At 68.7% G+C, this 82,047-nt stretch carries 75 protein-coding genes, 1 tRNA gene and 2 pseudogenes (1 of these 78 cut by a window edge); 28 read left to right on the top strand and 50 right to left on the bottom strand.

Annotation, left to right across the window (positions count from 1 at the left end):
* Nucleotides 1–1,253 precede the first annotated feature (1,253 nt).
* The 10 genes from ACOMG5_RS02440 to ACOMG5_RS02395 form a co-directional block, all read right to left on the bottom strand.
* Nucleotides 1,254–3,032, bottom strand: a complete 1,779-nt coding sequence (locus ACOMG5_RS02440; RefSeq protein WP_420342185.1) for a thiamine pyrophosphate-binding protein — start codon at nt 3,030–3,032, stop codon at nt 1,254–1,256.
* 86 nt (nt 3,033–3,118) lie between these two features.
* Nucleotides 3,119–4,648 carry an FGGY-family carbohydrate kinase gene (locus ACOMG5_RS02435; protein ID WP_420342184.1) on the bottom strand — a complete coding sequence of 510 codons (1,530 nt, stop codon included), beginning with the start codon at nt 4,646–4,648 and terminating at the stop codon, nt 3,119–3,121.
* On the bottom strand, nt 4,638–5,651 hold the full coding sequence (locus ACOMG5_RS02430; RefSeq protein WP_420342183.1) for an ABC transporter permease: 1,014 nt from the start codon (nt 5,649–5,651) through the stop codon (nt 4,638–4,640). Before ACOMG5_RS02430 ends, ACOMG5_RS02435 begins: the two co-directional genes overlap by 11 nt.
* Nucleotides 5,648–6,658 (bottom strand): ABC transporter permease, encoded by a 1,011-nt coding sequence (locus tag ACOMG5_RS02425; RefSeq protein WP_420342182.1) that lies wholly within the window; start codon nt 6,656–6,658, stop codon nt 5,648–5,650. The genes ACOMG5_RS02430 and ACOMG5_RS02425 overlap by 4 nt, the downstream gene beginning before the upstream one ends.
* Nucleotides 6,655–8,166, bottom strand: a complete 1,512-nt coding sequence (locus ACOMG5_RS02420; protein ID WP_420342181.1) for a sugar ABC transporter ATP-binding protein — start codon at nt 8,164–8,166, stop codon at nt 6,655–6,657. The genes ACOMG5_RS02425 and ACOMG5_RS02420 overlap by 4 nt, the downstream gene beginning before the upstream one ends.
* 54 nt (nt 8,167–8,220) lie before the next feature.
* Nucleotides 8,221–9,231, bottom strand: a complete 1,011-nt coding sequence (locus tag ACOMG5_RS02415) for a sugar ABC transporter substrate-binding protein (protein WP_420342180.1) — start codon at nt 9,229–9,231, stop codon at nt 8,221–8,223.
* Between the two features lie 60 nt (nt 9,232–9,291).
* On the bottom strand, nt 9,292–10,725 hold the full coding sequence (xylB, locus tag ACOMG5_RS02410; RefSeq protein WP_420342190.1) for a xylulokinase: 1,434 nt from the start codon (nt 10,723–10,725) through the stop codon (nt 9,292–9,294).
* A 95-nt stretch (nt 10,726–10,820) separates the two neighbouring features.
* Nucleotides 10,821–12,341, bottom strand: a complete 1,521-nt coding sequence (gene glpD, locus ACOMG5_RS02405) for a glycerol-3-phosphate dehydrogenase (RefSeq protein WP_420342179.1) — start codon at nt 12,339–12,341, stop codon at nt 10,821–10,823.
* Nucleotides 12,334–13,146: an HAD-IIB family hydrolase gene (locus ACOMG5_RS02400; RefSeq protein ID WP_420342178.1), complete on the bottom strand. Its 813-nt coding sequence runs from the start codon at nt 13,144–13,146 to the stop codon at nt 12,334–12,336. The genes glpD and ACOMG5_RS02400 overlap by 8 nt, the downstream gene beginning before the upstream one ends.
* Entirely contained in the window at nt 13,146–14,486 is a 1,341-nt protein-coding gene (locus tag ACOMG5_RS02395) for a sn-glycerol-1-phosphate dehydrogenase (protein WP_420342177.1), read from the bottom strand. The genes ACOMG5_RS02400 and ACOMG5_RS02395 overlap by 1 nt, the downstream gene beginning before the upstream one ends.
* Before the next feature lie 170 nt (nt 14,487–14,656).
* Here ACOMG5_RS02395 and ACOMG5_RS02390 point away from each other — a divergent pair, with 170 nt between their 5' ends.
* Entirely contained in the window at nt 14,657–15,652 is a 996-nt protein-coding gene (locus tag ACOMG5_RS02390; protein WP_420342176.1) for a sugar-binding transcriptional regulator, read from the top strand.
* Here ACOMG5_RS02390 and arsB read toward each other — a convergent pair.
* Entirely contained in the window at nt 15,649–16,734 is a 1,086-nt protein-coding gene (gene arsB / locus ACOMG5_RS02385) for an ACR3 family arsenite efflux transporter (protein ID WP_420342175.1), read from the bottom strand. The two genes, ACOMG5_RS02390 and arsB, sit on opposite strands and share 4 nt — an antisense overlap.
* Complete coding sequence (arsC, locus tag ACOMG5_RS02380; RefSeq protein ID WP_420342174.1) at nt 16,731–17,168, bottom strand: arsenate reductase (glutaredoxin); 438 nt, start codon at nt 17,166–17,168, stop codon at nt 16,731–16,733. Before arsC ends, arsB begins: the two co-directional genes overlap by 4 nt.
* 539 nt (nt 17,169–17,707) lie before the next feature.
* On the opposite strand from arsC, the gene ACOMG5_RS02375 reads away from it, so the two are divergent.
* Entirely contained in the window at nt 17,708–18,088 is a 381-nt protein-coding gene (locus ACOMG5_RS02375) for an ArsR/SmtB family transcription factor (RefSeq protein WP_420342173.1), read from the top strand.
* 210 nt (nt 18,089–18,298) lie between these two features.
* On the opposite strand, the gene ACOMG5_RS02370 is transcribed toward ACOMG5_RS02375, so the two are convergent.
* The 10 genes from ACOMG5_RS02370 to ACOMG5_RS02325 form a co-directional block, all read right to left on the bottom strand.
* Nucleotides 18,299–18,703, bottom strand: coding sequence for a hypothetical protein (locus ACOMG5_RS02370; RefSeq protein WP_420342172.1), 405 nt, complete (start codon nt 18,701–18,703; stop codon nt 18,299–18,301).
* Nucleotides 18,700–18,921: a recombinase family protein gene (locus ACOMG5_RS02365; protein ID WP_420342171.1), complete on the bottom strand. Its 222-nt coding sequence runs from the start codon at nt 18,919–18,921 to the stop codon at nt 18,700–18,702. The genes ACOMG5_RS02370 and ACOMG5_RS02365 overlap by 4 nt, the downstream gene beginning before the upstream one ends.
* Nucleotides 18,922–19,397: 476 nt before the next feature.
* A tRNA-Ala gene (locus ACOMG5_RS02360) sits at nt 19,398–19,473 on the bottom strand.
* A 128-nt stretch (nt 19,474–19,601) separates the two neighbouring features.
* The gene (locus ACOMG5_RS02355) at nt 19,602–20,099 is read right to left on the bottom strand and encodes a cell wall hydrolase (protein ID WP_420342170.1); all 498 of its coding nucleotides are present in this window, start codon (nt 20,097–20,099) and stop codon (nt 19,602–19,604) included.
* 70 nt (nt 20,100–20,169) lie between these two features.
* Nucleotides 20,170–20,985, bottom strand: a complete 816-nt coding sequence (locus tag ACOMG5_RS02350) for a glycosyltransferase family 4 protein (RefSeq protein WP_420342169.1) — start codon at nt 20,983–20,985, stop codon at nt 20,170–20,172.
* A complete protein-coding gene (locus ACOMG5_RS02345; RefSeq protein ID WP_420342168.1) occupies nt 20,889–21,224 on the bottom strand; it encodes a hypothetical protein in 336 nt (111 codons plus the stop codon). The genes ACOMG5_RS02350 and ACOMG5_RS02345 overlap by 97 nt, the downstream gene beginning before the upstream one ends.
* Nucleotides 21,225–21,249: 25 nt before the next feature.
* Complete coding sequence (locus ACOMG5_RS02340) at nt 21,250–22,212, bottom strand: glycosyltransferase family 2 protein (RefSeq protein WP_420342167.1); 963 nt, start codon at nt 22,210–22,212, stop codon at nt 21,250–21,252.
* 11 nt (nt 22,213–22,223) lie between these two features.
* Nucleotides 22,224–23,147, bottom strand: a complete 924-nt coding sequence (locus tag ACOMG5_RS02335) for a glycosyltransferase family 2 protein (RefSeq protein WP_420342166.1) — start codon at nt 23,145–23,147, stop codon at nt 22,224–22,226.
* A complete protein-coding gene (locus ACOMG5_RS02330; protein WP_420342165.1) occupies nt 23,144–23,782 on the bottom strand; it encodes an oligosaccharide flippase family protein in 639 nt (212 codons plus the stop codon). Before ACOMG5_RS02330 ends, ACOMG5_RS02335 begins: the two co-directional genes overlap by 4 nt.
* An 18-nt stretch (nt 23,783–23,800) precedes the next feature.
* Nucleotides 23,801–24,388 (bottom strand): hypothetical protein, encoded by a 588-nt coding sequence (locus tag ACOMG5_RS02325; protein ID WP_420342164.1) that lies wholly within the window; start codon nt 24,386–24,388, stop codon nt 23,801–23,803.
* 132 nt (nt 24,389–24,520) lie between these two features.
* On the opposite strand from ACOMG5_RS02325, the gene ACOMG5_RS02320 reads away from it, so the two are divergent.
* Nucleotides 24,521–25,771: a polysaccharide biosynthesis/export family protein gene (locus tag ACOMG5_RS02320; protein ID WP_420342189.1), complete on the top strand. Its 1,251-nt coding sequence runs from the start codon at nt 24,521–24,523 to the stop codon at nt 25,769–25,771.
* A 366-nt stretch (nt 25,772–26,137) separates the two neighbouring features.
* Here the strand turns inward: ACOMG5_RS02320 and ACOMG5_RS02315 are convergent.
* The 5 genes and pseudogenes from ACOMG5_RS02315 to ACOMG5_RS02295 form a co-directional block, all read right to left on the bottom strand.
* Nucleotides 26,138–27,601 (bottom strand): annotated as a pseudogene (locus ACOMG5_RS02315) (ATP-binding protein); the annotation flags it as partial.
* Between the two features lie 339 nt (nt 27,602–27,940).
* Entirely contained in the window at nt 27,941–28,195 is a 255-nt protein-coding gene (locus ACOMG5_RS02310) for a hypothetical protein (RefSeq protein ID WP_420342163.1), read from the bottom strand.
* Between the two features lie 83 nt (nt 28,196–28,278).
* The gene (locus ACOMG5_RS02305) at nt 28,279–28,731 is read right to left on the bottom strand and encodes a molybdopterin-dependent oxidoreductase (protein WP_420342162.1); all 453 of its coding nucleotides are present in this window, start codon (nt 28,729–28,731) and stop codon (nt 28,279–28,281) included.
* A 217-nt stretch (nt 28,732–28,948) separates the two neighbouring features.
* Nucleotides 28,949–30,142, bottom strand: coding sequence for a WecB/TagA/CpsF family glycosyltransferase (locus ACOMG5_RS02300; protein ID WP_420342161.1), 1,194 nt, complete (start codon nt 30,140–30,142; stop codon nt 28,949–28,951).
* 20 nt (nt 30,143–30,162) lie between these two features.
* Nucleotides 30,163–30,333, bottom strand: a complete 171-nt coding sequence (locus ACOMG5_RS02295; RefSeq protein ID WP_420342160.1) for a hypothetical protein — start codon at nt 30,331–30,333, stop codon at nt 30,163–30,165.
* A gap of 343 nt (nt 30,334–30,676) precedes the next feature.
* On the opposite strand from ACOMG5_RS02295, the gene ACOMG5_RS02290 reads away from it, so the two are divergent.
* The 3 genes and pseudogenes from ACOMG5_RS02290 to ACOMG5_RS02280 all read left to right on the top strand — a co-directional run bounded on the left by ACOMG5_RS02290 (nt 30,677) and on the right by ACOMG5_RS02280 (nt 33,990).
* On the top strand, nt 30,677–31,291 hold the full coding sequence (locus ACOMG5_RS02290; protein ID WP_420342188.1) for a response regulator transcription factor: 615 nt from the start codon (nt 30,677–30,679) through the stop codon (nt 31,289–31,291).
* A 107-nt stretch (nt 31,292–31,398) separates the two neighbouring features.
* Nucleotides 31,399–32,625: a hypothetical protein gene (locus ACOMG5_RS02285; RefSeq protein WP_420342159.1), complete on the top strand. Its 1,227-nt coding sequence runs from the start codon at nt 31,399–31,401 to the stop codon at nt 32,623–32,625.
* A 40-nt stretch (nt 32,626–32,665) separates the two neighbouring features.
* Nucleotides 32,666–33,990, top strand: a pseudogene (locus ACOMG5_RS02280) (O-antigen ligase domain-containing protein).
* On the opposite strand, the gene ACOMG5_RS02275 reads toward ACOMG5_RS02280, so the two are convergent.
* The 5 genes from ACOMG5_RS02275 to pcaD all read right to left on the bottom strand — a co-directional run bounded on the left by ACOMG5_RS02275 (nt 33,938) and on the right by pcaD (nt 37,544).
* Entirely contained in the window at nt 33,938–34,987 is a 1,050-nt protein-coding gene (locus ACOMG5_RS02275) for a 3-carboxy-cis,cis-muconate cycloisomerase (RefSeq protein ID WP_420342158.1), read from the bottom strand. The pseudogene ACOMG5_RS02280 and the gene ACOMG5_RS02275 sit on opposite strands and share 53 nt — an antisense overlap.
* A 62-nt stretch (nt 34,988–35,049) precedes the next feature.
* Nucleotides 35,050–35,649 (bottom strand): protocatechuate 3,4-dioxygenase subunit alpha, encoded by a 600-nt coding sequence (gene pcaG, locus ACOMG5_RS02270; protein ID WP_420342157.1) that lies wholly within the window; start codon nt 35,647–35,649, stop codon nt 35,050–35,052.
* Nucleotide 35,650: 1 nt separating this feature from the next.
* Nucleotides 35,651–36,379: a protocatechuate 3,4-dioxygenase subunit beta gene (gene pcaH, locus ACOMG5_RS02265; protein ID WP_420342156.1), complete on the bottom strand. Its 729-nt coding sequence runs from the start codon at nt 36,377–36,379 to the stop codon at nt 35,651–35,653.
* Nucleotides 36,376–36,762 carry a 4-carboxymuconolactone decarboxylase gene (gene pcaC / locus ACOMG5_RS02260; RefSeq protein ID WP_420342155.1) on the bottom strand — a complete coding sequence of 129 codons (387 nt, stop codon included), beginning with the start codon at nt 36,760–36,762 and terminating at the stop codon, nt 36,376–36,378. The genes pcaH and pcaC overlap by 4 nt, the downstream gene beginning before the upstream one ends.
* Nucleotides 36,762–37,544 carry a 3-oxoadipate enol-lactonase gene (pcaD, locus tag ACOMG5_RS02255; protein ID WP_420342154.1) on the bottom strand — a complete coding sequence of 261 codons (783 nt, stop codon included), beginning with the start codon at nt 37,542–37,544 and terminating at the stop codon, nt 36,762–36,764. The genes pcaC and pcaD overlap by 1 nt, the downstream gene beginning before the upstream one ends.
* Nucleotides 37,545–37,630: 86 nt before the next feature.
* Between pcaD and ACOMG5_RS02250 the strand changes: the two genes are divergently transcribed.
* Complete coding sequence (locus ACOMG5_RS02250) at nt 37,631–38,545, top strand: LysR substrate-binding domain-containing protein (RefSeq protein WP_420342153.1); 915 nt, start codon at nt 37,631–37,633, stop codon at nt 38,543–38,545.
* Here ACOMG5_RS02250 and pobA read toward each other — a convergent pair.
* Complete coding sequence (pobA, locus tag ACOMG5_RS02245) at nt 38,542–39,711, bottom strand: 4-hydroxybenzoate 3-monooxygenase (RefSeq protein WP_420342152.1); 1,170 nt, start codon at nt 39,709–39,711, stop codon at nt 38,542–38,544. The two genes, ACOMG5_RS02250 and pobA, sit on opposite strands and share 4 nt — an antisense overlap.
* 94 nt (nt 39,712–39,805) lie before the next feature.
* Between pobA and ACOMG5_RS02240 the strand changes: the two genes are divergently transcribed.
* Together ACOMG5_RS02240 and ACOMG5_RS02235 are read left to right on the top strand one after the other, a co-directional pair.
* Nucleotides 39,806–40,657, top strand: a complete 852-nt coding sequence (locus tag ACOMG5_RS02240; RefSeq protein ID WP_420342151.1) for a helix-turn-helix domain-containing protein — start codon at nt 39,806–39,808, stop codon at nt 40,655–40,657.
* 73 nt (nt 40,658–40,730) lie between these two features.
* Nucleotides 40,731–41,495, top strand: coding sequence for an SDR family NAD(P)-dependent oxidoreductase (locus tag ACOMG5_RS02235; protein ID WP_420342150.1), 765 nt, complete (start codon nt 40,731–40,733; stop codon nt 41,493–41,495).
* Between the two features lie 49 nt (nt 41,496–41,544).
* On the opposite strand, the gene ACOMG5_RS02230 is transcribed toward ACOMG5_RS02235, so the two are convergent.
* A complete protein-coding gene (locus ACOMG5_RS02230; RefSeq protein WP_420342149.1) occupies nt 41,545–42,807 on the bottom strand; it encodes an MFS transporter in 1,263 nt (420 codons plus the stop codon).
* A gap of 273 nt (nt 42,808–43,080) precedes the next feature.
* Here ACOMG5_RS02230 and ACOMG5_RS02225 point away from each other — a divergent pair, with 273 nt between their 5' ends.
* On the top strand, nt 43,081–43,590 hold the full coding sequence (locus ACOMG5_RS02225) for a MarR family winged helix-turn-helix transcriptional regulator (protein WP_420342148.1): 510 nt from the start codon (nt 43,081–43,083) through the stop codon (nt 43,588–43,590).
* On the opposite strand, the gene ACOMG5_RS02220 is transcribed toward ACOMG5_RS02225, so the two are convergent.
* Together ACOMG5_RS02220 and ACOMG5_RS02215 are read right to left on the bottom strand one after the other, a co-directional pair.
* Nucleotides 43,542–43,877 carry an NIPSNAP family protein gene (locus tag ACOMG5_RS02220; RefSeq protein WP_420342147.1) on the bottom strand — a complete coding sequence of 112 codons (336 nt, stop codon included), beginning with the start codon at nt 43,875–43,877 and terminating at the stop codon, nt 43,542–43,544. The two genes, ACOMG5_RS02225 and ACOMG5_RS02220, sit on opposite strands and share 49 nt — an antisense overlap.
* Nucleotides 43,878–43,885: 8 nt before the next feature.
* A complete protein-coding gene (locus ACOMG5_RS02215) occupies nt 43,886–45,499 on the bottom strand; it encodes an FAD-binding protein (protein WP_420342146.1) in 1,614 nt (537 codons plus the stop codon).
* 110 nt (nt 45,500–45,609) lie between these two features.
* Here ACOMG5_RS02215 and ACOMG5_RS02210 point away from each other — a divergent pair, with 110 nt between their 5' ends.
* The 7 genes from ACOMG5_RS02210 to ACOMG5_RS02180 all read left to right on the top strand — a co-directional run bounded on the left by ACOMG5_RS02210 (nt 45,610) and on the right by ACOMG5_RS02180 (nt 52,863).
* Nucleotides 45,610–46,140 (top strand): hypothetical protein, encoded by a 531-nt coding sequence (locus tag ACOMG5_RS02210; protein WP_420342145.1) that lies wholly within the window; start codon nt 45,610–45,612, stop codon nt 46,138–46,140.
* Between the two features lie 12 nt (nt 46,141–46,152).
* The gene (locus ACOMG5_RS02205) at nt 46,153–46,560 is read left to right on the top strand and encodes a phosphotransferase family protein (RefSeq protein WP_420342144.1); all 408 of its coding nucleotides are present in this window, start codon (nt 46,153–46,155) and stop codon (nt 46,558–46,560) included.
* On the top strand, nt 46,557–47,498 hold the full coding sequence (locus ACOMG5_RS02200; protein ID WP_420342143.1) for a phosphotransferase: 942 nt from the start codon (nt 46,557–46,559) through the stop codon (nt 47,496–47,498). The genes ACOMG5_RS02205 and ACOMG5_RS02200 overlap by 4 nt, the downstream gene beginning before the upstream one ends.
* Nucleotides 47,499–47,681: 183 nt before the next feature.
* Entirely contained in the window at nt 47,682–49,244 is a 1,563-nt protein-coding gene (locus ACOMG5_RS02195) for an ABC transporter substrate-binding protein (protein WP_420342142.1), read from the top strand.
* Nucleotides 49,245–49,320: 76 nt separating this feature from the next.
* Entirely contained in the window at nt 49,321–50,301 is a 981-nt protein-coding gene (locus ACOMG5_RS02190) for an ABC transporter permease (protein WP_420342141.1), read from the top strand.
* Nucleotides 50,302–50,305: 4 nt separating this feature from the next.
* Nucleotides 50,306–51,220, top strand: a complete 915-nt coding sequence (locus tag ACOMG5_RS02185; protein ID WP_420342140.1) for an ABC transporter permease — start codon at nt 50,306–50,308, stop codon at nt 51,218–51,220.
* A complete protein-coding gene (locus tag ACOMG5_RS02180) occupies nt 51,220–52,863 on the top strand; it encodes an ABC transporter ATP-binding protein (RefSeq protein WP_420342139.1) in 1,644 nt (547 codons plus the stop codon). The genes ACOMG5_RS02185 and ACOMG5_RS02180 overlap by 1 nt, the downstream gene beginning before the upstream one ends.
* Nucleotides 52,864–52,866: 3 nt before the next feature.
* On the opposite strand, the gene ACOMG5_RS02175 is transcribed toward ACOMG5_RS02180, so the two are convergent.
* From ACOMG5_RS02175 to chvE, 11 genes are read right to left on the bottom strand one after another with little or no spacing between them, the layout of a single operon-like run.
* The gene (locus ACOMG5_RS02175) at nt 52,867–53,895 is read right to left on the bottom strand and encodes an aldose epimerase family protein (RefSeq protein WP_420342138.1); all 1,029 of its coding nucleotides are present in this window, start codon (nt 53,893–53,895) and stop codon (nt 52,867–52,869) included.
* Nucleotides 53,892–54,815, bottom strand: a complete 924-nt coding sequence (locus ACOMG5_RS02170; RefSeq protein WP_420342137.1) for a Gfo/Idh/MocA family protein — start codon at nt 54,813–54,815, stop codon at nt 53,892–53,894. Before ACOMG5_RS02170 ends, ACOMG5_RS02175 begins: the two co-directional genes overlap by 4 nt.
* Nucleotides 54,812–55,693 (bottom strand): SMP-30/gluconolactonase/LRE family protein, encoded by an 882-nt coding sequence (locus ACOMG5_RS02165; RefSeq protein ID WP_420342136.1) that lies wholly within the window; start codon nt 55,691–55,693, stop codon nt 54,812–54,814. Before ACOMG5_RS02165 ends, ACOMG5_RS02170 begins: the two co-directional genes overlap by 4 nt.
* Nucleotides 55,690–56,301 carry a 2-dehydro-3-deoxy-6-phosphogalactonate aldolase gene (locus ACOMG5_RS02160; RefSeq protein ID WP_420342135.1) on the bottom strand — a complete coding sequence of 204 codons (612 nt, stop codon included), beginning with the start codon at nt 56,299–56,301 and terminating at the stop codon, nt 55,690–55,692. Before ACOMG5_RS02160 ends, ACOMG5_RS02165 begins: the two co-directional genes overlap by 4 nt.
* Complete coding sequence (locus ACOMG5_RS02155) at nt 56,298–57,176, bottom strand: 2-dehydro-3-deoxygalactonokinase (protein WP_420342134.1); 879 nt, start codon at nt 57,174–57,176, stop codon at nt 56,298–56,300. The genes ACOMG5_RS02160 and ACOMG5_RS02155 overlap by 4 nt, the downstream gene beginning before the upstream one ends.
* A complete protein-coding gene (locus ACOMG5_RS02150; protein WP_420342133.1) occupies nt 57,173–58,684 on the bottom strand; it encodes an aldehyde dehydrogenase (NADP(+)) in 1,512 nt (503 codons plus the stop codon). The genes ACOMG5_RS02155 and ACOMG5_RS02150 overlap by 4 nt, the downstream gene beginning before the upstream one ends.
* A gap of 34 nt (nt 58,685–58,718) precedes the next feature.
* The gene (gene araD / locus ACOMG5_RS02145; protein ID WP_420342132.1) at nt 58,719–60,464 is read right to left on the bottom strand and encodes an L-arabinonate dehydratase; all 1,746 of its coding nucleotides are present in this window, start codon (nt 60,462–60,464) and stop codon (nt 58,719–58,721) included.
* Nucleotides 60,465–60,473: 9 nt separating this feature from the next.
* Nucleotides 60,474–61,433, bottom strand: a complete 960-nt coding sequence (gene araD1 / locus ACOMG5_RS02140) for an AraD1 family protein (protein ID WP_420342131.1) — start codon at nt 61,431–61,433, stop codon at nt 60,474–60,476.
* A gap of 4 nt (nt 61,434–61,437) precedes the next feature.
* Entirely contained in the window at nt 61,438–62,667 is a 1,230-nt protein-coding gene (gene mmsB, locus ACOMG5_RS02135) for a multiple monosaccharide ABC transporter permease (RefSeq protein ID WP_420342187.1), read from the bottom strand.
* An 11-nt stretch (nt 62,668–62,678) separates the two neighbouring features.
* A complete protein-coding gene (gene mmsA / locus ACOMG5_RS02130; protein ID WP_420342130.1) occupies nt 62,679–64,193 on the bottom strand; it encodes a multiple monosaccharide ABC transporter ATP-binding protein in 1,515 nt (504 codons plus the stop codon).
* Nucleotides 64,194–64,241: 48 nt separating this feature from the next.
* Nucleotides 64,242–65,306, bottom strand: coding sequence for a multiple monosaccharide ABC transporter substrate-binding protein (gene chvE / locus ACOMG5_RS02125; protein ID WP_420342129.1), 1,065 nt, complete (start codon nt 65,304–65,306; stop codon nt 64,242–64,244).
* Between the two features lie 130 nt (nt 65,307–65,436).
* On the opposite strand from chvE, the gene ACOMG5_RS02120 reads away from it, so the two are divergent.
* Together ACOMG5_RS02120 and ACOMG5_RS02115 are read left to right on the top strand one after the other, a co-directional pair.
* On the top strand, nt 65,437–66,366 hold the full coding sequence (locus ACOMG5_RS02120) for a LysR family transcriptional regulator (protein ID WP_420342128.1): 930 nt from the start codon (nt 65,437–65,439) through the stop codon (nt 66,364–66,366).
* 12 nt (nt 66,367–66,378) lie between these two features.
* The gene (locus tag ACOMG5_RS02115; RefSeq protein WP_420342127.1) at nt 66,379–66,957 is read left to right on the top strand and encodes a histidine phosphatase family protein; all 579 of its coding nucleotides are present in this window, start codon (nt 66,379–66,381) and stop codon (nt 66,955–66,957) included.
* Here the strand turns inward: ACOMG5_RS02115 and ACOMG5_RS02110 are convergent.
* Nucleotides 66,954–67,919 (bottom strand): hypothetical protein, encoded by a 966-nt coding sequence (locus ACOMG5_RS02110; protein WP_420342126.1) that lies wholly within the window; start codon nt 67,917–67,919, stop codon nt 66,954–66,956. The two genes, ACOMG5_RS02115 and ACOMG5_RS02110, sit on opposite strands and share 4 nt — an antisense overlap.
* A gap of 117 nt (nt 67,920–68,036) precedes the next feature.
* Between ACOMG5_RS02110 and ACOMG5_RS02105 the strand changes: the two genes are divergently transcribed.
* From ACOMG5_RS02105 to ACOMG5_RS02065, 9 genes are all read left to right on the top strand, one after another.
* Nucleotides 68,037–69,980 (top strand): ABC transporter ATP-binding protein, encoded by a 1,944-nt coding sequence (locus tag ACOMG5_RS02105; protein WP_420342125.1) that lies wholly within the window; start codon nt 68,037–68,039, stop codon nt 69,978–69,980.
* Nucleotides 69,977–71,881, top strand: a complete 1,905-nt coding sequence (locus ACOMG5_RS02100) for an ABC transporter substrate-binding protein (RefSeq protein ID WP_420342124.1) — start codon at nt 69,977–69,979, stop codon at nt 71,879–71,881. Before ACOMG5_RS02105 ends, ACOMG5_RS02100 begins: the two co-directional genes overlap by 4 nt.
* 1 nt (nt 71,882) lies before the next feature.
* Nucleotides 71,883–72,878: an ABC transporter permease gene (locus tag ACOMG5_RS02095; RefSeq protein ID WP_420342123.1), complete on the top strand. Its 996-nt coding sequence runs from the start codon at nt 71,883–71,885 to the stop codon at nt 72,876–72,878.
* Nucleotides 72,875–74,044 carry an ABC transporter permease gene (locus ACOMG5_RS02090; protein ID WP_420342122.1) on the top strand — a complete coding sequence of 390 codons (1,170 nt, stop codon included), beginning with the start codon at nt 72,875–72,877 and terminating at the stop codon, nt 74,042–74,044. Before ACOMG5_RS02095 ends, ACOMG5_RS02090 begins: the two co-directional genes overlap by 4 nt.
* 64 nt (nt 74,045–74,108) lie before the next feature.
* Nucleotides 74,109–75,338 carry a glycosyltransferase family protein gene (locus ACOMG5_RS02085; RefSeq protein WP_420342121.1) on the top strand — a complete coding sequence of 410 codons (1,230 nt, stop codon included), beginning with the start codon at nt 74,109–74,111 and terminating at the stop codon, nt 75,336–75,338.
* Nucleotides 75,335–76,576: a glycosyltransferase family 4 protein gene (locus tag ACOMG5_RS02080; protein ID WP_420342120.1), complete on the top strand. Its 1,242-nt coding sequence runs from the start codon at nt 75,335–75,337 to the stop codon at nt 76,574–76,576. The genes ACOMG5_RS02085 and ACOMG5_RS02080 overlap by 4 nt, the downstream gene beginning before the upstream one ends.
* A complete protein-coding gene (locus tag ACOMG5_RS02075) occupies nt 76,573–77,712 on the top strand; it encodes a glycosyltransferase family protein (RefSeq protein ID WP_420342119.1) in 1,140 nt (379 codons plus the stop codon). Before ACOMG5_RS02080 ends, ACOMG5_RS02075 begins: the two co-directional genes overlap by 4 nt.
* Before the next feature lie 71 nt (nt 77,713–77,783).
* Nucleotides 77,784–80,522 carry an ABC transporter transmembrane domain-containing protein gene (locus ACOMG5_RS02070; protein ID WP_420342118.1) on the top strand — a complete coding sequence of 913 codons (2,739 nt, stop codon included), beginning with the start codon at nt 77,784–77,786 and terminating at the stop codon, nt 80,520–80,522.
* Nucleotides 80,523–80,577: 55 nt separating this feature from the next.
* Nucleotides 80,578–81,030 (top strand): cyclic nucleotide-binding domain-containing protein, encoded by a 453-nt coding sequence (locus ACOMG5_RS02065; RefSeq protein WP_420342117.1) that lies wholly within the window; start codon nt 80,578–80,580, stop codon nt 81,028–81,030.
* Here ACOMG5_RS02065 and ACOMG5_RS02060 read toward each other — a convergent pair.
* Together ACOMG5_RS02060 and ACOMG5_RS02055 are read right to left on the bottom strand one after the other, a co-directional pair.
* A complete protein-coding gene (locus tag ACOMG5_RS02060; protein ID WP_420342116.1) occupies nt 81,018–81,785 on the bottom strand; it encodes a polysaccharide deacetylase family protein in 768 nt (255 codons plus the stop codon). The two genes, ACOMG5_RS02065 and ACOMG5_RS02060, sit on opposite strands and share 13 nt — an antisense overlap.
* Nucleotides 81,782–82,047 carry the 3' end of a glycosyltransferase family 4 protein gene (locus tag ACOMG5_RS02055; RefSeq protein WP_420342115.1) on the bottom strand. It continues 817 nt past the right edge of the window, so the window shows 266 of its 1,083 coding nt (coding positions 818–1,083); its start codon lies beyond the right edge, outside the window — the gene reads right to left on this strand; it ends in the stop codon at nt 81,782–81,784. Before ACOMG5_RS02055 ends, ACOMG5_RS02060 begins: the two co-directional genes overlap by 4 nt.

The raw sequence follows: 82,047 nt of genomic DNA, 5'->3' as shown, positions 1-82,047 counted from the left end.
TTGGGGAGGAACGGCTTCAGCCGCTCCATCTGCGCGTCGGTCAGCCAGTAAAGATTGCTCATCGATCAGGTCTCCTTGCGGAGCCTGAATCACGCCAAAGGACCCAAATCAATGGGTCTGGAGCCTACGGAGATCAGGCTTTCACGTTAGCGCGGAGGTGGATCCGGCTCGTGAAAGGGCGGGGGGCGGCAAACGCCATTGGACCGTTGTCCGATCGGGTATTCTTGAATAGCCAAGGCCCGATCGCAGAGCCCGCTCTACATCCGCGGCCCGATTGTGGGCGCCGAGCACGATGCAGGCGCTCATTGGAGGCGCCTCCAGCATGCTCCGGCTTTCGTCAGGGCCTCCATGATCTGCTCCCACCGCCCCACCCAGCTCCCGAGCCGGACCTGAAAACAGACGGAAGGCCATTTGCCGAACGCATCGGGCAGGCCGCGCCATGCCGATGCGGTGGGAGAGATTCGCGAGATCCTATCCAGAGCACAGCGATGGATCGGAGCTTCGCGCCTTTCCGGCGCGGAGCGGCGGGGTGGAGCACGTGTGGCTTCCCATACCGTGCACGACAGGAGCTCGTGCTCCGAGCCGGTTTCCATCGCAGATACCAACGTGAAGAACGTTCAGCAGGCCTCGCGGAATCACTACGTCGACAGAGTTAAGGCGGAGGAGGAAAAGACTGGACCGGCGGCAAGCCCCCCAAACATCGCCGCCAAATCGGCACCAGCCTGACAGCCCGCTCGATGATGGCCTCTTCGGCGCGGATCTGGCACCCACGCAGGCCGGCTAAAGGCTCTGTCAGAGTACGGGCCCGTCAGACCAGCGAGAACCCCCGACGAGGAGGGCCGATATATCCGGAACGGGCGCTGCCCGAAGGCCGGGGGGGCACATGCAGCTCAGGGCGATCGGCGTGGCCTCTGCGGGCCTTCGGTTGCGTCCAGGACAGCGCCGCAGCAATGGCGTCCGGATGATCGCCTCACCAATCGGCTTCGGGTGGCGCTGCCCTCTCGTGATCATAGCGGTTTGGGTGGCCGCAGATCTGGCGGAGGTGTCTGAGCGGCCTCGGTGATCGCCATCGCCGTGACGGCACGTCACGCGCGGGCTGCAGAGATTGCGGGGACGCAGCCCCGAAACGGCGGCTGCATCCGCACTGCTTTCGGGCGCGGGCGACGCACTTCCGGCATTGCCATCCGGGAGGATATCGGCACGCCTGCGGCAGATCCTGCCGCAGGCGTGGTGGCGCGGCCGGGGCTGCCGCGCTAGTCGGCGAGGTCCGGGGATACCTTCCAGCCGCGCAGCTTGTACACCGTGCCGGGCCGCGGGAACGGAGTATCTGACTTCTCGCGCAGACGGCGCTTGAAGGAGTGGATCGGGGTCGCACGATCGTCGATCCGCACCTCGACCACCGATGGGCCGTCATGGGCAAAAGCGCGGTCGAGCGCGGGCCCGATCTCCTCCGGGGTCTCCACATAGATCCCGAGCAGCCCGAGCGCCGCCGCCGCCCCGGCATAGCCCGGCTTCACGCTCTGCGTCTCCAGCAGCGAGGACTGCACATTGTTGAAATAGAGCTCCTGCCAGAGCTGGATCCAGCCCAGCCTGCCGTTGTTGATCACCACGTTCACCACGCGCTGGCCGTATTGCGCCTGGGTTGCAAGCTCGCCGATCGTGTAGCTGAAGGCGTCATCCCCGGCGAGGGTCACGATCCGGGATTCAGGGCGGACCGCCGCCGCGCCCACCGCCGCCGGGACCGAATACCCGAGCCCGCCCTGGCCGCGCGCGAAGAGGAACTGCCGCCCCGCCCGGCGCGCCGGGATATAGCCCGCGATCCACCCGGCAGAGAAGGAGGCATCCGAGATTACGATGTCATCGGCGCCGAGGCGCTGCGCGATCTCGTCCACCACGCGGGGCGGCTGGATCGGCATGCGGGTGGAGGCGATTTCCGCGCGCTTCTCGGCATCGCATTCGGCGATCACCGCGCTGATACGGCTGCGCCATTCCGGATGCGGCGCGATCTCAGCCAGCGCCGCATCCAGCGCCACGATCGTTTCGCGCACATCGCCCAGCAGCGGCACCGTCGGGCGGAAGGTGCGGCCATGCTCCAGCGGGTCGCAGTCGATGGTGATCGTCGCCTGTTCGGGCAGCGGCAGCGACCAGTTCATGCCGGTGTTCTGGCTGACCTTCGAGCCGCACCAGATCACCAGATCGGCCTCCTTGATCAGCTCGATCGCCGCCTTGGAGCCGAGCGGATTGAGCACGCCCGCGGCATAGGGCCGGGTTTCCGGCACCGACCCCTTGCCCGAGAGCGACGTGACCACCAGCCCGTCCAGCCGGTCGGCAAAGGCCGTTACCTCCGCCGTGGCGGAGGCGCCATGCACGCCGCCGCCACAAACGAGCGCGGGGCGCTTGGCGCGGCGGATCAGGGCTGCGGCCTGGGCAATATCGCCATGGGGGGCGCAGCTGCGCAGATAGGGGATCTGCCGCGCGCGGTCGTCCACGCGGATCTGCAGCAGCTCCTCGTCCCATTCGGCATCGAAAATATCATGCGGGATGATCAGCGCGACGGGCCCCGGGCGCGGCGCCGTCGCCACCCGGAAGGCGGTGCGGATCAGCTCCGGCAGAGCGGTGACCGAAGGCACCAGATAGGCCTCCTTGGTGCAGGTCTTGAAGAAGGAGAGCTGGTCGAAGCCCTGGCTCGCGATGCCTTTTTCCTTGAGGGGCAGCCAGTCGAGCGGCAGCTCGCCGATGATCCCGATCATCGGGATCGAGGCATTCAGCGCCTCGAGAAACCCCGCGGGCAGCAGGTTCGCCCCCGGCCCGACGGTGACGTCACACACGCCGGGCTTGCCGGTCAGCCGGGCATAGGCATCGGCGGCATAGGCGGCATTTCTTTCGTCGCGCATCAGGATATGGCGGATGCGGTCGGTCCGGCGCGATATCGCGTCATGCAGGGCGGTGGTCTGCCCTCCTGGCATGCCGTAGACATATTCGACCCCGTATTGCGCCAGCATTTCCGCAATGAGATCACCGATATGAGCCATGATCGTTCCTTTCGTCAGGCATCGTGGAGCCATGCCGCGGCGCGGGCCGCAGCAGGCGGGGAGGAAGCATCCGGAGAGCGGATGGGTCAGGCAGGCAGCGGGTTGGCCCGGCTGCGCGCAGCCATGCGGTGCATCAGCGGCCGCAGGGCATCGTGGGTTTCGAGGTAGAGCTCCATCTGGGCGCGGAAGCGGGCATGGCGCTCCGGATCGGGCAGCACTTCGTCGCGGATCCGCACCATGCGCTCGGCAGCGGCGGTGAGCGTGCCGTGCAGCCCCGCGCCAACTGAGGCCGCGATGGCGGCCCCGAGCGCGGTGACTTCGCCGACCTCCGGGATCAGCAGCCGCGTGCCTGTCGCATCGGCATGCATCTGCACCCAGAACGGCGAGCGCAGCACCCCGCCCGCGAGCGTCATGCTCTCCACGCCGATTCCCTTCTGCGTCAGCCGCCCAAGGATATTCGCCGTGCCGAGCGCCACTGCCTCCATCAGCGCGCGGGTCACCTCGGCGCGCGAATGCTTCAGCGTAAGGCCCCAGATCGCGCCCTGCAGGTCGTAATCGGTGTAGGGGTTGCGGTTGCCCTGCCAGAAATCCAGCACCACCAGCCCGTTTGCCCCGGGCGGCGCGGCTTCGGCCTCGCGCAGCAGCGCGCCGTAGCCATCGCCTGCGGCATGCAGCAGGTCATGCCACCAGCGCAGGATCGCGCCGGAGGAGACCTGCCCGCCCTCCATCACGAAGGTGCCGGGCGTGACGCAATCGGGATGCGGCCCGAACAGGCCTGCAATCTCCACGTCCTCCGCCACCACCGGCAGGACCAGATGCGAGGTGCCGGTGATCAGGGCGGTTTGCCCCGGGCGCAGCGTGTTCAGCCCGAGCATCGCGACATAGGCATCGGTGCCCCCGGCCACCACCAGCACATCGCGGGGCAGGCCGAGCGCGAGGGCAGCCTCCGCCGTGAGCGGCCCGATCGGCGCGCCGAGGGCGGGCATCTCCGGCGGGAACAGGCCGGTGATCGCGCCGAGCCCGATCGCCTGCAGGAAATCCTGCGGCCAGCCGCCCCGACGCGGATCGTAGAACCAGCGGTTGATCGTCAGGTTCTGCCCCAGGGTCAGCCGCCCCGAGAGCCGCAGCGCCAGGTAATCCGCCATTTCCACGAACCAGCGCGTGCGGCCGAACAGGTCGGGCGCGTTTTCGCGCAGCCACAGGATCTTGGGCAGGGCGGTCTCGGCGCTGACCCCGGCGCGCGAACGGCGCAGCGCGGGATGGCCGGTGGCCTCGATCCGGCGCGCCTGCGGCGAGGCGCGGTTGTCCATCCACAAGATCGCCTCGGCCACCGGCGCCAGCTCGGCATCGAGCGCGACGAGCGTGCTCGAGGTGCCATCGGCACAGATCGCGGCGACCCGGGCCGGATCCACCCCGGCGCGGGCGATGGCCTCGCGCACCGCGCCGCAGGCCGCGCGCCACCAGTCTGCCGGGTTTTGCGTGGCCCAGCCGGGGCGCGGGTAATGGGTGGGGTAGTCCTGCGTGGCCATGGCCAGCACCTGTCCCGCCGCATCCGCCACCAGGGCGCGCGCGCCGCCGGTGCCGCAATCGAGCCCGATCGTGATGTCACGCGCCATCGTGATGCTCCTTTGCGCCGTGATGCCGCGCTGCGAGCGTCGCCACGATCAGCCCCAGAACGAGCAGCGCGCCCTGGATGATCTGCCGCTGGTAATCGGGCAGGCCGAGCAGGGCCGCGCCGCTGAACAGCACGCCCAGGAACAGCGTCGCCGTCAGCGTCCCGAGGATGTTCGGCTTGCCCACCCGCACCATCATCCCGCCGAGCAGCACCACGGTGAGCCCGTTGATTAGATAGGGCCCGCCGATCATCGGCTGCCCGGAGGCCAGATGCTCGGCCAGCAGGACCCCTGCCATCGCCGCGCAGACCCCGGAGACCGCGAACAGCAGCACCGTGAGCCCCACCACCGGCACGCCGACCGTGCGCACGGCGGCCTCGTTCTGCGCCAGCGCATAGATGTAGCGCCCCATCGTCAGCCGCTCCTGCACATACCAGGCCAGCGCCGCGAGGATCAGCACCACGAAGACCACCGGCGGCACCGTCCCGCCGAGCACCGGGCGCAGCAGCGGCGCGAACGGCCCGGGCTCCGCGATGCGGATCACCGTGCCCTTGCCGAGGGCCGCGGCGATGGAGGCGCAGATCCCCGCGGTCGAGATCGTCACGATCAGCGCCGGCAGCCGCATCGCGGCCACCAGCCAGCCGTTCACCAGCCCGACCAGCAGCCCCGCCGCAATGGACGCGCAGATGGACGCGCCCCAGCCCCAGCCATGGGCCAGCGCGAAGGCGCAGATCATGTTCGCCAGCGCCGCGACCTGCATGAAGCTCACGTCGATCTTGCCGGCCGCGATGACCCAGGTCAGCCCCAGCACCATCACCGCCATCACCGAGAAGGACTTCAGCACCGCGGCGATATTGCCCGGATCGAGCAGCTGCGGCCGAACCGCCGCAATCGCCACGGTCAGTGCCACCGCCGCGAGCGGCAGCCACAGGTCCATCGTCAGCCGGGCGATCCTGCGCCGGCTCTGGCGCGTACGGGGGGTCTTGTCGATATAGGTCATGGTCATGCCCTGTCCTCCGAAGTCCGGGCTGCGGACGGTCGGGCCGGGCGGGGCAGGAGCACCCGCAGGCCCGCGAACCAGTCGCGCAGGCTGTCCGAGAAGGCGACCACGCCGCCGAGCAGGATCAGGCTCACGACGCCGTCGCTATAGTAGTAAGGCACGCCCATCAGGGCGAAGCCGTCGAGCAGCATGGTGATGAGCAAGATGCCCGCGAAGCTCGCGAAGACCGAAGCCCCGCCCATCACCGCCGCGCCAAGAAACACGCCTGCATAGGCCGGCATCATCAGGTTCGCGCCCTTGTTCGTCTCGGCATTGCCCGATTCCGCGAGGATGAGCAGCACCGCCAGCACCGCGCACACGGCCCAGAGCATATAGGCCAGGGCCGTGTAGCGCCGTGTGGCGATGCCCGAATAATGCGCCGCGATCGGGTTTTCCCCGGTGGCGTAGAAGGCGATCCCGGTGCGGGTGCGGCTCATTGCGAACCAGGCCACGGCATAGATCGCGAGCAGGATCCAGAGCGAGACCCCGAGCCCCAGCAGGCGGGCATCGTTGAGATCGGTGATGCCGCTCTGGAAGAAGTTCTGGAAGATCGAGCGCCCGCCCGTATAGAGGAAGGCCATGCCGCCGCAGATCGAGCCGACCGCGATGGTGGTGACGATATCGGGCAGGTTGGAATAGCTGATCGCCACGCCGGAGACCGCACCGATCACGGCGCCGAGGGCGAGGCCGCCGCAGACCGCCGCCCAGAGCGGCAGACCGGCGGCGATCATCGCGCCCATCGACATCGCGGCCAGCGCGGCGACCCCGGCGATGGACAGATCGAACCGGCGCACGATCACCACGAAGGTCAGGCCGAGGGCCGCGAGCCCGTTCGCCGCCATGTGCCGCGCGATGCCGTTCAGGCTGGCGTGGCTCAGGAAGCGCGGCTCCAGCAGGGTGAAGGCGGCGCCGACCAGCAGCACGAGGCCGCAGAACCCGAACGCGCGGGAGGAAGCCCGGAGAAACCCGTTCATGCCGCAGCCTCCCCCATGATCCCCGCCATCAGCAGCGCATCGCGGCTGAACTGGCCTGCCCCGGGCGCAACGAGGCGCCCCTTGTGCAGCGCGACCGTCCGGTCGGCCACGCCATGCACCTCGTCGCAGTCGCTGGAGATGACGATCACCGCGGCGCGCGCCGAGAGCTCGCGCATCAGCCCGTAGATCTTGGCCCGCGCGCCGATATCGACGCCGACCGTGGGCTCCACGAAAATATAGACCTGGGCCTCGCTGTAGAGCCCCTTCGCCAGGACGATCTTCTGCTGGTTGCCGCCGGAGAAGCCGCTGGCCGGTGTGGTCAGGCTCGGCGGATGCAGCGCCACCTGGCGCGTCAGCTCCTGCGCATCGTGCCGCATCCGGCGGCCGCGCAGGCTCCAGCGCCCGCCTGCCGCGCGGCGGAGGTTCGCCAGCGGCACGTTGAACAGCGCCGGGCGGCTCAGCGCGAGCCCCTCTGTCCGCCGGTCTCCGGGGACGAGGAAGATCCCGGCATCGAGCGCCTGACGCGGCGATTTCGGCGCGATCGGGCTGCCCGCGAGGCGGATCGTGCCGCGCTCGGGCGGCAGGGCGCCAAAGATCGCTTTGGACAGTTCGTCGCATCCCGAGCCCACCAGCCCGAAGATGCCGAGGATCTCGCCCCGGTGCGCGGCGAGAGATATGTCGGTGAATTCGCCGGGGCGGCTCAGCCCTGCGACCTCCAGCACCACGGCGCCCGGCTGGCCGGTGCGGGGCGGGAAAATGTCGCCCACCGCCTCGCCGAGCATCAGCTCCGCGAGCGACACCCGGCCCGCGCGGGCCTCCTCCACCGTCATCCGCGCGACGCAGGTGCCGCCGCGGAACACGGAAAAACTGTCGGCGATGGCGAAGACCTCTTCCAGCTGATGGGTGATGTAGATGATGGCGATGCCGCGCGATTTCAGCTGGTTCATCAGCGTGAACAGATCCTCGCGCTCGACGTCGGTCAGGGTGGAGGTCGGTTCGTCGAGGATCAGCACGCGGATGTCGTCGCTGGCCAGCGCCTGCAGGATCGCGACGGCCTCGCGCTCCACCGCAGACATCCGGCCCACTTCCTGGGTCAGGTCGATGGGCACCGCAAAGCGCGCGGTGAGTGCGCGCGCGCGTTCATCGAGGGCCGCCCGGTCCACCCGGCCGAACAGGCCGCGCTTCGCCGTCTCGCGGCCGAGGAAAATGTTGTCGAGCCCGGTCATGTCGGGCACCAGTTCGGGGTGCTGCTGCACCGTGGCGATCCCGGCGCGCAAGGCGTCCTCCGGCGTGCGGAAATGGACATCGCGCCCCGCGACCGCGATCGTGCCGCCGTCTTTCTGGATGATCGCCGACAGGATCTTGATGAAGGTCGATTTTCCGGCGCCGTTGATGCCAAGCAGGGCGTGCACCTCGCCCGCTGCGACGTGGAAATCCACGCCGCGCAGGGCCTGCACCTGGCCGAACCGCTTGGATACCTCGGAGGCAGTCAGAACGGGTGTGGACATGACAGTCGGTCCTTAGGGGGGAGAGGGGCCGCGGAATGCCCGCGGCCCGGGGGATCAGAGCGCGCGGGCCCAGCCGAGCTCGCCTGCGCGGCCGGGCATGTCGTAATCGTCGGGGATGCCGTTTTGCAGCATGTCCTGGGTGACGGCATAGGTGGGCGTGATCACGAGGCGCGGCGTCTTGCGCCCCGCCAGGGCCTCATGCGCATAGAACACGCTGGCATAGGCCATCTCGTAGAAGCTCTGCGCCATCGACAGCTTCAGCGGCGTGCCTGCGGCGATGTAGTTGAAGGCCTGCGAGCCGCCGTCGATCCCGGTCAGGATCAGGTCGCTGCGCCCGGCGGCGCGTGCGGCCAGGGTGCCCTCCACCGAGGCGCCGTCCCAGGCGCACCAGATCGCGTTCACATCGGGGTTGGAGGTGAGGATATTGTCCACCGCCTGCCGTGGGGTGACGTTCCCGGCCAGCGCGAAGGCCCATTCGGTGACGATCTGCACATCGGGGTAGCGCCGCAGCGTCCATTCCATGCCCAAGGTGCGCTGATCCCAGCTTTCGTTCTGCGGCAGCATCACGCGGGCGATCTTGCCCTTCCCGTTCAGGGCCTTGCAGATGTACTCGCATGATTGCTGGCCCATGCCGAAATTCGACGACATCGCGGTGGTGGTGACCATCGCGCCGGGCACCGAGCTGTCGGCGCAGAAGACCGGGATCCCGGCCGCGATCGCGCGCTGCACCGCCGGGGCGATTGCCACCGCATCGGCCGGGGTGATGAACAGCGCTTCGGGCTTCGAGGCGATCAGCGAGTCGATCTGGTCCGATTGCTGGCGGGCGTCGAAGCCCGCGTCGGTGGTGGTCAGGCGCCCGCCCAGCTCCTTCACCGCGGCGTTGAAGCCGTCCTGCAGGTGACGGCCGGAATCATAGGTCGTCCAGCCGAGAGAGGCCGCGAAAGTGCGTTCGGCCGCGGCCGCGCGCATTTCTTTGGGCCAGAGTGCGGCGCTGGCGGCCAGCGTTGCGGCGCCCGCCATGAAGGCGCGGCGGCCGAAGCCCGCGCCGGAAATCTGTTCGTCCATGTTTCTCCTCCACTGTTGTACCGCCCGTGCCGGGCGGGTTCTGGCGCCTTTCGGGCACCCTCAGCACGCGACTGCGAACGTCCTCCAGCGTTCGTAGGCGCGCAGGTAGCTGTCGGCGTGCGAGGCCGACGGGCCGATGGTTTCGCGCAGGGCGGGCCTGCGCAGAACAGTCGCGGGCGCGGCCCCCGTCGCCGCGATCATGCCGAGGCGGGCCGCGCCAAAGGCCGCGCCAAGCGCGCTCGTTTCCGGCACGTCGAGCTCGAGATCGAGCGTCGAGGCCAGGATCGAGAGCCACAGCCGCGAGCGCGATCCGCCCCCGATGGCCAGGAGCCGCCGCAGGTCCGATCCTCCGGCGCGAAAGGCATCGGCGCATTCGCGGATGGCGAAGGCCACGCCCTGCATCACCGCCTGGGTCATCGCCGCGTCGTCGTGCTGATGCGCGAGGCCGAAGAAGCCGCCGCGCTGGCCCGCATCGCTGCGCGGCGACCAGCAGCCATCGAGGAACGGGGTGAACACGAGGTCCGTCGCTGGGCGGGAGCCGCTCCCGAGCTCTGCGGCGAGCTCTGCCGGGCTGCGCTTCAGCCGCGCCGAGAGCCAGCTCAGGCAGGAGGTCGCCGAGAGCACCACCGACATCTGATGCCAGCGCCCGGGGACGGCGTGGCACAGCGTCTCGATGGCGAACTCCCCCGCTGGGCGCGGGCTGTCGTTTGCCACGAACAGCACGCCCGATGTCCCGAGCGAGACGGTCCCGTCGCCGTCCTCGATCACGCCGGTTCCGCAGGCGCCGCAGGCATTGTCGCCGCCGCCGCCCGCGATCACCGGCCGCAGCCCCATGCCCCAGCGTTGCGCGAGCTCGGCCCGCAGGCGCCCCGATACCTCGGTGCCCTCGACCAGCTGCGGCATATGGGTGCGGTTCAGCCCCGAGGCCTCCAGCATCCGGTCGGACCAGTTGCGGGCGCTGAGGTCGATCCACATGGTGCCGCTGGCATCGGCCAGGTCGGTCGCCTTCTCGCCCGAAAGCTTCAGGCGGACGTAGTCCTTGGGCAGCAGGATCTTGCGGATCGCGCGGTAGGTCTCGGGCTCGTGCCGGCGCAGCCACATGACCTTGCTCGCGGTCACACCGGGCGTCGGCTTGCGCCCGACGCGGCGGATCAGGTCGGGCACGTTCTGCAGCAGCTCGGCGCATTCGTTGCCGCTGCGGGTGTCGTTCCACAGGATCGCGGGGCGCAGCGGCCGGTCCGCGGCATCGAGCACCGTCGCCCCGTACATCTGGCCGGACAGGCCAATGCCCTGCACCGCCGACATTTCGCCCGGATGGGCCGCGGCCAGGGCGTCCAGCGTCTCGCTGACCGCCTCCCACCAGATCTCAGGATCCTGCTCGGACCAGCCCGGCTGCTGCCGGCGCACGTCGAGCGGCCGCGAGGATGCCTCGCCGACAAGCCGCTGGCTGTCGTCCATCAGGATGGACTTCACCCCTGACGTTCCAAGGTCTATGCCCAGAAACTTCGCCTCTCCTCCCTGTTGTCGCCGCCCCTCCGGGCGGCGGTTGTGTCAGAGCGCCCCGGGCCTCCTCTCCCGGCGCAGCGCGCTCAGGCGCTCTGACGTTTCGGCATCTGTCCTTCCATGTATCGCTCCAGGGCTGCGGCCTGCTGCGGGTTCAGCACCAGGCCGAGCTTGCTGCGATGATAGAGAATGTCGTGGGCGGAGCGCGCCCATTCGTGATCGCGCATGTAGTCCACCTCACGCAGGGTCAGCCCGGCGCCGAACTCCATGCCCAGATCGGCGCGGCTGCGGGCCCCTCCCAGAACCCGTTGCGCGCGCGATCCATAGTAGCGCACGAAGCGCGTGGCCTCGGCCTCGCTCAGAAAGCCATAGGCGGCGCGCAGCTTCTCCACCTGCCGCGCGAAATCCTGCGGCGCGAAATCGCCGCCGGGCAGGGGCTTCTGGCCGGTCCAGCCCGCGGGCAGCTGCGCGCCGCCGCGCGGTGCGCCGAGGCAGGCGCCGATCCGCTCCAGCGCCGATTCCGCCAGCCGCCGATAGGTCGTGATCTTGCCGCCGAAGACCGAGAGCACCGGCGCATCGGCCTGGGTGTCGAGCTCCAGCACATAATCCCGCGTGGCCTTCTGCGCCTCGGAGCTGCCGTCGTCATAGAGCGGGCGGACGCCGGAATAGCTCCAGACCACATCGGCGGGCGTCACCGGCTGCCGGAAATAGCGGCTGGCAAGGGCGCAGAGATAGGCGATCTCCTCGGGCGATGCCGCCACCTTGGCCGGATCGCCCGGGTAATCGCGGTCGGTGGTGCCGATCAGGGTGAACTTGCCCTCATAGGGGATGGTGAAAACGATGCGCCCGTCGGCGTTCTGGAAGATGAAGCAGCGGTCGTGGTCATAGAGCTTCGGCACGACGATATGCGAGCCCTGCACCTGGCGCACCCGCCCCTTCGGCGGGCGCCGGGCGATGCCGCGGGCCACGTCATTGGCCCAGGGGCCGGCTGCATTGATCAGCATCCGTGCGGTGATGGTCTCCTCGGTGCCGTCCTCGGTGCGGGTGGTGAGGCGCCAGCCGCCGCCGGGGGCCGGCTCGGCGCGGGTGGCGCGGGTGCCGACCCGGATCGTTGCGCCGCGTTCCTGCGCGTCGATCGCGTTCAGGATCACGAGGCGGTTGTCCTCGACCCAGCAGTCCGAATATTCGAACCCGCGCGTGAGGCCCGCGCGCAGCCCTTGCCCGACAGGCCCGGTCTTCAGGTTGACATGGGTGGTGCCGGGCAGCAGCTTGCGCCCGCCGAGATGGTCGTAGATGAACAGGCCGAGCCGCAGCAGCCAGGCCGGGCGCATCCCCTTCGCATGCGGCAGCACGAAGCGCAGCGGGCGCACGATATGGGGGGCGATGCCCCAGAGCACCTCGCGCTCGATCAGCGCCTCGCGCACCAGCCGGAATTCGTGATGCTCCAGATAGCGCAGCCCGCCATGGAGCAGCTTGGTGGAGGAGGAGGATGTGGCCCCGCCCAGATCGCCCTGTTCGCACAGATAGACCGAATAGCCCCGCCCCACCGCATCGCGGGCGATGCCGCAGCCATTGATGCCGCCGCCGATGATCGCGAGGTCATACATGGGCGGCCTCGCGGCGCGCGCTCAGGATCCGCTCGGCGATTTCCACGAAGCCGGCGCCGCCTTCGGAGGGCGCCACGAAGGCCGGGGGGGTGAAGCTGCCGGGCGCGAATTCGCGCACATTCGCCACCCCGCAGCCGTTCGGGAAGAAGCCGAACATCGGCCCGTCATTGGGGCTGTCGCCGGCGAAGATGATGCTGTCGCGGGCGGCGTCGATGTCGAGCCCGAGCACGTCGCGGGCGAAGATCCGGGTCATCGACAGCTTGTCATAGCTGCCGAACCAGCCATTCACATGGATCGAGGACAGCTTCGCCACCGCCCCCGCCTCGGCAAAGAGATCGAGGATGCGCTGCACCTGATCGGGCGGCAGCGCAGGCACGTCCTCGCAGAAGTCGATCGCCAGGTCCGCCTCGCGGTAGAGCTGATCGGAGGCGATGCCCGCGCCCGGAACCGCGTCCAGAATGCGTTCGCGCAGGGCGTCGAGCCGGGCGCGGTTGGCGCGGCGCTCGTCGGGGGTGGCGAAGAAGCGCTGCCGCATCACCCGGGCCTCGCGGTCATAGGCGAAGTAGAAGGCACCGTTTTCGCCCACCACGCCCGCCACCGGCCAGAACCGGGCGATCATGTCGCACCAGCCGGCCGGGCGCCCGGTGATCGGCACCACCGCGAGCCCCGCCTGCGCCAGCCGTTCGAGGGCGGCATAGGCCGCGGCGGGCAGCTGGCCGTCGGTGGTCAGCGTGTCGTCGATATCGGTCAGCACGGCAACGCAGCGCGACAGGATGGCGGGGTCAAGATCGTCCAGCGGCCGCATCAGACCGTCTCCTCGATGAAATCGTCCAGAATTCCGATGTCCTCCGCCAGATCGAGCAGGGAATAGCGGTCGCGCATCTCGCGGCAGCGGCGCAGCGCCTCGGCATAGAGGTCACGGTCGAGGCCGATCTCCTGCGGGGTGGCGCCGCCGCCTGCCGCGCGCAGATGTGCGGCCATTGCATCGGCGGGCAGCATCATCGCGCGCAGGGTCTGGCGCAGCTCGGGCCAGATCCGTTCCAGCCGGGTGTTGAACAGGGCGGCCTCGTCGTCGGTCATCGCCTTGGCGCGGCTGGCTTTCAGGCAATCCTCCACCGCGGCGGCCGGATAGCGCGCCCGTATTGCGGCTTCGTCGGGGCGCCAGGGGCGCAGGCGCGGCGCCGTTTCCATCGCGAGGATCCGCTCCTGCAGCCGCGCCATGGTGATCGAGGCCACGCCGACCTGCTGGCCATGCACGGTGCCGGGGTGCCGGTCTCCCGCGAAACTGTCGATCCAGTGCGAGATCTGATGCTCGCCCATGGAGCCCGGATGGCTCATGCCCACCACGGCAATCCCCAGCCCGCCAAGCGTGAGGAGCCGCTGCAGATAGCCGATGGCATCATGATCGCGCGCGCCGAGGCCCGCGCTGCGGGCGAGCGTTTCGGCCTCGTCCAGCTCCTGCAGGGCATAGGGCGCGGTGGCGTAGCGGGTGCCGAGCATCACATGCGAGAAGTACCAGTCCACCTGCGCGGTCGGGCGGCACAGGCAATCACCGAGGCCGGCGCCGATCAGATATTGCGGCGCAAGCGCCGAAACACCGATGTCGATGAAGACGCCCCGCGCGGCATGGGCTTTCTGGGTGGTCTTCAGGCCGCTGTCGAGTGTGATCGAGGCCGTCGATGAGGTGTAGCCATTCATCGAGGGCGCGGTGCCGAAGACGCTGTAGCTGCGCCCGTCGAGGAAGGTCGCATATTTGCACAGGTCGTTGATGGTGCCCGAGCCGACTGCGATCAGCGCTTCGGCATCGGCGGTGAGGCTTTGCAGCGCACGCACCTGAGCCTCGTCGGCATGTGGATGCTCCAGCACCAGCAGGCGGGCCTTCGCGCCCACGGAGCGTGCCACCGCCGCCCCCATCGCCTCCGCCGTATCCGCATCGCAGACCACAGCATAGCTTCCGGCCGGCATGACCTGCTCCACCAGGTCGCGGGCATTGTCGGCGAAACCGTCGCCGATCTGGATGTGCCGGAACGGCACCGTGACCGATGTCCCGGTATCCGGATCCAGCCAGCGGCCGGTGGTCACATCCTCGATGAGGGCGTTCCAGCCCGCGGCCGCGGTGTCGCGCGCCGTTAGCGGCAAGGTCATCTGCTCCTCCCAAGCAAGTGCTCTCCCTTGCGATGAAAGTTGCCAGATGCTTCTGTCGTTCGTCAATAGCAATTTTCAAAACACATCGGCATTTGCCAAAATCGTTATTTTCTGTGAAATAGGATGGAGCGCCGGAGCATCTGCGCTATAGCTGCGGCGAGGGGTAAGACATGGCGAAGAAACCGGAACTCTCCGAAGCGGCCGATCCGCGTCCGGGCAACGGGCGCAGGGGCGTTCCTGCGCGATTCGGCATGGATGAGGTGCTCTGGGCGGCCTGGCTCTATTACGAGCAGGGCCAGAAACAGGACCAGATCGCCGACGAGCTCGGGATTTCGCGCGCCTCGGTCTTCAACCTGCTGCAGAAGGCGCGGGACGAGGGCGTGGTGAACATTTCCATTGATCCGACGCGCATTGCCCGGATGGAGCTGTCGCAGCGGATCTCCGAGGCGACCGGGCTTGCGGAATGCTACATTCTGCCGGTGCAGCGCGACGGCGGGCCGCTGCACCGGCAGATAGGCCATCTGGGGGCGCGGGTGCTGGAAAGCCGGCTGCACCGGGACGATACGCTGGGCGTCGCCTGGGGGCGGACGGTGCTGGCGCTGTCACAGCATCTGAGCACGATCACCTATCCCAATATCACCGTCGCGCAGATCACCGGCAGCGCGGCGGCGACCTTCGACTTCTCGCCGGTGATGTGCACATCGAACATCGCCGAACGGCTGAACGCGCGCTGCATCAACCTGCATGCGCCGGGGGTGGTCTCCTCGGCGCAGGTGAAGGGGATCCTGATGCAGGAGCCCGCGATCCGGCAGCATTTCGGGCTGCTGCGCCATTGCACCAAGACCGTGTTCGGCGTCACCCAGCTGACCGGAGAGACCCTTCTGGTCCAGGGCGGGTTCATGACCGAAGAGGAGCTCGCGACCTATAGGGAGCTGGGTGCGGTCGGCTTCGCGGCCGGCTATTTCTTCGACCGGGACGGCAGCATCATCCACAGCGAATTCGACGGGCGCCACATCACCATGGCCTATGGCGATCTGGCCGCGATCCCGGAGCGGATCTGCGTGGGCGGCGGCCCCGACAAGGTCGCGGCGATCCGGGCGATGCTGCGCACCGAACTCGCGACCATTCTCGTGACCGACGAGGTCACCGCCACCCAGCTTCTTTAGCGCGCCTTCGCCAGCCCCTCCGGGCCGCCCGGCGCCTGAGGGAACCAGCGCGCGCCGAGCCGGAGCGCCACATGCACGAGCAAGATCAGCGCAGGCACCTCCACCAGCGGGCCGATCACCGCGGCGAAGGCCACCGGCGAGGCCAGGCCGAAGCTCGCGATAGCCACAGCGATCGCCAGCTCGAAATTGTTGCCGGCGGCGGTGAAGGCGATGGCGGTGGTGGTCGGGTAATCCGCCGCGATCAAACGCCCCATCAGGAAGCTGATGCCGAACTGGATCAGGAAATACAGCGCCAGCGGCACCGCGATCCGGAACGCATCCATCGGCAGGCGCAGCACGTCGCCGCCCTTCAGGCTGAACATGGCCACGATGGTGAACAGCAGCGCGGCCAGCGTGATCGGCCCGATCCGCGGCAGGAAGGCGGATAGATACCACGCAGCCCCCCTGCGGGCGATCAGGATGCGCCGGGTGAGGTATCCGGCGGCGAAGGGAATGCCGAGATAGATCAGGACGGCCTTGCTGATCGTCCAGAAGCTCACATCGACCACGCTGCCCTCCAGCCCGAACAGCGGCGGCAGGACCGACAGGAAGACCCAGGCGTAGGTGGAGAAGAACAGGATCTGGAACACCGAATTGAAGGCCACGAGCGCGGCCACATACTGGCTGTCGCCCCGGGCGAGCTGGTTCCAGACCAGAACCATGGCGATGCAGCGCGCGAGGCCGATCAGGATCAGCCCGGTCATGTATTCGGGGCTGTCGCGCAGGAAGATCACCGCGAGGGCGAACATCAGCACCGGCCCGATGAGCCAGTTCTGGATCATCGACAGGGCGAGGACCCGCCTGTCGGCGAAGACCCGGGGCAGCTCTTCGTATTTCACCTTTGCGAGCGGCGGATACATCATCAGGATCAGCCCGATGGCGATCGGGATGTTGGTGCTACCGATGGCGAGCGCGTCGAGCGCCGCGGGCAGGCCCGGGAACAGGCTTCCGAGCGCAATGCCAAGCGCCATCGCGGCGAAGATCCACAGCGTGAGCCAGCGGTCGAGGAACGACAGCCGGGCGGGGCGGGGCGGGAGGGTCATGTCGGGGCTCCGGGTGCAGGGATGCGGCGGCCATCGGCGCCGACCACGGCCTCGCCGTCCTCTTTGGCGAAGGCGCCGCGTTGCGGGGGCAGCAGGTCCAACACCTGTTCGGATGGCCGGCACAGGCGCACCCCCAGCGGGCTGACGACGATGGGGCGGTTGATCAGGATTGGATGAGCCATCATCGCATCGAGCAGCTGGTCGTCGCTCAGGGCAGGATCGCCGAGCCCGAGCTCGGCATAGGGGGTGCCCTTCTCGCGCAGCAGCGCGCGCACCGGAATGCCCATCCGGGCAATCAGCTGCGCCAGCAGCGCCCGCGCGGGCGGGCATTTCAGATAGTCGATCACATGCGGTTCCACGCCCGCATTCCGGATCAGGCCGAGCGTGTTGCGCGAGGTTCCGCAAGCGGGATTATGATAGATTATGACGTCCATGAGCAGCTCCTGGTTCTCTCTGGCCCGGGCCGGGTCCGGCGTTCGCCCTGAGGGATATCGGCCGGGCTGTCTTCGCCGGGGCGCCAGTCCGGCCCCTGGCTTGCGCAAAGAGAGCGGGTGTCTGGGGTGGGCACAGGGGCTTCACTCCCGCCTCTCGCAGCGCACGGCAATGCGGCGCGCGTACCGCACCCGTGCTGTGCCACGCAGGATCTCTCCCCTGCCGCATCCGTTGGGCGATCCGGTCCGGGCCGGCTGCGGGTTCGGCCAATGATCGTCAGGGCCTTCCGGCCGACAGATCGCTCCGCGCCGCGTTTGGATGGAGCCGCGTCGCGATTGAGGTCGTCGAACGGCCATGCTCCGGCAGTCAGGCTGTGACTTTCGCGCATCCGGGGCGCATCTCGGGGCGTGGCGCCCAGGGCCGCGACGGGCCCTTCCGGAACAAGATCCCGCATGGCGAGCGCGCCAGGTGTGGTGCCCTTGTTGCCCTGAGCTGTCATCTGCGATACCTTAAGATTCGATATTTATAGGATTGTCGAAATATGGAAGAGCGTCAAGCGCTCGCTGTCTTTGGTGCGCTGTCTCAGGAGACCCGGCTGCGGATTCTGCGCTTGTTGGTCGTGGCTGGCCCGGAGGGGCTCGCAGCAGGCGTGATCGCGGAGCGTGCTGGGGTGACAGCGTCGAATGTGAGCTTCCACATCAAGGAGCTGGACCGAGCGGGGCTTGTCGCTGCGCGCCGCGAAAGCCGCTCCATCGTCTATAGCGTGGATTTCGGCGCTCTGAGCGGGCTGGTGCGCTTCCTGACGGACGATTGCTGCGGCGGCCGGATCGGTGCGTGCCCAGACCTGTCGCCGGGCGAATGTTCCGATTGTGGCGGTCATTCGCAGGGGCTCGGGCGGCCTCGCATCGAGGCAGGCTCCTGAACGGATCCCCCCCCCGAGTCTGGGCAGGGCCTGACCTCTCGGGCTGCCACTGCAGCTCTCCCCGGGTTTCTTGTCGGTCCGCCGCGCTCGCCTTGCCCGGCTGACCGCTCAGGGCCGGTAGAACCCGTGCCAAAGGCTGAGTAATCCGCCGGTGGCTATGGCGCCATTGATCACCCAGAAAGCGATTGTCAGGATCGTGTCGGCCATGGCTCAAACCCCTGTGTTCTCTGCTGCGATCCGCTTGGCCAGCCGTGCCAGCGCCGAGCGCGAGCAACCCCTTGCGGCGACGATCCCCGCCCAGCTCTGCCCGCCGCGCAGCATGTCCATGATCACCGCGTTGCGCTTCTCGTCTTCGGGCCGCCCGCGATAAACGCCCGCCGCCTTGGCTTTCTCGACGCCCTGTTTCTGCCGCCGCCGCCGCTCCTCGTGGTCCTTCCGGGCAATTGCCGCGAGCATATCGAGCATCATGCCGTTGATTGCGTCGAGCATCCGTGCGGTGAACTCGTCGGCGCCCGGCTGGATCAACTGATGCGAGGTCGGCAGGTCCGGCGCCACGACGCGGACGCGCTTCGCAGCGATCAGACCTTTCAGCCGATCCCAATCCGCCGCGTTCAACCGGCTGAGCCGATCGACCTGTTCAGCACGTCGCCGGGTTCGCAGTCGGACAGCAACCGGAACAGTTCGGGCCGGTCAAGCTTCACCCCGCTCTCGTTCTCGACATATCGCCCGGCAATCCGCAGCCCCCGGTCAGCAGCAAAGCGTTCAAGGTCGGCGCGGGCGCGGTCAGCGTCCTGATCCGTGGTCGAGGCGCGAAGATAGGCGCGTATAAACATGGCGGGAAATCCTCATCGGTTCGTTTTGGGTGATTCGATGAGCCGCAGGTGCTATTTGGTTTGTCAATCGGAATTTATCGAACCACTTTCAGGCCAGTTTTCTTGAAGTATACCCAAAAGATCACGCCGGACTGCTGTTGCGCTGGGCCGTCCGGACCGCGAAGCCGTTGTCCGTCGCCGCCGTCGCGCAGAGATCATCGACCCGCCGCACCTAAAGGCCCGCCAGAGGACCTTTCCGATCTGCCGAACGCGCCCGCAGCATGGGCCTTCGGGTTGGCCCCGGGGCGATCGTGCTGGCCGCGACTGTTGAGTCTGGCCTCTCGCAAAATTTCGTCAGGATTTTTCAGGCAAGGCGGCCGAGTCGTCCCGTGTCGCCGGTCCTAGTTAGAATGCCTGGTTAGAAAACCGCGCAGTCCGCGCTCACATCGACGCTTATGCTATTGTTTTTGTTCGAATAATTTGAGGATGAGACGGCTTGGTGGAGCTGAGGGGAATCGAACCCCTGACCTCATCATTGCGAACGATGCGCTCTCCCAACTGAGCTACAGCCCCTCGCCGTGAGGCGCATTCTCGCCGATCGCTCTGGCGCTGTCAAGGCCATTATCGCGAATTCCCGGGCTGGAAATGGCGAAGCTGGCTTCGCGCCCTGAAACAGGATGTGCAGGCCTGTGCGGGCCGGTTCAGGGTGCCGTCAGGCCCTCCATGGGCGCGGGGGGCAAGGCTTGAAGCACCTCGTCGCTCTTGCGGCGCTCGTAGAAGGCATTCCCCCCGGTTACCAGAACATAGTGCATGTTATCGTAGGAGTAGCGGCGCCCGGCGGCATGGAAGAACATCGCATTCCCGATCATCGGATGCCTCTCGCCCGCCAGAACGGAGCGGGCCGCCTCCCGCACCTTCGGTGCGGTCTTGATATTCATGCGCCGTGACATGATGCCCGGGGCGAACTGGCCGCGCTGCCCGACCACGCCGCAGACCGTGTTCGGGTAGCGGCCGGATTCGACGCGATTCATCACCACGCTGCCGACCGCGATCATGCCATCGCGGCTGGAGCGGTTGGATTCGAAATACATCGCGCGCTCCATGCAGTCCTGCGGCGTATGGCGGCGGAACAGCGAGCAGCCGGAACTCAGCGCCAATACCAGGCCCAGAGCCAGGCCGATCCGCAGCTTCGATGTCATGAAGGGCACCCGGGACCTCTCGAACCGCCGTGTCTTGCCCGGCAGATGTAGCAGCAGCCCGGCCCCGGCTTCAACCGCGATCGGGGCTCCCGCTCAGCAGCCTGCGGTACAGCGCGTCATAGCCCCTGCAGAAGGTCTCCTCCGCGCCGCGCACAGCGGCCCGCGCCTGCAGCCTTCGCTGTGTACCGGCAACAGGCTCTTCCCCGGCCAAGGACAGGATCGCCGCCGCCCAGTCCTCCGGGGCGCGGCTGCGGCACTGGTATGCGCCGCGCGCCACGTGATCGGCCAGGCCATCCACGCCCGAAACGAGCAGCGCCCGCCCCGCCGCGATCGCCTCCAGCCCGATCAGGCCATAGGCCTCGTAGCGCGAGGGCATCAGCACCGCATCGAACCGCGCCATCAGCGTGGCCGGGCTGCTGGAATAGCCCGCGAAGCGGATCCGCGGATCGCCGCCCGCCAGCGCCTCCAGCTCCGCGCGCTGCGGGCCATCGCCGACGAAGGTGAGCGTCAGATCCTGCCGCGCGATCCGGCGGAAGGCGGGGATCAGCAGGTCGAACCCTTTTTGCGGCACGAACCGGCCAAAGGCCGCGAAATGGCGCGGCGCGCGCGCCACGACCGGCAGCGCCAGGAAATCCGCGATGCCCGCGCAGGAGCGCAGGAGCCGCAGCCGCGGCCGAGAGACCAGACCGCGCTCCGACAGCCAGTCGCGCTGCGCGGCACTGACCGAGACGATCTGGTCGAACAGGGCGTAGGCGCTGCGCAGCAATGTGCCGAAGCGCAGCCGGTGCATCACATTTCCGGCCACGAAGCCTTCGCAATAGCTGTGCTCGACATGGGCGATGGCGAGATGCGGGTAGCGGGCGCGCAGGGCGGTGAGCAGCGGCATGCTGCGCCGCTGATGGTCAGATGTGAGACGATCGCATCGGCGACGATCTCTGGCGCGCGCAGGCTGCCGCGGGGGACGGCAACAACCTGTGGTGTGGCCTGCTGTGCGTGGCGCGGCTCCCGGGCGATGAAGCCGAGGCCGCGGGTCACGCCGCCCCAACTGTCGTCATCGACGAGGTGAACGACACGCTGCGGAACGCTCCGGCAGGGGTGGGGTTCGGTGCGGATCGGGATGGTCATGGCGGGTCCTCCGGTGAAAGGGCGGTCATGCGGCGCCGAGGCGGCCGAGTGCGGCGGCGCCGAACAGGCGCAGGGCGCAGGCGGCGGCGAGGGTGCTGGCGCTTTTGGCGGGCTCTGCCCAGAGCGGATGCGGCGAGGCCGCGATCCCGCGCAGGGCAAGGCGCAGCGCCATGCGGCCATCGCCTGCGGAGACCGCGCGGCGGGCGAGATAGCGCAGCTGATAGGCGCGGGCCGCGGGCGTATGGCGGGCGAAGAAATCCGGCGCGAGGGGGGTCAGCTTCGCCACCATCCGCTCCCAGCCGGCGAGCTGCCGGTCTGCGGCGGCGGAAAGCCCGCCCTGATGGATGCGGTACAGGGTCAGGGCGCCGGGGATCCCCGCGATCTGCCAATCGGTGGTGAGCGCGATGCGCAGCCAGCATTCGATATCTTCGGATTGGCGGAAGGTTTCATCGAAATACCAGTCCCGTGCGGGCTCCGATGCGGGGCGCCAGGCAATCGCGGCGAGGGTGGCGCGGCGGATCACCGCGGCGGAGCCGTTGCCGACCGGGTTGCGCAGGAACACATGATCGGGGCGGACGGCGCCGAGACGCGGCCGCTGCGACAGGCCGAGCGGGCGCCCGGCCGCGTCGATCAGCGCGGAGCCGGAATAGCTGAGCCCGATGGCGGGGGTTTCGTCCAGATGGCGCACATGCGCGGCCAGCTTGTCTGCGCGCCACAGGTCGTCGGCGTCACAAAAGCCGATATAGGCCCCGCGTGCGGCGCGGATGCCGCTGTTGCGGGCGCCGGACAGCCCACGGTTTTCCTGCACCAGCAGCCGCAGGCGCGGGTCGGAAAGCGCGCGCACCTGCGCGGCGGTGCCGTCTTCGGAGCCATCGTCGACGACGATGACCTCCAGATCGGTGTAGCTTTGCCCGAGCAGGCTCGCGAGCGTGCCGGGCAGGGTCCGTGCGGCGTTGAAGGCGGGGACGACGATGGAAACCTTGGGCATGGCGATGTCCTTCAGGCAAAGAGGCGCCGGCGCAGCGGGCCGGGCAGGAGGGGCGACAGGAGCACACCGAGGACGGTCATGGCGCCGCGGCGGCGGTCTTGCAGGAAGCCGGCGGGGCTCTGCGCGAGGCCCTGCAGCATCAGCCCGAGCGCGAGCACGCGGCCCTGATCGAGGCGCAGCGCCCGGCGCGCGAGGTAGCGCAGGAAGATGGCTTCGCTGCGCCGGCTGGGGCTGTGGCCGAAGCGGCGCGCGGTGGTGAGCGCCGCCTGCCTGCCGCGCTTCATGGCGGCAAGGTCGGCCGACAGGCCCGTTGCGCTGCTGCGGTAATGGGTCAGGACCGCGTCGAGCCCGCGCAGCCGCGCCCCGCCGCCCACCGCGCGGATCAGCCATTCAAGATCCTCGTTGTGCACGAGGGTCTCGTCGAGACCGCCGGAGCGCAGAAAGGCCGCGCGGCGCATGGCCATGTTCGACATGGTGCAGACCGGGTTCTCGCCGAGCAGAACCGGGATCGACAGCGGACCGGGCGCAAGACGCGAGACGGTCGAGGGCCGCGCCGGATCCTCCGCGAAGAAGGCCACCCGGCCATAGAGCCCGTCCACCTCCGGATCCGCGGTGAAGGCATGGTCCAGCTGTGCGAGTTTGTCTGCGGCCCAGATGTCGTCCGCGTCGCAGAAGGCCAGGATCTCGCCGCAGGCCTCCGCGCGCGCGGCATGGTTGCGTGCCGCCGAGGGGCCGCGCCCGGGGTTGCGCAGCAGCCGGATCCGGGGGTCGCAGCGGGCGGCCAGGGCGAGGATCCGGCTGGTGGCGTCGCGCGAGCCGTCGTCGATGAACAGGGCTTCCCAGTCGGTGAAGGTCTGGCCGGTGAGCGCATCGAGGGTGGCGCGCAGGGTGCGGGCGGCATTGTAGCAAGGCACGATGATGGTGAAGCGGGTCATGGGGTCATCCTCGACAGGCAGGCGGAAGGGCGCAGCGCGGCGGCCAGCGCGGGCCAGGCCGCGGCGCATTGGGTCAGGGTGGCGACGGCGAGATATCCGACCGCCGTCGCCCGCAGGCCGAAGGGCGCAGTCAGCGCGGTATTGGCGATCAGGGCGGCCGCGAGCGTCGCCGTCACACGGAATTCGACGGCGGGGCGGCCCTCGGCGCGCAAAAGCTGCGCGGCGGCCGTCCACAGCAGCGCCGGAATGGCTGCGAGGCACAGGATCGAGACGATCTCCTCAAGGCCCTGCCAGCGGTCTCCGAACAGGAGCGGCACATACCAGGGCGCCGCCAGCGCCTGCAGCATGACCACCGGCGTGACGCAGAACAGCGACAGCCGCAGCGCCTTGCGCAGCGCCTCCGTCCGGTCCGCCGCGCCGCACAGCCAGGGAAACAGCGCCACGCCGAAGGCATTGGCGAAGGAGCCGGCGAGGCCGAGCCCCGCGTTGAACGCCAGGAAATAGTGGCCGAGCAGCTCCGGGCCGAGCGTGAGGCCGATGACGATCTTGTCGGCCTGAAGGCGCAGCGCCTTCAGCACTTCGACGCCCAGAACCGCCGCGTCATAGCCGCTGAAATGCCGCAGCGGCAGCCCCACCGCCCCCGGCGCCGGGCGTCAGGGCCGCAGCCGCCGCATCCCGATCAGCCAGACCGGCGCCGCGATCACGCGCGGCACGATCAGCGCGAGCGGCCCGCCCATCGTGAGCGCGAGCACCGCAGTCGCCAGATTGGCGAAGACCACCTGCGCGCCGCCGATGGCCGCGGTCTGCCGCAGCCGGCCTTCGCGCATGGCGAGTGCGCAGCTCATCAGCCCGGCCGGCATGAACAGGTATTCCACCGCCAGAAGCCCGGCCATGACGAAGGTCTGCATATTGCCCCCGATCGCCCAGATTGCGGCGCCGATGCCGAGCTGCAGCGCGAACAGGCCGCAGCACCAGGCCCGCTGGATCCGGTGCCCGGTCACGCAGGCGGCTTCGAGCTCTTCGGGGGCGGCCGCGATCACCCGCTGGTTCACCCAGTTCTCGGTCAGGGCCTTGAGGATGTCGGCTGCGGCCAGGGCGGCTGCAGCCATCCCGATCGCATCGGCCTGCAGGTGCCGCGCGACCACCACCACCACGGCGAGGCGCGACAGGCGCTGCGCGAGGTCGGACAGGCCGAGGGCAATCAGGTTTCCGGCGAAGCTGCCGGTGGAAAGGGAGGGCATCGCGGTGTTCTTCGGAGCAGGTCATGAAACGGTTCTACCGCGCTCCGGTGCGGGCCGCGCCTGCGCCCCCGGAGAGGGCTGCGGCGCAGCGGTGCCACAGCCTATCCGAAAGGATGGGGCCCCACGCGAGCCATGTGGACGGATGCCCGGGGCTCGGATACCTTTGATCGACCAGAAGGAGAATTCCTCGACGCGCGCTTTACCCTGACGTGCCAAGCCCCGGTTCGCCTGATTGCCGCCTCGGCCGTCGCCCTCGTCAGCTGCTCTCCGGAACAGCGGCCGGAGAACCTGGAGCCCGTCTCGAGCGGCGGCGCCTATCAGGCGCAGTACCGCGACACCCGCAAGGATGACCCGCGAAGCTCCGCCGCACTGAATGCCGCGGCCTGCCGCGCCCCCCTCGGGGGCGCGCAGCGGCACCGGCGCAGCTATGCCTCGCTTGGCGGCGAGGCGCTGTCGCGCGGCGATCTGCTCGATGTGCGCATCGTCGGCGACGAGACCTTCTCCCATGCCTATGAAGTCTCGCAGGACGGGACCGTAAAGCTGCCGTTCATCGGCGCGATTCCGGCGGCCGGGCAGAATGTCGGGGCGATCGAGACGATCATCTCCGAACGGCTGATCGCGCAGGATTTCTATGAAACCCCGCCGCAGATTTCGGTTCTGGTGCGCGATTTCGGATCGGCGCGGGTCGGGGTATCGGGGGCGGTGTTCGAGCCGCATGCGGTCGAGCTCGGGCTCAAGGGCGATACGATGGACGAGCGCCGCCAGGATGCCTTCGGCAGCTCCACCGAGGCGCGCAACCTGTCTTCGGCGCTGCGCGCGGCGGGCGGGGTGCGCCCGGATGCGGATCTGTCGGCGGTGAAGGTTCTGCGCGGCGGCACCGCCTATACGCTCGACATGCGCGGCGCGATCGACGGCACCGGCTACGAGGACATGATGCTGATTTCGGGCGATCAGGTCAGTGTGCCCTCGCGCGGCTGCTTCCAGGAGGCGCTGATGGTGCCGGGGCCGATAAGCCCGCCCGGAGTGTCGCTGTTCCTGTCGAACCTGACCTCGCCCGCGACGGGCAATGCCGTCTCCTCCATCGGCCGCGAAAGCCGCGAAATGCCCTACGGGACCCGCTTCCTGCAGGCGGTGATCAATGCGAACTGCGTCGGCGGGGTCCTGGCGACCAGCGCTTCGCGCTCTGCGGCGCTGCTGTCGCGCAATCCGGAGACCAGGGTTTCCGTGGTCATCGCCCGCAGCGTGGAGGATATGATGACCCGTGCCGACCGCGACAATTACGACCCCTATCTGCTGCCCGGCGACGGCATCGCCTGCTACGACAGCGCGATCACCAATGTCACCGATGTGGCGCGTTCGCTGTCGATGATCATGGGGCTCTAGGGGCGAGCCAGGCGCAGATCGCGGCCCGCGTTCGGCCCAAAGCGGCGGCAGATCGGATGCCGCCGCACGCAGCGGCGCCGGATCGCCGCGTTTCGCCGCGGTTTCGATCTCTGCGAGCCGGGCGTGCAGGGCGGTGGCGCCAAAGGTGCCCGCGGCGCCTGCGCAGCGGTGCAGCGCCTGCAGCCGCGCCTCTTCCTCCTCGGGCACGCCCGATGCGAGGGCGGCCATCGTCGCGTCGGTCTGCTCGAGGAATCGGCCCAGCAGCGCGCGCAGCTGCGGCGCGGGTTCTGCATCTGCCCCGCACAGATGCGCCGGATCGAACCGCGCTGCCCCGGCCGGGGCAGCCCCGCTCAGAATGCGCCGCAATGCGTCGCGGTCGATCGGCTTGATCAGCACCGCATCCATGCCCGCGGCGCGGAATGCGTCCAGCTCTTCGGGAAGGGCATGCGCGGTAACGGCCACGATCCGCGCCCCGCACGAGGCGCCCGATCCCGCCCGGATTGCGCGCGCGGCTTCGCGGCCGTTCATCACCGGCATCGATATATCCATCAGGATGACGTCGAACCGCTCCGCGGCGGCCGCATCCACCCCGGCGCGGCCATCGCAGGCAGCGCGCACGCGGTGCCCGCAGGCCTCGAGCATTTCGCGCAGGATGGCGCGGTTGATGTCATTGTCCTCCACGATCAGCACGCTGAGCGGCGCGCTGGCCTCGGGCGCGGCCGCCGGCTCGGGCGCTTCGTCCGTCTGCGGCGCCTCCTGAAGCGGCACCCGCAGCCAGAACAGGCTGCCCTCGTGCAGCCGGCTCTCGACCCCGATCGCGCCGCCCATCAGCGCGGCAAGCCGGCGCGAGATCCCGAGCCCGAGCCCGGTTCCCGGTTTGCGCCCGTAGGAGCTGTCGAGCATCTCGAAGTCCTGGAAGATCCGCTCCAGATCGCCGGGCGCGATGCCCTCGCCGGTATCGCGCACCCTCAGCTCCACCTGCGCCGCGTCGTCAAGCGGCTCGGCCTCGATATGCACCGTGCCGTCGCGGGTGAACTTGATCGCATTGCTCACGAAATTCATCAGCACCTGGCGGATTTTGTCGGCATCGCCCAGCACCCGGTCCCGCGGCGCCCCGACCCAGCTCCAGCCGAGCGTGGTGCCGTTCGCCAGCGCCAGCTGCTTCTGGTTCGCAACGATTTCGTCGAGCACCTGCGAGAGACGGAACGCCCGTGCCCGCACCGGCATCTTGCCCGCCTCCAGTTTGGCGATGTCCAGCACGTCGTTCACCAGCGCCGCGAGCAGCCGCCCCGAGACCTCCATCGCCTGCACATATCCGCGCTGCCGCTGGCTGAGCCGGGTGTCGCACAGCAGCGACATGTTGCCCAGAAGCCCGTTCAGCGGGGTGCGGATCTCGTGCGAGATCACCGCGACGAAATCCGCCTTCGCCCTTTCGCCCGCGACAGCGCGGTCATGCGCCGCGATCAGCGCCATCTCCGCCTGCTTCAGCTGCGAGATATCGCGGATGAACAGCACGAAGATCCGGCCCAGGCCGCCCTCCGCGAGGCGGATCGACACTTCCGCCGGGAAGCGCCGGCCATCGCGCGCCTGCCCGGTGACATGGATCCGCCCCAGCGTCTCGGGCACAGGGTCGCGCAGGATTGCTAAGAGGCGGCCGCGGTCATCGGCCGCTTCGCCCGCGGGCAGGATCAGGTCCAGCAGCGCGCGCCCGCGCGCCTCGGTCGCGGTATAGCCGAAAATGGTCTCGGCGGCGGGGCTGAAATCGGTGATCCGGCCCGCGCCGTCGCACAGAATGATGCCGTCGAGCGCGGTCTGGATCACGGTCTGCATGCGCGCCGCGGTCTGCATCTGCTGCACGGCGCGCCGTTCGCTCAGCCGGTACATGCGCAGCAGCGCCACCGCGAGCAAAGAGATGGCGACGAACATCACCCCGGTGGTCGCGGCCAGCCGCGCCAGCGTGGTGGTGACCTCGGCGCGGGTATCATCGGCATGCTGGGCAAATTCCGACAGCCCCATCAACGACAGGTCCCGCACCTGCGGCGCCAGGCGTTCGGCCGCGGCATCCACTGCGTCGAGTCCCTCCGTCAGCGCGGCATCGGGCTGGTCGATCTGGGCGCCGATCTGCTCCAGCCCGCCCGCGACGGCGCCGAAGGCGCTCTCGAACTGCGGCTAGCGGCGCAGCGAGGAATAGGTGCCGGTGGCGCGGAATGTATCGATCCGGCTGTAGAAAATGTCGAAGCGTTTGCGCAGATCGGCCAGGCCATCGGCCGGCAGCGCCCCATCCCGCGCGGCCAGCCTTGCGCCATCGAGCGCGTGGCGGAAGCGCATGAATTCGGAATCCACCTGCGCCAGGGTCCATTGCAGGTTGTCGGAGGCGGCGGAGCGCAGGGCGCGCAGCTGCTGCACGGCATCGGCCGCCGTCACCGCGATGACCGCCAGCAGTGCGCTCAGCAGCGTGGCCGCGGCCCACAGGCGCAGCCGCCGGAGTGGCTTCGGGGAGGGGGCGCTCAGGGCTGCACCGCGATCCGCTCCAGCTGCCAGATGCTGCGGGTGTAGATCACCTCGCTGCGGTAGGCAGGGTCGGAATCGTAGGGATAGACGATCCACAGCGGGCCCTTGTCGCGGATGCTCATCGGCTTGCCATTGCGCAGATAGGCGACGATCGGCGCGTCCTTCGGCCAGGGTTCGACCGGGATTTCCACGGAATAATCGTTCGCGGCTTTGGCAATCAGCTTCTTGCCGGAGATCTGCGCCGCAGCAAGCAGCGCGCCCAGCGGCACCCCGGTAAAGGTCTGCGGGCCGTCGGTCCAGATCGTGGTGGTGGTGAAGCTCACCTGCGGCAGCGCCGCCAGCATGGCCGCATCGAAGCTGGAGGAGGTGCCATCGGCGCCGGTGATCGTCAGCAGCGCGGGCCCCGCCGGGCTCACCCGCGCGGTGGGGGCGGTCTCTGCCAGGGCCATGGCCGCAGGGGCACAGGCGGCCAGACACACAGCCAGAAGCGTTTGCGCGCAGGTTTTGGGGCGGATCACGACGGCACCTTCCTCTCTCGGTCTGCTTGCAGTGTTACGGGCATCGGGTAAACCGCCGCTGAAGGGCGCCCCGCGGTGAAGCCTAGCATGTTTTGCGCGCGGGGCGCTCCGGCGCGGAGGCACCGCCGGGGCTATCCTTTCGGATAGGTCAGTATGCGCCGCGTCCCGTCCACAGGGCACGGAAGGTCAGCGCGATCACGAGCAGGTCGAGCAGGATCGAGCGCGCGCGGGCATGGGCGATGTCCATCTCGATCATGCGCTCGAAGCTGATCTCGGCGCGGCCGGAGACCTGCCAGAGGCCGGTGAGCCCGGGCCGCACCCGCAGCCGCTCGAAGGCATGGGCGGGGTAGGCCGCGACCTCCCGCGGCAGCGCCGGGCGGGGCCCCACGAGCGCCATATCCCCGCGCAGGACATTGAGGATCTGCGGCAGTTCGTCGAGCGAGAAGCGCCGCAGCACCCGGCCTACACGGGTGATGCGCCGGTCGTGCCGGGCCTTGAAGCAGATACCCTCCCGGTCCGACGGGGTGGTGCGGCTTCTTTCAGCATCGCGGATCATGGAGCGGAACTTCAGCATCGTGAACGGGCGCCCGTCGCGGCCGATGCACTGCTGGCGGAACAGCGCGGGGCCGGGAGAATCGAGCCGGATCGCCGCGGCGATCAGCAGCAACAGCGGGGCGAGCGCCACCAGCGCCAGGGCCGAGAGCCCGATATCGAGCAGCCGCCGTTGCAGGCCAAGCGGCCCTTGGACCGCAAGGGCATGGCGCGCGGCGCGGATCAGGAAGGCCGGGTTTCCCAGCAGATAGCGCCCGGCCAGCCGGCGCGGCTCCATCGCCAGGCGCCAGGCCCATTCCAGCCTCGCCCGGCGCAGGGGCTCTGGCGCGCGCGGGACGCGTCCGGCAAGGAAATCGAACAGCGCGCCCACGCCGAGCGCGAGCCGCGGCGCCAGCCGGCCGGCATGGCGGGCGAGCCAGAGGTCCTGCGCGGGAACGCCGAGCGCCACCAGCACGATATCCGCCCCGGAGCCGTTGATCTCCGCGATCGCGGCTTCGGGATCGGCGGCCCCGGCATAGCCGTCGCGACAGCCCGCGATGCGCAGGTTCGGCAGGCGGCGCTGCAGGGCCCCGGCGGCATCGGCGGCGACATCGGGCGCGGCCCCGAACAGGAAGACGGACATGCCCCTGCGCGCGCCCTCGGCCAGAAGGGGCGGCACCAGATCGGTCCCGTTCAGATTGGCGCTGAACCGGCAGCCGGCCATCCGCGCCGCGAGCTCCACCCCGATGCCATCGGGCAGGACCATATCTGCGGTGGCCAGTGCTGCCGCATAGGCGGGGTCGCGTGCCATCACATTGCCGCAATGGGCATTCAGAAAGGCAATGCGGCGCCGGCCCGGGCCAGAAGCGCCGCAATCGCGGCCTCCGGGCTGGCATCGAGGATGTCGATGCCGAACAGCCGGATCGTGGTGCGGCGTGGCGGCGAAGCCTGCGTGGCGCGGGCGGTGTCGAAGCGGAAGGCGGAGTGGGACGTGAGTGTCATGGCGAGATCCGGGGTGATGAATGCGATGCCCCAGCATTCCGCCGCCCCGGCTTCGGGGCCACCGGGCGGCCGGAGAGGGGCCAGACCAGGAGGGATAGCCGGGCGCCGCTTCGCAGCAGGCTGCGGGCGCGACGGCCGGGGGGGACCGCTCCGCCCGGAGAGGGGGGTAGTCCTGACGGATAGGGGCGCAGATCTGCCGGGGCATTGGCCTCGCCGGCATGTTACGGTCGGGCCGGGTGCGGCCGCCGGCATGCGCGCCGAATCAGAATTGGGGGGAGAGCATGAGGCATGAGCGTTCTGCCGGGCCGCGGGGCCGGGCCCTCCCCCATCCGGAGCCGAGATGATGCGTATCCTGATCGCCGATGACCATGACCTCGTGCGCGATACGATCGCGCTCTACCTGCAGAGCGAGGGCGGGGTGGAAACCAGCGCCGCCGGAGACCTGCCCGGCGCGATTCAGGCCATCGAGACCGAGCCGCGGTTCGATCTCGTGCTGCTGGATGTGATGATGCCGGGCATGAATGGCCTCGAAAGCCTGAAGCAGGTGATGGGAATGGGCGGCGGCCAGCGGGTCGCGCTGATCTCCGGAACCGGTTCGGCGGAAATGGCCGAGCAGGCGCTGGCGCTGGGCGCCGCGGGGTATCTGCCGAAGACGCTGAGCGCGAAATCGCTGTCGAATGCGGTGCGGTTCATGGCCATGGGCGAGCAATATGCGCCGCTGGCCTTTCTGCGCGCGGCGCAGGAGGAGCCTGCGCATCCGCTGGCGCAGCGGCTCTCGCCCCGCGAAAAAGACGTGCTGCGCGGCCTGATCGGCGGCAAGGCCAACAAGGAAATCGCCCGCGATCTCGGGATCACCGAGCCCACCGTGAAGCTGCATATGAAGACGCTCTACCGCAAGATCGGCGCGCATAACCGGACCCAGGCCGCCATGATCGCCAAGGAGGAAGGGCTGATCTGACCTATCCTTCCGGAGAGGGGGGCGCGCCTTCCGCGCCGCCCCCCATCCGCGCGCGGAGCTGCCCGGAAGCCCGGGAGAGGCGTAATCCGGGGGGAAAGGAGGCCCCCATGATCCGCTTTCTCCACCACCCTGCCCGTATGATCGCCCGTGCTTCCGGCCGGCTGCTCCGGCTGAAGCGCACGCCGCGGCGCGCGCTGTCGCCGGTGCGGCTCCTGCGCGGAGGCAGGCTTGCCGATGCGGGGCGGATGCCGCGCTACCTGTGGCTGCTGGCGGCGGACCGGATCCTCGCTGCGGCCAGCCGCAACATCTCCATGTCCGTGCGCGATTTCGGCGCGCCGAAGATCCGGCTGATCGACCAGACCGGGATGATCCTGCTCGATATCACCGGCACCAGCCCCGAGGATGCGCAGGCCCGGGGCCGCGCCCTGCTGCAGGCGTTCTTCTCCGAGATCGACGCGCTGCGCCGCGATGAGCAGGCGCGCCGCAACGACAGTGAAGCCGCCGCCATCGCCGAGTATCAGCACAGCGTCGCCGCGACGCGCGCCGAGGTGTCGCGCCAGCAACGCGAGACCGGCCTGATCTCATCGCAGCAATATGCGGCGCTGGTCTCGGAGGCGGATCGGCTGCAGGCGGAGCTGTCCGCCCTCGAGGTGCAGCATGCCGAAAAGGCGCAGATGGTCGCGGCGCTGGCGGCGAAGCTGGGCCTGAGCGCCGATCTGGCGGCGGCGGCACTGAAGCTGCAGGCCGATGCCGAATATGCGGCGCTGGTGGCGCAGATGTCGGAGGCTTCCGCGGCTCTGTCGGCGGCGCGCGCCGATTTCGGCCCGGATCATCCGCAGCGGCGCGCGGCCGAAGAGCGGGTCGTCACGGCGCGCGCACGCGTCCGGGCGCAGGCGGCGCAGCTTACGGGGCTTGCGCCCCCGGCGCTCGACGGGATCGACATGACCCATGTCGACGAACGCACCGGCGTGCTCAGCGCGCTCGTGACCGCCGCCGCCGAGGAGCGCGGCCTCGCCGCGCGCGGCGACGGGCTGCGCGGTCAGGTCGCGGCGGCGCGCCAGAGGGTCCGGGACCTGCAGGAGGCGGCGGCGCGGCTTGAGGATGGCGAGCGCAACTTCCGCGTGGCGGAGACGGTGCTGGCTTCGGCCGTGGCGCGCAGCAAGACCGCGAAGGCGGATTTCTACGCCTCCTCTCCGCTGGTGCAGGTGTTGGAGGATCCGGCCCTGCCGCAAAAGCCGTCCTCGCCCCGGCGCATGCTGGCCATCGCCGCGGGGGGGCGGCGACGCTGTTTCTGTGCATCGGCCTCGGGCTCTCCTGGGTGCGGCGGCCGCTGATCGACCGGATCCTGGCGCCTGCACCGGCCGGGGCGCCGGCATGAGCCCGCTCCGGCCGCAAAATGCCGCGGAGCGGATCGTCTGGGCCGGGCAGGCCTGGACCTGGCCGCTCTATGCCCTGGGGGCGCTCTATGTGGCCGGGCCGGTCCTCGGCTGGGTGCTCGGCGCGCTGGCGGCGCTCGCGCTGTTTCTCGGCCCGGCGATCCGGCCGGACCTGCGCGCGACGGGGGCGCCGCCGCCCCTGGTCTGGGCCTGTGGGGGGCGGGGGTGCTGGTTATGCTGGTGGCGCTCTGGGCCGGGCATCTGAACTGGCGCCTGGGCCTTGGCGCCACGATCAAATCCTCCGTCGGCTGGGCCAAGGGCTGGGCGCTGGTGGCGCTGTTCATCGGCGCGGGGGCGGTGCTGCCGATCCGGCGCGCGATCGTGGTGCGGGGCCAGTGCCTGATCGGGCTCTGGACGCTGTGCCTGACGCCGCTGATGGTCGCCGCGCCATTCCTGCACCTGCCGGAGCGGATCTTCACCTCGCCGCTGCAGGCGGTGGGCGGGCCGGGGCCCGAATATTTCTCCGTCTATCTCTTCACCTACGATCCTTCCAGCTGGACGCCGCGCTGGCAGTTCTATGCGCCCTGGTCGCCCTTCGCGGCGCTGCTGGGCGTGGTGATGGTTCTGTTCGCGCTGGAGGAGAAAGAGCGCCGCTGGCTGCTGGCGGGGCTGGCGGGCGGGCTTGCGATGATCGTTCTGTCGAAATCGCGGATGGGGATGATCGGGCTTGTGGCCTGTACCACGGTGCCGCGGCTGCTGCCGCTTCTGGCGCGGGGCTGGGCCTGGCAGGTTCTGGCCGGGCTTGCGGCGTCGCTCGCGGTTCTGGGGGCGGCGCTGCTGCAGGCGATCAGCTCCGGCATCGCCGCCTTCAAGGGCGCGCGCGCCGACAGTACCCGTGTGCGCGAAACCCTGCAGCGCATCGCGCAGGAGCGCTGGCAGGCGGAAGCGTTCTGGTTTGGCCATGGGACGGTGGAGCCGGGCGGGCATATAGTCGAGCACATGCGCATCGGCAGCCATCACACCTGGTGGGGGCTGCTCTTCGTGAAGGGGCTGGTCGGGATGCTGGCGCTGCTGCTGCCCTTCGTCTGGCATCTGGCCAATGCGGCGGCGGAGGCGGCGCGGGGCGCGCGCGGGCGGCTGCCGTTCGGGATCATGATGACGCTGGTGCTGCTGTCTTTCGGCGAGAATCTGGAGATCGAGGCCTATATGCTCTGGCCGGCACTGCTCGCGCTCGGGATCAACCTGCGTGAACAGCAAGACCGGCGCCGGGTTACTCCGGCGTGCCGATCCGCTGCACCTGCGATGCAAGTGCCGCCGCGGTGAGCAGGGCCCGGCCGGCCGCCTGCGCCATCTGCGGCAGCACCATCCATTCCAGCGCCCAGGCCGCGCCGGAACGCTCCTGCTCGTGGATCAGCGCCTGATGCAGGGCCGAGACCTGCACCGCATTGAACCGCGCCAGCGTGACCAGGAGCTCCGCCAGAACCGGGTTCTGCTTGTGCGGCATCGCCGAAGAGCCACCGCCGCCCGACAGGGCGATTTCGCCGATGCCCTGCTGCGCCATCAGGGCGATGTCCTGCCCGATCTTGCCCAGCGTTCCCGTGATCAGCGACAGGAAGGAGGCGAATTCCGCAACCCCGTCGCGCATCGCATGCCAGGCGCGCGGCGGATTGCCGAGCCCGAGCGCCGCGGCCACATCCGCGGCCACCTCCTCCGCCTGCGCCCCGAGTGCGGCGCGGTCGCCCGAGGCGCCGCCGATCTGCACCAGCGCAACGCGGGGGCGCAGCTCGGCCAGCCGGGTGCGATGCTGCAGGAGCGGCAGCAGCCAGGGCGCGAGGCGGTCATGCACGGTGATCTGCGTTGCCGCCTGCATCCGGGTGCGGCCCATCAGGGGGCGGGTACCGAAGCGCATGTCGAGCGCGGTCAGCCCCTCGATCAGCGCAGCGAGGCGCGTGTCGATCAGGGCGAGCGTGTCGCGCATAGCGAGCGCGGTGGCGGTGTCGATCACATCTTGCGAGGTCGCCCCGGCATGGACGGGGCCGGGGGCTGCGGCCTTCATCTGCGCCACCAGCCGCGGCACCACGACGCCATCCTGCGCCGTACCCGCGCGCAGGTCGTCGATATCGAAGGCCAGGGCGGCGAGAGCCTCTGCCGCGGCCTCCGCCTGCACCGGATCGGCCCGGCCGGCCCGGCCAAGCGCGCGGATCCAGGCGATCTCGAAGGCGCGCATGCCCTCCAGCTGCGCCGCGGGGGCCCAGAGCGCGGCCAGCTCCGCATCGGCGAAAAGCCCGCCGAGCCAGGGGTGATCGAAAACGTCGGTCATGCCATCCTTCCCGAAATCCCGAGGCGGCGCGCTGTGGCGCCGCCCGGCAGCTTAATCCGCGATCAGATGTCGAGGAACACCGTTTCGCCATCGCCCTGCAGGCGGATGTCGAAGCGGTACTTGCCCGGCGCGATCTTCTTCGCGATCAGCGTCTCGACCCGCGGGCGCTGTTCGATCCGGGCGAGGAGCGGGTCCTGCGTATTGTCCTCGTCCTCGAAGTAGATCCGGGTCTGCAGGCCGATGTTGATCCCGCGGGCCACGACCCAGAGCGAGATATGCGGCGCGAACGGCTTGCCGTAGCGCGAGGCGACCGCGCCGGGCTTCACCGTGCGCAGGGTGAATTCGCCGCTCACCGCATCGGCCGCGAACCGGCACAGCCCGCTCACCGCCGGATCGGCGCCGTCCTGCCCCGGGAAGATCCCGGCGGCATCGGGCTGCCAGCTCTCGATCAGCGCATCGCGCAGTGCCCAGCCGGTGCCGTCATAGACCGAGCCCACGATCTCGATCACCTCGCCCTTCGCCCCTTCGGCGATCGGCGCGGTGCCGATTTCCGCGTGGTAGGTGCCGGGGTTGCCGGCATAGGTCGGCATCAGCCCGATATGCACATAGGGCCCGGCGGTCTGCGACGGCGTCTCGGGCAGGTAGTTCAGCGGTTGCACCATCTCACATCCCCTCCAGCTTGTTCTCGAACATGGTCTGGCGGCGGCCGCGCAGCACGATGTCGAACTTGTAGGCCAGGAAATCCAGCGGCTTCGAGGCGGCCATGTCCAGCGGCGCCACCAGGCGCTCGAGCTGCGAGCGGTTGCGGATCGTCGCCGCGATCGGGCAGCGGTCGATCAGCGGATCGCCCTCGAAATACATCTGCGAAATCAAGCGCTGGCCGAAGCTGTGGCCATAGACCGAGATGTGGATATGCATCGGGCGCCAGTCGTTGCCGCGGTTCGGCCAGGGGTAGGCGCCGGGGCGGATGGTGAGGAACTGGTAATAGCCGTTCTCGTCCGTCAGGGTGCGGCCGCAGCCGCCGAAATTCGGATCGAGCGGCGCCAGATAGCCGTCCTTCTTGTGCCGGTAGCGGCCGCCCGCATTGGCCTGCCAGATCTCCACCAGTGTCTGCGGCACGGCGCGGCCGTTCTCGTCGAGCACGCGGCCATGCATCAGGATCCGCTCGCCCACGGCAGGTGCCGCGCCCTTGGTCCAGTTCAGGATCAGGTTGTTGTCGAGCGCGCCGATGGTGCCGTGGCCGAAGGTCGGGCCGGTCTCTTCCGAGGGGCCGCTGTCCATCGACAGCAGCGGCAGGTTCGGCGAGCGCGCGATCGAGGTCTTGTAATCGGGGAAATACGGGAGCGGGTGCATCTCCCGGTTGCGGGGGATCAGGGGGCCTTGATCGATCATTTCTCTGCCGCCTCCATCTCGGCATAGGTCTGTTTCGCCAGCTTGATGGCGTGGTTGGCCTTCGGCACGCCGGCATAGATCGCCACATGCTGGAACGCCTGCATGACGTCCTCCTTGCTGGCGCCGGTGCGGGCGGTTGCGCGGATATGCATCGGGATTTCCTCGAAATTCCCGGTGGCCGCCAGCAGCGCCAGCGTCAGCATGGAGCGCTCGCGCCGCGAGATCGCATCCGAGGCCCAGACGGTGCCCCAGGCCGATATGGTGATCAGCTCCTGAAACGGCTGGTCCAGATCGGATTTCCCGGCCTCGGCGCGGTCCACATGCGCATCGCCCAGGACGGCGCGGCGGGTCTGCATGCCTTTGTCGTAGCGGGCATCTGTCATCAGGCGGTCCTTTCGAGGAAATTGCGCAGCACGGCGGCGGTGGCGGCGGGCTGCTCGACGCAGGGGATATGCCCGGCATCGGGGATCAGGTGGAATTCGGCGCCGCAGAGCGCGGCCGTGGCCTGTACCAGCGCGGGCGGGGTGGAGCCGTCCTGATCGCCCGCCAGCGCCAGCACCGGCAGCCGGAGCGCGCGCGTGCTTTCGGTCAGGTCCGCCCCGGCGATCGCGGCGCAGCACCCCACGTACCCGTCCACCGTGGTGCGGGTCAGCATGTTGCACCAGAGTGCGAATTCGGGGTTGGTCTCGCGGAAGGGCGCGGTGAACCAGCGCTCCATGATCGGGTCCTGCAGGGCGGCAATCCCGCCCGCGCGGATCGCGTCGATCCGGCTTTGCCACATCGGCGCGGTGCCGATCTGCGCGGCCGTATCCATCAGCACCAGCGCCCGCAACAGCTCTGGCCGCTTCGCCGCCAGTCCCTGGCCGATCAGCCCGCCGATCGACAGGCCGATGAAGGTGATGTCGCGCAGCGCCAGCGCGTCGCATATGGCCTCGGCATCGGCCACCAGCGTTTCCATCGCATAGGGGGCGGGCGTCGCATCGGAGAGACCGTGGCCGCGCTTGTCGAAGCGCACGATCCGCAGCCCCTCGGGCAGGAGCGGCAGCAGCCGGTCCCAGACCCGCAGATCTGTCCCGAGCGAATTGGCGAAGACGAGCGTGCGGCCGTCGCGCGGCCCCTCGTCGCGAATATGCAGCGTGGTGCCGGAAATGGTGATCGTGTTCATGGCGCCTCCCCGCTGCGGTTATCGCATGACAGTTGCGGGTTAAAAATTATAATAAGCGAAATCGGAGTTAACTTCACGGTTATGCCATGCTGAGCCCCCATCTGCGCCTCAGGCATCTGCGCTGCTTTCTGGAGGTGGCCCGGCGGGGCAGCCTGTCCGCCGCGGCGGATGCGCTGCATGTGAGCCAGCCGGCGGCATCGAAAACCATCCGGGAGCTGGAGGAGATCGTGGGCACGGCGCTGTTCGATCGCTCCGGCCGCAATCTGGTGCTGACGGCGGCGGGGCGGGTCTATCAGAGCCACGCGGGCGGCGCGCTGGCCGAGCTGGAGCGGGCGCAGCGGCTGGCGCTGGATCCCCCGCGGGAGCGGCCGCGCGTGCGGGCCGGGGTTTTGCCCACGGCGGCCACGGGGCTGGTGCCGCGGGCGGCGCTGGCGTTCCGGCGCGGGCGCCCCGATGTGCTCCTGAACGTGATGACCGGGCCGAACTGGCTCCTGCTCTCGCTGCTGCGCGAGGGGCAGCTCGATCTGGTGGTCGGGCGCCAGCCGCCCGAGGGCAATTCCGAGGCGCTGACCTTCCGGCGGCTGTATTGGGAGCGCGTGGTGCCGGTGGTGCATCCGGGCCATCCGCTGCTGCGCGCGGACTGGGACTATGGCGAGCTCACCCGCTATCCGCTTATGCTGCCGCCCGAGGGCGCGCTGATTGCGGCGGCGGTGCGCGGCTGGATGCATTCGGTGGGCATCGGCCATCCCGAACCCGCGTTCGAGAATGTGTCGCTGGCCTTCGGCCGGGATGTCGTGCTGCATTCGGAGACCGTGTGGTTCATTTCCGAAGGGGTGGTGCGGCCCGAGCTTGCGGCGGGGACGCTGGCGGTCCTGCCGATCCGCAATGAGTTGCTGGGCGGCCCGGTCGGTATATCGCTGCGGGCGCAGACGGAGCCTGCGCCCGAGGTGGCGGCGCTGATCGCCGAGCTGGAGCATGCGGCGATCGGGATGGGGGCCTAGTAGGGCAGGCCGACGTAATTCTCCGCCAACTCCCGCCGCGCGGTCTCCGATTCCGCCAGATGGGCCAGCGTGGCGCGGCGCATCTGCGCGGAGAAGCTGTCCTCGCCGTCGAAGCGGTGCAGCATCGTCGTCATCTGCCAGCTGAAGCGCATCGCCTTCCAGATCCGGCTGAGCGCGCGCTCGGAATAGGCGTCGATGCCCTTCTCGCTGCCCTGTTTCAGCGCCTCGATCAGCGCCTGATGCAGATAGAACACATCCGATATCGCCAGGTTCAGACCCTTGGCGCCGGTCGGCGGCACGATATGCGCGGCATCGCCCACCAGGAACAGCCGGCCCCAGCGGAGCGGCTCGGAGACGAAGCTGCGCAGCGGCGCGATGGATTTCTCGATCGACGGCCCGGTGACGAGATGCGCAGCCGCGCTCGACGGAATGCGGCGGCTGAACTCCGCCCAGAACCGCGCGTCGGACCAGTCCTCGACCGTATCGGTCAGCGGCACCTGCACATAATAGCGCACCAGATTGGCATTGCGCATCGAGGCCAGCGCGAAGCCATGCGGCGAATTCGCATAGATCAGCTCGTCATGCACCGGCGGCGTACGCGACAGGATGCCGAGCCAGCCGAACGGATAAACGCGCTCGAACTCGCGCCGCTTCTCCTCGGGGATGGTCTTGCGGCTGACACCGTGGAAGCCGTCGCAACCCGCGACATAGGCGCAGCTCAGCGCCTTGCGCACGCCATTCAGCGTATATTCGACGCGGGCCTGCGCGCCGTCCAGATCCAGGATCTGCACGTCTTCGACACCGTGGATCACGGTGGTGCCCATCGCATCCTGCGCGCCGTACAGGTCCTGGGTGACCTCGGTCTGGCCATAGACCATGACGCGCTTGCCGGTCAGGGCCTTGAAATCGATATGCACCATCAGGTCGGCATCGGTGGTGTAGGTGCCGTCATGCGGGAAGCCCTCGGCATCCATCCGCGCGCCGACGCCGGCCTCGCGCAGCATCTCGACCGAGCCCCATTCCAGAATGCCCGCCCGGATCCGCGACAGCACATGCTCGCGGCTGCTGCGTTCGAGGATGACCGTGCTGATGCCGGCCCGGTTCAGAAGTTGCGACAGCAAAAGCCCCGAGGGCCCGCCGCCGATGATGACGACCTGAGTATCCATGATGATGTTCCGCTGGTTCTCCCTGTGCCGGTTCTAGCGCGCCGAGGCCGGGGCGCGAATGGACGTGACAGGCAAAGGATGGTATCATTCAGGCATGTCGTTGGCATCGCAAATACCTGTCTTCAATCTCTTCGGCGAAACCGGGGCCTTTCCCGACGTGGTGCATTGCGAGCGCATTCGCGACCGCGCGCGCCTGCATGACTGGGAGATCGCGCCGCATCGCCACCGCGAGATGGCGCAGGTGTTCTACATGGAGCAGGGCGCGGCGCGGGCGCGGCTGGATGGGCGCGAAATTCCGTTGGAGGATGGGATTTTCCTGTTCGTTCCGGCGCAAGTCGTGCATGGCTTCGCCTTCAGGCAGGGGGCGGAAGGGCTGGTGCTCTCGTTCCCGCTGACGCTGGTTTCGGGGCTAGCCGGGGCATCGGCCGGGCTCGGGGCGCGGCTGTCGCGGGCCTTCGCGGCCCGGGCCGATGAACGCGCCGCCGCGCTGATGCGGCAGATCGCCGATGCCTTCGCAGGCCATGGCACTTTTCGCGCGCCTCTGCTTGCGGGCTTGGCGCAGGCCCTGCTGGCGGTGGTGGCCGAGGCCGGGGACCGCGCCGCGGCCGAGACCCAGCCCCTCGCGCAGCGCCGGATGATCGCCTTCGATACGCTGCTGGCGGAGCATCTGGCCGATGGGTGGAGCGCTGCGGATTTCGCCTCGGCGCTGGCAATGTCGCCGGGGCATCTGAACCGGATCTGCCGCGCGGCGACGGGGGCGAGCGTCAGCCGTCATATCGAAACCGCCCGGATGACCGAGGCCCGCCGCCTTCTGGCCTTCACCCGGCTGCCGGTGGCCGAGATCGGCTATCGCCTCGGGTTCTCGGACCCGCCCTATTTTTCGCGCAGGTTCCGCGCGGTGACGGGCGAAACCCCCTCCGATTACCGCGAGCGCTTCGCGGGCTAAGCGCATCCGGGGGCTGGAATCCGGATCGGCTTTGTGTTGTGATGGCAACATAATCAAGAGGAGGAGATGCGCCATGAGCTGGCTGCAGCTGGAAGGAAAAACCGCCGTCATCACCGGGGCGGCGGGGGGCATCGGCATCGCGCTGGCGCGCAGCTTCGCGGCCGAGGGGGCGCGGGTGGTCCTGCTGGACCGGGATGCGGATGCGATTGCGGCGCTCGCGGCCGAGATCGGGCAGGGCGCCGAAGCCCGCCCCTGCGACTTGTCGAAGGCCGAGGAAATTGCGGCCGCGGCGGAAGGAATCGCTGCGGATGTTCTGGTGAACAATGCGGGCATTCTGCGGCCCGGGCCGCTCGAGGCGGTGTCGGAGGCGGATTGGAACCTGATGCTCGCGGTCAATCTCACCGGCTGCCTGCTCACCGCGCAGGCCTTCGGGCGCGGGATGCTGGAGCGGGGCCGCGGGGCGCTCGTGCATGTCGCCTCCATCGCCGGGAGCCAGCCGCAGCCTGCAAGCGGCGCCTATTCCGTCTCCAAGGCCGGGGTGGTGATGCTCTCGCGGCAGCTGGCGGCAGAATGGGGGCCGAAGGGCGTGCGCTCGAATGTGGTGAGCCCGGGGCTGGTGCTGACGCCGATGTCGGAGAAATTCTACGAGAACCCGGAGGTGAAGGCGCGCCGTGAGCAGATCGTGCCGATGCGCCGGATTGCCACCCCGCAGGATATGGCCGATGCGGCGCTGTTCCTGGCCTCGCCGCGGGCGGGATATGTCACCGGGCAGGAGATCGTGGTGGATGGCGGCCTGTCGCAGGTGCTGATGGGGCTGGTGCCGCGGCCCGGCTATTGAGGCCGGTACGGCGCGAGGCCCGGCGCGAACCGGGCCCCGCGCGTTTGGATCAGGCCTTCTGGCGGAACACCTGGGTCAGGCTCAGCGCCACGGCGCCGAGCAGCCCGACCACGGAGAACACATAGAAGCCCCAGGGATGGCCGATACCCATCGACACCAGCGTACCCCCGAGCAGCGGCCCGGTGATTGCGCCGAGCCGCCCGACCCCGGCCGACATGCCAAGCGCGGTGGCGCGCACGGCGGGCGGATGGTTCGCGGCGGTGAAGGCATAGACCAGCACCTGCGCCGAGAACACGAAGCAGCCGGTGAGGAACACCATCGGATAGAGCAGCGTCGCGGGCATTTTCACCGACAGCGCGGCCAGCAGCACGGCGCCGCACAGGAACCACAGGAGTGCCGCGGGCTTCAGCCCGATCCGGTCGCCGACGCGCCCTGCGACCAGCAGCCCGCAGATGGCGCCGGCATTCAGCAGCAGCAGCAGCCAGAGCCCGCCGGTGAGGCCATAGCCCGCGGCGACCATCAGCTTCGGCAGCCAGGTATTGAGCGCATAGACCAGCAGCAGGCCCATGAACGAGGTGACCCAGATCGCGATCGAGTTGCGCAGGAACGGGTGGCGGAACAGCGAGCCGAGCGAGGCCTTGGCTTCGGTCGCGGCGGGGGCGGCGAGCTCGAGCCCGTATTCGGCGGCCAGCGCCTCGGCATCCGAGCGGCGGCCCTTTGCCAGCAGGAAGGAGGGGGATTCAGGCAGGTATTTCAGCATCAGCGGCGCCAGGATCAGCCCCGGAACCGCGCCGACGAAGAACATTGCGCGCCAGCCGAACAGCGGCAGCAGCAAAAGCCCGAGGAGCGCCGTCGCGACCGCGCCGACGTGGTAGCCGGTCATCACCGAGGTCGAGGCCTTGCCAGCCTTTCCGCGGGAGAATTCGGTCACCATGGCGATGGCGGTCGGCAGGCAGCCGCCAAGACCGAATCCCGCGAGGAAGCGGAACAGCCCCAGCTGCACATAATTCGTGGCGAAGCCGCAGGCGAGGGTCAGCACCGAGAACGCCAGCACCGCCCAGATCATCGCCTTGCGCCGGCCGAGCCAGTCGGTCGCAACGCCGATCGACAGCGCGCCGATGGTCATGCCAACGAGGCTGATGGTGGAGACGAAGGTCGCCTCCGCGGGGCTCATCCAGGGCGTCTCGCCGCCGGTGAGGGTGGGGATCAGCGCGCCGAGGACGACCAGATCGAAGCCGTCGAGGACGACGGCGATCCAGCACAGCAAAGCGACGGTGCGCGTCGACGCGCTCCGGGACGGGGTGGGGGCCACGATAGTCTCCTTCCTGAATCCGGACGGGGGCTCCTCAACCCGAAAGGGCGCCGTTGCCGGGGCGCTTCCGTCCTTTCGGAGGACAGTAGAGGCGGGGTTTCGGTGCGGCAATATGTCATGCCCTGCCGAAAACATGATATTTTCCGGCGTTTTCATAACCTGCTGGTTAAATTCGGCGCCTCAGGGCACCGCTTTGTGTTTTCCCGCGCGCGAATTTCCCTTCCGGGGTTTGGACTTGCGCGCGGATGGTATAGTCAGGCCTCAGGAGGGCCCATGGATCAGGACCATTTCGATCTTCGCCGCTGCATCGGCGCGCTGAGCACCAGCTTCTCCAGCCGACTCGGCGCCGGAGCCTCGCAAGAATACCATCGCCGGTTCGGAATCGGCGTCGTCGAATGGCGGGTGCTGTGCCATCTGGCCACCACGCCCTGGGACAATGTGATCGCGATGGCGAATTCCATCGGGCTCGACAAGAGCTCGGTCAGCCGCGCGCTCTCGGGGATGGAGACGCGCGGCCTCGTGGAGATGCGCGACGGGGCGCGGCGCAAGCGCGAGGCGGCGCTGACCGATGCCGGCTGGGCGCTGCACCGCGAGGTGCTGCCGGTGGCGCGGGCGCGGGAAGCGGCGCTGCTCGACGGGTTCTCGCCGGAGGAATTCGAGACCCTGCTCGACTATTTCCACCGGCTGATCGGCAATCTGCCGAAGGTCGAGGAGGATGCGCAGGGCCGCCTCCCTCAGCCTAGCGACGGCAGCGACGCCGCGCGCAGCAGCCGGTCCTCCTGAGCCACGACCAGATGCCCGGAGGCCTTCAGATAGGCCGGGAAATCCGGGTGGCTGTCGCGCGCGGCCCAACGAGCCTCCATATCGGCGAAATCCCGATAGGCCCACAGATGCACGACCTGGTTCAGCGGCCCGACCGTGCTGGTATAGAACCCGATCGGGGCGCCGAGCGTCTCGATCAGCACCGGCATTGCCAGCCGGTCGAAGACCTCCAGGAATTCGCCCATCTTGCGCGGCGCGATGGTGTAGTAGCGCAGGTTGACCAGCGGCCGGTCGGCAGCAGTGAACATCTCTTTCCTCATTCTGCCGCGAGGCGCGCCGCGCGGGATTTGATCCGCCCCGCCATGGAGAGCGCGGCGACATAGCCGAAGGTCATGGCCGGGCCGATGGTGATGCCGGCGCCGGGATAGGCCCCGCCCATGATCGAGGCGGCGTCGTTGCCCGCGGCCCAGAGGCCCGGGATCGGCGCGCCCTGCGCATCCAGCACCCGCGCCTGGGTATCGGTGACGAGGCCCGGGAAGGTACCCAGATCCCCCATCACGATGCGCAGCGCATAGAACGGGCCCTGTTCGACGGGCGCGACATTCGGGTTCGGCCCATGGTTCGCATCGCCCAGGTAGCGGTTGAAGGCCGAGGTGCCGCGGCCGAACTGCCGGTCCTCGCCCTGGCGGGCACCGTCGTTGTAGGTCTTCACCTCATCGGTGAGGGCTGCGGGATCCACGCCGATCTGGCGCGCGAGCTCCTCCAGCGTGCGGCCGCGCTTCAGGTAGCCCGAGCGCAGATGCGGGCCGAGCGGCATCGGGTAGGGTTTCACATAGCCGATGCCGTATTTGCGGATGGTGCGGTGATCGGCGATCAGCCAGGCCTCGGTCTTGCTCTGGCCGCGGCAGGCCGCGATCATCGCCGCGCCGACATCATGATAGGACCAGCTCTCGTTCACGAAGCGCCGCCCCGAGGCGGTGACCATGATGAAGCCGGGCTTGTAGCGGTCCACCAGATGCGGGAAGGCGATCTCGCCGCCGGGGAAGGGGACCTTGGACACCGGCATCCAGGCGGCCGCATTGGGCAGCCCTTCGGACATATGCCCGCCCGCGGTCTCGCCAAGCGCGATGCCGTCGCCGGTGTTGCCTTCGGGGACTGGGGTGAAATGCTCGCTGCCCTGCTGCAGATGCGGATAATGCGCCGCGATCCGCTTGCCGTCGCGCGCGAAGCCGCCCGCCGCCAGCAGCACGCCGCGGCTGGCCTGGATATCGCGGCGCTGGCCGTCGATGGTGGCGATCACGCCGGTGATCCGGCCGTCCTTGCGCACGAGCTCAGCCACCGGCGCATCGGTGACGACCTCTATTCCGAGGTCGAAGGCCGATTTCGCCAGCCGCGCCGCCAGCGCATTGCCCGAGGTCAGCTGCACGCCGCGGCCATAGCGGGCCAGATGCGTGAGATGCACCGCCAGCCGCTTTGCCACATAGGCCGCGGAGACGGGGGATTTGGTGAAGTTGAAGAAATGCTTGAGGTCGTTGTTAGAGGAATTGAACATCATCCCCATGAAGGTGATGGTCTTCAGCGGCTGGCGCAGGCGGCGGAACTCGCGCCCGAGGCGGCGCCCGTCATAGGCGGCCGCGGTGACCGAACGGCCGATCTGTACGCTGCCCTCCTGCTCGGGATGGTAATCCGGATAGAGCGTGCGGACGAATTTGACCTCGGTCTCCTTCTCCATGAAGCGCAGCATCTCGGGGCCATGGTCCAGATAGGCATCGATGAAATCGGCATCGTATTTGTTGCCGGCCTCGGCCTTCATATAGGTGTGGACCGCGGCACGGTCCTCCTTGATGCCCTCGGCCTCGTAATGCGGGTTCCCCTCCGTCGCGGTTCCGGCTTCGGCCGCAGTAAGACGCGGCCACCCCGGTGCCGCCATCCCTTTCCGGCCGGGGGCATGTTTTCGTAGAGCGAGGGAAAAGCCATCGCCGAGACAGGCCGCCCGCGCCCATTGCAAGATGGGGCAGCAAGCAGCCAGACGAGGGGCGCATGGAACAGCACGAAGATCTTGCCGGGGCGCTCGGCCGCGTGACGGGGTGGCAGGGGCGCGATGCGGTCATCGAGCCCGCGATCCCGGTGCTGGCCTCGCCCAGCTGGCGCGGCGTCGATGGCCTGCCGCTCGTGGCGCGCGACAGGGCCAGCGGCGAGACCCTGTTCATCAAGCAGATCCATCCCGACACGGCGTTCTACATAGACATCCCGGCGAGCTTCGATGCGGCGGTGAAGGCGGGCGAAATCGGCGTCGGGCCGCGGGTGCTGCTCGCGGATGCGGCGGCGGGGGTCCTGATCATGGAGGATCTGTCGGCCGAGGCGGGCTGGCGCGTGGCCGGGCTGGAGAAGGGCTACGACCCCGATTTCGTGGCGGCGGTGGTTGCGGCGCGCCGGGCCTATGCCGCGGTGGCCCCGCTTTTGCGCGAGGTGGATGTCTTCGCCGAGATCGAGAGCTTTTACGCCATGGCCCTGGCCGAGAAGGTGACGCTGCCTGCGGAGACCGGATGGATGGTCGATATGGCGCGCTAAGCCGCCTCCGCCATGGCGGGCCATGCCCCCGCGCGCGTGCCGGTGCAGGGGGATGGCAATGTGTCGAACATCCTGTGGCATGCCGATGGCCGCGTGCGGCTGCTGGATTTCGACCGGGCCGGCAATGGCGACCCGCTGGAGGATCTGGCCAGCTTCTTCAACGAGGTATTCGCCTTCGAGCCCGAGGCGCAGCAGGCCTTCGCCCGGCTCTGCCCGGAGGCTGGCGCCACGGATTTCGACCGGATGCGGCTCTATGCCTATGCCGACGATCTGCGGTGGGGGCTGATCGCGGCGATTCAGGGCACGCTGTCGGAGCGACGCGAGAACGAGTTCTACAAATTCGCCAACTGGCGGTTCGTGCGGGCGCGGATGGCCGCCCGCGATCCCCGCTTCGGCGAGCGCACGAGGATGGTCGCATGATCCGCAGGAAGCTGGGCGAGGCCCGTACCCGCTATGAGCAGGATGTGGAGGCCGCGATCCGCCGGGTGCCGCAATGGGTCGGGCGCGAAGTGAGCTATGGCATGCTGGTGGGCGGGCTGAACAACCGCAACTGGCGCATCGAGATCGGCGGCGACCCCCGGCGCTATTTCCTGAAGATCCCGGGCGAAGGCACGGAAATGTTCATCGACCGGGTCGCCGCGAACGAGGCGGCGGTGAATGCGCATGGCCTCGGGATCGGGCCGGAGGTGCTGTTCTTCGATCCGGCGGACGGGCTGGAGGTGCACGAATTCCTGGAAGGATACCGCGCCTGTACCACCACCGATTTCTCCGTGCCGCAGGTGCAGGACGCGGTGCTGGGGCTGTACCGCACGCTGCATGGCGGGCCCAAACTCTCGCTGACGAAAACGATCTTCGACCTGATCGACGAGCATCTGGAGCAGGCGCGGATGCTGAACGCCTGGATGCCGGAGAACCTGGACTGGCTGCTGCTGTACTACGAGCAGGCGCGGGCGGCCTTCACGGCATCGGGCTTCGATCTGGTCAGCTGTTTCAACGACCCGATGCCGGGGAATTTCCTCGTCAGCGACGGCAAGCCGATGAAGCTGATCGACTATGAATTCGCCTCCACCAACGAGCGCTCCTACGAGCTCGGGGTGCTGTTTTGCGAGATGTTTTTCGACGAGCCGAAGACGCTGGAGCTGATCGAGAAATACTACGGCAGCATCCGCTCCGATCTGGTGGCGCGGGTCTATGTCTGCCGCGCGCTCGCGGACATGAAATGGGCAAGCTGGGCCGTGGTGTCGCGCAAGCTGAACGACTGGGATTTCGACCTGCAGAAATACGGGGTCTGGAAATACATGCGCGCGCGGGATCTGTTCCTCGATCCGCGGTGGGACGGCTGGCTGCGCCAGCTCTGAGCCCCGGCACGCTGCCGGAAACGGAAAAGTGGATTGCCGGGAATTCTGGCGCGGGGGCGTTTCGCTAGACTGAGGCTCTGTCGGACCCCTCGCCCCACTCGGGCGGATCTCTCCGGAGCCGGACAAACCAGCGGGCCATGCATGCCCGGGCAACAATAATGACGTATGACAGGGAGATTTCGCATGATTTCAAGGAGAAACATCCTCCAGGGCGGCCTCGTCGGCGCGGCGGCGGCTGCGGTCGGGCGGCTCAATCCCGATTTCCTCTTCACCTCGGCCCATGCCCAGGCCGCGCGCTCGCTGCGCTTTCTGGGCGCCGAGGCGCTGACCGGCAACTGGGATCCGACGACGCATACCAACCTCGGGCAGCTGATCGTGGAGGGCTATGTCTTCGGCTATCTGACCCGCGCGCCGATGACGCCGGAGAAGCCCGAGGAGCTGATCTTCGAGCTGGCCACCTCGATGGAGCCGATCGACGAATACACGCTCGAGGTGAAGCTGCGCGAGGGCGTGAAATTCCACGATGGCACCCCCTTCACCGCCGAGGACGTCAAGGCCACGTATGAATATGGCTGCCAGCCCGACCGCCCGGCGCAGTGGTACCCGGGGCAGGTGAAGGTGGATGTGGTGGATCCGCTGACCTGCCGGATCAACACCAAAGATTATGGCTATCCGGCCTCGCTCTATATCTACCTGTCGTCGTTCCTGCCGGTGATGGCGGCGAAGGATGTGGCGAACAAGGCCCAGCTTTCGGCGCGGATGAACGGCACCGGGCCGATGAAATTCGTCGAACAGAAGGGCGATTCCACCTTCCTCGCCGCGAACCCGGACTATTTCCGCGGCGCGCCGAAGATCCCCGGCGTGGAATACCGCTTCGTCGGCGATACCACGACGCGTACCCTCTCGCTGATGAACGGCGAGGCGGACATGATCGAGCGGCTGGAGGCCGAGCAGGTCGATACCATCGCCAAGGACGACCGCTTCGTGATTCACAAGGCGCTTTCGGTGGAGAACAAATACCTGTTCTTCCGCTGCTCGAAGCCGCCGTTCGACAATCCGCTGGTGCGGCTCGCGGCCTGCCATGCGATCGACCGCGAGGGCATTCTCGATATTCTGGGCGTCTCCGGCGCGCCGAGCAAGGCGCATATCTCGCCGGTGAAATTCGGCTATGCCGAGGTGGCCGATTATCCGGAATTCGACCCGGAGAAATGCCAGGAGCTGCTCGCCCAGGCCGGCTATCCGAACGGCGAGGGCCTGCCGGAGCTGACTTATTACACCTCCGTGGGCTTCTATCCCAAGACCAAGGAATATGCCGAATACATCACCGCGCTGCTGCAGGAGCAGGGCTTCAAGGTCAATCTGCAGACGCTCGAAGTCGCGGCCTGGGGCAACCTGCTCTACGACAAGGAAGGCGGCGGCGAGGGCAACATGATCGACTGCGGCTGGTGCACCGGCTCGCCGGAGCCGGACCTGGTGCTGCGCACGCATTTCCATTCCTCGTCGAAGCGCATCACCGGCATCGTCGATCCGGAGATCGACGCGGTGCTGGACAAGGAGCGCAACGCCGCGACTGTGGATGAGCGCCGCAAGGTCCTGCAGGAGGAGACCCTGCCGACGATCGCGCGCAAGGCCCCGGCCTATTCGCTGTTCACCTCGGTGTTCATCCACGCCTACGCCAAGGGGCTCGACGGGCTCTACATCTTCCCGAACGGGATGCAGGACGTGTCGAAGGCCACGCTGAGCTGACTGCGTCCGGGGGGCAGGCGCCCCCCGGGCACCGGCCCGCCGCGTCCCGCGCCCGGGATCACGACAGGAACCGCTGATGATCTTCCTCGAATTCCTCCTCAAGCGGGTGCTGCAGGGGCTGCTGATCGTGGCCCTCACCTCGCTCATCATCTTCACCCTGCTGCGGGTGGTGCCGGGCGATCCGGTGCGGCTCATCGTGGGCGGCATGGCCCCCGACAACGTGGTGCAGGAAGTGGCCGAGAAGATGGGCCTGCGCGATCCGATCGTCGTGCAATACGGGCGCTACATGTCGCATCTGGTGACGGGAGACATGGGCCAGTCCTACCTCCGCCCCAAAAGCGGCATGGTCGCCGCAGGGGGCGAATATGTGGACCCGACCCGGGCCGACATGGCCGATGTCTGGGGCCTGATCCTCGAGCGGGTGCCGCTCACGCTGCTGCTCGCCGGGACGGCGCTGGTCTTTGCGCTGGCAATCTCTCTGCCCCTTGGCATCGCGGGCGGGCTCTATCCGCGGAGCTGGATGGCGAAGCTCGCCTTCGCGCTGCAGTCGCTGTTCGTCTCGATCCCGAATTTCTGGCTCGCCATCATCCTGATCCTGTTCCTGTCGGTGAAGCTCGGCCTGATCCCGGCGCTCGGCTACAAGGGCTTCGCCTATGTGATCCTGCCCGCGATCGTGCTGGCGGTGGAAATCGCGCCCTTCATCATCCGCACCCTGACCACATCGCTTTCCGCGGTGATGCAGGCCGATTTCATCGATGAGGCGCGCGTGCGTGGCCTGTCGCGGCGGCGCATCGTATTCGGCCATGCGCTGCGCAATTCGGCGGTGCCGCTGGTGAACCTGCTCGGGATCCAGCTCTCCACCCTGATCGGCGGCGTGCTGGTGGTGGAATATATCTTCGATTATCCGGGCCTCGGCCATCTCACCGTGGTCTCCGTCGTCGGGCGGGATTTCCCGGTGATCCAGGGCATCGCCATCTCGATCAGCGCCGTTTTCGTGTTCATCAACATTCTCGTCGATCTGGTGGCCTATATGATCGACCCGCGCGTGGAGCTGTGAGCCGATGACCGATATCACCGCCGCTCTCGCCCCGCCGCCTGCCGCCGCGCAGGGCTCTGTTGCGCGCCGGATCTGGGCCACCGCCTGGCGCAGCCCGGCGTTCCAGGCCGGGTTCTGGATCCTGCTGGTGCTGGTGCTCGCCTCGCTGATCGTGCCGGCGCTCTCGCCGGTGGATGCCACGAAAATGGCGATCAAGGAGAAATTCCTGCCGCCGCTGTTCCTGGGCGAGGGCTGGAGCTGGGCGCATCCGCTGGGCACCGATCAGCTCGGCCGCGACATGCTGATGCGCTGCCTCGTGGGGCTGCGCTATTCGATGATGATCGGCGTGCTGACCGTGGTCATCATGTTCGTCGTCGGCTGCGGGCTCGGGCTTCTGGCCGGGTTCAAGGGCGGCTGGTGGGACGTGATCATCATGCGCATCACCGATGCGCAGCTCTCGATCCCGATGATCATCCTCGCGATCACCATTCTGGGCATCTCGAAGCCCACCGTGCCCACGATCATCCTCGTTCTGGCGCTCTCGGGCTGGCCGCTCTATGCGCGGGTGGCGCGCAGCGCCGCGGTGACGGAGAGCGGCAAGGAATATGTGCGCGGGCTGCGGGTGCTGGGCGCGGGGGACTGGCGCATCCTGCTGCTCTTTGCCGCGCCGAACATCCTGCCGCCGATCGCTTTCGTCGCGGTGCTCGATATTGCGCGGATGATGATCTTCGAGGCGATCCTGGGCTTTCTCGGCCTCGGCATCCAGCCGCCAACGCCGAGCTTCGGCTCGATCATCGCGGATTCGCGCAAATACCTGATCAACGCCTGGTGGATCGGTACGAGCCCGGGCCTGTTCCTCGCGGTGGCGCTCACCGCGATCAACCTGATGGGCGCCGCCTTCGAGACCGCCCGCAACACTATCCACGGGAGCGCACGCTGATGACCCATCCCGTTCTGGAGGTCCGTGACCTGCATGTGGGCCTCGATGGCCGGGCGATCCTCGACGGCGTCTCCTTCCACGTCGCGCGCTCCGAAATCTATGGCATCTATGGCGAGAGCGGCGCGGGCAAGACCATCCTCGGCCGGGCGCTGGCGAACTGGCTGCCGGGATCGCTGCGCCAGACGGGGGGCGAGGTGCTGTTCCAGGGCCGCGATCTGCGCGGGCAGGGGGCGGGGGCGGTGAAGGTCGGGCGCGACATCGCCTATATCGGCGCGAAGCCGCAAAGCGCCCTCGACCCGACGGTGCCCGTTGGCGCGCAGATCGTGGAGAAGCTGCGCGGCCTGCGCCCGGAGCTCTCGGCCGCCGAGGCGCGCGCACGGGTGATGGCGCTTTTGCACGAGGTGCGCATCAACGCGCCCGAGGAGCGGTTCTACGATTACCCGTCGAAATATTCGGGCGGCATGATGCAGCGCGCGATGATCGTCGATGCGCTGTGCACCGATCCGGCGGTGCTGATCGCCGACGACATCATCCGCCCGCTGGACGTGACCGTCGCGGCGCAGATCGTCGGCCTCCTGAAGGAGCTGTGCCTGAAGCGGGAAATGGCGGTGGTGTTCCTGGCCTCATCGCTGCCGGTGCTGCGGCAGGTGTCGCACCGGGCGGCGGTGCTGCAGGGCGGGCGTCTGATCGAGGAGCAGCCGGTGGAGGAGCTTCTGGCCCATCCGCGCACCCGCTACACCGCCGCCGCCATCGCCCAGGTGCCGAAGATCTGGTCCAGCAACGATTTCCCCCCCGACCGCGCCCGCCCCGGGGACCGGCCGCTGATGGAGGTCTACAAGGTCAGCCGCACCTACAAGATCCGCAAGCGCGGCTCCTTCCGCGAGCATGTGGCGGTGCGCGCGGTGCAGGATGTGAGCTTCAACATCATGCCGCGCGAGAACCTCGGGATCGTGGGTGAATCGGGCTGCGGCAAATCCACGCTGACCCGGCTGCTGACCTGGCTGGAGCGGCCCGACAGCGGCGATATCGTGATGAACGGCACGGCGCTTTCCGGGCTCTCGGCCTCGCAGCTGCTGGAGAAGCGGCGCGAGTTCCAGCTCCTGCTGCAAGACCCCTACAATGCGCTGCCGCCGCGGGTGCCGGTGGGCCGGATGATCGAGGAGGGCCTGCGGATCCGCCGTGTGCCGCGCGCGGAGACGGTCGAGCGGGTGAAGGAGGCGATGGCGGCGGTGGGCCTGCCGGTGTCGCTCTATCACGACCTGCCCAATGCCTTGTCCACCGGCGAGCGGCAACGGATCTCCATCGCGCGGGCGCTGGTGCTGGAGCCGAAGCTCCTGATCCTCGACGAGACCCTCTCGGCGCTCGATCAGGGCGAGCAGGCGAAGCTGATCGAGCTCTTCGCCCGGCTGCAGGAGGAAAAGGACCTGACCTATGTGTTCATCTCGCATGATCTCGCGATGGTGCGGAAGGTCTGCAACCGGATCGGCGTGATGTATTTCGGCAAGATGGTGGAGATCGGAGACAACCGCTCGATCTTCTTCGAGCCGCAGCACGATTATACCAAGGCGCTGCTGTCGGCGGCGCCGACGCTGGACGAGAAACCCTTCGATGCGGCGCAGCTGGGCTTCGAGCCGATCCAGTAGCCCTCAGCAGGTGAAGGTGAGCCGCATGGCGGCGCGGTACGTCTCCCCGGGGCGCAGGATCACATCGGGGGCGCCGCCTGCAGGCATGTTCACCGCATTCGGCCAGGGCTGCGGCTCTAGGCAGATCGCGTCGTTCTGCAGGTAGGCGCGGCCCGCCTTGCCCGTCACCCGGCCATCGAGGAAATTGCCGGTATAGACCTGCAGTCCGGCCTGATCCGTCTCCAGCACCATGCGCCGGCCGCTGAGCGCATCATAGAGCTCGGCCTGGCCCGCATCGAGGCACAGGCAATGGTCATAGCCCGAAATCACCCCGCTGCGCACCGCCGTCAGCGGCTGCCGCCCGGTGCGGAAATCAAACGGGGTCGCGGCCACGGGGGCGGGGGGAAGCGGGATCATCGCACCATCCACCGGCAGGTAGCGCGCGGCCGGGACCGTCAGCCGGTACTCCAGCGCAGAGCGCGGCCGCGCGGCCAGCGCGCGCGCGCCTGCCAGCGCGAAGAAGCTGTGATTGGTGAGCGCGACCGGCGTCGCCGCATCGGTGGTGGCGCTGTGGGTGATGCGCAGGGCGGCGCCACCGGCCACGGCATCCAGCTCATAGCGCACCCGCGCCAGCAGCCGCCCCGGGAAGCCCTGATCGCCATCGGGGCTCAGCAGGGTGAGGCTCACGCAGCGGTCGTCGTGGCTCTCGATCTCCCACAGGCGGCGGTCGAAGCCATCGGGCCCGCCATGGAGCATGTTGGCGCCTTCATTCGCCGCCAGCATCACCCGGCGCCCGTCCAGCAGGAACGACGCCCCGGCGATCCGGTTCGCCACCCGTCCGACCGTCGCGCCGAAATAGCTGCGGTGCGCGAGGTAGCCCTGCAGGCTGTCGTGGCCGAGGACGATGTCGTCCACCGTGCCGTCGCGGCCGGGCATCTCCAGCGCCTGCAGGGCGGCGCCGAAGGGAATGATCCGGGCCGTGACCGGCCCCGCGCGGAGCGTGACCCGCGCGACCGGCCGGCCGTCTGGCATCTCTCCGAACGGTTCGATCATTCGTGGAATTCCTCCACCAGCCGGCGTTCGCCGAGCAGGAAGGCATCCGCCACCAGCTGCAGCGGCGAGAGGTCCACCTCCGACGCGCCCTGCGCGATCAGCGCGGCGAAGCGGGCATAGAGGCGGCGATATTCCTCATCGGAGGCGGTGATCGTCTCCGCGCCGTCCACCAGCAGCACCGCGCCGCCCTGCCGCAGCAGGATCTCCGGCCCCTCGGTTTCCACCCGGATGTCCCAGGTCTGCGGGCCGGTCTGGAGCCAGTCGAATTCGGCCTCCACCGGCGCGCCGGAGGCGGTGCGCATGCGCAGCCGTGCGGCGATCGGGGCCTGCTTGTTCGCGGGCACCTCGAGCACCGCCGCGGTCGGGTGCACCGGCTCCGGCAGGATCCGGGTCACCACCGAGAGCGCATTGATGCCCGGATCGAAGACCCCGAGCCCGCCGGGCTGCCAGATCCATTCCTGCCCCGGGTGCCAGTGGCGCACGTCTTCCTTCCAGGTCACGGTGACGCGGCGAATGCTGGCATGGGCCAGCAGGCGGCGCGCCTCCTCCACCGCGGCTGCGGCCCGCGAATGCCAGGTGGCATAGAGCGTGACGCCCCGGTCGCGGGCCATGGCGGCCAGCGTCTGCACCTCGCTCACGCTGGCGCCCGGGGGCTTTTCCAGCATCACATGCCGCCCGGCGCGGATCGCGGCCGCGGCCTGCTCGAACCGGCCCTGCGGCGGGGTGCAGAGCGAGACCGCCTGCATCTCCGGCTCGGCCGCGAGCATGGCCTCGATGTCGTGATAGGCGGGCAGGCCCTCCAGCGCGGCATTGCGGCTGGCAGTGGCGGTGAGCCGCAGCGCCGGCGTATCGGCCAAGGAGGGCAGGTGCTGGTTGCGGGCGATGGTGCCGAGGCCGACGAGCCCGAGGGTGATGGTCATGGGATGTCTCCGCAGAGGTCGAGCCGGAAGGCGGGTTCGGGTTTGCCCTGCACGGTATCTTCGGTGGCGAAGGTCGCGCCCGAAAGCGGCGCCTCCGCCAGCGCTTCGGGCGAGAGGCCCTGGGTGGCGGAGGTGCAGAACAGGGTGGTGTAATCCGCCCCGCCATAGGCCGGGCAGGTGGTGTGCGGCGCGGGGAAGCGGCGGCGCGCGCCGACTTCGCCGGTGGCCGAGACCGCGATGACCGCGCCCTCGCCCCAGAGCGCTATGCGCAGCGCGCCATCCGCGAGCGTCACCGCCCCATCCGGCCAGAAGCCGAGCTTCGCGAAATCCACGAACAGCTCCGGCTCCGCCGCGGGCCAGCCATCGGCATCCAGCGCCACCCGGAACAGAAGCGCGCGGTCGGTATCGGCGTAATAGGCGCAGCTGCGATCCGGGCTGAAGCAGATCGCATTCGGGATGGTGATATTGCCAAAGAGCCGCCGCAGCCCGCCCGCATGGTAGCGATAGATCGCCCCTGCGCCCGGTTCGGCGCCCTTGCCCATCGTGCCGATCCAGAAGCCGCCCCAGGGATCGGCGCGGCCATCATTGGCGCGCGTGGCCGGGTTGTCGGCCTCCAGCGCCGCCAGCCGCCGGGTGAAGGCCCCGCTGTGCAGATCGAAGACCGACAGCCCGGTCTCCGAAGCGATGAGCATCCGCTCGCGGTCGATCCAGGCGGCGGCCGAGCACATCTCGGGCAGGGCAATCTCGCGCGCCGGGCCATCGGCGCCGCGCGACAGCAGCCGCTTGCCGGTGATGTCGAACCAGAACAGCTCCTGCCGCTCCGGATGCCAGAACGCGCCCTCGCCCAGGGCGCAGATGCGCGGGTCGAACGGGGTCATTGCGCCGCCTCCGCCGCGTCATAGGCGGCCACGATGCGGGCTGCACGCAGGGCTACTTCCGCGGGCGCAAGCCCGGGCTGGTAAAGCGCAGTGCCGATGCCGAAGCCATCCGCCCCGGCCGCGCGCCATTGCGCGAAATTCTCGGGCCCGGCGCCGCCCACCGCATAGACCTGCGTGCCCTTCGGCAGCACCGCGCGCAGTGCCTTCAGCCCCTCCGGCCCGGCCATCGCACCCGGGAACAGCTTCAGCCCGCTCGCGCCCGCCTGCAGCGCGGCGAAGGCCTCCGTGGGGGTGAACACCCCCGGCCAGGACTGCATCCCCCCCGCCACCGTCGCGCCGATCACCGCCGCATCGGTATTGGGCGAGACCACCAGCCGCCCGCCCGCAGCCGCCACGCGGCCCACGTCCTCAACCGTCAGCACCGTGCCCGCCCCGATCAGCGCCACATCCCCGAAGGTGCGCGCCATGCGGGCGATGGAATCGAACGGATCGGGCGAATTGAGCGGCACCTCGATCGCGGTGATCCCGGCCGCGATCAGGGCCTCGGCGCAGGGCAGGGCCTCGTCTGGCCGGATCCCGCGCAGGATCGCGATGATGTTGCGTGTCATGAGTGCTCCTCCTGCCGTGCCCGCGCCAGCCCTTCGCAGACCAGCGCCGCGCCGTCCTGTGCCCGGGCCGCGATGCCACGCGCCGCGAGGGCGGTGATGTAACGCTCCGCGAGCGCGCCCGTTCCGATCACCACGCAGTCCTCCGCCACCGGCAGGGCGGAGACTTCGGCCCCGATCAGCAGGCCCGAGAGCCGCGCCCGCGCCGCGACCGGGCCGAGCCCCGCGATCAGGCTTTCCGCCCGCAGCGCGAAGAGCGCGCCGGGCACGCCGCCCGCGAGCCCCTCCGCGAGGCCCCGGGCGAAGGCTGCCGGATCGTCTCCCGCCTCCGCCACCGAATGGCGCAGCACGGACTGGCGCGACAGGAGCGCGAACAGCTCCCCCGTCATCCAGGTGCGAAAGCCGGTGACCTGCCCTGCCGCGATGCGCACATGCTTCGAATGGGTGCCGGGCAGGATCAGGCAGCCGGTGAAACCGGGGCTGCGGGCCAGGAACCCGGCGATCTGGGTCTCCTCGCCGCGCATCACATCGGCGGGCTCCGCCTGCGACAGGCCGGGGACGATCTGGACCGAAATGCGCGGATCGCGGGTGGCCACGCGCAATGTCTGCCCGGGGGCCACGGGGGCGCAGGGCACCGCGCGGTAGGGCGCCTCGGCCCAGCCCTGCCGCGCGCCCACCATCCCGCAGGCGATGACTTGCATCTCCCCCGGCCCGAGCCAGGGCGCGATCAGCCGCAGGAGCGCCGGCTCGAACTGGCCTGCGGCGAGGCTGCCCATACCGTCGGGGGCCTCGGCCTCCGCCAGTACGCGGCCGCCCTGCATCGCATAGGCGCGCAGGTTCGAGGTGCCCCAATCCACCGCGATCCAGTCGGGTGTCACCGCAGATCCTCCGGCAGCAGTTCTGGCGCGAGATTCTGATAGCAGACCGGCCGCAGGAAGCGCCGGATCGCCATCGTGCCCACGGATGTGGCGCCGAAATTGGTGGAGGCCGGGTAGGGGCCGCCATGGACCATGGCATCGGCCACCTCGACCCCGGTCGGGAAGCCATTGGCCAGCACCCGGCCCGCCTTGCGCTCCAGCACCGGCAGGAGCCGCGCGGCCAGTGCCGTATCGCCCGCATCCATGTGCAGCGTGGCGGTCAGCTGGCCCTCGAAGCCCTGCGCGAGCGGGATCATCTCCTCCGGGCTCTCCACCGTGACGAGGATGCCCACCGGGCCGAACACTTCCTCGGAGAGGATATGGTTCGCGGTGAAATCGGCCGCGGAGACGCGGAACAGGTTCGGCTGCGCGCTGCGGTCGTTGCAGCGGCTCAGCTGCACGGCCTCCACGCCCGGTTGCGCCGCGATCCGGTCGGTGCCGCGGCGATAGGCCTCGGCGATGCCCTCGGTGAGCATGACCTGCGGCGCGGTCTGCGCCAGCGCGGCCCTGGCGGCCTCCAGCACCGTATCCGCCTGCGCCGCGGGCGCGATGGCGATGCCGGGGTTGGTGCAGAACTGGCCCGCGCCCATGGCGAGCGACCCGGCCCAGCCCGCGCCGATCTCGGCGCCGCGGGCGGCGAGCGCCTCGGGGAGCAGGAACATCGGGTTGACCGAGCCCAACTCGCCGAAGAACGGGATCGGCACCGGGCGCCCCGCGCAGAGGTCAAACAGCGCGCGCCCGGCCCCGAGCGAGCCGGTGAAGCCCACCGCCTGGATCAGCGGATGGGTCACCAACGCCTCGCCCACCGCGCGCGCGCCGCCCTGCAGCAGCGAAAATACACCCGGATGCAGGGCGCAGCGCGCGATGGCCGCGGCAATGGCCTGGGCCACGATTTCCGACGTGCCGGGATGGGCCTCGTGGCCCTTCACCACCACCGGGCAGCCCGCCGCCAGCGCCGCCGCCGTATCCCCGCCCGCGGTAGAGAAGGCCAGCGGGAAGTTCGAGGCGCCGAAGACCGCGACCGGCCCGATCGGGCGTTCGATCATGCGCAGCTCCGGCCGGGGCAGGGGCTGGCGCTCCGGCAGGGCCGGGTCGATGCGGCGGTCCAGGTAGGTGCCATCGCGGATATGGGCCGCGAACAGGCGCAGCTGGCCGGTGGTGCGGCCGCGCTCGCCATTCAGCCGTGCCTCCGGCAGGCCGGTTTCGGCCATGGCGACGGCGGTGATATCGGCGCCCCGGGCCTCGATCTCCTCGGCGATGGCCTCGAGGAAGGCCGCGCGCTCGGCCCGCGTGCTGCGGCCATAGGACAGGAACGCCTCCTCGGCCGCGCGCCCCGCCCTGTCGGCGAGCTCCGCGGAGCCCGCCTGCACGACATGCCCCGCGCCCGTGACCGGCGTGGAGGTGAAAGTGCCCGGGCCATCGACCCAGTCGCCTGCAATCAGATGCCTGCCCTGCGCGGTGAATGCCATTGTGTGGTCCTTTCTTCTAGGGGGCGCGGAGCGGTCAGTGGCTGTCCTTGCCCACGGGATTGCCGCGGCAGCCCTTCAGGAAATCGAGATCGGCCCCGGTATCGGCGCCCTGCACATGCGCCTGATGCAGCCAGGCATAGCCGCTCTCGGGCAGATCATGCGTCGGCATCCAGGCGGCCAGCCGGGTGGCCAGCTCCTCGTCGGAGATATCCAGATGCAGCCGCCGGTTCGGCACGTCGAGCTCGATCATGTCGCCGTTGCGCACCACTGCGAGCGGCCCGCCGGCTGCGGCCTCCGGCGAAGTATGCAGCACCACGGTGCCATAGGCCGTGCCCGACATCCGCGCATCCGAAATCCGCACCATGTCGGTGATGCCTTTCTTCAGCACCTTGGGCGGCAGGCCCATGTTGCCGACCTCGGCCATGCCCGGATAGCCTTTGGGGCCGCAGTTCTTCAGCACCATCACGCAGGTTTCGTCGATATCCAGCTCCGGATCCTCGATCTTGGCCTTGTAGTCGTCGATGTCCTCGAAGACCACGGCGCGGCCGCGGTGCACCAGCAGGTGCTCGGAGGCGGCGGAGGGCTTCAGCACGGCGCCATTGGGCGCGAGGTTGCCCTTCAGCACGGCGATGCCGCCATGCGCGGTGAGCGGCCTGTCGGCCGGGAGGATCACATCCTCGTTCCAGTTCACCACATCCTTCACCTCGTCCCAGATGGTCTGGCCCGAGACGGTGAGCGCGCCCTTGTGCAGCTGGCCGTTTTCGCCCAGCCGCTTGATCACCACCGGCAGGCCGCCCGCATAGAAGAACTCCTCCATCAGGTATTTGCCGGAGGGCATCAGGTTCACGATGGTGGAGACATCGCGCCCGCAGCGGTCCCAGTCGTCGAGCGTCACATCCACGCCCACCCGGCCTGCGAGCGCGAGCAGGTGGATCACCGCATTGGTGGAGCCGCCGATCGCGCCATTGGTGCGGATCGCGTTCTCGAAGGCCTGCTTGGTGAGGATGTCGGAGGGCTTCAGATCGTCCTTCACCATTTGCACGATGCGCCGCCCCGACATCTGCGCCATCACCCGGCGGCGGCTGTCCACCGCGGGGATCGCCGCATTGCCCGAGAGCGCCATGCCCAGCGATTCCGCCATGGAGGCCATGGTGGAGGCGGTGCCCATGGTGTTGCAGGTGCCCGAGGAGCGGCTCATGGAGGCCTCGGCCTCCAGGAACTCGTCCTGGGTCATCTCGCCCGCCTTCACCATCTCGGAGAATTTCCACAGATGGGTGCCCGAGCCCACCCGCTCGCCGCGGAAATAGCCGTTCAGCATCGGCCCGCCGGTGACGACGATGGAGGGGATGTCGCAGCTCGCAGCCGCCATCATCAGGCTCGGCGTGGTCTTGTCGCAGCCCACGAGCAGAACCGCGCCGTCGATCGGCTGGCCACGGATGGTCTCCTCGATGGCGAGCGCGGCAAGGTTGCGAAACATCATCGCGGTCGGCCGGAAGGTGTTTTCCGAGGCCGAGAACACCGGCACCTCCACCGGGAAGCCGCCCGCCTCCCAGACCCCTGCCTTCACTTTCTCCGCCAGTTCGCGCAGGTGCCCGTTGCAGGGCGTCAGATCCGACCAGGTGTTCAGGATGCCGATGATCGGGCGCCCGTCGAACAGGTCGTGCGGGTAGCCCTGGTTCTTCATCCAGCCGCGGTGATAGATCGTGTCGCGGGAATTGCCGCCATACCAGTGCTGCGAGCGGAGCGGGCGCGGCCAGGGAGCGGGCGTGAAGCTGGACATGGGGGCCTCCTAGAGGGTGACGACCGCGGCGAGGCCCCGATCGGGGGCCACGGCGAGGGGGTTGCTGAGCGCGAGGCCGAAGGCCGGGGCCGAGATTTCGAACACGTCGCCTGCCTGCGGGGTGATCTTGTCGGCGAAGCTGAGCGTCGCGGTGCCGAACATGTGCACATGCAGATCGCCCGGGCGGCGGAACGGCGCGTATTTGAAGTTGTGGTGCTCGAGGTTCGCGATCGTGTGCGACATGTTGTCCTCGCCCGAGAGGAACGGCTTGTCGAAGATCACCGCGCCGCCGCGCAGGATCCGCGAGCGGCCCTCGATATGGCGGGGCAGGGGGCCCACCAGCAGCTCCGGCCCGAAGGCGGCCGGGCGCAGCTTCGAATGCGCGAGGAAGAGGTAGTTGATCTTCTCGGTCACATGATCCGAGAATTCGTTGGCGAGCGAGAAGCCGATCCGGAACGGCGTGCCATCCGGCCCGATCAGGTAGAAGCCCGCGATCTCGGGCTCCTCGCCGCCATCGAGCGCAAAGCCCGGCGAGGTGAGCGGATCGCCCGGCGCCACGGCCTCGGTGCCCGGCCCCTTGTAGAACCATTCGGGCTGCACGCCCACCGCGCCCTCGGCAGGCTTGCCGCCCTCGATCCCCATGCGGAACATCTTCATCGAATCCGAGATCTGGTCCGATTGCGCATGCATCGCATCGCGGGTGGAGGCGGAGCCGGTATGGGTGAGCCCGGTGCCGCACAGATACATCCGCGCGGGCTCCGGATGCCGGACGGGCACGTCGAGCTTGCCCGCCGCGGCCAGAGCCGGAAGGTCCACCGTCTCGCCGCCCTCGGGCAGCACATCGGCGAGCTTCGCGCCCCGGGCGATGGCGCTTGCGGCGAGGTCATAGATCGTGGCGCCCGGGATCAGGGTTGCCTTCTCCGCCCGGCGCAGGATCACCCCGCCGGCTTTCAACTGGCTCAGATGCATTGGATCAGCCTTGCTTTTGCTTGTTGTAGACGTCGAAGATCACGGCGGCGAGCAGCACCAGCCCCTTGATCATCTGCTGGTAGTCGATGCCGATGCCCATGATCGACATGCCGTTGTTCATCACCCCCATGATGAAGGCGCCGACCACCGCGCCGATCACCTTGCCGGTGCCGCCCGAAGCCGAGGCCCCGCCGATGAACACTGCCGCGATCACGTCGAGCTCCAGCCCGAAGCCCGCTTTCGGCGTTGCGGTATTCAGCCGCGCGGCGAAGATCAGCCCGGCCAGCGCCGCGAGGAAGCCCATGTTGACGAAGGCGAGGAAGGTGAGCCGCTCGGTCTTGATGCCCGAGAGCTTCGCGGCCTTGGCATTCCCGCCGAGCGCATAGATCCGCCGCCCGATCACCGTGTTCTGGGTGATGAAGGCATAGATCATGGTCAGCACCGCCATGCTCACGAGGACATTGGGCAGGCCGCGGAAGGTCGCGAGCTTGTAGCTCAGGAACAGCAGCGCGCCGGTAACGATGATGTTGCGCAGCCAGAAGAAATTCGCCGGTTCGCCGGTGATGCCATAGGCCGCGTCGCGCGCCCGCGCCTTCAGCCCCGTCCAGATGATCGCGACGGAGGCCACGATGCCCACGCCCATGCACAGCAGGTTCAGGTTGCGCTCGCCGAAGAGCGCGCCCGCGCCCTGGGTCAGGCCTTGCGGGAACAGATCCGGAATGAAGCCGGTGGAGAGGCGCTGGAACTCCATCGGGAACGGGCCCACCGACTGCCCGTTCAGCAGCCACAGCGAGGCGCCGCGGAACACCAGCATCCCCGCCAGCGTCACGATGAAGGAGGGGATCTTCCAGTAGGCGACCCAGTAGCCCTGCGCCGCGCCGATCACCACGCCGAGCGCGAGCGAAATGATCACGGTGAGCCAGACCGGCACGCCGAACTGCACGATCAGCACCGCCGCCAGCGCCCCGATGAAGCCCATCACCGAGCCCACCGAGAGGTCGATGTTGCCCGAGACGATGACGATCAGCATGCCGAGCGCCATGATGATGATGTAGCTGTTCTGCAAGAACAGGTTGGTGATGTTCACCGGCCGCATCAGCGTGCCGCCGGTGACGATCTGGAAGAACACCATGATCGCGATCAGCGCGAACAGCAGGCCGTATTCGCGGATGTGGGATTTGAGATAGCCGGTCAGATCGGTCTTGCCGCCGCCCGTGGCTTCGGTGGATTGCATCGCCATTCCCCTTACTCCGTGACGATGAGCGACATGATGCGCTCCTGGCTGGCCTCGGCGGCACTGAGCTCGCCCACGAAGGCCCCTTCGTTCATGACATAGATCCGGTCGCACATGCCGAGCAGCTCGGGCATCTCCGACGAGATCATCACCACCGCCTTGCCCTGTGCGGCCAGCTCGTTGATGATCGTGTAGATTTCGTATTTCGCGCCGACGTCGATGCCGCGCGTAGGTTCATCGAGGATCAGCACCTCGGGCCCGGTGAACAGCCATTTCGCCAGCACCACCTTCTGCTGGTTGCCGCCCGACAGGTTGCCCACCTTCTGCATCACGCTGGGCGTGCGGGTGGCCATGGCGCGGCGGTATTTCTCGGCGACGGCGGTTTCCTCGGCCTCGTTCAGCACGCCGGCTTTGGAAACGCCGGGCAGGTTCGCGAGCGTGGTATTGAAGCGGATGCTTTCATCCAGCACGAGGCCCAGGTGCTTGCGGTCCTCGGTCACATAGGCGAGCCCGGCCGCGATCGCGCGCGGCACGTCCGAGACATCCACCGACCGGCCGCGCATCTGCACCTCGCCCGAGATGTTGCGCCCCCAGCTGCGCCCGAAGATCGACATGGCGAGCTCGGTCCGCCCGGAGCCCATCAGCCCGGCGATGCCCACCACCTCGCCCGCGCGCACCGCGAAGGAGATGTCCTCGATCACCTGCCGCTCGGCCTGCTCCGGGTGCCAGACGTTCCAGTTCTTCACCTCGAGCACCGTCTCGCCCGGGTTCGGCGTGCGCTCGGGGTAGCGGTGCGACATGTCGCGCCCGACCATGTCGCGCACGATCTTGTCCTCGCTCAGCCCCTTGGCATCGAGCCGTGACACCGAGGTGCCGTCGCGGATCACGGTGACGGTATCGGCGACGTAGCGCACCTCGTTCAGCTTGTGGCTGATGATGATGCAGGTCACGCCCTGCGCCTTCAGCTCCAGCATCAGATCGAGCAGCTTCTTCGAATCGTTTTCCTGCAGCGCCGCGGTCGGCTCGTCGAGGATCAGCAGCTTCACGTCCTTCGAAAGCGCCTTGGCGATCTCCACCAGCTGCTGCTTGCCGACGCCGATGGTTTCCACAAGCGTGCCCGGCGCATCGCGCAGCCCAACTTTCGCCAGAAGCTCCTCGGTGCGGCGGTAGGTTTCCTTCCAGTCGATCACGCCGCGGGTGGCGCGTTCGTTGCCGAGGAAAATGTTCTCCGCAATCGAGAGCTGCGGCACCAGCGCCAGTTCCTGGTGGATGATGACGATGCCGCGGCTCTCGCTGTCGTTCAGGTCGCGGAAGGTGGCGGTGGCGCCATCATAGCGGATCTCGCCGGTGTAGCTGCCATGCGGATAGACCCCGGACAGGACCTTCATCAGCGTGGATTTCCCGGCGCCGTTCTCGCCGCAGATGGCGTGGATCTCGCCTTTGGCGACCGAGAGATTCACCCGGTCGAGCGCCTTCACCCCGGGGAATTCCTTGGTGATGTCGCGCATCTCGAGGATCGTGGACATGTGGCCTCCCTCCTTGGATGGGCCGCCCAGCGGGGCGGCCCCCCGGTGTCACTTCAGCTGGTCCGCGGTGTAGTAGCCCGAGCCCACGAGGATCTTCTCGTAGTTGCTCTTGTCCACCTCGACCGGATCCAGCAGGTAGGACGGGACGATCTTGACGCCGTTGTTGTAGGTCTTGGTGTCGTTGACCGGCGGCTCCTTGTCCTGCATCAGCGCATCGACCATGCCGACGGTGACCTTGGCCAGCTCACGGGTGTCCTTGAACACGCTCGAATACTGCTCGCCCGCCACGATCGACTTGACCGACTGCACCTCGGCATCCTGGCCGGTGACGATCGGCATCTTCAGGTCGCCCGAGCCATAGCCCACGCCCTTCAGCGAGGACAGGATCCCGATCGACAGCCCGTCATAGGGCGCCAGCACGCCGTTCACATGGCTTTGGGTGTAGTTGGCCGAAAGGATGTTATCCATCCGCGCCTGCGCCACCGCGCCGTCCCACCGCAGGGTGCCGACCTTGTCCATGCCGGTCTGGCCGGAGGGGATCTTGATCTCGCCCTTGTCGATCATCGGCTGCAGCACCGACATCGCGCCATTGTAGAAGAAATAGGCGTTGTTGTCGTCGGGCGAGCCGCCGAACAGCTCCACGTTCCACGGCTTCACATCGGGGAAGCGCGCCTTCAGCCCATCGACGAGCGACGTCGCCTGGATCACGCCGACCTTGAAATTGTCGAAGGTGGCATAATAATCCACGTTGCCGCTGTCGCGGATCAGGCGGTCATAGGCGATGACCTTCACCCCGGCCGCGGCGGCATTGTCCAGCGCGTTCGACAAGGTGGTGCCGTCGATCGCCGCGATCACCAGCACGTTGACGCCCTTCGTCACCATGTTCTCGATCTGGGCGAGCTGGTTCGGGATATCGTCCTCGGCATATTGCAGGTCGGTGTCGTAGCCCGCGGCCTGGAACTGTTTCACCATGTTGTTGCCGTCGTCGATCCAGCGCGCGGAGCTCTTGGTCGGCATCGAGATCCCGATCAGGCCCTTGCCCTCGGCATGCAGCTGGGCGGTGAGCGCGCACAGGCTCACGGCGAGCGCACCCGCCATCTTCAAGAAGTTCATGCTGTCCTCCCTTGCGGGGCCCAACGCCCCGCCCTCCCTCCCCGGTGGGGAGCTGATCTTCTGTAATCGCGCATGACATACCGATCAAATACCAATATCATGGAGTCGGATAACTTTATTGGTATGATGGATGGCGGATTTTCTGGCGAACATGCGCCCTGTGCAGAGCCGGCTTGTCGTGGAGATCGCCGAGGGCGGCCAGCTGCAGGGCGCGGCATCGGCCTGTGGCATGACCCAGCCGGCCGCCTCGCGGATGCTGGCCGAAATCGAGAGCCAGCTCGGCACCCGGCTTTTTACCCGTACGCCGAAGGGGATGGAGCCCACCCCCGCCGGGGCGCTGGTGGTGCATCATGCGCGGCGGATCATCCGCGACCTGGCCCGGCTCAGCGCCGATTTCGCCGAGATGCGCGCGGGGCGCGGCGGCTCGGTGCGGGTGGGCGCGGTCACGGGCCCGGCGCTCGGGCAGCTGGTGCCCGCGATCCGCTGGCTGAAGGCGCGTGCGCCCGGGGTCGATGTCGCGGTGGAGGTGGCGCCTTCGCAGACGCTGGTGCAGGCGCTGGAGCGGGGCGATCTGGATTTCGCGCTGGCGCGGCTGCCGCCCGATGTGAATGACCGCGCCTTCGAGATCGAGCCCGCGCGCGACGAGATCGTGCGGATGATGGTGCGCGAAGGCCATCCGATGCTCGGGCGCGGGCCGGTGCCGTTTAGCGCGCTTGGCCATCTGCCCTGGATCCTGCAGGACCATGGCACGCCGATCCGCCGCGCGATCGAGGCGGCCTTCCACGACGAGGGCCTGGGCGCCCCGGCCGATGTGACCACCACCTCCTCGCTGCTGGTGATCGTGGCGCTGCTGCGCGATTCCGATGCGATCGCGCCGATGTCGCAGGAGGTGATGGATCTGATGCTGGAGCCGCCGGTCTCGGCGGGGTTCCGGCGGCTGGAACTGAACCGCCTGGTGACCGTGGAGCCCTATCTGATCCTGCGCCCGCGCGGGCGCGAAATGTCGCGCGCGGCGGAGCTGCTGTTCGCGCGCACCCGCGACACGATCCGGCATTTCTGAGGCGGGGGCCGGATGATCTATCTGCTGCGGCATGGCGAGACCGAATACAACCTTCAGGGCCGCTATCAGGGCTGGACGGATTCGTCGCTCACGGCGCGCGGGCGGGCGCAGGCGCGGGGCGCGGGGGCGCTGCTGGCGGGGCTGGTCGCGCGGCCGGAGATCTGGGTGAGCCCGCAGGCCCGGGCGCAGGAAAGCGCGCGGATTCTGGCGCAGGCGCTGCCCGGGGCGGTGCTGCGCACCGATGCACGGCTGCGCGAGCTCTCGCTCGGGCTGTGGGACGGGATGACGCGGGAGGAGGTCAAGGCCGGGTGGCCGGGGTTTCGCAAGGCGCGTCCGCCGCGGGAGTGGATTTTTCATGCGCCGCAGGGCGAGGGGCTGGCGCCCTTTCGCGCGCGGCTGGAGGCGGTGCTGCAAGCGGCCTCCGCCCGGCCGGAGGGGGTGGTCCTTGTTAGCCATGCCTTCTCGGGGCGGCTTCTGCGCGGGCTGCATGCCGGGCTGACGCTGGCGCAGGCGCTGCATCTCGATGCGGCGCAGGAGCTCGTGTTTCGGCTGCGCCCCGGCGGCGGGATAGAGACGCTCCGGATCGATTAGCCCGGCGCGGGCCAGCCCTTCCAGGCGATCAGGAAGCCCGCGCCGGTGGTGGCCCGGGCCATCGCCTCGGCCTCGGCGCGCGGGGCGCCTTGCGGCAGGTGCCCGGCCATGATCGCCGCGTCCAGCACCGTCACCGGCCCCTGCCGGAGCGCGAGCGTGAAGGGCAGCGGCCCGGTCTGCCACCAGGCGGGCCCCCGCGGCAGCCGCGCCATCACCTGCGGCAGCGCGCGGCGGAGCGCGCCGAAGGCCGGATGCCCGGTCGGCGCCGCGATCAGCGCATTCGAGAGCAGCAGGTGCGCGCCCGCCACCTGCCGCGGCGCGGGCTCGGCCAGAACCGAGAGGCCACGCTGCGGGAACAGCGCCTCGGGCGGCAGTTCGGGCTGGGCGGGGAACCAGTCGCAATCCAGATAGAGCCCGCCTTCGGCCTCGAGCAGGCGGTAGCGCGCGACATCCACCGCGCCCGGGATATCCCCCGCCGCGCACATGGCGCGCCAGAGCGGATCGGCGGTGATGCCCGCTTCCGCCAGCGCCGCCTCGTCCCACAGCCGGTAGCGCCAGCCGTGGCGCGCGGCCCAATCCGCCCAGGCCGCGCAGGCCGCGGGCGGCGGACCCCCGATCCAGACCTGATGCAGCAGCCGTGGCACCGGCTGCCCCGCTACCGCGACGCAGGCCGCGCGCAGGGCGGCATCGGCCGCGAACAGGCCTTCGAGCGCGCCGGCGGGGGGCACCGCCGTCGCCTGCAGCCCCGCCACGGCCACCTTGTCGTGTGCGATCTTGGCGATGCGCAGCCGCGCCGCATGCAGTTTGCGCGGCAGGCCGAGCAGGGTCGCCTCGCCCAGCACTCCCGCCTCCGGATCCGCGGCGATTCGCTCCAGATGCGCGCGGGCGGCCGCAATATCGCCGCTGCGGGCCTCGGCCACCGCCGCGGCGATTTCCGCGACCAGTCGCGCCTTGGCTGTCATCGGCTTCGTCTCCCTGCTCATTGCTCCCGGCAATTTCGCGCGCCGGAGCGGAAATTGCCATGGCGTGCTCCACATTCGGGAGGTTAAGTCTCGACAGGAGGGCGCCGTACCATAATCTTGACGGCAAAGGACGGGAGACCGGCTCTGGCTCAGACACAGACATCGGCACACGATCTGCTGCGCGTGGAGGGGCTGCGGGTGGATTTCCCGCTCCTGAACGGCACGTTTTCGGCCGTGGCCGGGGCGAGCCTGCGCATTCTGCCGGGCAAGGTCACGGCGCTGGTGGGCGAATCGGGCTCTGGCAAGAGCATCACCGGCCAGACGATCATGGGCCTGCAGCCGCCGCAGGCGCGTGTTTCGGGGCGGATCCTGTTCCACCCGGGCCAGGGCGCCCCGGTGGACCTGCTGAGCCTGCCGCGCGATGGCCGCGCGATCCGCGCGATCCGGGGCGGGCAGATCGGGATGATCTTCCAGGAGCCGATGACCTCGTTCTCGCCGCTGCATACGATCGGCAATCAGGTCTCGGAGGCGCTGCGCCTGCACGATCCGATGCCGCCCGCGGCACTGCGGGCGCGCTGCGAGGCGATGCTGGGGCGGGTTGGCTTCGCCGATCCGGCGCGGGTGTTCGACATGTATCCGTTCGAACTTTCGGGCGGGATGCGGCAGCGCGCGATGATTGCCATGGCGGTGATCTGCGGCCCGTCGCTGCTGATTGCGGACGAGCCGACGACGGCGCTCGACGTGACGATCCAGGCGCAAATCCTCGCGCTCATCCGCGACCTGCAGCGCGAGCGCGAGATGGCGGTCCTGCTGATCACCCATGATCTCGGCGTGGTGGCGAACCTGGCCGATGAAGTCGTGGTGATGAACCAGGGCAAGGTCATGGAATCCGGCCCGACGCGGGCGATTTTCACCGCGCCGACGCATCCCTACCTGCGCGGCCTGATGGAGGCGGTGCCGAAGCTCGGGCCGCATGGGCGCGAGCGCCTGCGGCCGCTGCGCGAGATCCCGGCCGAGGGCATCCATGCGCTGGCGCGGCTGCGCCGCCCGGCGGAGCTGCCCGCGGGCGGGCATCCGGAGCGGCCACTGATCTCGCTCCGGGGGGTGACGAAGGCCTTCGAGCAGCGCAGCCAGTCCTGGTCGCTCCTTGCGCGCAAACAGGCGCCGGTGAAAGCGGTGGACGACGTCAGCTTCGACATTTTCCGCGGCGAATGCCTCGGGCTCGTGGGCGAAAGCGGCTCGGGCAAGACCACGGTGGGCAAGATGCTGGTCCATGCCATCCGCCCCGATGCCGGAACGATCACCTATGACGATGGCGATCTGGTAGCCGATATCGGCGCGGCGGAGGGGGCGCAGCTCGCGGCGCTGCGCAGCCGGGTGCAGATGATCTTCCAGGATCCGGTGTCCTCGCTTTCGCCGCGGATGACGGTGGGCAGCATCCTCTCGGAGCCGCTCGATATCCATCGCCGCGGCACGCCTGCGGAGCGGCGCGCGAAGGTCGCGGCGCTGCTGAATGCGATCGGGCTCGGGCCGGGCGCGGCCAGCCGCTTTCCGCACAGCTTTTCGGGCGGGCAGCGCCAGCGCATCGGCATCGCGCGGGCGCTGGCGCTGGCGCCGGAGTTCATCGTCTGCGACGAGGCGGTTTCGGCGCTCGATGTCTCGGTCCAGGCGCAGATCCTGAACCTGCTGAAAGATCTGCAAAAAGAGCTGCAGCTGACCTATCTGTTCATCTCGCACAACCTGGCGGTGGTGAACTATATGGCCGACCGGGTGGCGGTGATGTGGCGCGGCCGTCTGGTGGAAATCGCCCCGCGCGAGATCATCATGGAGGCGCCGGTCCATCCCTATACGCGCGCGCTGCTGGCGGCGATTCCGGTGCCGGACCTGAACTGCCCGCTGGATATTTCGGCGGCGCGGGTGCCTGCGGGCGAGGCCGAGGCGCTCTGGCCCGAGGCCTTCCGCGAGAGCCCGGCGCAGCCCGCGGTGCTGACCGATCTGGGCGGCGGCCATCTGGTGCGGATGCAGCCGATAGCGGAGCGTGCGGCGGGAGGGATGCGATGAGCGGGCTCACGCGGCGCGAACTGCTGGCGGCGCTGGCGGCGGGGGCGGCCTTCGGCCCCGGCGCGGCGCGGGCCTATACCGGGCCTGCCTATCTCGACGCGGCGGTGGCGGCCGGGGAAATGCCGCCGGTGAACGGGCGCCTGCCGCTCGATCCGCGCGTGGTCGATCTGCCGCAGATCGGGCGCAGCACCGGGCGGCAGGGCGGCACCATCCGGATCCTGATCGGCGGCCAGCGCGACATTCGCTTCATGCCGATCAACGGCTATGCGCGGCTGGCGGGCTATGATTTCGGCCTGAACCTGCGCCCCGATATCCTCTCCTCCTGGGACGTGGAGGAGGACCGGATCTTCACGCTCAGGCTTCGCCGCGGGCACCGCTGGTCCGACGGGCACCCCTTCACCGCGGAGGATTTCCGCTACTGCTGGGAAGACGTGATCCTGCGCGACGACCTCGGCGGCATGCTGCCGGAGCTGCGGGTGGAGGGGCAGGGCCCGGTATTCGAGGTGCTGGACGAGACGGCGGTGCGCTACACTTGGCCCGCGCCGCTGCCCGATTTCCTGCCGATGCTGGCCGCGCCCTCGCCGGTGCGCATCTTCATGCCCGCGCATTACATGAAGGGGTTCCACCAGAGCTATACGCCGCAGGCGGAGCTCGATGCGCTGGTCGTGGCGCAGCGGGTCGATGACTGGCAATCGCTGCACCAGAAGATGAGCCGCGTCACCCGGCCGGAGAACCCGGACCTGCCGACGCTGGAGCCCTGGCGGCCGCGCACCCTGCCGCCGGCGCAGCAATTCGTCTTCGAGCGCAACCCCTATTTCCACCGGGTCGATCAGGATGGCCGCCAGCTGCCCTATATCGACAAGGTGGTGATGAACGTGTCGAGCTACGACATCATCCCCGCCAAGGTCGCCACCGGCGAAAGCGACCTGCAGGCCTTCGGCATCGGCTTTCAGGACTATACGCTGGTGAAGGAGGCCGAGGAGCGGTTCCGGATCAAGGTCGATCTGTGGACCCGCACGCAGGGCTCGCAGGTGGCGCTGCTGCCGAACCTGACCTGTTCGGACCCGATGCTGCGCGGGCTGTTCCGCGATGTGCGGGTGCGCCGCGCGCTGTCTCTGGCCATCGACCGCACCGAGATCAACAAGGCGCTGTTCTTCGGCCTGGCGCGCGAGAGCGCCAATACCGTCTTGCCGCAAAGCCCGCTTTACCGCGCCGAATATGCCCGGGCCTGGGCCTGGCACGACCCGGAGCAGGCCAATGCGCTGCTGGATCAGGCCGGGTTCTCGCCCATACGGCTCGATGGCTATCGCCGCCTGCCGGATGGCCGCAAGGCCGGGATCATGGTGGAAACCGCGGGCGAAAGCACGGTCGAGGCCGATGTGCTGGAGCTGATCGCCGACCATTTCCGCAAGGTGGGCATCGCGCTCTGGACCCGCGCCTCGCAGCGCGACCTGTTCCGCAGCCGCTCGATGGCGGGGCTGACATCGATGGCGGTCTGGATGGGGCTCGACAATGCCGTACCGACGGCGGAAATGCCGCCCTACGAACTCGCGCCCACGACCGAGGACCAGTATTCCTGGCCGCAATGGGGGGTCTATTACGCCTCCAAGGGCAAGCAGGGGATCAAGCCCGAGGCGCCGGAGGTGCAGGAGCTGGTGGATCTCGTCGGGCGCTGGCGCCGGAGCCGGAGCCATGACGAGCGGCTCGAGGTCTGGCACCGGATGCTGTCGATCCATGCCGATCAGGTCTATACCATCGGCACGGTGAACGGCACCAAGCAGCCGGTGGTGCGGGCGGCGCGGCTGCAAAACGTGCCCGACGAGGGGATGATCGGCTTCCAGCCAACCTCGATGCTGGGGATCTACATGCCCGATACCTTCTGGCTCCAGGACGAGGCCTAGCATGCTGCGCTACATCATCGGCCGGATCCTCGTGATGATCCCCACGCTGTTCGTGATCTCGGTGCTGGTCTTCACCATCATCGAACTGCCGCCGGGCGACTATTTCGAGAGCTACGTGCAGGAGCTGAAAATGCTCGGCGAGCCCGCCGACCTGCAGGAGATCGAGAACCTCCGCACGCGCTACCATTTCGACGACCCGGCCCCCCTGCGCTATGTGCACTGGGTGAAGGGCATGCTGCACGGCGATTTCGGCTACAGCTTCGAATACCGGATGCCGGTGAACGAGGTGGTGGGGGACCGGCTCTGGCTGACCATGCTGGTCAGCGTGGTGACGATCATCTTCACCTGGCTGCTGGCTTTCCCGATCGGGCTCTATTCGGCGATGCACCAGTACAGCTGGGGCGATTACGGCCTGACCTTCATCGGCCTGATCGGCATCGCCGTGCCGCATTTCATGCTGGCGGTGATCCTGATGTATTTCGCCAATATCTGGTTCGGCACCTCGATCGGCCATCTGATGGACCTGCAATATCTGGATCAGCCGATGAGCTGGGCGAAGTTCGGCTCCATCCTCGAACATCTGTGGATCCCGGTGATCATCATCGGCACGGCGGGTACGGCGGGCATGGCGCGGCGGCTGCGGGCGAACCTGCTCGATGAACTGGGCAAGCAATATGTGGTCACCGCGCGCGCGAAGGGGCTGTCGCCCACGCGGGTGGTGCTGAAATATCCGCTGCGGATGGCGCTGAACTTCTTCATTTCGGATATTGGCTCGATCCTGCCCTCGATCATCTCGGGCGCGGAGGTCACGGCGATCATCCTGTCGCTGGAGACCACCGGGCCGATGCTGATCCGCGCGCTGCAGAGCCAGGACATGTATCTGGCCGGATCGTTCCTGATGTATCTCGCGGTGCTGACGGTGCTGGGCGTGCTCGTTTCCGATATCGCGCTGAGCCTGCTCGACCCGCGGATCCGGCTGCAAGGGAGGCGCGGATGAGCAACCCCCTGCCGCCACCGGGCGCGGAGCTGCCGCATTTCGTCTCCGAGGCGCCGTTCGATCCGGCGCAGGAGCCGGGCGGGCCGGATGCGGGCATGGGCCGCGCCGGGCAGCTGCGCCTGATCTGGACCCGGTTCAAGCGGCACCGGATCGCGCTGATTTCGGCGGTGTTCCTGGTGCTGATGTATGGCTCGCTGCTGATCACCGAATTCCTGGCGCCCTACCGGCTGGACAGCCGCGACCTCGACACGATCTATGCCCCGCCGCAGCGCGTTCACCTGTTCCACGAGGGCAGCTTCATCGGCCCCTTCGTCTATGGCCGCACGATGCGGCTCGACATGACCGACCTGAAGCGCGTCTATACCGACGACCCTGCCGACGTGCAGCGGCTGCGCTTCTTCTGCCGCGGCGAGCCCTATGAATTCTGGGGGCTGGTGGCGGCGGAGCGACACCTGTTCTGCCCGGCGCAGGGCGGGCAGTTCAACCTGCTGGGCACGGACCGGCTCGGCCGCGACGTATTCTCGCGCATCCTGTATGGCGCGCGGATCTCGCTCACCATCGGGCTTCTGGGCACGATCGTGAGCTTCACGCTCGGCATCGTCATCGGCGGCATCGCGGGCTATCGCGGCGGCTGGTTCGACCATCTGATGCAGCGCTCGATCGAGGTGATCCAGTCGATCCCCTCGATCCCGCTGTGGATGACGCTCGCCGCGATCATCCCGCTCAGCTGGAGCCCGATCCTCGTCTACCTCGGCATCACCGTGATCCTCGGCATGCTGGACTGGACGGGCCAGGCGCGGGCGGTGCGCTCGAAGCTGTTCTCGCTGCGCGAGGAGGATTATGTGCTCGCAGCCGAGCTGATGGGAGCGCGGCCGCCCCGCATCATCGGGCGCCACCTGATCCCGGGCTTCATGTCGCATCTGATCGCCTCGGCGAGCCTTTCGGTGCCGGGGATGATCCTGGGCGAAACCGCGCTCACGTTCCTCGGCCTCGGGCTCCGGCCGCCGATCACCAGCTGGGGCATCCTGATGACCGAGGTGCGCGGCATCAATATCGTCGCGCTCTATCCCTGGCTGCTGTGGCCGATGGCGCCGGTGGTGCTGGTCATCCTCGCGTTCAATTTCCTGGGCGACGGGCTGCGTGATGCAGCGGATCCATACCATTGAAGAAGTTTTACGGGGAAAGGGCTCCGCTCTTGCTGCCCATGGAAATATTTCCCAAGGATCGGTCATGACCTCATCGCGCCTCGAAAACGCCCGCGTCCTGATGTACAGCCACGATACGTTCGGGCTGGGGCATCTGCGCCGCTGCCGCGAGATCGCCCATGCGCTGGTGCAGGCCTATCGCGGCCTTTCGGTGATGATCATCTCGGGCGCGACCATCGCCGGCGCCTTCGATTACCGGGTGCGCGTGGATTTCGTGAAGGTGCCCAGCGTCATCAAGCTGCACAACGGCGAATATCAGTCGATGGCGCGGCATACCTCGCTCGATGAAACGCTGAAGATGCGCCGGTCGATCATCCGCCACACCGCCGAGAGCTTCCGCCCCGACATCTTCATCACCGACAAGGAGCCGATGGGCCTGCATGGCGAGATCGAAGAGACGCTCGCCTATCTGAAGGCGCAGGGTACGCGGCTGGTGCTCGGGCTGCGCGAGGTGATGGATGCGCCGGAGCTGCTCGGCCCGGAATGGGCGCGCAAGGACCTGCTGCGCAAGATCGAGCAATATTACGATTCGATCTGGGTCTATGGCCCGGAGGGGTTCTACGACCCGCTGGAGGGGCTTCTGGTGCCGCCCGCGGTGCGTGCGCGGATGCGCTACATGGGCTTTTTGCGCCGCACCCGGCTCTGGGCCGACGAGGCGCAGACGCGGCATCCGGGGGCCTATATGCTGGTGACCACCGGCGGCGGCGGCGATGGCGCGGAGCTGTTCCACGCCGTTTTCGCCGCGCATCGGGTGGATCCGGGCCTGCCGGATGCGCTTGCGGTGCTCGGGCCCTACGTCTCCTCGCGGGACCGGGCGGCGATCCTGGCCGATGCCGCCGGGCTGCCGAATGTCGAGGTGATCGAATTCGACAACCGGATGGAGGATCTGATCGCCAATGCCTCCTGCGTGGTGGGCATGGGCGGCTATAACACCTTCTGCGAGATCCTGAGCTTTGACCGGCCGGCGCTGATCGTGCCGCGCACGCAGCCGCGGCTCGAACAGGCGATCCGCGCCGAGCGCGCGGCGGAGCTGGGCCTTGCGCGGATGATGGCGGCGGAGGATCTGAACGATGCGCCGCGGCTTGCGGCGGCGCTGCGGGCGCTGCCCGATGCGCCGCGCCCGTCTCAGTCGGTGGTGGCCGCGGCGGCCGGGATGCTGGAGCTCGATGGCCTGACCCGCATCTCCGAGGATGTGGGCGACTGGCTGCGCGGCCGGCAGAGCCCGGCGATACAGGTGGTCCAGGCACGGACATGAGGGCCCCGCCGCTGCTGGTCGTCGTGGTGAAGGGCTACCCGCGGCTGTCCGAAACCTTCATTGCACAAGAATTGCTGGGGCTGGAGCGTGCCGGGCTGCGGCTGCGCATCGTCTCGCTGCGCCATCCGACGGACACCCGCCGCCACCCCGTGCATGGCGAAATCGCGGCCGAGGTCAGCTATCTGCCCGAATATCTGCATCAGGAGCCCTGGCGGGTGCTGCGCGGGCTGCTGGCCTGCCTGCCCCGGCCCGGGTTCTGGCGCGCGCTGCCGGTGTTCCTGCGCGATCTGCGCCGCGATGCCACGCCGAACCGGGCCCGCCGCTTTGGCCAGGCGCTGGTGATGGCGGCAGAGATGCCGGGCGGCCCGGTCTGGATCCATGCCCATTTCGCCCATACGCCGGCGTCGGTCGCGCGCTATGCTGCGCTGATCCTCGGGCAGCGCTTCACCATTTCCGCCCATGCCAAAGATATCTGGACCTCGCCCGACTGGGAGCTGGCCGAGAAGATGCGCGCGGCCGACTGGACGGTGACCTGCACCGCCTCCGGGCGCGATCATCTGGCCGGGCTCGCGCCGGGCGCGGCGGTGCATCTGGCCTATCACGGGCTGGATCTGGGCCGCTTCCCGCCGCCCGCGCCGCAGCGGGCCCTGCGTGACGGATCGTATCCGGCGGATCCGGTGCGGCTGCTCAGCGTGGGGCGGGCTGTGCCGAAGAAGGGCTTCGATATCCTGCTGGAGGCGCTGGCGCAGCTGCCGCCGGGGCTGCACTGGCGGCTCGCGCATATCGGGGGCGGGGGCGAGATGCCGGCGCTGAAGGCGCAGGCGGCGCGGCTGGGCATCGCCGGGCGGATCGACTGGCGCGGCGCGCTGGCGCAGACCGAGGTGCTCGCGGCCTATGGCGAGAGCGACATCTTCGTGCTGGCCAGCCGGCGCACCGGAGACGGAGACCGCGACGGCCTGCCGAATGTGATCGTCGAGGCGGCGAGCCAGGGGCTTGCGGTGGTGGGCACCGATCTGTCGGGCATTCCGGAATTCGTCACCGATGACGACACCGGCCTTCTGGTGCCGAGCGAGGACGCCCCCGCGCTTGCGGCGGCGCTGGCGCGGCTGATCGCGGGGCCCGGGCTGCGCGCGCGCCTCGGGCGGGCGGCGCAGGCGCGGGTGCACCGCGAGTTCGATTTCACCCCGGGGATCGCCCGCCTGACAGACCTCTTCCGAGCCAGCTGGAGCAAGCCGTGAGCGCACCGCGCATCCTTTTCTACGTCCAGCATCTGCTCGGCATCGGCCATATCGCGCGCGCGAGCCGCATTGCCGCGGCGCTCGCCGCCCGGGGCGCGGAGGTGACCATGGTCACCGGCGGGCTGCCGGTGGCGGGGTTCCCGCCGCCCGGCGTGCGGCATGTGGCGCTGCCCGCGGTGCAGACGGCGGGAGAGGGGTTCTCGGGGCTCGCGGATGCCGAGGGGCGGCCGGTGGGCCCGGAATTCCTGGAGCGCCGCAGGGACATGCTGCTGCGGGTGCTGCGGGAATCCGCGCCCGATGTGGTGGTGACGGAGGCCTTCCCCTTCGGCCGCCGCCAGATGCGGTTCGAGCTTCTGCCGCTGCTGGAGGCGATTGCCGCGATGACGCCGCGGCCGGCCCTGTGCTGCTCTGTGCGCGATATCCTGCAGGCGCAGAAGAAGCCGGGCCGCGATGCCGAGACGGTGGCGCTGCTGCGCGGCCATTACGACCGGGTGCTGGTGCATGGCGATCCGGGCTTCGCGCGGCTGGAGGATACGTTCGGGCCCGCGGCCGAGATCACGGATCTGGTGGCCTATACCGGCCTCGTGGCCCCGCCCGCGCCGGTGCCTGCGGCGGATGGGGTCGATGTGATGGTCTCGGCCGGGGGCGGCGCTGTGGGCGCGGGGCTGGTGCGGGCGGCGCTCGGGGCGGCGGCGCTCCTGCCCGAGCTGCGGTTTTGCGTGATCACCGGGCCGAACCTGCCCCCGGCGGAGCGGGACGCGCTGCGCCCGGGGCCGAACGTTATCCTCGAGGCCTTCCGCCGCGATTTCGCGGGCCTGCTCGCGGCCTCAAGGCTGTCGGTCTCGCAGGCGGGCTACAACACTGTCTGCGACATTCTGCAGGCCGGCTGCCGGGCGGTACTGGTGCCCTATGCCGCGGGCGGCGAGACCGAGCAGACCACGCGGGCCGAACGGCTGATGGCCGCGGGCCGGGCGGTTTTGCTGCCCGAAGCGGGGCTCGATGGCGCGGCGATGGCGGCGGCCATAGCGGCTGCGCTGCACGGCCCGGAACCAAGAAAAATCAAGGCACTCCTTGACGGCGCCGGGCGGACTGCCGACATCCTGTGCAATATTGCACGGTGTCATGTGAATGCCTGAAGGGCGACGCGGCCCGCCGCTCTGATTATGTGCCTCGACTGAATTTCGCATTGCCGACAGGATCGTCCAGGATGGAACCGAACCTATTCCGATATATCTGGAGCCACACCCGGCGCGAACAGATTGCCATCGTGCTGGTGATCCTGTTTTCGATGGTGCCCTATTATCTGGCCTTCGACCTGCCGAAGCAGATCGTGAACGGGCCGCTGCAGGGGATGGGGTTCGCCGAGGAGGGCGCCACGCTGCCGTTCCTGCGGCTGTCGGTGGATCTTCCGTTCTATGGCAAGCTGCAGCTGTTCGACGGGGTGCAGATGGAGCGGATCCCGCTCCTGATGGCGCTGAGCTTCACCTTCCTTGCGCTGGTGGTGGTGAACGGGCTGTTCAAGTTCGTGATCAACGTCCAGAAGGGGCGGATGGGCGAGCGGCTGCTGCGCCGGGTCCGCTATGAGCTGATCGACCGGATTCTGCGGTTCCCGCCTGCGCGCTTCCGCCAGGTGAAGGCGGGCGAGATTTCCAGCATGGTGAAGGACGAGATCGAGCCCCTGGGCGGGTTTTCGGGCGATGCCTTCACCCAGCCTGCGATGCTGGGCGGGCAGGCGGCGACGGCATTGTTCTTCATCTTCGTGCAGCATTTCTGGCTGGGCATGGTGGCGGCGGCGATGGCGGGGATCCAGGTGGCGATCATCCCGCGGATGCGGCGGCGGCTGATCGTGCTTGGCCGGCAGCGCCAGATCACCGCGCGCGAGCTTTCGGGCCGGGTGGCGGAAATCGTCGATGGTATCCAGACCATCCATACCAACGATACCAGCAACTGGGAGCGCGCCGATATCGTGGCGCGGCTCGGGCGGATCTTCCGGATCCGCTACGACATCTACCAGTGGAAGTTCCTGGTCAAATTCCTGAATAACTTCCTCGCGCAGTTGACCCCCTTCTTCTTCTATTCGATCGGCGGCTACCTGACCATTCAGGGCACGCTGGACGTGGGGCAGCTGGTCGCGGTGATCAACGCCTACAAGGAGCTTCCGGGGCCGCTGAAGGAGCTGATCGACTGGGATCTGGCGCGGCAGGACATGCAGGTGAAATATGAGCAGGTGGTCGAGCAGTTCGAGGCCGACGACCTGATCGACCCGGCGCTGCAGGCGCTGGATGCGGATATTCCGATGGAGGAATGCTCCAAGCTCGCGCTGCAGCATGTCTCGGTGCAGAACGACCTCGGCGCGCGGCTGCTCGATGATGTGACGCTGGCGCTTGCGCCGGGGGAAACGATGGCGCTGATCGGCGATCTGTCGGGCGGGGCGCCGGTGGTGGCCGAAGTGATCGGGGGGCAGATTGCGCCCGCGAACGGGCGGGTGATGCTGGGCGAGCACGATCTGGCGCAGCTGCCCGAGCGGGTGACGGGGCGGATGATCGGCCAGGCGGGGCCGCTGGCGCGGCTGGTCTCGGGCACGGTGCTGGACAATGTCACCTATGCGCTGAAGCGCCGCCCCGGGCCGCCGCCGCGCGAGGAGGCCCCCGGGCCGCGCGCCGCCCGGGACTGGCGCGCGCGCGAGGCGCAGCGGGCGGGCAACCCGGTGCTGGATTTCGATACAGACTGGATCGATTATGCGGCGCTGCAGCCCACCGGCGAGGGGCTCTATGGGGCCGCACACCGGATCATGCATGTGGTCGGGCTGGACGACGACCTGATCACGCTGGCCGTGCGCAGCCGGGTCAATAACCGCAAGGTGCCGGGCATTGCGCAGGATGTCCTCGCGATGCGGAGCCGCCTGCGCGAGCGGCTGCAAGAGCGCAGCCTGCCCAATGCGGTGCTGGCCTTCGAGCCCGATCGCTACAACCCTGAGGCGAAGGTCGGGGAGAACCTGCTGTTTGGCGTACCGAGCGATCCCGACACCTCGGTCTCGGCGATCGTCAACCATGCGTTCTTCCGCGAGACCCTGGGCCAGCTCGGGATCACGCGGGAGATGTTCAGCCTCGGGTGGAATTTCGCGCGCACGACCGTGCAGCTGTTCTCCGGCATGGAAGAAGATCCGGAGCTTCTGCAATGGCTGCCCTACATGACGGCCGATGAACTGCCGGACTTCGAGCAGACGATCGCGCGCACCCGTCCGGACCGGCTGGAGGAGGCGAGCATGGCGGACCGGGTGCGGATCCTGCGGCTGTCGATGTCTTATATCGAGCCGAAGTACCGCTTCGGGCTGCTGGATGACCGCCTGCGCGACCTGCTCGTGCAGGGGCGCAAGGCCCTGGCCGAACGGATGCCCGATGACCTGCGCGACCTGCTGCAGCCCTACGACCCGGAGAAATACCTCGATAACGCGACCCTCGAGGACAACATCCTCTTTGGCAAGATCAACCGTCGCTACGGCAACGCCGAGGACAAGGTCTATGCTTGCGTGCGCGACGTGGTGCGCGAGGCGATCGAGGGCGATGAGGGGCTGCGCGACAGGATCCTGTCGATCGGGCTGTCGCATGACGTCGGGCCGGAGGGGCGGCGGCTGTCGCAGATGCAGCGGCAGAAGCTCGCCCTGGCGCGCACGTTGATTCGCAAGGCGCCGTTCTATGTGTTCAACGAGCCGCTGGCCGGGGCCGATCCGGCCTATCAGGACCGCCTGATCGGGAATGTGCTGGCGTTCCTCGCCGAGCAGCCGGATCCGCCGGGGGTGCTCTGGGTCCTTGCAAATCGTGCGCACGCCCACCATTTCAGCAGGGTGGTAGAATTTTCCCGCGACGGTATCAGCGGGGAAACATCTATGCCGTTTGCGGAAGAACAGGGGACTTTACGCAATCGACATATAGCGCAAGAATACTGATGCTCCGAACCCGGAGCCGAAAGGCTGCGGGAGATCGGCGCGGAAAGGGATTCGCATGTTGCTCGAAGAAGAAGTCGCGCTGCTGCGCAAACTGCCCATCTTCGAAGGTGTCGACCCGGGCAGGTTGAAGATCTTGTGCTTCGCCTCGGACCGCAAGAGTTTTGAGGCCGGAGAAGTTCTGTTCCGTGAAGGAGACATGAGCTTCGGTGCCTATGTGATCATTTCCGGCTCCGTGGACGTGCACAAGGAAAGCGACGACCAGCACGCGACGAAGACCGGCTCCGCCGCAGGCGTCGATATCATCGGCCAGTCCTCGATGCTCTCCGATTCACCGCGCCGCGCGACGGTAACCGCCCTCACCGATGTGGAGGTTCTCGTCATCAACCGCAGCTGTTTCCTGCATCTGATGACCAGCTGCCGCCTGAGCAGTGAGAAAATCATGAAATCGCTCGGCACCCAGCTGCTGGACAGCGAATACCGCAAGCCGCTCGGCGCTCACGCGCTCTGAGCGGGGGCGGCGGGTATCAGGGCGCGCAGCGCGCACCATTCGCCATGTCCTGCCGCCACGGTACCGGCCAGTTCCGTCAGGAACGACCAGATCTCGGCATCATGCGCCAGATGGTGCGTGAGCACGCCGGCGGTATCCTGCCCGCTATCGGCCAATGCGGCCAGCTCCATCCAAAGCGTATCGCGCGGCCGCAGGCTGCGGCTGCCGTGCCAGTCGATCATGTCGAGATGCGTGTTGAGCACGCGCAGCCCTTCGGTGGGCTTTTCCGGCCCGAAGGTGGACAGCGCGGTAAACCCATCCTCGGCCAGAAACGGCAGCAGCTCCGGCGCGATCCGGTTCCATGGCGGTACCAGCATCGGCAGGGCCCGGGCGCCATGCCACTGCCGCAGCCGCTCGAGCCCGGCGCGCAGCTCCGCCCGGATCGTGCAGAGCGGCCGGTGCGGCCCCAGTTCCTGCTTCTTCACACCTGAGGGGGCATGGTTGCGGTGCGACCAGCCATGCAGCACCACGGTGGCATCGGGTTCCGCCTCCAGCCGCCGGGCGAGCGCGGGGCCGGTGGGCGGCTGATCCCAGGGCGCGGGGATCACGGCGAGGGTCAGCGGAATGCGGGCCTCTGCCGCGAAGCCGAGCAGTCGGTCCAGCGCCGGGGTTGGGGCGACGGCGTCATCGTCGCGCAGCCAGAGCCGGAGCGGAGCGCCGGCGGCGGCGCGCCGGGCGAGGGCGCGTTCGGCAAGGTGCTGTGCGGATGCGGTCATGGGCGGGTCTCCTTCACGCCGTGCAGCAGGCGGCCGAGCTCGGCCGCGGCGCTCTCCAGCCCGTGATCGGCCAAGACCCGGCGTCGCGCCTGCGCCCCCATCTGCCGCCGCAGCACCGGATCCGCAAGCAGCCTGTCAATATCTGCGGCCAGCGCGCCGGTGTCGCCCGGCGTCGAGAGCAGCCCGGTTTCGCCATGGCGGACCACTTCGGGCACCCCGGCCGTGGCCCAGGCGACGACCGGCAGCCCGGCCGCCTGCGCCT

The sequence above is a fragment of the Paenirhodobacter sp. genome (genome assembly GCF_041916475.1).
Lineage (GTDB): Bacteria > Pseudomonadota > Alphaproteobacteria > Rhodobacterales > Rhodobacteraceae > Rhodobacter.
Note: the sequence above shows the minus strand (reverse complement) of the source record. Positions and strands in the feature narration are given on the sequence as shown.

What these genes read in the sequence shown, in the direction of transcription:
- ACOMG5_RS02440 (WP_420342185.1), bottom strand. Translation starts at nt 3,032, where the DNA reads ATGGCTCATATCGGTGATCTCATTGCGGAAATGCTGGCGCAATACGGG.
- ACOMG5_RS02435 (WP_420342184.1), bottom strand. Translation starts at nt 4,648, where the DNA reads ATGGCGCGTGACATCACGATCGGGCTCGATTGCGGCACCGGCGGCGCG.
- ACOMG5_RS02430 (WP_420342183.1), bottom strand. Translation starts at nt 5,651, where the DNA reads ATGACCATGACCTATATCGACAAGACCCCCCGTACGCGCCAGAGCCGG.
- ACOMG5_RS02425 (WP_420342182.1), bottom strand. Translation starts at nt 6,658, where the DNA reads ATGAACGGGTTTCTCCGGGCTTCCTCCCGCGCGTTCGGGTTCTGCGGC.
- ACOMG5_RS02420 (WP_420342181.1), bottom strand. Translation starts at nt 8,166, where the DNA reads ATGTCCACACCCGTTCTGACTGCCTCCGAGGTATCCAAGCGGTTCGGC.
- ACOMG5_RS02415 (WP_420342180.1), bottom strand. Translation starts at nt 9,231, where the DNA reads ATGGACGAACAGATTTCCGGCGCGGGCTTCGGCCGCCGCGCCTTCATG.
- glpD (WP_420342179.1), bottom strand. Translation starts at nt 12,341, where the DNA reads ATGTATGACCTCGCGATCATCGGCGGCGGCATCAATGGCTGCGGCATC.
- ACOMG5_RS02400 (WP_420342178.1), bottom strand. Translation starts at nt 13,146, where the DNA reads ATGCGGCCGCTGGACGATCTTGACCCCGCCATCCTGTCGCGCTGCGTT.
- ACOMG5_RS02395 (WP_420342177.1), bottom strand. Translation starts at nt 14,486, where the DNA reads ATGACCTTGCCGCTAACGGCGCGCGACACCGCGGCCGCGGGCTGGAAC.
- ACOMG5_RS02390 (WP_420342176.1), top strand. Translation starts at nt 14,657, where the DNA reads ATGGCGAAGAAACCGGAACTCTCCGAAGCGGCCGATCCGCGTCCGGGC.
- arsB (WP_420342175.1), bottom strand. Translation starts at nt 16,734, where the DNA reads ATGACCCTCCCGCCCCGCCCCGCCCGGCTGTCGTTCCTCGACCGCTGG.
- arsC (WP_420342174.1), bottom strand. Translation starts at nt 17,168, where the DNA reads ATGGACGTCATAATCTATCATAATCCCGCTTGCGGAACCTCGCGCAAC.
- ACOMG5_RS02375 (WP_420342173.1), top strand. Translation starts at nt 17,708, where the DNA reads ATGGAAGAGCGTCAAGCGCTCGCTGTCTTTGGTGCGCTGTCTCAGGAG.
- ACOMG5_RS02365 (WP_420342171.1), bottom strand. Translation starts at nt 18,921, where the DNA reads ATGTTTATACGCGCCTATCTTCGCGCCTCGACCACGGATCAGGACGCT.
- ACOMG5_RS02355 (WP_420342170.1), bottom strand. Translation starts at nt 20,099, where the DNA reads ATGACATCGAAGCTGCGGATCGGCCTGGCTCTGGGCCTGGTATTGGCG.
- ACOMG5_RS02350 (WP_420342169.1), bottom strand. Translation starts at nt 20,985, where the DNA reads ATGCCGCTGCTCACCGCCCTGCGCGCCCGCTACCCGCATCTCGCCATC.
- ACOMG5_RS02345 (WP_420342168.1), bottom strand. Translation starts at nt 21,224, where the DNA reads ATGACCATCCCGATCCGCACCGAACCCCACCCCTGCCGGAGCGTTCCG.
- ACOMG5_RS02340 (WP_420342167.1), bottom strand. Translation starts at nt 22,212, where the DNA reads ATGCCCAAGGTTTCCATCGTCGTCCCCGCCTTCAACGCCGCACGGACC.
- ACOMG5_RS02335 (WP_420342166.1), bottom strand. Translation starts at nt 23,147, where the DNA reads ATGACCCGCTTCACCATCATCGTGCCTTGCTACAATGCCGCCCGCACC.
- ACOMG5_RS02325 (WP_420342164.1), bottom strand. Translation starts at nt 24,388, where the DNA reads ATGCCCTCCCTTTCCACCGGCAGCTTCGCCGGAAACCTGATTGCCCTC.
- ACOMG5_RS02320 (WP_420342189.1), top strand. Translation starts at nt 24,521, where the DNA reads ATGTGGACGGATGCCCGGGGCTCGGATACCTTTGATCGACCAGAAGGA.
- ACOMG5_RS02305 (WP_420342162.1), bottom strand. Translation starts at nt 28,731, where the DNA reads ATGGCCCTGGCAGAGACCGCCCCCACCGCGCGGGTGAGCCCGGCGGGG.
- ACOMG5_RS02300 (WP_420342161.1), bottom strand. Translation starts at nt 30,142, where the DNA reads ATGGCACGCGACCCCGCCTATGCGGCAGCACTGGCCACCGCAGATATG.
- ACOMG5_RS02295 (WP_420342160.1), bottom strand. Translation starts at nt 30,333, where the DNA reads ATGACACTCACGTCCCACTCCGCCTTCCGCTTCGACACCGCCCGCGCC.
- ACOMG5_RS02290 (WP_420342188.1), top strand. Translation starts at nt 30,677, where the DNA reads ATGCGTATCCTGATCGCCGATGACCATGACCTCGTGCGCGATACGATC.
- ACOMG5_RS02285 (WP_420342159.1), top strand. Translation starts at nt 31,399, where the DNA reads ATGATCCGCTTTCTCCACCACCCTGCCCGTATGATCGCCCGTGCTTCC.
- ACOMG5_RS02275 (WP_420342158.1), bottom strand. Translation starts at nt 34,987, where the DNA reads ATGACCGACGTTTTCGATCACCCCTGGCTCGGCGGGCTTTTCGCCGAT.
- pcaG (WP_420342157.1), bottom strand. Translation starts at nt 35,649, where the DNA reads ATGGTGCAACCGCTGAACTACCTGCCCGAGACGCCGTCGCAGACCGCC.
- pcaH (WP_420342156.1), bottom strand. Translation starts at nt 36,379, where the DNA reads ATGATCGATCAAGGCCCCCTGATCCCCCGCAACCGGGAGATGCACCCG.
- pcaC (WP_420342155.1), bottom strand. Translation starts at nt 36,762, where the DNA reads ATGACAGATGCCCGCTACGACAAAGGCATGCAGACCCGCCGCGCCGTC.
- pcaD (WP_420342154.1), bottom strand. Translation starts at nt 37,544, where the DNA reads ATGAACACGATCACCATTTCCGGCACCACGCTGCATATTCGCGACGAG.
- ACOMG5_RS02250 (WP_420342153.1), top strand. Translation starts at nt 37,631, where the DNA reads ATGCTGAGCCCCCATCTGCGCCTCAGGCATCTGCGCTGCTTTCTGGAG.
- pobA (WP_420342152.1), bottom strand. Translation starts at nt 39,711, where the DNA reads ATGGATACTCAGGTCGTCATCATCGGCGGCGGGCCCTCGGGGCTTTTG.
- ACOMG5_RS02240 (WP_420342151.1), top strand. Translation starts at nt 39,806, where the DNA reads ATGTCGTTGGCATCGCAAATACCTGTCTTCAATCTCTTCGGCGAAACC.
- ACOMG5_RS02235 (WP_420342150.1), top strand. Translation starts at nt 40,731, where the DNA reads ATGAGCTGGCTGCAGCTGGAAGGAAAAACCGCCGTCATCACCGGGGCG.
- ACOMG5_RS02225 (WP_420342148.1), top strand. Translation starts at nt 43,081, where the DNA reads ATGGATCAGGACCATTTCGATCTTCGCCGCTGCATCGGCGCGCTGAGC.
- ACOMG5_RS02220 (WP_420342147.1), bottom strand. Translation starts at nt 43,877, where the DNA reads ATGTTCACTGCTGCCGACCGGCCGCTGGTCAACCTGCGCTACTACACC.
- ACOMG5_RS02215 (WP_420342146.1), bottom strand. Translation starts at nt 45,499, where the DNA reads ATGGCGGCACCGGGGTGGCCGCGTCTTACTGCGGCCGAAGCCGGAACC.
- ACOMG5_RS02210 (WP_420342145.1), top strand. Translation starts at nt 45,610, where the DNA reads ATGGAACAGCACGAAGATCTTGCCGGGGCGCTCGGCCGCGTGACGGGG.
- ACOMG5_RS02205 (WP_420342144.1), top strand. Translation starts at nt 46,153, where the DNA reads ATGGCGGGCCATGCCCCCGCGCGCGTGCCGGTGCAGGGGGATGGCAAT.
- ACOMG5_RS02200 (WP_420342143.1), top strand. Translation starts at nt 46,557, where the DNA reads ATGATCCGCAGGAAGCTGGGCGAGGCCCGTACCCGCTATGAGCAGGAT.
- ACOMG5_RS02195 (WP_420342142.1), top strand. Translation starts at nt 47,682, where the DNA reads ATGATTTCAAGGAGAAACATCCTCCAGGGCGGCCTCGTCGGCGCGGCG.
- ACOMG5_RS02190 (WP_420342141.1), top strand. Translation starts at nt 49,321, where the DNA reads ATGATCTTCCTCGAATTCCTCCTCAAGCGGGTGCTGCAGGGGCTGCTG.
- ACOMG5_RS02185 (WP_420342140.1), top strand. Translation starts at nt 50,306, where the DNA reads ATGACCGATATCACCGCCGCTCTCGCCCCGCCGCCTGCCGCCGCGCAG.
- ACOMG5_RS02180 (WP_420342139.1), top strand. Translation starts at nt 51,220, where the DNA reads ATGACCCATCCCGTTCTGGAGGTCCGTGACCTGCATGTGGGCCTCGAT.
- ACOMG5_RS02175 (WP_420342138.1), bottom strand. Translation starts at nt 53,895, where the DNA reads ATGATCGAACCGTTCGGAGAGATGCCAGACGGCCGGCCGGTCGCGCGG.
- ACOMG5_RS02170 (WP_420342137.1), bottom strand. Translation starts at nt 54,815, where the DNA reads ATGACCATCACCCTCGGGCTCGTCGGCCTCGGCACCATCGCCCGCAAC.
- ACOMG5_RS02165 (WP_420342136.1), bottom strand. Translation starts at nt 55,693, where the DNA reads ATGACCCCGTTCGACCCGCGCATCTGCGCCCTGGGCGAGGGCGCGTTC.
- ACOMG5_RS02160 (WP_420342135.1), bottom strand. Translation starts at nt 56,301, where the DNA reads ATGACACGCAACATCATCGCGATCCTGCGCGGGATCCGGCCAGACGAG.
- ACOMG5_RS02150 (WP_420342133.1), bottom strand. Translation starts at nt 58,684, where the DNA reads ATGGCATTCACCGCGCAGGGCAGGCATCTGATTGCAGGCGACTGGGTC.
- araD (WP_420342132.1), bottom strand. Translation starts at nt 60,464, where the DNA reads ATGTCCAGCTTCACGCCCGCTCCCTGGCCGCGCCCGCTCCGCTCGCAG.
- araD1 (WP_420342131.1), bottom strand. Translation starts at nt 61,433, where the DNA reads ATGCATCTGAGCCAGTTGAAAGCCGGCGGGGTGATCCTGCGCCGGGCG.
- mmsB (WP_420342187.1), bottom strand. Translation starts at nt 62,667, where the DNA reads ATGCAATCCACCGAAGCCACGGGCGGCGGCAAGACCGATCTGACCGGC.
- mmsA (WP_420342130.1), bottom strand. Translation starts at nt 64,193, where the DNA reads ATGTCCACGATCCTCGAGATGCGCGACATCACCAAGGAATTCCCCGGG.
- chvE (WP_420342129.1), bottom strand. Translation starts at nt 65,306, where the DNA reads ATGAACTTCTTGAAGATGGCGGGTGCGCTCGCCGTGAGCCTGTGCGCG.
- ACOMG5_RS02120 (WP_420342128.1), top strand. Translation starts at nt 65,437, where the DNA reads ATGGCGGATTTTCTGGCGAACATGCGCCCTGTGCAGAGCCGGCTTGTC.
- ACOMG5_RS02115 (WP_420342127.1), top strand. Translation starts at nt 66,379, where the DNA reads ATGATCTATCTGCTGCGGCATGGCGAGACCGAATACAACCTTCAGGGC.
- ACOMG5_RS02110 (WP_420342126.1), bottom strand. Translation starts at nt 67,919, where the DNA reads ATGACAGCCAAGGCGCGACTGGTCGCGGAAATCGCCGCGGCGGTGGCC.
- ACOMG5_RS02100 (WP_420342124.1), top strand. Translation starts at nt 69,977, where the DNA reads ATGAGCGGGCTCACGCGGCGCGAACTGCTGGCGGCGCTGGCGGCGGGG.
- ACOMG5_RS02095 (WP_420342123.1), top strand. Translation starts at nt 71,883, where the DNA reads ATGCTGCGCTACATCATCGGCCGGATCCTCGTGATGATCCCCACGCTG.
- ACOMG5_RS02090 (WP_420342122.1), top strand. Translation starts at nt 72,875, where the DNA reads ATGAGCAACCCCCTGCCGCCACCGGGCGCGGAGCTGCCGCATTTCGTC.
- ACOMG5_RS02085 (WP_420342121.1), top strand. Translation starts at nt 74,109, where the DNA reads ATGACCTCATCGCGCCTCGAAAACGCCCGCGTCCTGATGTACAGCCAC.
- ACOMG5_RS02080 (WP_420342120.1), top strand. Translation starts at nt 75,335, where the DNA reads ATGAGGGCCCCGCCGCTGCTGGTCGTCGTGGTGAAGGGCTACCCGCGG.
- ACOMG5_RS02070 (WP_420342118.1), top strand. Translation starts at nt 77,784, where the DNA reads ATGGAACCGAACCTATTCCGATATATCTGGAGCCACACCCGGCGCGAA.
- ACOMG5_RS02065 (WP_420342117.1), top strand. Translation starts at nt 80,578, where the DNA reads ATGTTGCTCGAAGAAGAAGTCGCGCTGCTGCGCAAACTGCCCATCTTC.
- ACOMG5_RS02060 (WP_420342116.1), bottom strand. Translation starts at nt 81,785, where the DNA reads ATGACCGCATCCGCACAGCACCTTGCCGAACGCGCCCTCGCCCGGCGC.